General features: G+C 37.4%; 120 protein-coding genes, 1 other RNA gene and 1 pseudogene. 19 read left to right on the plus strand and 103 right to left on the minus strand.

What is annotated here, in order from left to right; all coding sequences use genetic code 11:
- The 4 genes from ACSU6B_RS13615 to ACSU6B_RS13630 all read right to left on the minus strand — a co-directional run.
- Positions 1–827, minus strand: an 827-nt coding sequence (locus ACSU6B_RS13615; RefSeq protein ID WP_410885946.1) for a DegV family protein, incomplete at its 3' end; no start/stop codon positions are given.
- 320 nt (positions 828–1147) lie between these two features.
- Complete coding sequence (locus ACSU6B_RS13620) at positions 1148–1399, minus strand: DUF2535 family protein (protein ID WP_215003185.1); 252 nt, start codon at positions 1397–1399, stop codon at positions 1148–1150.
- Between the two features lie 221 nt (positions 1400–1620).
- Positions 1621–2364, minus strand: a complete 744-nt coding sequence (gene tatC, locus ACSU6B_RS13625; RefSeq protein ID WP_168244829.1) for a twin-arginine translocase subunit TatC — start codon at positions 2362–2364, stop codon at positions 1621–1623.
- A 169-nt stretch (positions 2365–2533) separates the two neighbouring features.
- Positions 2534–2728 carry a twin-arginine translocase TatA/TatE family subunit gene (locus ACSU6B_RS13630; protein ID WP_098931751.1) on the minus strand — a complete coding sequence of 65 codons (195 nt, stop codon included), beginning with the start codon at positions 2726–2728 and terminating at the stop codon, positions 2534–2536.
- 323 nt (positions 2729–3051) lie between these two features.
- On the opposite strand from ACSU6B_RS13630, the gene ACSU6B_RS13635 reads away from it, so the two are divergent.
- Positions 3052–3291 carry a hypothetical protein gene (locus tag ACSU6B_RS13635; protein WP_088088697.1) on the plus strand — a complete coding sequence of 80 codons (240 nt, stop codon included), beginning with the start codon at positions 3052–3054 and terminating at the stop codon, positions 3289–3291.
- Between the two features lie 71 nt (positions 3292–3362).
- Here ACSU6B_RS13635 and ACSU6B_RS13640 read toward each other — a convergent pair whose 3' ends face one another.
- From ACSU6B_RS13640 to ACSU6B_RS13670, 7 genes are all read right to left on the minus strand, one after another.
- A complete protein-coding gene (locus tag ACSU6B_RS13640) occupies positions 3363–3851 on the minus strand; it encodes a dihydrofolate reductase (RefSeq protein ID WP_410885949.1) in 489 nt (162 codons plus the stop codon).
- A complete protein-coding gene (locus tag ACSU6B_RS13645) occupies positions 3848–4642 on the minus strand; it encodes a thymidylate synthase (RefSeq protein ID WP_410885951.1) in 795 nt (264 codons plus the stop codon). Before ACSU6B_RS13645 ends, ACSU6B_RS13640 begins: the two co-directional genes overlap by 4 nt.
- A gap of 54 nt (positions 4643–4696) precedes the next feature.
- Positions 4697–5404 carry an anthrax toxin lethal factor-related metalloendopeptidase gene (locus ACSU6B_RS13650; protein ID WP_410885953.1) on the minus strand — a complete coding sequence of 236 codons (708 nt, stop codon included), beginning with the start codon at positions 5402–5404 and terminating at the stop codon, positions 4697–4699.
- 138 nt (positions 5405–5542) lie between these two features.
- Positions 5543–6121 (minus strand): TerD family protein, encoded by a 579-nt coding sequence (locus tag ACSU6B_RS13655; RefSeq protein WP_410885955.1) that lies wholly within the window; start codon positions 6119–6121, stop codon positions 5543–5545.
- A 34-nt stretch (positions 6122–6155) separates the two neighbouring features.
- Positions 6156–6767 carry a TerD family protein gene (locus tag ACSU6B_RS13660; protein ID WP_410885957.1) on the minus strand — a complete coding sequence of 204 codons (612 nt, stop codon included), beginning with the start codon at positions 6765–6767 and terminating at the stop codon, positions 6156–6158.
- 48 nt (positions 6768–6815) lie between these two features.
- On the minus strand, positions 6816–7919 hold the full coding sequence (locus ACSU6B_RS13665; RefSeq protein WP_410885959.1) for a toxic anion resistance protein: 1104 nt from the start codon (positions 7917–7919) through the stop codon (positions 6816–6818).
- A gap of 3 nt (positions 7920–7922) precedes the next feature.
- The gene (locus ACSU6B_RS13670; protein WP_410885961.1) at positions 7923–9560 is read right to left on the minus strand and encodes a YceG family protein; all 1638 of its coding nucleotides are present in this window, start codon (positions 9558–9560) and stop codon (positions 7923–7925) included.
- A 215-nt stretch (positions 9561–9775) separates the two neighbouring features.
- Between ACSU6B_RS13670 and ACSU6B_RS13675 the strand changes: the two genes are divergently transcribed.
- Positions 9776–10015, plus strand: a complete 240-nt coding sequence (locus tag ACSU6B_RS13675; RefSeq protein ID WP_410885963.1) for a hypothetical protein — start codon at positions 9776–9778, stop codon at positions 10013–10015.
- 1 nt (position 10016) lies between these two features.
- Here ACSU6B_RS13675 and ACSU6B_RS13680 read toward each other — a convergent pair whose 3' ends face one another.
- The 14 genes from ACSU6B_RS13680 to ACSU6B_RS13745 form a co-directional block, all read right to left on the minus strand.
- Complete coding sequence (locus tag ACSU6B_RS13680) at positions 10017–10817, minus strand: hypothetical protein (RefSeq protein WP_410885965.1); 801 nt, start codon at positions 10815–10817, stop codon at positions 10017–10019.
- Positions 10814–11935 carry a cysteine protease StiP family protein gene (locus ACSU6B_RS13685; protein WP_410885967.1) on the minus strand — a complete coding sequence of 374 codons (1122 nt, stop codon included), beginning with the start codon at positions 11933–11935 and terminating at the stop codon, positions 10814–10816. Before ACSU6B_RS13685 ends, ACSU6B_RS13680 begins: the two co-directional genes overlap by 4 nt.
- Entirely contained in the window at positions 11916–13292 is a 1377-nt protein-coding gene (locus tag ACSU6B_RS13690) for a phosphoribosyltransferase family protein (protein ID WP_410885969.1), read from the minus strand. The genes ACSU6B_RS13685 and ACSU6B_RS13690 overlap by 20 nt, the downstream gene beginning before the upstream one ends.
- Positions 13243–14430 carry an HpcH/HpaI aldolase/citrate lyase family protein gene (locus ACSU6B_RS13695; protein ID WP_410885971.1) on the minus strand — a complete coding sequence of 396 codons (1188 nt, stop codon included), beginning with the start codon at positions 14428–14430 and terminating at the stop codon, positions 13243–13245. The genes ACSU6B_RS13690 and ACSU6B_RS13695 overlap by 50 nt, the downstream gene beginning before the upstream one ends.
- A gap of 76 nt (positions 14431–14506) precedes the next feature.
- On the minus strand, positions 14507–15286 hold the full coding sequence (locus tag ACSU6B_RS13700; protein WP_215003164.1) for a TerC family protein: 780 nt from the start codon (positions 15284–15286) through the stop codon (positions 14507–14509).
- Between the two features lie 200 nt (positions 15287–15486).
- Positions 15487–16068 (minus strand): TerD family protein, encoded by a 582-nt coding sequence (locus ACSU6B_RS13705; protein ID WP_088088708.1) that lies wholly within the window; start codon positions 16066–16068, stop codon positions 15487–15489.
- A 102-nt stretch (positions 16069–16170) separates the two neighbouring features.
- Positions 16171–16764: a YpjP family protein gene (locus ACSU6B_RS13710; protein WP_410885973.1), complete on the minus strand. Its 594-nt coding sequence runs from the start codon at positions 16762–16764 to the stop codon at positions 16171–16173.
- A gap of 160 nt (positions 16765–16924) precedes the next feature.
- Positions 16925–17359 (minus strand): BrxA/BrxB family bacilliredoxin, encoded by a 435-nt coding sequence (locus ACSU6B_RS13715; protein ID WP_410885975.1) that lies wholly within the window; start codon positions 17357–17359, stop codon positions 16925–16927.
- Between the two features lie 63 nt (positions 17360–17422).
- Positions 17423–18556 (minus strand): conserved virulence factor C family protein, encoded by a 1134-nt coding sequence (locus ACSU6B_RS13720; protein WP_410885977.1) that lies wholly within the window; start codon positions 18554–18556, stop codon positions 17423–17425.
- A 105-nt stretch (positions 18557–18661) separates the two neighbouring features.
- The gene (locus ACSU6B_RS13725; RefSeq protein ID WP_410885979.1) at positions 18662–20551 is read right to left on the minus strand and encodes an ABC-F family ATP-binding cassette domain-containing protein; all 1890 of its coding nucleotides are present in this window, start codon (positions 20549–20551) and stop codon (positions 18662–18664) included.
- The gene (locus ACSU6B_RS13730; RefSeq protein WP_410885981.1) at positions 20548–21195 is read right to left on the minus strand and encodes an HD domain-containing protein; all 648 of its coding nucleotides are present in this window, start codon (positions 21193–21195) and stop codon (positions 20548–20550) included. Before ACSU6B_RS13730 ends, ACSU6B_RS13725 begins: the two co-directional genes overlap by 4 nt.
- A 293-nt stretch (positions 21196–21488) precedes the next feature.
- Complete coding sequence (locus tag ACSU6B_RS13735; protein WP_410885983.1) at positions 21489–22337, minus strand: DegV family protein; 849 nt, start codon at positions 22335–22337, stop codon at positions 21489–21491.
- Between the two features lie 134 nt (positions 22338–22471).
- Positions 22472–22990, minus strand: a complete 519-nt coding sequence (locus ACSU6B_RS13740; protein ID WP_410885985.1) for a hypothetical protein — start codon at positions 22988–22990, stop codon at positions 22472–22474.
- Positions 22991–23091: 101 nt separating this feature from the next.
- The gene (locus tag ACSU6B_RS13745; protein ID WP_215003150.1) at positions 23092–24780 is read right to left on the minus strand and encodes a formate--tetrahydrofolate ligase; all 1689 of its coding nucleotides are present in this window, start codon (positions 24778–24780) and stop codon (positions 23092–23094) included.
- Between the two features lie 241 nt (positions 24781–25021).
- Between ACSU6B_RS13745 and metA the strand changes: the two genes are divergently transcribed.
- Together metA and ACSU6B_RS13755 are read left to right on the plus strand one after the other, a co-directional pair.
- Positions 25022–25930 (plus strand): homoserine O-acetyltransferase MetA, encoded by a 909-nt coding sequence (gene metA, locus ACSU6B_RS13750; RefSeq protein WP_410885987.1) that lies wholly within the window; start codon positions 25022–25024, stop codon positions 25928–25930.
- 126 nt (positions 25931–26056) lie between these two features.
- Positions 26057–26269 carry a DUF3892 domain-containing protein gene (locus ACSU6B_RS13755; RefSeq protein ID WP_410885989.1) on the plus strand — a complete coding sequence of 71 codons (213 nt, stop codon included), beginning with the start codon at positions 26057–26059 and terminating at the stop codon, positions 26267–26269.
- Between the two features lie 34 nt (positions 26270–26303).
- Here the strand turns inward: ACSU6B_RS13755 and mntR are convergent, their stop codons facing one another.
- The 3 genes from mntR to ACSU6B_RS13770 all read right to left on the minus strand — a co-directional run bounded on the left by mntR (position 26304) and on the right by ACSU6B_RS13770 (position 29633).
- Positions 26304–26726: a transcriptional regulator MntR gene (mntR, locus tag ACSU6B_RS13760; RefSeq protein WP_410885991.1), complete on the minus strand. Its 423-nt coding sequence runs from the start codon at positions 26724–26726 to the stop codon at positions 26304–26306.
- 93 nt (positions 26727–26819) lie between these two features.
- Positions 26820–28988, minus strand: a complete 2169-nt coding sequence (locus tag ACSU6B_RS13765; RefSeq protein WP_410885993.1) for a DNA topoisomerase III — start codon at positions 28986–28988, stop codon at positions 26820–26822.
- A gap of 360 nt (positions 28989–29348) precedes the next feature.
- Positions 29349–29633 carry a hypothetical protein gene (locus ACSU6B_RS13770; RefSeq protein ID WP_214997629.1) on the minus strand — a complete coding sequence of 95 codons (285 nt, stop codon included), beginning with the start codon at positions 29631–29633 and terminating at the stop codon, positions 29349–29351.
- A gap of 274 nt (positions 29634–29907) precedes the next feature.
- On the opposite strand from ACSU6B_RS13770, the gene cspD reads away from it, so the two are divergent.
- Entirely contained in the window at positions 29908–30108 is a 201-nt protein-coding gene (gene cspD, locus ACSU6B_RS13775; RefSeq protein ID WP_026563856.1) for a cold-shock protein CspD, read from the plus strand.
- 74 nt (positions 30109–30182) lie between these two features.
- On the opposite strand, the gene ACSU6B_RS13780 is transcribed toward cspD, so the two are convergent.
- Complete coding sequence (locus tag ACSU6B_RS13780; RefSeq protein ID WP_168244852.1) at positions 30183–30368, minus strand: zinc-finger domain-containing protein; 186 nt, start codon at positions 30366–30368, stop codon at positions 30183–30185.
- A 20-nt stretch (positions 30369–30388) separates the two neighbouring features.
- Positions 30389–31045: a reverse transcriptase-like protein gene (locus tag ACSU6B_RS13785; protein ID WP_410885996.1), complete on the minus strand. Its 657-nt coding sequence runs from the start codon at positions 31043–31045 to the stop codon at positions 30389–30391.
- A 201-nt stretch (positions 31046–31246) separates the two neighbouring features.
- Here ACSU6B_RS13785 and ACSU6B_RS13790 point away from each other — a divergent pair, with 201 nt between their 5' ends.
- On the plus strand, positions 31247–31654 hold the full coding sequence (locus tag ACSU6B_RS13790; RefSeq protein ID WP_410885998.1) for a reverse transcriptase-like protein: 408 nt from the start codon (positions 31247–31249) through the stop codon (positions 31652–31654).
- Between the two features lie 6 nt (positions 31655–31660).
- Positions 31661–32590, plus strand: coding sequence for a DMT family transporter (locus tag ACSU6B_RS13795; protein WP_410886000.1), 930 nt, complete (start codon positions 31661–31663; stop codon positions 32588–32590).
- Between the two features lie 35 nt (positions 32591–32625).
- Here ACSU6B_RS13795 and ACSU6B_RS13800 read toward each other — a convergent pair whose 3' ends face one another.
- The gene (locus ACSU6B_RS13800; RefSeq protein ID WP_214997624.1) at positions 32626–32907 is read right to left on the minus strand and encodes a DUF6123 family protein; all 282 of its coding nucleotides are present in this window, start codon (positions 32905–32907) and stop codon (positions 32626–32628) included.
- Positions 32908–32935: 28 nt separating this feature from the next.
- Positions 32936–33427 carry a divergent PAP2 family protein gene (locus ACSU6B_RS13805; RefSeq protein WP_410886165.1) on the minus strand — a complete coding sequence of 164 codons (492 nt, stop codon included), beginning with the start codon at positions 33425–33427 and terminating at the stop codon, positions 32936–32938.
- Positions 33428–33511: 84 nt separating this feature from the next.
- On the opposite strand from ACSU6B_RS13805, the gene sspL reads away from it, so the two are divergent.
- The gene (gene sspL / locus ACSU6B_RS13810; RefSeq protein WP_088088727.1) at positions 33512–33649 is read left to right on the plus strand and encodes a small, acid-soluble spore protein L; all 138 of its coding nucleotides are present in this window, start codon (positions 33512–33514) and stop codon (positions 33647–33649) included.
- 49 nt (positions 33650–33698) lie between these two features.
- Here sspL and ACSU6B_RS13815 read toward each other — a convergent pair whose 3' ends face one another.
- The 3 genes from ACSU6B_RS13815 to ACSU6B_RS13825 are packed head-to-tail and all read right to left on the minus strand — an operon-like array spanning position 33699 to position 37068.
- Positions 33699–34721 carry a YheC/YheD family endospore coat-associated protein gene (locus ACSU6B_RS13815; protein WP_410886002.1) on the minus strand — a complete coding sequence of 341 codons (1023 nt, stop codon included), beginning with the start codon at positions 34719–34721 and terminating at the stop codon, positions 33699–33701.
- A gap of 13 nt (positions 34722–34734) precedes the next feature.
- Entirely contained in the window at positions 34735–35958 is a 1224-nt protein-coding gene (locus ACSU6B_RS13820; protein ID WP_410886004.1) for an ATP-grasp domain-containing protein, read from the minus strand.
- Between the two features lie 24 nt (positions 35959–35982).
- A complete protein-coding gene (locus ACSU6B_RS13825; RefSeq protein ID WP_410886006.1) occupies positions 35983–37068 on the minus strand; it encodes a YheC/YheD family protein in 1086 nt (361 codons plus the stop codon).
- Between the two features lie 176 nt (positions 37069–37244).
- Here ACSU6B_RS13825 and ACSU6B_RS13830 point away from each other — a divergent pair, with 176 nt between their 5' ends.
- Positions 37245–38411, plus strand: coding sequence for a glycosyltransferase family 4 protein (locus ACSU6B_RS13830; RefSeq protein WP_410886008.1), 1167 nt, complete (start codon positions 37245–37247; stop codon positions 38409–38411).
- 12 nt (positions 38412–38423) lie between these two features.
- Here the strand turns inward: ACSU6B_RS13830 and ACSU6B_RS13835 are convergent, their stop codons facing one another.
- The 8 genes from ACSU6B_RS13835 to ACSU6B_RS13870 form a co-directional block, all read right to left on the minus strand.
- Positions 38424–40781: a YheC/YheD family endospore coat-associated protein gene (locus ACSU6B_RS13835; protein WP_410886010.1), complete on the minus strand. Its 2358-nt coding sequence runs from the start codon at positions 40779–40781 to the stop codon at positions 38424–38426.
- A 94-nt stretch (positions 40782–40875) separates the two neighbouring features.
- On the minus strand, positions 40876–41460 hold the full coding sequence (locus tag ACSU6B_RS13840; protein WP_410886012.1) for a kinase: 585 nt from the start codon (positions 41458–41460) through the stop codon (positions 40876–40878).
- A gap of 73 nt (positions 41461–41533) precedes the next feature.
- Positions 41534–42355, minus strand: coding sequence for a serine/threonine-protein kinase (locus tag ACSU6B_RS13845; protein ID WP_410886014.1), 822 nt, complete (start codon positions 42353–42355; stop codon positions 41534–41536).
- Between the two features lie 38 nt (positions 42356–42393).
- On the minus strand, positions 42394–43287 hold the full coding sequence (locus ACSU6B_RS13850; RefSeq protein ID WP_410886016.1) for a 5'-3' exonuclease: 894 nt from the start codon (positions 43285–43287) through the stop codon (positions 42394–42396).
- Positions 43288–43357: 70 nt separating this feature from the next.
- Positions 43358–44185 (minus strand): sulfurtransferase, encoded by an 828-nt coding sequence (locus ACSU6B_RS13855; protein ID WP_410886018.1) that lies wholly within the window; start codon positions 44183–44185, stop codon positions 43358–43360.
- A 30-nt stretch (positions 44186–44215) separates the two neighbouring features.
- Positions 44216–47866: a dynamin family protein gene (locus tag ACSU6B_RS13860; RefSeq protein WP_410886020.1), complete on the minus strand. Its 3651-nt coding sequence runs from the start codon at positions 47864–47866 to the stop codon at positions 44216–44218.
- Positions 47867–48208: 342 nt separating this feature from the next.
- On the minus strand, positions 48209–48778 hold the full coding sequence (locus tag ACSU6B_RS13865) for an isoprenylcysteine carboxyl methyltransferase family protein (RefSeq protein ID WP_410886022.1): 570 nt from the start codon (positions 48776–48778) through the stop codon (positions 48209–48211).
- A gap of 1 nt (position 48779) precedes the next feature.
- Positions 48780–49868, minus strand: coding sequence for a type III polyketide synthase (locus tag ACSU6B_RS13870; protein WP_410886024.1), 1089 nt, complete (start codon positions 49866–49868; stop codon positions 48780–48782).
- A gap of 733 nt (positions 49869–50601) precedes the next feature.
- Here ACSU6B_RS13870 and ACSU6B_RS13875 point away from each other — a divergent pair.
- Genes ACSU6B_RS13875 through ACSU6B_RS13885 form a run of 3 tightly spaced genes read left to right on the plus strand, consistent with a single transcriptional unit; the run spans position 50602 to position 52913 of the window.
- A complete protein-coding gene (locus ACSU6B_RS13875; protein WP_410886026.1) occupies positions 50602–50751 on the plus strand; it encodes a cytochrome c oxidase subunit 2A in 150 nt (49 codons plus the stop codon).
- Between the two features lie 21 nt (positions 50752–50772).
- Positions 50773–51249: a cytochrome c oxidase subunit II gene (locus ACSU6B_RS13880; RefSeq protein WP_410886028.1), complete on the plus strand. Its 477-nt coding sequence runs from the start codon at positions 50773–50775 to the stop codon at positions 51247–51249.
- Positions 51249–52913, plus strand: a complete 1665-nt coding sequence (locus tag ACSU6B_RS13885; RefSeq protein WP_410886030.1) for a b(o/a)3-type cytochrome-c oxidase subunit 1 — start codon at positions 51249–51251, stop codon at positions 52911–52913. Before ACSU6B_RS13880 ends, ACSU6B_RS13885 begins: the two co-directional genes overlap by 1 nt.
- Before the next feature lie 76 nt (positions 52914–52989).
- Here ACSU6B_RS13885 and ACSU6B_RS13890 read toward each other — a convergent pair whose 3' ends face one another.
- Positions 52990–54513, minus strand: coding sequence for a carboxypeptidase M32 (locus tag ACSU6B_RS13890; RefSeq protein WP_410886167.1), 1524 nt, complete (start codon positions 54511–54513; stop codon positions 52990–52992).
- 144 nt (positions 54514–54657) lie between these two features.
- Here ACSU6B_RS13890 and ACSU6B_RS13895 point away from each other — a divergent pair, with 144 nt between their 5' ends.
- A complete protein-coding gene (locus ACSU6B_RS13895; RefSeq protein WP_168244870.1) occupies positions 54658–54810 on the plus strand; it encodes a hypothetical protein in 153 nt (50 codons plus the stop codon).
- An 18-nt stretch (positions 54811–54828) separates the two neighbouring features.
- On the opposite strand, the pseudogene ACSU6B_RS13900 reads toward ACSU6B_RS13895, so the two are convergent.
- The 9 genes and pseudogenes from ACSU6B_RS13900 to ACSU6B_RS13940 all read right to left on the minus strand — a co-directional run.
- Positions 54829–55037: pseudogene (locus tag ACSU6B_RS13900) on the minus strand (hypothetical protein); the annotation flags it as partial.
- Between the two features lie 185 nt (positions 55038–55222).
- Positions 55223–57145, minus strand: coding sequence for an ATP-dependent DNA helicase (locus tag ACSU6B_RS13905; protein WP_410886032.1), 1923 nt, complete (start codon positions 57143–57145; stop codon positions 55223–55225).
- Positions 57146–57205: 60 nt separating this feature from the next.
- Complete coding sequence (locus tag ACSU6B_RS13910) at positions 57206–58360, minus strand: THUMP domain-containing class I SAM-dependent RNA methyltransferase (protein ID WP_410886034.1); 1155 nt, start codon at positions 58358–58360, stop codon at positions 57206–57208.
- Between the two features lie 172 nt (positions 58361–58532).
- An RNA gene (gene rnpB, locus ACSU6B_RS13915) (RNase P RNA component class B) lies at positions 58533–58938 on the minus strand.
- Positions 58939–59017: 79 nt separating this feature from the next.
- On the minus strand, positions 59018–59320 hold the full coding sequence (gene gpsB / locus ACSU6B_RS13920) for a cell division regulator GpsB (RefSeq protein WP_066257064.1): 303 nt from the start codon (positions 59318–59320) through the stop codon (positions 59018–59020).
- A 146-nt stretch (positions 59321–59466) separates the two neighbouring features.
- Positions 59467–60024: a DUF1273 domain-containing protein gene (locus ACSU6B_RS13925; RefSeq protein ID WP_214712116.1), complete on the minus strand. Its 558-nt coding sequence runs from the start codon at positions 60022–60024 to the stop codon at positions 59467–59469.
- A 130-nt stretch (positions 60025–60154) separates the two neighbouring features.
- Complete coding sequence (locus tag ACSU6B_RS13930; protein ID WP_410886036.1) at positions 60155–60607, minus strand: CotD family spore coat protein; 453 nt, start codon at positions 60605–60607, stop codon at positions 60155–60157.
- Positions 60608–61053: 446 nt separating this feature from the next.
- Complete coding sequence (locus ACSU6B_RS13935; RefSeq protein WP_410886038.1) at positions 61054–62310, minus strand: ribonuclease H-like domain-containing protein; 1257 nt, start codon at positions 62308–62310, stop codon at positions 61054–61056.
- 17 nt (positions 62311–62327) lie between these two features.
- A complete protein-coding gene (locus ACSU6B_RS13940; protein WP_410886040.1) occupies positions 62328–64604 on the minus strand; it encodes a DEAD/DEAH box helicase in 2277 nt (758 codons plus the stop codon).
- A 212-nt stretch (positions 64605–64816) separates the two neighbouring features.
- Between ACSU6B_RS13940 and ACSU6B_RS13945 the strand changes: the two genes are divergently transcribed.
- Positions 64817–65515: a Crp/Fnr family transcriptional regulator gene (locus ACSU6B_RS13945; RefSeq protein WP_410886042.1), complete on the plus strand. Its 699-nt coding sequence runs from the start codon at positions 64817–64819 to the stop codon at positions 65513–65515.
- 44 nt (positions 65516–65559) lie between these two features.
- On the opposite strand, the gene hcp is transcribed toward ACSU6B_RS13945, so the two are convergent.
- Positions 65560–66858, minus strand: a complete 1299-nt coding sequence (hcp, locus tag ACSU6B_RS13950; protein WP_410886044.1) for a hydroxylamine reductase — start codon at positions 66856–66858, stop codon at positions 65560–65562.
- A 191-nt stretch (positions 66859–67049) separates the two neighbouring features.
- Between hcp and ACSU6B_RS13955 the strand changes: the two genes are divergently transcribed.
- Positions 67050–67532: an Hsp20/alpha crystallin family protein gene (locus ACSU6B_RS13955; RefSeq protein WP_410886046.1), complete on the plus strand. Its 483-nt coding sequence runs from the start codon at positions 67050–67052 to the stop codon at positions 67530–67532.
- A 209-nt stretch (positions 67533–67741) separates the two neighbouring features.
- On the opposite strand, the gene ACSU6B_RS13960 is transcribed toward ACSU6B_RS13955, so the two are convergent.
- Positions 67742–68305, minus strand: a complete 564-nt coding sequence (locus ACSU6B_RS13960) for a YppG family protein (RefSeq protein ID WP_410886048.1) — start codon at positions 68303–68305, stop codon at positions 67742–67744.
- 191 nt (positions 68306–68496) lie between these two features.
- Between ACSU6B_RS13960 and yppF the strand changes: the two genes are divergently transcribed.
- Positions 68497–68706 carry a YppF family protein gene (gene yppF / locus ACSU6B_RS13965; RefSeq protein ID WP_098931669.1) on the plus strand — a complete coding sequence of 70 codons (210 nt, stop codon included), beginning with the start codon at positions 68497–68499 and terminating at the stop codon, positions 68704–68706.
- Positions 68707–68739: 33 nt separating this feature from the next.
- On the opposite strand, the gene ACSU6B_RS13970 is transcribed toward yppF, so the two are convergent.
- From ACSU6B_RS13970 to ACSU6B_RS13980, 3 genes are all read right to left on the minus strand, one after another.
- Positions 68740–69096 carry a DUF1798 family protein gene (locus tag ACSU6B_RS13970; protein ID WP_168244887.1) on the minus strand — a complete coding sequence of 119 codons (357 nt, stop codon included), beginning with the start codon at positions 69094–69096 and terminating at the stop codon, positions 68740–68742.
- Positions 69097–69279: 183 nt separating this feature from the next.
- A complete protein-coding gene (locus tag ACSU6B_RS13975; RefSeq protein ID WP_410886051.1) occupies positions 69280–69555 on the minus strand; it encodes a hypothetical protein in 276 nt (91 codons plus the stop codon).
- A gap of 351 nt (positions 69556–69906) precedes the next feature.
- Entirely contained in the window at positions 69907–70884 is a 978-nt protein-coding gene (locus ACSU6B_RS13980) for a DUF2515 domain-containing protein (protein ID WP_214997597.1), read from the minus strand.
- Between the two features lie 196 nt (positions 70885–71080).
- Between ACSU6B_RS13980 and recU the strand changes: the two genes are divergently transcribed.
- Positions 71081–71692: a Holliday junction resolvase RecU gene (gene recU, locus ACSU6B_RS13985; protein WP_410886053.1), complete on the plus strand. Its 612-nt coding sequence runs from the start codon at positions 71081–71083 to the stop codon at positions 71690–71692.
- Positions 71693–71721: 29 nt separating this feature from the next.
- Positions 71722–74400 carry a transglycosylase domain-containing protein gene (locus ACSU6B_RS13990; protein WP_410886055.1) on the plus strand — a complete coding sequence of 893 codons (2679 nt, stop codon included), beginning with the start codon at positions 71722–71724 and terminating at the stop codon, positions 74398–74400.
- Between the two features lie 24 nt (positions 74401–74424).
- On the opposite strand, the gene ACSU6B_RS13995 is transcribed toward ACSU6B_RS13990, so the two are convergent.
- The 18 genes from ACSU6B_RS13995 to ACSU6B_RS14080 all read right to left on the minus strand — a co-directional run bounded on the left by ACSU6B_RS13995 (position 74425) and on the right by ACSU6B_RS14080 (position 90152).
- Positions 74425–74787 (minus strand): YpoC family protein, encoded by a 363-nt coding sequence (locus ACSU6B_RS13995; RefSeq protein ID WP_410886057.1) that lies wholly within the window; start codon positions 74785–74787, stop codon positions 74425–74427.
- Positions 74780–75442 carry an endonuclease III gene (nth, locus tag ACSU6B_RS14000; RefSeq protein WP_410886059.1) on the minus strand — a complete coding sequence of 221 codons (663 nt, stop codon included), beginning with the start codon at positions 75440–75442 and terminating at the stop codon, positions 74780–74782. Before nth ends, ACSU6B_RS13995 begins: the two co-directional genes overlap by 8 nt.
- A 61-nt stretch (positions 75443–75503) precedes the next feature.
- A complete protein-coding gene (locus ACSU6B_RS14005; RefSeq protein WP_410886061.1) occupies positions 75504–76205 on the minus strand; it encodes a DnaD domain-containing protein in 702 nt (233 codons plus the stop codon).
- Positions 76206–76321: 116 nt separating this feature from the next.
- Positions 76322–77518: a pyridoxal phosphate-dependent aminotransferase gene (locus ACSU6B_RS14010; protein ID WP_214997632.1), complete on the minus strand. Its 1197-nt coding sequence runs from the start codon at positions 77516–77518 to the stop codon at positions 76322–76324.
- A gap of 33 nt (positions 77519–77551) precedes the next feature.
- Complete coding sequence (locus tag ACSU6B_RS14015; RefSeq protein WP_410886063.1) at positions 77552–78025, minus strand: cell wall elongation regulator TseB-like domain-containing protein; 474 nt, start codon at positions 78023–78025, stop codon at positions 77552–77554.
- A gap of 14 nt (positions 78026–78039) precedes the next feature.
- A complete protein-coding gene (locus tag ACSU6B_RS14020) occupies positions 78040–78210 on the minus strand; it encodes a YpmA family protein (protein ID WP_410886065.1) in 171 nt (56 codons plus the stop codon).
- A gap of 117 nt (positions 78211–78327) precedes the next feature.
- The gene (locus ACSU6B_RS14025) at positions 78328–79182 is read right to left on the minus strand and encodes an ATP-dependent DNA helicase (RefSeq protein WP_410886067.1); all 855 of its coding nucleotides are present in this window, start codon (positions 79180–79182) and stop codon (positions 78328–78330) included.
- A gap of 78 nt (positions 79183–79260) precedes the next feature.
- Complete coding sequence (dinG, locus tag ACSU6B_RS14030) at positions 79261–82062, minus strand: ATP-dependent DNA helicase DinG (protein ID WP_410886069.1); 2802 nt, start codon at positions 82060–82062, stop codon at positions 79261–79263.
- Between the two features lie 167 nt (positions 82063–82229).
- Positions 82230–82613: an aspartate 1-decarboxylase gene (gene panD, locus ACSU6B_RS14035; protein WP_168244898.1), complete on the minus strand. Its 384-nt coding sequence runs from the start codon at positions 82611–82613 to the stop codon at positions 82230–82232.
- 29 nt (positions 82614–82642) lie between these two features.
- Positions 82643–83491 (minus strand): pantoate--beta-alanine ligase, encoded by an 849-nt coding sequence (panC, locus tag ACSU6B_RS14040; RefSeq protein WP_410886071.1) that lies wholly within the window; start codon positions 83489–83491, stop codon positions 82643–82645.
- Entirely contained in the window at positions 83488–84324 is an 837-nt protein-coding gene (gene panB / locus ACSU6B_RS14045) for a 3-methyl-2-oxobutanoate hydroxymethyltransferase (RefSeq protein WP_214997585.1), read from the minus strand. Before panB ends, panC begins: the two co-directional genes overlap by 4 nt.
- 241 nt (positions 84325–84565) lie before the next feature.
- Positions 84566–85543: a biotin--[acetyl-CoA-carboxylase] ligase gene (locus tag ACSU6B_RS14050; protein WP_410886073.1), complete on the minus strand. Its 978-nt coding sequence runs from the start codon at positions 85541–85543 to the stop codon at positions 84566–84568.
- Positions 85528–86727 carry a CCA tRNA nucleotidyltransferase gene (locus ACSU6B_RS14055; RefSeq protein WP_410886075.1) on the minus strand — a complete coding sequence of 400 codons (1200 nt, stop codon included), beginning with the start codon at positions 86725–86727 and terminating at the stop codon, positions 85528–85530. Before ACSU6B_RS14055 ends, ACSU6B_RS14050 begins: the two co-directional genes overlap by 16 nt.
- A 10-nt stretch (positions 86728–86737) precedes the next feature.
- Positions 86738–87865: an N-acetyl-alpha-D-glucosaminyl L-malate synthase BshA gene (gene bshA, locus ACSU6B_RS14060; protein ID WP_410886077.1), complete on the minus strand. Its 1128-nt coding sequence runs from the start codon at positions 87863–87865 to the stop codon at positions 86738–86740.
- Between the two features lie 2 nt (positions 87866–87867).
- Positions 87868–88578, minus strand: coding sequence for a bacillithiol biosynthesis deacetylase BshB1 (gene bshB1, locus ACSU6B_RS14065; RefSeq protein WP_410886079.1), 711 nt, complete (start codon positions 88576–88578; stop codon positions 87868–87870).
- Positions 88571–88987 carry a methylglyoxal synthase gene (gene mgsA, locus ACSU6B_RS14070; RefSeq protein WP_168244905.1) on the minus strand — a complete coding sequence of 139 codons (417 nt, stop codon included), beginning with the start codon at positions 88985–88987 and terminating at the stop codon, positions 88571–88573. Before mgsA ends, bshB1 begins: the two co-directional genes overlap by 8 nt.
- Before the next feature lie 11 nt (positions 88988–88998).
- On the minus strand, positions 88999–89802 hold the full coding sequence (gene dapB, locus ACSU6B_RS14075) for a 4-hydroxy-tetrahydrodipicolinate reductase (RefSeq protein ID WP_214997580.1): 804 nt from the start codon (positions 89800–89802) through the stop codon (positions 88999–89001).
- Between the two features lie 5 nt (positions 89803–89807).
- Positions 89808–90152, minus strand: a complete 345-nt coding sequence (locus ACSU6B_RS14080; protein ID WP_410886082.1) for a nucleotide pyrophosphohydrolase — start codon at positions 90150–90152, stop codon at positions 89808–89810.
- Between the two features lie 196 nt (positions 90153–90348).
- On the opposite strand from ACSU6B_RS14080, the gene ACSU6B_RS14085 reads away from it, so the two are divergent.
- Positions 90349–91221, plus strand: a complete 873-nt coding sequence (locus ACSU6B_RS14085; RefSeq protein WP_214997578.1) for a YitT family protein — start codon at positions 90349–90351, stop codon at positions 91219–91221.
- Positions 91222–91267: 46 nt separating this feature from the next.
- Here ACSU6B_RS14085 and ypjB read toward each other — a convergent pair whose 3' ends face one another.
- From ypjB to der, 27 genes are all read right to left on the minus strand, one after another.
- Positions 91268–92062, minus strand: coding sequence for a sporulation protein YpjB (gene ypjB, locus ACSU6B_RS14090; protein ID WP_251032678.1), 795 nt, complete (start codon positions 92060–92062; stop codon positions 91268–91270).
- A gap of 66 nt (positions 92063–92128) precedes the next feature.
- The gene (locus ACSU6B_RS14095; RefSeq protein ID WP_214997577.1) at positions 92129–92722 is read right to left on the minus strand and encodes a DUF1405 domain-containing protein; all 594 of its coding nucleotides are present in this window, start codon (positions 92720–92722) and stop codon (positions 92129–92131) included.
- 81 nt (positions 92723–92803) lie between these two features.
- On the minus strand, positions 92804–93577 hold the full coding sequence (locus ACSU6B_RS14100; RefSeq protein ID WP_214997576.1) for a menaquinol-cytochrome c reductase cytochrome b/c subunit: 774 nt from the start codon (positions 93575–93577) through the stop codon (positions 92804–92806).
- A 63-nt stretch (positions 93578–93640) separates the two neighbouring features.
- Complete coding sequence (qcrB, locus tag ACSU6B_RS14105) at positions 93641–94315, minus strand: menaquinol-cytochrome c reductase cytochrome b subunit (protein WP_214997575.1); 675 nt, start codon at positions 94313–94315, stop codon at positions 93641–93643.
- 2 nt (positions 94316–94317) lie between these two features.
- Positions 94318–94824: a ubiquinol-cytochrome c reductase iron-sulfur subunit gene (locus ACSU6B_RS14110; RefSeq protein ID WP_251027032.1), complete on the minus strand. Its 507-nt coding sequence runs from the start codon at positions 94822–94824 to the stop codon at positions 94318–94320.
- Between the two features lie 143 nt (positions 94825–94967).
- Positions 94968–95432 (minus strand): YpiF family protein, encoded by a 465-nt coding sequence (locus ACSU6B_RS14115; protein ID WP_214997574.1) that lies wholly within the window; start codon positions 95430–95432, stop codon positions 94968–94970.
- A gap of 124 nt (positions 95433–95556) precedes the next feature.
- A complete protein-coding gene (locus ACSU6B_RS14120; protein WP_214997573.1) occupies positions 95557–96123 on the minus strand; it encodes a ReoY family proteolytic degradation factor in 567 nt (188 codons plus the stop codon).
- Between the two features lie 32 nt (positions 96124–96155).
- Entirely contained in the window at positions 96156–97421 is a 1266-nt protein-coding gene (locus ACSU6B_RS14125) for a tetratricopeptide repeat protein (RefSeq protein WP_410886086.1), read from the minus strand.
- A 21-nt stretch (positions 97422–97442) separates the two neighbouring features.
- Positions 97443–98345 (minus strand): hypothetical protein, encoded by a 903-nt coding sequence (locus ACSU6B_RS14130; protein ID WP_410886088.1) that lies wholly within the window; start codon positions 98343–98345, stop codon positions 97443–97445.
- A 224-nt stretch (positions 98346–98569) separates the two neighbouring features.
- Positions 98570–99859: a 3-phosphoshikimate 1-carboxyvinyltransferase gene (aroA, locus tag ACSU6B_RS14135; RefSeq protein WP_410886090.1), complete on the minus strand. Its 1290-nt coding sequence runs from the start codon at positions 99857–99859 to the stop codon at positions 98570–98572.
- 27 nt (positions 99860–99886) lie between these two features.
- Positions 99887–100993 carry a prephenate dehydrogenase gene (locus tag ACSU6B_RS14140; protein ID WP_410886092.1) on the minus strand — a complete coding sequence of 369 codons (1107 nt, stop codon included), beginning with the start codon at positions 100991–100993 and terminating at the stop codon, positions 99887–99889.
- 27 nt (positions 100994–101020) lie between these two features.
- Positions 101021–102118, minus strand: coding sequence for a histidinol-phosphate transaminase (gene hisC / locus ACSU6B_RS14145; RefSeq protein ID WP_410886094.1), 1098 nt, complete (start codon positions 102116–102118; stop codon positions 101021–101023).
- A 53-nt stretch (positions 102119–102171) separates the two neighbouring features.
- Positions 102172–102543, minus strand: coding sequence for a chorismate mutase (aroH, locus tag ACSU6B_RS14150; RefSeq protein WP_214997567.1), 372 nt, complete (start codon positions 102541–102543; stop codon positions 102172–102174).
- A 14-nt stretch (positions 102544–102557) separates the two neighbouring features.
- Complete coding sequence (gene aroB / locus ACSU6B_RS14155) at positions 102558–103628, minus strand: 3-dehydroquinate synthase (protein ID WP_410886097.1); 1071 nt, start codon at positions 103626–103628, stop codon at positions 102558–102560.
- Positions 103628–104800: a chorismate synthase gene (gene aroC / locus ACSU6B_RS14160; protein ID WP_410886170.1), complete on the minus strand. Its 1173-nt coding sequence runs from the start codon at positions 104798–104800 to the stop codon at positions 103628–103630. Before aroC ends, aroB begins: the two co-directional genes overlap by 1 nt.
- A 165-nt stretch (positions 104801–104965) precedes the next feature.
- Entirely contained in the window at positions 104966–105412 is a 447-nt protein-coding gene (gene ndk / locus ACSU6B_RS14165) for a nucleoside-diphosphate kinase (protein WP_214997565.1), read from the minus strand.
- Positions 105413–105511: 99 nt separating this feature from the next.
- Complete coding sequence (gene hepT, locus ACSU6B_RS14170; protein WP_410886099.1) at positions 105512–106474, minus strand: heptaprenyl diphosphate synthase component II; 963 nt, start codon at positions 106472–106474, stop codon at positions 105512–105514.
- Between the two features lie 42 nt (positions 106475–106516).
- Entirely contained in the window at positions 106517–107221 is a 705-nt protein-coding gene (locus ACSU6B_RS14175; RefSeq protein WP_168244923.1) for a demethylmenaquinone methyltransferase, read from the minus strand.
- Positions 107222–107228: 7 nt separating this feature from the next.
- On the minus strand, positions 107229–108050 hold the full coding sequence (locus ACSU6B_RS14180) for a heptaprenyl diphosphate synthase component 1 (RefSeq protein ID WP_410886101.1): 822 nt from the start codon (positions 108048–108050) through the stop codon (positions 107229–107231).
- 213 nt (positions 108051–108263) lie between these two features.
- A complete protein-coding gene (gene mtrB / locus ACSU6B_RS14185; protein WP_168244924.1) occupies positions 108264–108500 on the minus strand; it encodes a trp RNA-binding attenuation protein MtrB in 237 nt (78 codons plus the stop codon).
- Positions 108501–108532: 32 nt separating this feature from the next.
- The gene (folE, locus tag ACSU6B_RS14190) at positions 108533–109099 is read right to left on the minus strand and encodes a GTP cyclohydrolase I FolE (RefSeq protein ID WP_168244925.1); all 567 of its coding nucleotides are present in this window, start codon (positions 109097–109099) and stop codon (positions 108533–108535) included.
- A 152-nt stretch (positions 109100–109251) separates the two neighbouring features.
- Positions 109252–109524, minus strand: a complete 273-nt coding sequence (gene hbs / locus ACSU6B_RS14195) for a non-specific DNA-binding protein Hbs (RefSeq protein ID WP_024030636.1) — start codon at positions 109522–109524, stop codon at positions 109252–109254.
- 394 nt (positions 109525–109918) lie between these two features.
- The gene (spoIVA, locus tag ACSU6B_RS14200; RefSeq protein WP_098931601.1) at positions 109919–111397 is read right to left on the minus strand and encodes a stage IV sporulation protein A; all 1479 of its coding nucleotides are present in this window, start codon (positions 111395–111397) and stop codon (positions 109919–109921) included.
- 286 nt (positions 111398–111683) lie between these two features.
- A complete protein-coding gene (locus ACSU6B_RS14205; protein ID WP_410886104.1) occupies positions 111684–112394 on the minus strand; it encodes a hypothetical protein in 711 nt (236 codons plus the stop codon).
- Positions 112395–112428: 34 nt separating this feature from the next.
- Positions 112429–112614 (minus strand): DUF2768 domain-containing protein, encoded by a 186-nt coding sequence (locus ACSU6B_RS14210; RefSeq protein ID WP_088088805.1) that lies wholly within the window; start codon positions 112612–112614, stop codon positions 112429–112431.
- A 316-nt stretch (positions 112615–112930) separates the two neighbouring features.
- Entirely contained in the window at positions 112931–113986 is a 1056-nt protein-coding gene (locus ACSU6B_RS14215) for an NAD(P)H-dependent glycerol-3-phosphate dehydrogenase (RefSeq protein WP_410886106.1), read from the minus strand.
- 24 nt (positions 113987–114010) lie between these two features.
- Complete coding sequence (gene der, locus ACSU6B_RS14220; RefSeq protein WP_410886108.1) at positions 114011–115321, minus strand: ribosome biogenesis GTPase Der; 1311 nt, start codon at positions 115319–115321, stop codon at positions 114011–114013.
- Positions 115322–115343 lie beyond the last annotated feature (22 nt).

Consider the following 115343-nt stretch of genomic DNA (forward strand, 5'->3'; position numbering starts at 1 on the left):
ATGAGGGCAATTGTCCCCGGTCCAGTGTGAGTGCTTATCGTAGGACCCGTGTAATCAATCGAAATATCTTTATACCCGGTTAATTCAGTAATTGCCTTTTTCAGTTTAGAGGATAATTCGTATGCTTCCGCATGAACAATGCCAGCACCATATATCGTTTTTCCTTGGACATCCTCCGCAAATTGCTTGGCCATATATTTAACCACCTGTGTATGGCTGCGAACCTTGGCGACGGGATTGTATTCCGCGCCTTCAAGCGAGGCAATCGGCTTGATATTTAATAATGAACCTATAAAGGCTTTTCCCTTACCAATCCGTCCACCCTTCACCATATTCTCAAGGGTATCTATCATAATATACAATTTTGTATGTTCGCGCACCCTATCAAGCCGGTTAAGGATTTCGTCCATTCTCTTACCCTGCAAGGCCATTTCCGCTGCTTCCTTTACCTGGAACTGGAGGGCTATCGAGATAAACAGCGAGTCAATGACTGTAACTTTCGTTTTCGTCATTTGGGCTGCACTCTCAGCGGATCGAACTGTCCCGCTCATTTTGCCTGTCATATGGATTGATAATACCTCATAGCCTTCTTCTCCAAGCCGATCGTAAACTTCAAGAAAAGTACCCGCAGAAGGTTGGGAACTTTTCGGTAATTCCTCAGATTTTTTCATTACTGTTATGTATTCAGCTGCATCAATTTCTACTCTGTCTAAGTAAGATTCACCATTTATTGTTACGGACAAGGGCACAACCACAATACCCAGTTTTTCGGCGATTTCTAGCGGCATGTCCATTGTTGAATCTGTTACAATTTTAATTTTGCTCATAACTATCACTTCCCTAACAGTACTGCTATGTATTATACAGTTAACTACTATTGAAAGGAATAACATCCATCACTTTTCATGTTTTAAAAAAAAGGTCTGTTAAACTTGGCTGTTGATTTCTGCTCCAGGTGCGTGCGGTTCGCGGGTACTAACCCGCCTCCTCGGCGCTTGCGCCTGCGGGGTCTCCCCTGCCCCGTCCTCCCGCAGAAGTCATCGCGCCTTACGCGCCAATCAACATAGTGCCAAAATCAACAATGACATAGCCAAAATAGAAGAGCACCGCTAGGGGATACCCTGCGGTGCTCGAATGGCATTATGCATTAAGCGTTATTCTTTAATTCTCCAACTTTAAACAATTGTTCATAATCTGGCCACTTCATGACCTTTTTCAAATAATCTTTAAAGGAGTAGCATTTTTTTAAGTTTATTTCGTCGTAAAGCGACGTAACAAACTTCTGTAAACGGACTTGGATCATAAATTTATAAGTGCTATCTTCCTCCAATACAGGAATGTCCATGACTTTAACCTTCTGTCCAACAACATTTTTGAACTCTAGGCTTTTGAATAACAAAATATCAATCCTCTTTTTCACCCGTTTGAGTATATTATACACTCTTTGGACGACGAATTGTGTCTAATTATGAATAGATTAAAAAATATTTATGAATTAATAATATGTCGGTACTTAAAAAACATAAAAAACAGAATCTTTCAGCTAGAAGTTAAAAATAATCGTATTTCAACAAAAAAGACCCTAAGGGAGTTTTATCTCTTAAGGTCTTTTGTATTCATTTATGCTTCGACTACCTCATCTTCTTTGTCTTCTTCCTGCAGCTTTTTCAAGCGTTTGCGGTAGACAAACTTCGATAAATTAATACTGATTTCATAAAGGAGCAAGAGTGGCAAGGTTACCACAAAATCAGACATAAAGTCTGGTGGTGTAATAACGATTGCAATAATAATCAAAACGAAATACGCATATTTACGAATTTTTGCTAAAACAAACGGATTAATGATGCCAAGTGAAGTCAAAAACATAACTACGACTGGAAGCTCAAACAGTACCCCGAATGGCAAGGTCATATTCATGATAAAGCTAAAATATCTTTCGGCAGTGAAGTTTGTGACAAACATATCTTTTCCCATATTCACCAAAAAGTCTAGAACCATCGGAAAGATAATAAAATAACCGAAGGCAAGACCAATGATAAACAAGAAAAATAAAGCCGGAACATAGGAAATCGTTATTCTTCTTTCTATCGGTCTTAGTGCTGGTCTAACAAATAGCCAAATTTGCAAAGCGAGAACTGGAATAGTACCCGCCACAGCTACAACAGTTGCCAGCATGAAATAAATCCACATTATATCACTTGGTCCGAGAACCATCAGTTTTGTATTTCCAACAAACCATTTATAGATATCGTCTACATAAATAAAACCGGCGATAAAAAAGACTACAAATGCAAGTGCAGATACAATAATTCTTTTGCGTAGTTCTTCTAAATGATCAACTAAATTTAATTCTTTATCATCCATGTACTTCCCCTGCCAATTTCAAAAGGTTAAAGATGTGCACGTATATATCGCTCATAGAGTTGACTCTAAACGAAATAGTGCCATTGTTTTAATAAGATGAACAATTTTCATGCATTTTTATAGGTTAAACCTAGAGAAGAAAAAAGTGTAAGACTTAAAATCTCACACCCTATTTAATCAAATTTTTCTTTTCTTCATCAATATCTTTCATAACATCGTCTGTTAGTTCACGGGTTGACTTTTTAAATTCTTTTAATGTTTGTCCGAAGGCGCGGCCAATTTCCGGAAGTTTCTTAGGTCCAAAAATAATCAATGCAAGTGTTAAAATCAAAATCAATCCTGGTATACCGATATTAGAAAACATGGATTTTCATCCCCTTTAATTGTTGTATTATATCTACTATGATTATAGTATCGAAAATTCGTTTTGAGTTAGTTATATGCAATAATTCATAGTAAATTCACAATATCTAGAAAAAGTAAAACAATAGTGATTTATAGCATTTTCGTATCATATTATTAATTACTAATGACAATTTAACAATTACAACTAACGAAGTCAATGATTAAATGCGTTTAAGGAATTATTAAAATATTTTGATAACTTTCTTTTATTTGAATATAATTGGATCATTAGGAACATATATTTTTCAAAATGACAAATAATAAGGATAGGATGTGATGAGGATGGAATTTTCACTTTGCAGTTATGATGGGGCTCTTCCTGTGGAGGTAACACTTGATGATGATAATGGAAGATACACCATTCGTAAAAGCGATCGTAGTGGGGAATATTTTAATAGCCCACTGGAACTAATAAGCTGGGTTAAAACACATTTCAACGAAAGAGAATTTTGCCATCCACATGAATTTAGGGGTATGCTTGCTAAATTAGCAGATTACGAATTAAATGGATCCTATTTCTAATATCATACAAAAGAAAGCACCAGCGATGCGCTGATGCTTATTTTTATGAGTCCAAACCTGATCAATCCGCGCTACGATTTTTTTTCATATATTTTGAATTCATAATCGTACGGATTCTTCTCATCCATTAAGCCCTTTTCACTAGACACTAGTTCCCATTTGCTACGATCAAATTCAGGAAAAAACGTATCCCCCGCAAATTCTTCATGAATAAGCGTGATGTATAGACGATCCGCAAACTCAAATGTCTCGTTAAATATTTCAGCTCCACCAATTACGAAAATTTCTTCGCTTTGCTTTTTGCTGTTCTTTACAAAATCCTCAATGGAATAAAAAACCGTACAATCTTCACTCTGATAATTAAGCTGGCGGGTGATCACAATATTTTCTCTGCCAGGAAGGACACGACCAATGGATTCATGCGTTTTTCTTCCCATCGCAATTGGGTGGCCCATCGTCACCCTCTTAAAGAATTTTAAATCCTCCGGCAAATGCCATGGCAGTTGATTATCTTTCCCTATTACTCGATTTTCGTCCATCGCGACAATAAAAGAAATCATACACTCACTACTCCTTTAATGTGAGGGTGTGGATCATATCCCTCTAGTGTAAAGTCTTCATACTCAAAAGAGTAGATATCCTTGACTTGTGGATTAATTTTAAGAGTCGGCAATGCTCTCAGCTCTCTCGCCATTTGCAACTTTACTTGTTCGAGATGGTTTTGATAGATATGAACATCACCAAAGGTATGGACAAATTCACCTGGCTCCAAACCGCACACTTGGGCAATCATCATTGTTAGCAGTGCATAGGATGCGATATTAAATGGGACGCCAAGAAATACATCGGCTGAGCGTTGGTAAAGCTGGCAGGACAGCTTCCCATCTGCCACATAAAATTGGAACATACAGTGGCACGGCGGTAACGCCATATTATCTACTTCTGCAACATTCCAGGCATTGACAAGTAGTCTTCTTGAGTTGGGATTCGTTTTAATCTGGTTGATAAGCTCTGTAATTTGGTCAACGGTTTTTCCATCTGCACCTGTCCAAGAACGCCATTGGTGACCATAGACAGGACCTAATTCCCCATTTTCGTCTGCCCATTCATTCCAAATGCGGACCCCGTTTTCCTGTAGATACCGAACATTCGTATCCCCATTTAAAAACCAAAGCAGTTCATAGATAATCGATTTTAAATGTAATTTTTTAGTCGTCACGAGTGGAAATCCTTCTGCCAAATCAAATCTCATTTGATAACCGAAGGTGCTAATTGTACCCGTACCAGTTCGGTCGCCCTTTATGTTTCCATTTTCAAGTACATGCTTACATAATTCTAAATATTGCTTCACCGTGGACACTCCCTTATCTGCACATATTTATCTATTTTAACAATCAAGGGTAAATTAGTGAAGCGATAGCTGTTTCAAAAATTCAAATGTTTTTGGTGCTTTCTTCCGTAATAGTTCTTTTGTATCATCATTTAAATAGTACATTGCGAAGGTCTCTGCAAAATATTCTTCCGGATATAAAAAATAGCTGTTTCCCGGAAATAATTGTTCATGTTCCTTTTCCCATATGCTCATAAAGTCCTTGGAACCACTAATCTCCCCATACACATAGCGATCGATCGAATGGGCCAACTCATGTAATTCTAGATTTACAGAACTATGACCCTTTCCTGATTCACTGGAACCAATCTTAACAAGGACCACCTTCGATCCTCCAATCCCTGGGACATCATCCCAGGTTACGTTAGATGTATAACCCCGCGGAACCTGCCCAGCTAATTGCCTTGCAGTGGGATTATCCGTCAGCTTTCCATTAAAAAGTTTCAGGTTAATTCCCTGATTGTTTATTTTTTTCAAAAGGGAGAAAGGTAAAGAATTGATTCTGGAAATCATAGCAGCCGCTTCTTGTTGATCAAAGTGCTCCTTTGGTAATACAATTATTTGATCTAAAAGTGCTACTGACCGATCATCTTTAAGAGATTGGTAGATTAGCGAATTTCTAGGATAATCTCCAAGCAAAATACCATCATAAGAAGCTTGTGATGTAGTTATGGATGATAGAAACAAACCAGCGATTAGTAGAGTAATTACCGATTTACGCAAATTATCATCCCCTAATAATTCAATATATTAAATGAATTATAACATAGGACTTAGTTAGTTAATTTGAATTTACAAGCCAAAAGTGGGGAATAAAGGAAAAAAGCTGCCGAATACGGCAGCTTCACAATTTTAATAAATTTAAACTTCTAATCCATAATTTCGGCAAAGGGAAGCTAATCCACCTGCAAAACCACTGCCAATCGCGTTAAATTTCCAATCACCGTTATGGCGGTAAAGTTCACAAATAACAACCGCTGTTTCGACCGAAAAATCCTCGCCAAGGTCAAATCTTAAGACCTCATTATTAGTATCATCGTCAACCAACCGAACAAAGGCATTAGAAACTTGGCCGAAATTCTGGAATCTTGCGTCCGCATCATGAATAGTCACAGTAATCGCAATTCGATGCACATGCGTGGGAACTTTACTAAAGTCAATCTTGATTTGCTCGTCGTCGCCGTCGCCTTCTCCGGTTCGATTATCACCCGTATGTTCAACAGAGCCTGAAGAGTGAATCAAATTATTGTAAAAAATAAAGTCGGAATCTTGGATAACTCTGCCATTCGCATCTGTTAAAAATGCGGATGCATCCAAGTCAAAGTCATTTCCACCATGATAACGATTCGTATCCCAGCCGAGTCCAACAATTACCTTGGTTAGCCCAGGGTTCGTTTTTGTTAAATCAATTCTTTGTCCCTTTGCTAAGTTTATCCCCAAACGTATCACCTCTATTTGAACTTTATTTAATTACCTAACTAAAGGAACGAACAACATCACTAAGGCTGGCAGCATTTGTACCACTGCCGATTGCCGCAAACTTCCAGTCATTGCCGTGACGATAAATTTCTCCTGTCACAAGGCATGTTAGCCCGCTATAATTATCTGATAAATTATAATGAATCAATTCCTGATTGTTTCCAGGATTCACGACTCGGATAAAAGCATTTTTCATCATCCCAAAGTGCTGCTTTCTCTTCACACAGTCATAGATATTAACAACGAAAACAAGTTTCTGAATATTGGACGGTACTCTGCTTAAATCAATCATTACCTGCTCGTCATCACCGTCTCCGTCGCCTGTTAAATTATCGCCTGAGTGTTGTACACTGCCGTCATTGCTCTTTAAGTTTCCAAAGTAAACAACGTCCTTATTGTTTTGCAGCTTGTCGTTTGCACCAAGCATAATAACAGAAGCATCACAGTCTATATTAGCTGCACCACCGCCGCTGAATAAACCGCCGAATAAGCCGCCGCCACCGCTGCCTTGTACTGGATCCCAGCCCAAACCTACCATGATTTTAGATAATCCTGGATTACTCTTCGTTAAATCAACACGTTGCCCTTTTTGTAAATTAATAGCCAATTCAATCACCCCAATAAGAAATTTAGTAAATCAAAAACTATTTATTAACTAAGATTGTTTCAACTGTTTAAAGTTATTTTGCAGTTGTTCTAAACGTTTCGTGCCTTCAATCCGCATCCGTTTATTTTCATCTTCGATAGCCCTTGTTTCCTGCATGCCTTTGATGATAATATTCCAAGATTCTTCAATCGTCTCGATTTTTATACTTGGACCTCCGGCAAGCCTAGCAATATCCGTGCTTTGCTGGGAAATGTTTTGCGCATTTTTCAGAAGCATTTCATTTGTCCTGCGGTCAAGTTCACTCATTGAATCAGCAACCAGCTTTTGTCTTTTCGCCGCCATCGCTTGAATCAGACCATTTTTAAAAATCGGGATGGTCGTCACAAATGCCGAATTGATTTTTCCAATCAGTTTCGTATTTCCTCTTTGCAAAAGACGAATCTGCGGAGCAGTCTGCAGTGAGACCATTTTGGCCATTTCTAGATCATAGATGCGTTGTTCTAATAACTCAATGACATTTTTAAGCGAGTCCAATTGCATGGAGGCAAGTTGATCACCTGCTCCGGCTCGGGATTCAAGCTGGGGAAGTTGATTATTTTTTAGTTCCTCAACTTTTATCTCACCCGCAACAATATACTTTTCAAGCGTTAAATAGTATTGATAGTTTTGCTCATACATTTGCTCGAGCATATTTGTTGCATCAACCATTTCATGCTGATATTTCGATATTTCTATGTATACCTTGTCAATCTCGGAGCCCATGGTTTGGTATTTGCCGAATAGCTTTTCGACCACTTTTTCACCCTTTTTAAAAAGCTTACCAAAAAATCCACCTGAAGTTTTTTGAAAGTCCTTAGCATCAAACTTATCCATAATCCGGCCCAGTTGTTTAAGCAGTTCACCAGAATCCTCCACTTTTGAAGTCTTCATATTGTTTAATATCTGATCCGAAAAACGGGAAATTTGGACGGCTGGTTCCTTCCCAAACTCTAAAACTTGGATTTGGTCACGCTCATCAATCGTGCGGGCTAAATTTTGAATTTCTGGTTCTTTCCGAAGTGCAAGTTTAATGTCAGAGACTTTTGTTTCTGTTAGGATGTCATCCGTACCTGCTGGCTTTAAACCGCTTGATGGATTCGGCGTAAGAGTCACTTATTAATCTCCCCTTAAATTTTTTAAGATTCCTTGAAAAAGCCCTTTTTTAAAAATAGACGGTTCTTTAAATTCTAAATCAAAAACAACGTCTTCAAGCCAATGCTTATCAAATAAACGTTCGTCCAAGAAATTTTCAATATCATTATGACCAGGAGGATTATACAGGATGATATCAATACCAAATTGATTTAATAGCAAGATAAGTGCTGCATCTGACCTTGAGAGTATACCTGCTAATTCATTATTGTAGATGATTAATTTAGGTATATGTTGCGAGTAGTCAAATCTTTCGATTAACTGAATGATGGGTTTTGGCATAAACAAGGCCTGCGTAAATAAATACATTTTTACGTCTTCTATACTTTCCTTTGGGAAGGGCTTTAAACCTGGTTTTTCACAGATTCTCCTAACGGCATTAGCGATTCCTTTTTGTAATCCTGAAGATAAAAAGGAATATGGCCAGTAATGTGCTTGCATCATAGTAGCCGGATTAATTAAGCCATCCTTATCAAGGGCATTTCGATAATGAAAGCGAAAATCACTTGTGCTTGTCATCGTGATTGGCAAACGGCGAATCAGTAAACTATGGTCTAATTCATTGAGTGATTGCAGACGGTCCCAGTACTCTTTGCGATTTTTACTAACACCCTGTACTTTAGCAAAGATAGAAGGTATTTTGACTTGTCCGTTCCCCACCTCAAAATCTGGTCTGACCATCGCCATTTCTTTCCCAAGAATAAATAGTTCATCATAGGTCGTTTTTAATGTAATCGAGGACGGAGTATAATCTCTTAATTGCCATGGTTTATAAAGACCTGAACCCTCTTGGTTTAAAATCGTTTCAATTTCTTTTGAGGCTCTATATGCAACCGTTGCCTTACGACTGCGCTTTTCCTTCGGGAACGGTTCCGCAGGCAGCTTATTTTGAAATTGATGCGAGAAGATTGGGTCCTCCATCATACCTTCTAAAATATCCTTACCTTCTGGATGGAAAATAACAATATCACAGGCAAGCCTGCTTAAATAATATAAAAAATATTGGTGGCTTTTCTTAAAGTCGCCGTACCACAAAAATCTAGGCATTTCGATTTGTGGATCAGCCATCTCCAAAACGGGCTGTAAATGATTGATGGACCATTTAACAATGTCAACAAGCACCCGCCTAAGCTCGTGGTTCTTTAGCCCGTCCCCTTCAAGTTTTGCGTACAACTCCAGTGTTGCGATCATCGCTTCTCTTATCTTCCTATGGATTACCGGTACCTTTGATTTCAACAATAACTGTTCCCCATCTAGAAAAGCCGTAAATCGGTTGATGGACAGCTTTTGTTCACGATTAATATTTATGACTTTTTGAATGGATTGAAAGTGAGTGTTGTTAATTGTTTTATCTAGTGATTCCTCACTTAGCAAATGAAGTCTCCATTCCTCATTATTAACATAATCAAAAAGCTGGTTATAATAGGTATCCGTATCGATTGGTATCCCAAGGAACTTTCCAAGTACTTGCCCAATGTGAATTTTTCCATTTTCTAATGAATAATTTGGCCGTTCAGGTAGCGGTTTTTTCAGCAAGGCGTGCCAATTTTCATTTGAAAGGGATACTGGATGGGCGATTAGCTGATTTAATGATGGATGCATTCATAATCCCTTCCTCAAAAAAGAAAGCTATTTTTCTAGCGCTAGAAAATTATGTAAGGTTTCCATAACATCATATCATAGTTATTTAATTGGTTCATTTGTTTATACGAATGTCATAAAAAAATGTTTCGTCTTTTTCACCATTTCCTCATTTTTCACCTTTTTCCTTGTCCTTACATACTATTTGAGTACTGACGTTAAAGTAGGTGACTCGAATGAGATTTTTATATAAGCGGCCTAGGATAGAACACATTCAGGAAGAATTAAATACCGTGATGGAAGTGATGGTTTCCGATGTTTTTATTTACCTAGATTTATTTGTGTTTAGCTTAATCTTTACGATGCTGCTTTCTTCAACATTGCATTCACTAGCCATGTCGATTCTATTCTTTATTGGATGCTATAGTTTATTTTCTTGCGTATACTTACTTGTTTTTAACCGAAAAGTGAAATAAATTAAACTATAAGTTGTTGCAGCTGTAAAAATTGTTGGGTAATCTCCTCCCCTGCACTAACACCATAATTTTTTGTAAGTGTAAAATTACTAGTGCCTGACACCCTAGCAAGCTCACCATGGGCTGGGACAAATCGATATTGGCAGTTTTCCAGAAAGTCCCAATCTAGTACGGAGTCCCCCGCACCCGCAATGACTTCCATACCTTCTCGCTTAGAGATAAATTCAAGTGCATCCCCTTTGCTGATCGCAAGAGGGATAAAGTAGAGCTTTCTCCCCTGTATGGAGATCCTCCAACCATATGATACAGCCAAATCATTAATCGCTTTTCGATCTGAAGCAGGTGGAAGACTGTTTAAGATGAAATAGAAAAATAAATTCTCCGCCTGCTTTATTTGTCCATCAAAATGAAAGCCTTCTCTTTTTAAAATCGCAAGCAACTCATTTTGGGGAACCGATTCCGCGTTCATACGCTGAAAAATATAGGTCGACCAATCTTTCATTATTTCACCTTTATTAAGAATATTGGCCCCATTTGAAGTAATTGCATATTTTAGCTGTATCTCCTCCTTAAAAATGTAGAAACGGTTAAATTGCTCTGTTGTCCTCGTTGTAACCGGAACAAAAAGACTAGTTAGTGAGAGCTCTTTTAAAGCAAAAAAGGATCGTTCTGTCATATAGGCAACCCAATTATTATCTTTTTTTTCAACGGGTTTTAAGACTGTTTTATCTAGTTCTCCTAGTTCTTCAATAGCCCGTTTCGAATAAACCAATGTACGATCAAGGTCAGATGCAAAGATCATTTTTTAATCCCCTTAACCGACTTAATTAAGCCGCAGCATAAATACTTTAAATTTGGATATGGTACCACCTCTACACCCTTTTCTTCGGCAAGCATGAGAATATGTTTGACAAATGGACTTGACGGATCGCGCATTAGTATCTTCCATGGAACCCTGCGAAGCAGAACTCTTGTTGTTTCTCCGACTCCTGGTTTGATATAATGGGTACTTTCAATTTCAAACTCAGATTGAATTCGCTTGACGTCCTCCATCCCCAAGAATCCAGTTTCTATTTTCTTATTTTCCTTATGTGTAGCCATCTCCGCCGCTTTGCTTGTAATGTTTACAAATTCATTGCTAATCAAATCAATATATTCATTGGAAACATCAACAGGAATCAATTCCTCGTAATACTTAGCTCCATGGAATTCATCCTTCCCGATATATTGATCATTTAAAACCGTCCTGCTCACCAACCCAGATACAGTTGAGTTTAGACATGCACTAGGAATTAAAAAATCCTCACGGGTTCCGAACAAAGTGGTACAATAACCTGGATCTGCGATGACTGCTAATGTGTCGTCAAGGTTTATCCCATATTTTTGTTGATAATCATGACAGGCTTTAGTCAATTCAAGCGAAATTGCCCCTTTACCTGTCCACCCATCAACAAATTGAATATCAGCCTCTGGATGTTGGCTAAGTATATATTGAAGTGCATTTTCGTCAATCCCTCTGTCGCGGATAATTGAAACACTGTAATGCGGCAATAATACATGGTAATGCATATGGATATACCTTTTTATTAATATCCCCACAGGCGTTCCTGCACGAGCCAGAGAAACAAGTACGGCCCTATCACCCTTAGATTGATAGATTTGTTCAGCCACAACACCAATACATAGGGCAACTTTTTGTTTGTATTCCTGTAAGGTTTCCCAAAATAAATCCACATACGCCTTTGGCGGCTGGTACTCAATTGGCAGTGATTCGCTGTAGTGAACACCTGATTGAACCATCAATTCCCGATTTTCAGTCGAATCCTCTAGCTTTATATCACTTAAATCCTTTAATAGAAATTGAACATCCTCCGCATTATAGCTTCCGATCTTTGCCGGTTTATTGATTGTGGTTTTCAACTTGTTCACCTCGATATTCAGAAAAAAAGACAAGTCTTATCATCTTTATTTGTAATTTATTTAGTTCTTTCAGTAATGGTTGAAGATTCTCTAACTTTACTGTTCTTTCAAAAAAGATAAATATTTCATCGTAGAATCCTGGTGGAATATTGTAAAAAAAGTGAGTAATATCTTGGTCTTCAGGATTAGGAAAAGACGCACCATACCTCGCTCCGTATCCTACTTTGTCTTCGATAAAAATCGGGCTTCGAGTTGTTGATTGATAATAAACACCTTTACCCATTTCGGCAGCTAGTTTCATCGGAAGATACATAAACTCTCCAGTGCCTAGGCAAAGCGTCCTTTTTCCAATCCTTTTTTTGTTTAAAACGGCCGCAGCTGCAGAGGTTTTCTGTTGAAGACTCCTATTTTCCGTACTGCTTAGGCCGAATCGACCTGTCTCTTTAATAAATGCTGCCTTATTCATCGGGTTATTGGCTGAATAGAGGGTCATGGTAAAAAAAGGTGATAGGTCTATTTGTTCGACAGAGGACTCCACGCGCTTGTTCGATTCCTCTTTTATTGACCAATTATTCATTTCATTATGCTGTTTAACCTGTACTGTACCAGCCAAAAGGCTTACCACATTGATTTTTATCCCCAGGTCCTGTTCAAGACGGATAAAACCATTTCGATTTTCTTCTGAACGCCAATCCAAAATGGAAACAACGGTATAAACATGTCTTGGGAATTTAGCATGGATCGATTGGATAATATTTAAAGCGGTTTTACCCGTTGTTAGTTCATCATCAACGAGGATGATCTCTCGTTCATTTTGTATCATTTCTAACGGAATAAAACAACGATGTGATGTCGCATGGGAATGCTCTTCTTCAAAGGTAATTTTTGGTTTCACCTGTTCGAGTTCTTCTCGAGTGGTATGAAAGTATTCAGCCGAGTTAAAGCAATCAAAAAAAGCATGCCCAAGTGATGTGGCGGTTTCAGCAAATCCTATCACTACAGGACGAATATTGTCAGGGATAAAGGCCTTACTCTGATATAATTCTCCATTTTTAAAGGAGGTTAATAGACTCTCAGTTTCTAAACATTTTATCTCCTTTACCGTTTCAAGGAATCTCGCACCAAGAAGTGCTCCAGTTTGGAGTCCTTTATTGGGATCAATTGGTAAGTGTTTACCAAGCACTTTACTTACAAACAAAAACGACCGTTTCTTATTTATTCTAGCTGCCATTGTAAATAATTCTTCTAGTGTTAAATCATACGGATTTTCAGAAACTTCTATCTCTGTTTCAATGGAGTCTAGGATATTATACATATACTTCTTTTTTGATAAGGTCAATGGTTGTGAATTCTTCATGTAACACCCCGTACAGCTGTGATTTTAAGATGGTTTTCTTTGCCCAATAATAATGAGGTTTTATTTCATTCATTTTATTAGCAAAATTACTTTTCAAAACGCCAATATCCCCATTTGCCGCATTTATGATATTGCTAGCATCAATGAATTCCTCGTAGGAAACAACATTTAGGGCTTGCACTACTTTGATATGTGAAGGATGAATAATCGTTTTTCCTGTTATTCCGTTTGCAATATCCATTAAGATTTCCTGGATTAAACCATCCATATGTTCATTGATTAATTTTGCTCTCCATTTCAACCCTTCATCCCCGTACCGTTCTCGGAACGGTGTTTGCCTAAGCTGTGGCTTTAACATTCTCTTTTTCTCAGAAAAATACTCCCAAACTGGACCCGATACAACGTAGGAACTATCAAAGCGTTGAAAGACATTGATAATATCTGAAATGCAATCTCTTAAGACAGCGATATCATAAACGGTAGTATCCGCACTGCGGCGAATTCCATATAATCCACAAAAATCAGTAGCCCCAATCCGAACATTAAGAATAATGTCCTTGTAGCGATCAAGAAGATTCTTTATACTCATTAATTCTTCCATTCTCGTTTCTTTTTGAATGACCTTTGCTGTCTCCAAGATCGGCATAGCATAAAATGGGTGCTCCTTTGTATGTAATCGGTTTACTTCCATTAATAATTCTTCTCCAATTTCAGCACTGAATTTTGGAAGCACGACCCCAGTAAGCAGACTTATTGCATCCCCTAATTGTTCGGTAACCCGATTTAACTGCTCTAGGTTTCGGATTCGGATAAACATAAGCGGTAGATCTGTATAGCTCAAAAAGCCTTTATTTAATTCAAAAAATAACTTTAATAATTCACTGATAAGCATTGCTTCAGCATCAGTTACCTCGTTATCACCAACAGCATCTTCTAAGTCGATGACAAGGGAGGTTAAACCTTCATGCTTCTTAGAGAGGATTTCTTGATGAATATTAGGGCGTGTGGCAGGCATATAAAGCGTGGCGCCTAAACCATAGGACAGTATTTCACGGTGAGAATATTTTGTAAAAGCCTGCGGTTTTTGGAAGAAGAATCCTTTAATTTCATTTTCGTAAAAGTATGTAAAAAATTCCATAACCACTTTCTCCTCTTTAAAGGTAAAAAATAGAGGAGACGGACTCTCGTCAGCTCCCCTTTTTAGTCAACAATTTTTAGTTTTCTTTGCTAGTTTCCTTTTTCTTATTCATGAAGTGAACAATAAAGGTAGCTCCAAATGTTACGGCTAGAATAATAAAGAAATGTAATGATTCAATATGGATGTTGAATAACGGTAAGGTTAGTGCCATCTTAATAGAAATGATTAGGATTAAGATATAAGCGGTGGTTTCAAGTTCAGGAATCCTGTCGATTAGTGTAAGAAAAACTCCGGCAACGCCACGCATCATTAACACACCAAGGATCCCACCTACAAATAAAATCCATACCTGATTGCTGACCCCAAATGCCGCAAGAACGCTGTCTACTGAGAATGCAATATCCATTAATTCAACGGCAGCTACCGTTCCCCAAAAGGTGCCAAATAAGCGTATTAGCAAGCCGCCTTGGTTAATCCCTGCAGCTTCCTCATCATCGTGACCAGTATCACCTTTACGCTTATCGATGAAATACTTAATCGCTAACCAAGCAAGATACGCGGCACCAAGGGCTTTAATGACCCAAAACTTGATTAAGTATACTCCGATTCCAATCGCAATAAATCGGAATATATATGCTCCTAATAAACCATAGAACAAGGCTCTCTTACGCTTTTTAGGTTCCAAATGTTTAACCATAACGGCTAAAACAAGCGCATTATCAGCAGAAAGTAATCCTTCTAAAATAATAAGTGTCCCAATAAGTCCCCAGCTGACTGGATCGGCTAATATTTTACCCCACATATTCAAATCAAAAAATTGCGCATAGGTGTCCAAGATATGATTCAAAACTGACATTAAAGTAATTCCTCCTAGAATAGACAAGCGGAAGCGCCTTGTTCAGGGCAAGCATAAGACTCCGTCATGAAGGTTGTACTTTACCTTCATGACGGATTGGCTGTAGACCATAGAGCCCCTAGGCGCAGCAGCTAGACATATTGTTAACAAAGCTTTTGTAAAAAGACCCATTATTGATTGGGTCTCTTCATTTTGAAATATTAACCTATCGATAGTCCAAAGTCAGTTGCAAGTGCAGCTAATCCGCCTTGATACCCACTGCCGATGGCACTAAATTTCCATTCACCATTGTGGCGATACAATTCACCAACAACAATTGCTGTTTCAATCGAGAAGTCCTCACCTAAATCATAGCGGATCAATTCTTCACCGTTTGCCTCATTGTAAATGCGGGCATAGGCATTTGAAACCTGTCCAAAGTTTTGATTTCTGCTTTCTGCATCATGAATTGTAATGGTAAACGCAATCCGCTGAATATTGGCTGGAATAGTTGTAAGGCTTACTTTAATGCCTTCATCATCACCATCACCAGCACCTGTGCGATTATCTCCAGTATGTACCACAGCTCCATTTGCTCCTTGTGGATTATTATAGAAAATAAAGTCACTTTCATTCGTAACTTTTCCATTTTCCCCCAATAGGAAAACTGATGAATCTAAATCAAAGTCATTTCCACCATCATATTTGTTTGTGTCCCATCCTAATCCAACCACAACATTTGTTAAACCAGGATTGGTTTTTGTTAAATCAACTTTTTGACCTTTTGATAAACTTACTGCCATTTTTCATTCCTCCAATTTAGGTAATAGTCTATTTACGAGTTTGTCATAAAAAGGTTTCATTTATTATAATAAAATTTTTTCCTGCCAATAAGCAAATTCACATTAACTCATCCATTTAGGTGGTGTATTTTTAGCCCAAAAAATAGACCCTAACTCATGATGGCTCTGGAAATTATCATGGTAGGTGTGGTAATGAAAATTAAACCAGTAACCTGCTTGCGGTGGATTATCTCGTCTTACATGAAAACGAAGTATATCTTTACCGATAGCGCGATTGTTAATATTAAAGATTTTTTCAGAAAGGCCGGCACCAGGATGTTCGGTTATGGTGAGATTTTTCAAATCTTCTTCAGGAAATTGGACAGCAATTTCTTCAAGTGCAGTTTCGATATTTGGTAAAATAATTTCCCGAAATTCATTTTCGATGACTGGTTTAATCCTTGGACCAAATTTTTGATATGACTGGAATTCTGCTTGTTTTATTAATTCTTCAATAAACTTTTCTTTGTCAAAATCTGATTCTTCAATAAACGTGTTTGTTTGTCCAAAGTGACTTTCGGTCGATGGCGCTTCAAAGGCATCACGATCGGCAAGATTCTCTCCATTTACCGTATTGATTAATTGTGTGGGGGTAACAAGTCCAAAAGTTAAAACAGATACTAATACAAATAACGTTTTACGAAGCCAATTGTTCATTTTTCATTTCACCTTATTCTTAGCAAGATTATGTATAATCTATTTTTTCTAAAATTAGTTATTATACAAAATATTATACTTCTTTTTTCTTATAAATGGAAAAAAACAGTTTAAAAATCACAATTTAATCATAGAAAAAGGATGTCGGTTGACATCCTAATTAGCAGTGGGCTTCAAATGCCCCAAGTAAATTATGCATAACTGTTTCCATCGGCATTCCTTCAATATCATGTCTAGGAATGAAATGAACGACTTTTTTATCTTTTAATAATGCCATAGATGGTGATGAGGGTTCAATACCTTCGAAATACTCACGCATTTTCGCTGTGGCTTCTTTATCCTGTCCAGCAAAAACTGTTACTAGGTGGTTTGGCTTTTTTTCGCTATTTAGCACCGCTTGCGTTGCAGCAGGACGAGCCAATCCAGCAGCACATCCGCACACAGAATTTACGACAACCAGCGTTGTTCCGTTGACATTTTCCAAAAATTGTTCTACATCTTGTGCAGTAGGTAGCTCTTCGAAGCCAGCTCTTGTTAATTCTTCGCGCATCGGTAAAACCATTTGTTTCATATATTCATCATAAGCATTTGACATTTTAAATCACTCCGTTTCGGTTCATCCACTTTAGAATACCTAATCTATTAGCTATTTGCAATTTTATTCGGTCGCTTTCCTTGATTCAGTCATTTGCTTCCAAACAGAACCTTTAGCTTCTTTACCGCCTTCAATTCTTTCAATCGCCATTTTTATTTGCAAACTGACTTCAAATTCCGAATCATTTTCGGCAGCTTTTAACGCTGGAAGGGCCTTTTCATCGCCTGCTTCATATAAAAACATAGCTGCCCGCCAGCGAACTAACTTGCTCTTATCCTGCAATGCTTCCATCATCTCGTCGGCCGCTTCTGGAAACCCTAAATCTGATAGACAATCTCCCGCGGTTCTTCGAACGGTCACAGTTTTATCTTTCAATGCCTGATATAAAAGCGGAAGTACCTCTTTCTCTTTGATCATGCCTAGGTACACTGTTGCAAGCCTTCGAATCGAAGCCTTTTCATCAGATAATGCTTTTTCAAGTACGGGTAAATCCTCTAGTTCCGGATCATCCATTTGCTCGAGGAGTTGATAGCGAATCTGCCAATCGGGATTCTGCAAATCCTCCAATGTTACCTTTTTGCGAGAAAGATTAATTTTTGGTTCTGAAGTAGATTCTGCTGATTGAGCATTTGTAACTAATTCTTCTAATCGTTCCAGTGGATACGCGGCAATGAGCTCATCGACTACCTCCTTGCCAATTTGGTCAAAATCTCCATAGCGAACGCCCTGATTTTGCCACTTTCGCAATAAGATATAGTTATCTTCAGGAAGCTGTGCCCTTTCTCTTGCCTTTAAAAAGTGTTCCGCCAATCCAAACCGTCTTTCAGTAGCGCCATCGGTAAGCTTTACTTGGAGTGGAATATCCTTAAACATTTGGATTTCAACCTTAATTTCACCAAAATGTTCATCTATTTTTGCTGTGTTTGCAGTTTCATTCGCTTTTTCTCCAAATGCCTGGCGAACTTGAGGTAATAATTCCTTCCAATCATATCTTGCATTCCGCTCGACAGCAAGAAAGTCTGCGACATGGTACACGCCTTTGATGCCTTCGATTTGAAGGATGGATTGGATAACGGCTGGCGCATCTGTTGCTGTTTCTTTTTTATAATTATGGCTTTTCCCCATAGGAAGTTCTTCATCTAAATTAATTTTCATTGTATTCGGACTTGGCGTTGGTTCAATCGCCTTAATTTTCAAAAAGATCACCTAATTCTTATGATTTCTTTATCCAGTTTATCATATTGGATAAGTTTCAATCACCGGATATGCTTGAAGAAAAAGAGTACGCTCCTGGACGCACTCTTATTCCTTTTCAGCCAGCTCTGCCAGATATGACCAGCGTTCGATTAAGTACTCAAGCTTTTCGTTTAATTCGTTTTCCTGCTTCATCAAATCCTGTGCTTTCGTAAAATCACTGCCTGTTTTTGCCATTTCAACACCTATTTCTTCAATGCGGGTCTCTGTTTTCGCAATATCCTCGTCAATTGATTCCCATTCTTTTTTCTCTAGATAAGTCATTTTTTTCTTTTTTTCTTTCTCAACCGGTTTAGTTGGCTTGGCCGAAACTGCGACTGTTTTTTGTGCTTCAAGCGCTGATTCCTTCTCAAGATACTCTGTATAATTCCCAAAGAATGAATCTATTGTACCTTCCCCTTGTAGGACGAGAAGCTGTTCAGCCACCTTATCTAAGAAATAGCGGTCATGAGAAACAGTGATTACCACTCCCGGGAAATCTTCCAAATAATCTTCAAGTACCGTCAGTGTCTGGGTATCGAGATCATTGGTTGGTTCGTCCAACAATAACACATTTGGTGCAGTCATCAATATTTTTAACAAATATAAACGTCGTTTTTCTCCGCCCGATAGCTTTCGAATTGGGGTACCGTGCGAAAATGGAGGAAATAGAAAGCGTTCAAGCATTTGAGCAGCAGAGATCGTTTTCCCATCCGATGTTTCGACAATCTCGGCCGTCTCTTTAATGTATTCAATCATCCGCTTATTTTCATCCATATCTTCACTTTCCTGTGTATAATAGGCGATTTTTACCGTTTGCCCCATGATAAACTCACCCTCATCAAGGGGGATATGTTTTGCGAGGATATTTAATAAGGTTGATTTCCCGGTTCCGTTTTTCCCGATAATGCCAATCCGATCCCCCGGCTTCACAAGTAAATCAAAATGATTTAAAATCGTTTTTGCTCCGTATCGCTTGGAAGCATCCTTCAGTTCAAATACCTGCTTGCCAAGCCGACTGCCATTTAACGAGATATCCATCTTTTCAGAAGATGACTTCCCACTTGAAACCTTTTCATCGAGCTCATCAAAACGTTGAATCCTCGCCTTTTGTTTTGTAGACCTGGCTTTTGCACCACGCCTAATCCATTCGAGCTCCCTGCGGAACAGATTCTTACTTTTTTCAAAGGTAGCTGCCTCATTTTCTTCACGAATCGCTTTTGCTTCTAAAAAGGCGGCATAGTTCCCTTTATAACTGTATAATTGACCACTATCGAGCTCAAACATCCGATTCGCAACCCGATCTAAAAAGTAGCGATCATGTGTGACAAGCAAGATCGAGCCATTGTATCTACTTAAATAATCCTCTAACCATTTTACCGAATCAAAATCAAGATGGTTCGTAGGTTCGTCTAAAATAAGTAAATCCGGCTCGGCGATTAATACTTGAGCCAATGCGACGCGCTTTTTCTGTCCGCCCGAAAGTTCACTGATTCTTTTTGTAAATTCCTCAATCCCTAATTTCATTAAAATCGACTTTGCATTGGTACTAGCATCCCAAGCATTTAAAGCATCCATTTGCTTTTGTAATTCAAAAAGGTCTTCTTGGACTTTCGTGTCATTTGGAGAAAGATTCAGTTCTAATAAAGTTTTTTCATAAGCACGCATTAGTTTTAGGATGGGAGCATCGCCATGGAAGACTTGTTCAAGGACCGTTTTGTCACCGTCTAACTCCGGCTGTTGGTCTAAAAATGTAATGGAATAGTCTTTACTTGTGATGATTTTTCCTTCGTCAGGAGTATCTAGTCCTGCAATAATTTTTAATAATGATGATTTACCGGTCCCGTTGATCCCGATTAATCCCACACGCTCTTTTTCTTTAATCGTGAACGAGATATTGTTAAAGAGCTGTTTTTCCCCATACGTTTTCGAAACATTTTCTCCTGTGAGCATTTTCATTCTTGTCCATCCCATTCTTGGTAAAATTGTTCTAAAAAGGTTTCCATCATTTGTTGACGGCTTTCTGCCATTTCTCGGGCAGACTCTGTATTTAGTAAATCTTTTAATTTAAGCAACTTTTCATAAAAGTGGTGAATACTTGTTGATTTACCTTTTCGATACTCTTCTAAGCTCATTTCGTTTCGAACCTTAATGCCGGGGTTATAAATTGGTTGTCCTTTTTTACCGCCATAGGCAAACGCCCTCGCAATCCCGATGGCTCCAATCGCATCTAATCGGTCTGCATCCTGGACGATTTTGGCTTCAATCGTTGAGAGCTCACTGTTTATGCCGCCTTTATAGGAAATCGTTGCGATAATTTGTTTTATATGTTTTTTTTCATTATCTGTTAGCGGAATTGTTTGCAAAAAAGTTTCCAGTTTTTCTTCACCTTTTTCGATACTTTCATTCAACTTTTCATCAGGGATGTCATGGAGTAATGCAGCCATTTCAATAATGAACGCCTCTCCTGTCTTTTCTTCCCAGCAAATATGTAACGCATTCCGTCGAACGCGGTCGACATGGAACCAATCATGGCCTGTCGCATCTTCAGCTAATTCATTACGGACAAATTCTTCTGTTAGCACAATTATCGGATTCTTCATTGCTTGAAAGCACCTACCTTTATCCTTGCTATTTTAACATGAAAAACAAACAAAAAATAACCCCGAATGTTCGGGATTATTTTTTGTTAGCTTGGCGTCCGCTTTTTTTCTGACTTTGCGACTTGCTATTACCAATTTGAAACTCGCTTCCAAGTTCAATATCATTTCGTTTGTCTTGCTTTTCAATTTGTTCTCTTGTTTGGTTCGGATTTTGTCTCCCTTGCTTACTAATGACGCATCTCCCTCTCATCTAAGATTTAATGCAATTTTAGTATGCTCAGTTTGGGAGTAAGTTATTTCAACTCATTATGCCAGCTGATGCCAAGGGTATTTTCACCTGCATGCACGCCGATTACCGCGCCTAATGGACAACAGTTGATTTCTAGTTGAGGAAATTCCTTTCTTAATTCATCCTTCCAATTAGCTGCGTGACCCTCGTGCAATCCATATAAAATATATACCTCTTTAAAATGATGCTGCTCGTAGGATGACCTTAAGTAATCCAATATTTTTTCCTTTGCCTTTTTCTCACTTCTTGCTTTTTCTTTCACACTCAGCGCACCATCTTCGATCGAAATAATTGGTTTAACGTTAAGCATACTGCCGAGAAAGAATTTCAAGCCTGACATTCTGCCGCTTCGGTGGAGCTGTTCTAAACTGCCAACAAGAACATAGGTCTCGTTGGTTTTCTTAATTCTTTCGAGTTGACTGATTACTGATTCAAGACTAGCACCTGCTTCAAGCAGCCTTATTCCTTCTTTAAGTAAAGCCGTCATTGGATAGGTTAGGATATTGGAATCAAAGGTGGTTACCGGAATCTCAACAAGCATTGCAGCTTGCTCACTCGAGGATACCGTGCCACTTAATTTTCCTGATAAAAGAACGGCGACAACTTGGTCGTAATCCTTAGTCAGTTGTTCGTATAATGTTTGAAAGGCTCCAATGGAAGGCTGTGATGTTTTAGGTGGATTTTTAAGTTGCTTTAATCTCTCGAATAATTGAGCAGGGGTTAAGTCAATCCCATCAGAAAATTCCTCACCATCAAGTAAAATCGTTAGTGGAATGGTATATAAATCTGGATGATTTTTTAATTCTTCGTCTAAATAGGCTGTACTATCTGTGACCCAAGCCGTTTTGACCAACGTCATCTCCCCTTTTTTATAAAAAAATGAACAGATATGTAAATTAATCGTACATAAAAATTTGAATATTGTAAATATTTTAAAGACCTAATTAAAACCAGCTTTGGATGAAAAGCTGGTTTCGCTTCATATTACTAAAATTCCCTGTTCAGTTGCTTAAGAGTTGTCATGATAAACTCAGTCATTTCAACCAAATCATCCACTTGGTCTTCCCGAATCAATCGATCAAAATCAACATTAATCACATGAGTCTGCTTTCGTACAATTTCAAGTGGTCGATACTGAACAATTTGAGTTAACTTTCTCGTGGACCCCCATACGTTTAGTAGGATGTTTTCAACCGCATGAAAGTCTATTTCCATGTCTTTATGTTCAATTAAAAATTGAAGCCTTAAATGACACCCTGCCTTCTGTTCTGATTGTATGGCCGGTAAAAGCTCTGCTGCTAGATTAACCAGGTTTGATGTCATTTCAATATTCGCTATTATACTGCTTTTAGGTAAACGGAAAGATACATCAAATTTCCGAGACATCTTAGCCATGTTGATTAGATCGTTTCGGTCCGTAATAACAATCTCACCGATAATATCTAAATCATAAAGTGCACCTTCAATCACCACTTTCATGTTATCAAAGGCTGTCGGATCAAACATATCCCATCTACTCTCCTCTTAAGAAAAGCGCAAGCGCCCCCGCTCGGCCGCTTGCGCTAGACAGTTATCTAGGTTCAAATTTTGCTACTTTCTTTTTTGATTTAGAAAAGCCCAACTGCATTCCCGTTTTCATCCACATCCATATTTAAGGCAGCAGGTTTTTTCGGCAGCCCTGGCATGGTCATAACATCTCCAGTTAACGCAACGATAAATCCAGCCCCAATCGAAGGTTTAAACTCCCTGACCGTCACGCTGAAATCCGTTGGTCTACCTAACTTTACAGGATCATCAGACAAGGAATATTGAGATTTCGCCATACAAACAGCTAAATTAGACCAGCCGAATTTTTCAAAATCAATCAATTGTTTTTTAGCCTTTGAAGAAAATTCTACATCTTTTCCACCGTAAACCTTTTGGACAATTGTTCTAACTTTCTGTTCAATCGGATCAGATAGGTCGTATAAAGGCTTAAAATTGGTTTCATTCTTGTCAATGACAGCCAAAAGTGTTTCAGCTAGTTCGATGCCTCCTGCTCCGCCTTTTTCCCACACTTCGGTTAAGGCAACAGGAACATTCTCTCTTTCACACCATTCAAGTAATGTTTTTACTTCAAGTTCTGTATCAGTGATGAATTTGTTAACAGCAACAACTACTGGTAATCCAAAGCTATTGATTGTCTCAATGTGTTTTTTTAGATTTGCAAAACCAAGTGTTAGTGATGGAATATTCTCTTTAGCTAACTCACTTTTTGCTACTCCCCCATGCATTTTTAAGGCACGAATAGTCGCAACAATAACAACTGCTTCTGGTTGAATCCTTGCACTTCTTGATTTAATATGTAAAAACTTTTCTGCACCTAAATCTGCTCCAAAGCCAGCTTCAGTGATAACATAATCCGCTAACTGAGCCGCAGCTTTAGTTGCTATGACGCTATTACACCCATGGGCAATATTTGCAAACGGACCGCCGTGAATAAGAGCAGGCGTATGTTCAATTGTCTGAACAAGATTTGGTTTGACCGCATCTTTTAACAATAAAGTTAATGCGCCTTCCACACCTAAGTCACCGACCGTTACCGGCTCCTTATGATAATTATAGGCAACAACCATCCTTGATAATCGTAGTTTTAAATCCTTTAGATCTGTTGCTAAACATAAAACCGCCATAATTTCCGATGCGACCGTAATGTCAAAGCCATCTTCCCTTGGAACACCTTGAAGGGGTCCACCAAGACCGATAATAACTTTTCTTAGTGCACGGTCATTTAAATCCAGGGACCGTTTCCAGACTATTCTCCGTTGATCTATGTTAAGTTCATTTCCTTGTTGAAGATGATTATCGATTAATGCGGCGAGGGCATTATTTGCAGTCGTAATCGCATGTAAATCTCCAGTAAAATGTAAGTTGATGTCTTCCATTGGCAGGACTTGCGAGTATCCACCGCCAGTCGCCCCACCCTTAATACCCATAGTTGGGCCTAGTGAAGGCTCTCTAATTGCGATCATTGTCTTTTTACCTATCCGATTAAAAGCATCTGCCAGTCCAACTGTCACAGTCGATTTACCTTCGCCTGCTGGTGTTGGATTAATGGAAGTGACAAGAATAATTTTTCCGCTATTCTTCGTTTTGAGTTTAGCAAGAGCTTCATTTGAGATTTTAGCTTTGAATTTACCAAAAAGTTCTAGATCATCCTCTTCCAAACCAATTTTTTCGGCGATTTCAACAATTGGCTTCATCTTTGATTCTTGTGCAATATCAATGTCTGATTTCACTTCTGTCTTTAATACCACCTTTATCCCTCGCATTCAGCATTTAGAATTGGACTTACGGTTTCATTGTATCAAATTAGCGCTTTCAATCCGATTATTAATTATGACAAATTAATTAATACTTTTCTGAATTTACAATAATGTTTATAATATAAATATCAAATATTTCAAATATTCATTGACTCCTTATCGTAGGTAGTTATATAAATGGATGTAGTATTTAGAAATACGCCTAATTAACCTGAAGAAAGGGGCTGATCACTTGCCAATTAACATTCCAAAACTCCTTCCAGCGAGGGAAATTCTCGAACACGAAAATATTTTCATTATGGATAATGAACGTGCTATTGCTCAGGACATCAGACCATTAAATATCCTCATTCTGAATTTAATGCCTGAAAAAGAAAAAGCAGAAACACAGCTTTTAAGACTATTAGGAAACTCGCCTTTACAAGTAAATGTCAATTTTCTAAAAACCAACTCTTATGAATCCACCCATACGAGTAAACAGCATCTCGAACAGTTTTACACCACCTTTTCCCAAGTGAAAAACCTAAAATTTGATGGGATGATTATTACTGGGGCCCCTGTAGAGCTATTAGAATTTGATCAAGTTAAATATTGGTCGGAATTAACTGAGATTATGGACTGGGCCAATCAAAATGTCACTTCGACGTTACATATTTGCTGGGGTGCGCAGGCTGCTCTTAACTATCATTATCGGATTGGTAAATTTGAGTTACAGCGAAAATGCTCAGGTATTTATCCTCACCGGATTTTCGAACCAAATGACACTTTGCTGCGTGGGTTTGACGACCAGTTTTATGCTCCCCATTCTCGCTATACTGATGTATCGATTGAAGCAATTAAAAAGAATCCAGAATTAAAATTATTAGCCGCCTCTGAAGATGCAGGTGCCTTATTAATTGCCTCTCGGGATAGAAAGCATGTCATGATTACCGGACATTTGGAATATGAATCAGATTCACTGGCCCAAGAGTATGAAAGAGACTTGAACAAAGGCCTTGAAATCCATATACCGGAGAACTATTTTCCAAATAATGATCCAACCCAGCCGCCAATTAATCGCTGGCGTTCTCATGGTCATTTATTCTTTTCAAACTGGCTTAATTATTATGTATACCAGGAAACCCCTTTTTTTTGGGGTTAACACAAAGTATCGGGTAAATTCCGATGCTTTTTTTATATGATTGTTTGTTTATTATTTAAAAAAATAGAAAGAATATAGAAAAAAGCAAGGTATTGCTTTTAATAATAATTTTAGAGGAGACTTTTCATGGAATCAATTGTGGCACTTCACCGTAATTACTTTGGGGAAATTATCAATTTTGTCACTTCCGAGGGACGAATCATTTCTTACCGAAAGGCAATATTAGAGGCAGAAAATGGCCTAATTCAAGGGGTTCAGGCTATTGAGGAAGAGCATGGCAGAATGTCTTTAATCCCAGAGAGCGACCAATCTTTTGATCAATTCCCAGATTTGTATTAAAAGCACCTAGCAATTACTGCTAGGTGCTTCTTTATTAATCACTTTCATTCTGTTTTTGTATTTCATTTAATGCCTTTATACGCTTTTGGTCTTCTTCAAAAAACTGAACCAGGTCACCAATTCGATCAATTGAATCCCAGCTTAAATGGTGTTCAATCCCTTCGACATCGTTATATATATTTTCATTTTTTACACCGATGATTTTGAGGAATTGTTCAAGTAAATCATGTCTGAAGACCAGGCGCTTGCCAATCTTTTTCCCCTTGGCTGTTAACACAAGTCCTCTATATTTTTCGTAGACTAAATATTCATCTTTATCAAGTTTTTGCACCATTTTCGTTACTGAGGAGGGATGTACTGACAGCGCTTCGGCAATATCTGAGACTCGAGCGTATCCTTTTTCTTCAATCAATATATATATTTGTTCAATATAATCTTCCATACTTGGTGTTGGCATCCCATACCCTCCAAAAAATTACTCAACTAAAAGTTTACTATAGAAAAAAAATAGTGACAAGGCACTTTATCACTTATATAAAATAACAATTCTTTATTTTGCTGTCGTTTCTTCGAATAAAAATTTTACCCTTTTTTCAGTTTGGTCTATAACAAGCCGGGCATTAAAGTTTTTTTCTTTATTGGTAAAACCTTCAATCAGCTCGGTTTTTCCTTCTGATAATAACAGTTTAATGTTCTTCTGGGTAATATTTTTACCTAATATCTTCTTTGAAATGGTGAAATCACAATGATTTTTTTGGTAATTTGAACAACCGTAAAAGCTGCCCTTATCGACGACTGAACCATCACATTTGTTACAAGGACCCAGCTTGGTAAAAGCCTGCTTCCTCCCTTTTTGCTTCCCAGGTGCAAAATTTTCGCGAATCTCCTCTGAGAACGACCAGTTAGTAGCTTGACCAATACTTGACGAAATTAAGTGAATGACCATCTTTTTTGTTTGCTCCATAAATTGCTTTGGTGCAGCAGACCCCTCAGATATTTCCTTTAGTTTCTGCTCCCACTTTGCGGTCATTTCAGGTGAAGCTAAAATTTCTTTCCCAATGGCCTCAATTAGGATTTTGGCTTTAGCTGTAGCATAAACTAAATTCTTAGTAACCTCAATATATAGACGGTCCTTTAGCATTGTAATGATGCCTGCTCTGGTTGCTTCTGTTCCAAGGCCCTCGGTCTTTGTCAGAATTTTTTCGAGTTCTTTATCATCTATATGCTTACCGGCCGTTTTCATTAACGTAATCAATTGACCTTCAGTATAGCGTTTTGGCGGCTGAGTTTTGCTTTCTTTGACTTCCACTTTATCCGTCCGCCCCTGCTCACCTTCTGCTAACTTTGGTAGTGCTGGTTCATCATCGGTATCTTTTGGATTCAGGACTTTACGCCAGCCTTCTTCAATTTGAACCTTTCCTTTCGAGATAAACGCTGCCCTTCCATCCACCAATGTTGTCACAGTAGTATATTCAGCAATAGCCTTATTGTAGTGTGCGGCGATCAAACTTGTAACAACTAAATCGTAGATTTTTTTCTCATCTGGAGTGAGCCGCTCAACATTAGGGATTTGTTCCGTCGGAATAATCGCATAGTGGTCTGTGACCTTCTTTTCATTCACATAGCGTTTGTTTTCTGAAATCGAAGCAAATGGTAACGGGAAGAAGCTTTCGTAATCTTTAATATGACTTAATTTGTTTAAGACTTCCGGGAAAGTATTCGCTTCTTCTTTTGTAACGTACCGTGAATCTGAACGAGGGTATGAGACATTTCCCTTTTGATAGAGCTTTTGCATAACATCGAGAGTTTTCTTCGGTGAGAATTTAAAGCGTTTATTTGCCTCGGCTTGGAGGGCGGAAAGATTATACAAGAGTGGAGGAAAGAACTCTTTCCTTTCTGAAAGAACCTCGCTGACTTCGGCAGGTTTATCCCTGCAAAAAGCCGCAACTTTTTCGGCTAGCTCTTTTGTATTCACTCGGGTTTCTCCATCGTTCTGCCATTTTCCAGTATATTTTTTTCCATTCATTAAAAAATGTGCGAGAACTTCCCAAAAGGGTTCAGACTTAAAGTTCTCTATTTCTATTTCTCTTTTAACAATAAGTGCTAAGGTTGGTGTTTGTACTCTACCAACTGAAAAGACATCGGAAAATCCTTGTTTTTGTAAAAGTAAGCTATACAAACGTGAAGCATTCATACCAACCACCCAGTCAGCACAAGCCCTTGTGTAGGCTTCAAAAAATAAGCTCCGTGTTTCTTGCTCGTCCAACAGCTTTTTAAAACCCTCTCTAATGCTATTAGCTGTTAACGACGAGATCCACAGCCTTTTCATGGGTTTGTGACATTTTGTTAACCTGAGGATATTGCGGATAATTAGTTCACCTTCGCGCCCCGCGTCACCCGCATGAATAATTTCAGTTACATTAGAATCAGACACTAACTTTTTTATGACTGCAAATTGTTTTGCCTTATCTTTCGTTACTTCGTATTCAAACTGTTCAGGGATAATTGGTAAATTATCTAACGACCATTTTTTCCAGCCTTGCTGATATTTTTCGGGAGAGACTAATTGGCATACATGACCAATTGCCCAAGTCACATAGGCTCCCTTAGGAAAAATATCATTTGGATAAATTTCGATAAAACCATTTTGTTTTTTATGTTTAAAGATTGATGCTAAGGTTGACCCTTGATCCGGCTTTTCGGCAATAATTAATTTCATTATGATTGCTCCCTTTTTACAAAGCATCCCGAAATCCATTTTACCCATTAAATCCATTGTTCGTAAAGATTAAATAATCACCACATCAACTAATTTCCTTTCCAATTTTATGATAGAGGATGATCGAGAATATATAATCGACTGTATCATTCTTCACTTTTCAGTAATTGTAGATTCATTCAATTTCTAAGTACAGTGGTAATAATGATAATAATTAGTTTTAGAATTCCTCTCAAAGTTCTTACTATTAAAATAGCAGACTGCGTCACGAAATCTCCTTAGTATTTTGTCTGTTATTTGACAAATAGACTAAATAATAAAAAAGAGTGATCAAATGATCACCCTTAATGCTTGCTATTGTTAACTCAACGGCTTTATTGAAGGAAGATCCTGACTAAACCAATTATCCTCGGGGATAATATTCGAAACTGTTAAAATTAAGGATGGAATTCTCTCCACATTGAACACAATTGCACCAATTTTCTTTGTAAATATGATAAAGGCATTTCCATGTGAATAATTATCTAGATCTAATCCCATATGGAGTAGTGCAAATAAAATGGTCTGCTTTTCATCAGAATCAATATAAACTTGGGGTGAAAATCTTAATATCCATTCATCGCCTTCAATGGAAAATCGGTACATCCTATCCCCGCCTCTGTAAATAAATTGATTAATTTAAGATATGATGCAGAGGTATTTTTCATGATAGGGATACGGACAAAATTAGACACTTAAATATTTTCATAGAAACTACCATAATTTCAATAAAAGAGACAAGTCATTCCTTGACTGTAAATTTTCATTATTGTATATTTAAAGCATCATGTAACTATATATGCATAGCAAGTGGCTGCGTGATAATATTTATCTTTGGCACCAATAAGGGTGGCTTGAAAGGCTTAGGAGGAAGAAGTAAATGCAAAACGGTAAAGTAAAATGGTTCAACAATGAAAAAGGTTTTGGTTTTATTGAAGTAGAAGGCGGCGACGATGTATTCGTACACTTCAGCGCTATCACTGGCGAAGGCTTCAAATCTTTAGAAGAAGGCCAAGAAGTTTCTTTTGAAATCGTTGAAGGAAACCGTGGACCACAAGCAGCTAACGTTGTAAAACTATAATCTAAAATAATCAATCAAGGGCTGACGTTTTCGTCAGCCTTTTTTATATGCGCTAACAGGACATAGGTGAATTTTCAACTCAGTTTCTTCCCATACTCCTGAAGTTGTTCTCCCACTGTACACTTTGAAATGCAAAACCGGTGTGCTGCTCTCCGCCCACCTTCTTTTTTCAAATGCTGGTGTAAAAAGCAGCCTTCACAGTATTGAACCATTAAGGATTCTACATGAACTAATAATTGCCTTTTGTTTAAGTCCTTCACAAGAGTTTCACACCCATTTCCTAAAGAATCAATGTTTTTGCAAAAATTTCTTTTCCTTCTAATGCTTGGGTCGCCAATTTATCAGCTTCTTTGTTATCTTTTCTAGCAATGGACGTATATTTAGGGACTAAACCAAGCGTTCTAATTTTTTCCTCTATTCTGTCAAGCCAGCTATTAAGCGTATCTTCATAACAAGGCCAATCCCCTTCCAGCTGTTTTAAAACCACTTGGGAGTCACCTTTAAATTCACAAGATAAATGATGAACTCCTAAATCCTCTAAAATATTTAGTGCATAATAAAAAGCAGCATACTCTGCTTCATTATTTGTTTCCAATTCATCAATCCGTTCATTGGCTCGGATACGGTATTTCTTCTTCCCCTGCTTAAAAAAGATTACAGCCCCAAGACCTGCTTGATTTGTTTCCTTTTGAAACCCTCCATCAAAGTAAACAGTTATTTCATGAGGATCATCTTCAATTTCGGTCATCAACTTTTTCATTTCCTTTAAGATCCATGATGTTCCCTTTTCATCATAAAAAAACAAATCAGATACCTTTCCAGTCATTTCAAGCTCTTCACCAATTTGTATAGCCGTTTCACCTGATACCATTTCAGAGGAAAACTGTACCTTTTCATTACTTTTAATTTTATACATCCACTCTAACCTATAGTTCAATGTCCTCAACCTTTCTAAAAAGAATTCAAGGGCTTTTTAAATAACATATTCCATGACACTATATCGACTACATCATTCTAACCTATTCTGATATATATTCTTATCATACCCACTTCTTCATAGTAGTTATAAGAATAAATATTTTCTGACTTAAAAGAAATATGTTAAACTTTCAATATTACGTTTATGGAGGAAACAGAATTGATTGAGGTTTATATTGACGGGGCTAGTGCCGGAAATCCTGGACCAAGTGGGGCCGGGATATTTATTAAAGGAAACGGTATTACAGAAAAATATTCGATTCCATTAGGAAAAATGACGAATCATGAAGCAGAATATCATGCATTTATTAAGGCATTGGAAATATGTTTAGAAAAGGGATTTGAAAATTCAGTCGTGTCATTTCGGACCGACTCTCAATTAGTTAACAATGCGATAGAAAAAGAATTTGTAAAAAACAAACTATACTTACCATTATTTGAACAGGCATTACACTTATCAAAGAAGTTTCAATTATTTTTTATGAAATGGATCCCAAGTTCTGAAAATAAAGCGGCGGATGAACTAGCAAGGCAGGCAATAAGAAAAAATATTCCCGAGGAGCAATGATACATCATGAAAAAACCTATATTTGCAGATTTAAGTTTGCTCCTTGTAACGATCATCTGGGGCAGCACTTTTGTGTTAGTCCAAAATGCGATTGATTTTCTTGAACCATTTTCCTTTAATAGCATTCGCTTTCTTGCGGCAGCGATTATATTGATTTTCTGCCTTGTAATATTTGAAAAAAAACAGTTAAAACAATTGAATTTAAAGCTGCTTTTATCAGGTGTATTTATCGGATTTTGGCTTTTCCTTGGTTATGCTACCCAAACAATCGGCCTTTTATATACAACTTCTTCCAAAGCTGGCTTTATTACCGGGTTAAATGTTGTCCTTGTTCCAATATTTTCAATGATGTTATTAAAGCAGTTTCCGAACAGGAATGCTGTCTTGGGCGTGTTAATTGCGACCATTGGCTTATTCCTACTGACGATGACGGATGTTACTTCATTAAATAGAGGTGATGGTTTCGTTTTCATTTGCGCCATCAGTTTCGCACTACAGATCATCTATACAGGTAAGTTTAGTAATAAATATCCAACCTTGCTGTTAACAGTCATTCAAATTTCAACAGTTGCTCTTTTATCGATTTTATCCTCTTTCTTTTTTGAAGATTGGAAAAAGTCATTTAATCTACATATATTACTCAAGCAAGATGTTCTAGTTGCCCTTGTAATCACAAGCATATTTGCAACAGCACTGGCATTTTTGATTCAAACAAATTTTCAAAAATACACTTCTGCAACACGAGTTGCGTTAATTTTTGCAATGGAGCCGGTATTTGCCGCGATTACAGGTTTTTATTGGGCAAATGAACGACTTTCCTATAGTGCCTTAGTTGGATGCTGCCTCATTTTTGCAGGAATGATTTTTGCTGAGATGCCAACAAACAAAATCCCTTTACTTAGAAAAAACAAGCCCTTTGAGGATAGGGTCTCATAAAAAACTCCCTTTCAGAGAAGGGAGTTTTTTCCTAATTATATCGCTAACAGTTCCTTTTCTTTAACGAACCTAATGGCATCTTTCCTTGAGTTGATCCTGTTCGAAATTAATGTTTCCAGTAACGATACATAAAAACTGCCATCAAAACTTTTTTGCGCTTTTAATGTCAGTTCAATGGCTGTAATACTCATCTCATCAGAAGCATTTGTGTAGTGTTTCCCAAAAAATATAAAGCCAATTGCATCCTCTTGGAATTGAAATCCTTTTCCTTCCAAGTGGTGCAAATAATCTTCGACTGTTCCCAATAACTTTGCCATCCCTCTCCCAACAAACTGTGAACATCCCTTAGAATCTTAACTTAAATTTTGATAATTTTCTATTCTTTTTTGTACATAAGTGACCTATGACTCCCACCAAAACACCTAGAACTGCCCCTCCAACAACTTCTTCGGGCTCATGGCCTAACATTTCTTTTAGCTTTTTTGGAGAGTCCTGTTTAAATTCAACACTTTCCTCTTTATGAATTTTTTCAATTAATTCATTCATTGAATTCACCTTTAATGTTAGCTCCCCTGTTTGCCTTCTTACCCCTTGCGCATCATACATGACAATTAAGCCGTAGATGAGGGAAAGGGCAAAATCAAAGGTTGGCAGTCCACGCTGCATTGCAATGTATGTTGTTAATGTAGAAACCCCAGCTGAATGTGAGCTAGGCATCCCACCGGTACCAAAAAACAACTCTGGACGCCATTCTTTCTTATTATAATAATGTATAGGAATTTTCATCCCTTGTGCTAGTCCCATGCTGAAAAGTGCTAAATAAACACCCTTGTTCATCATATCACCCCTGCTAATATTGTTCGAAAGCCCGTGTTTTATTATTCCACATGGAAATACTAAAAAAGTGGGAGGTGAACGTAGATGGGTAAAAATGGTCAAACTAATCGAGGTGTCAAAGCTCCAGGGGTTAATCCTCAAGGATATGGTCAAGATGCGGAGTTCGCTGAAGAACCAAAAAGTAAACTAGAAAATGCAGCAAAGAAAAAAAACACTAAATAGACGCAAACATAAAAACTGGCTGTCCCTTGTCGAGACAGCTAGTTTCTATTTAAAGCTTTTGCCTATTCGCAAGATAGATGCAATAAGGAATAAGCCGCCTGGCCACTTCAAATTCCCTATGCTTACAACCTGGCCTCCAATTGACTTCAAATAACCATAGCCTTTGGAGTTGATCCATTCCAACATCAATACCCAGTTCATCAAAGGAATGTGCGTATAATGTGTCGAAATGAGCAGAAAATGTTAATGCAAATTGCTCTAGAACTGTTTTTATTCGATCTGACTCTTCCCCAAATTCATCTAAAAGAAAAGTTTCTAAGTCACCGCGGTACCCTCCGCTGCTAATATTGCTAATCAATTGGGCGTTACCGCTGATCCGTGGATAAATTAAGGTAATTTCCCAAAAACCACATCCATTTTTTTGAACATGCAAGCGAAAATCATAGGTTAATCCGGCTTTTGTTTTACATTCAATAAAAGGCTGAAGCAAATATTTTTGCTCAAGGACCAGCCCTTCAATTAGAACCTCCATTTCTTTTTGGTTAAGTACGCTAACTTTCTGACCCTCGGTTAATTTGAACAGTTGCTTTTCATTAAGTTTTTCGATAAATAATATTTTTTTACCTTGATTACCGGTTACTGGTTTAATTACAACTCGAGAATGAGCCTGGAAAAAAGAGATAAATTTTTGTGAATGATTTAATTTTGTGGAAGGAATCAAATAACTGGAGAATTCTTTCGCATTAAAGATTTTTTTGTACACTTTGAACTTATTTCCAACAGGATAACTTGTAAAAATAGCATATTGCTTTAATTTTTTCAAAATGGCAGATTGTCTTTTCGTTTTAGGGTTGCAGCTGTTAATGATGACTGTTGGAAAGTCGATAACTTTTTGTGTCCATTCACCATGTTGATACACCCAGCCATTAATTTTCAAATGATTAAAATCAACATTGTTGTAAGAAAAATAAAAAAAGGGGATTCCCTCCATTTTTGCGACAGCAGCAAAGGGATAAGCTTTTTTAACTTCTAGCGGATTTTTTCGATAGTGAAGCATCCCAATCGACTTCAAAATCATCACATCCTTAAAATGGCTCTAAGTAAAACTTGATTTCTTTCGAAGCTATTAATGCAATCTCCTTGGCCTGTTCAGGTGTATCAGCGCTGGCAATCACATAGGCATAGCGATCACCGAGTGAATACGGCTTTGTTAAGATCGCCCCTTTTCTTGGTTTCACATAAACTTCCTTTACACCATCATAATTTAAGGCTTTAGTTTTTCCTGTTACTTTTATGAGTCGGCCCCTTGAATTAACAGTAAGAAATTTTGCATAAACATGCGACTTTTTCGTTGCTTTTAAGACGGGATCTAGCCCTAAGAAGAGTTTAAGTGTTTCTTTAATTAAATTGATTCCAGTACCCTCTTCAATAATTTTATTCATTGCTCCGCCCGACATTCTTGGATTTATTTCTATTAACTTCCACTTCCCTTCAATAAGCCTCATTTCTAAATGACAAGTTCCATTTTCTAATTCAAGTGCTTGAATAATACTTGCAACTGCAACTTCTAATTCCTCTAAAGTCTCATTTTCTAGTACGGCCGGATAACAATACCCGGTAATAATAAAGCGATCACCATTTAAGACCTCTTGTTCAATTACTGCCACCATAGCAATCAGCCCATCCTTAACGATGACTTCGATTAGATATTGCGTTCCAATCAAATATTCTTCAATTAGTACCGGAATAGAAGGGAATTTTTTATTTAAGTACTCCAAACCTTCTTTTAACTCTGAGCAGGTTTCAACCAATAATACATCCTTTGACCCATTTGATACAGGAGACTTTAATATTAGTGGTAAATGACATTGATTTTCCGCAACAAATTTTTGAATAGACTGTTCTCTTTGAAAAATTGTAAACTTTGGTGTAACAGGCAGTGTTTTAAGGTGTTCACGAAAACGAGTTTTCTCCTCCATGATTGCCAAAGCATCCGCGGACATTTGAAAAAGTCCTAATTTTTTCGAGATTCGCGCCGCAAAAGAGACAAATGGATCAATGAAACTAATAACAGCACAGATTTGTTTTCTATCTTCTTCAAAGTTATTAATTATTGAAAAAATCATCTCCTTATCCATTAAATTTTCGACATATACCATTTGATGAACTTCAGGGAATTCTTTCTCTTGCTTTATAAATTCTCTTCTGTTCGTTAACAAAACAGTATAATAACCCATAGTTGTTGAAATACTCAGAGCTTCTCGGCTCGTTCCTGATTTGTTACTTCCAATAAAGACAATTGTTTGCATACCAACCTACTTCCTCTTTGTTTTTTATTGGCTATTTCTTTTAGTCAACAAATATTTCCCATAGCATATTGGGGTAATGTAGGTTTCTCGCCATGTTTCGAACATTAAAGCATGACGAAATGCTAACCTTAGATCTCGCGCATTACATTCAATAAACATTGGAAAACCATCTGCTGTAATCCCGACATCAAGCCCAAGATCTGCTAGGTTATCAATTTGATTGCCCATCTGTTTGGCAACCATTAGTGATACCTGTTCCACGTCAGCTACGACCTGTTTTTCATCAAGGTATGGAAGGTTTCTAAGGATATCTTCAAGAGAAATGCAGATACCACCTCTAGCAACATTTGTAACAAAGCTGCCTGTTTTTGCTACTTTCCCCACCATCCCTGTCACTTGCCATTCTCCATCCTCATTTCGTTGGACGGTTACCCGAAGGTCAAATGGATTATTATTATATTCTGCAAGTTGAATTCTCTCTTGAATTATATACAGCCCGCTTGTGAGCAAAGATCCTATCTTCAAAGGTAATTGGTCCGAAGAATACATTTCTTCCAGCCACATGTCTTGTTGGGGATAGGATAACAACCACTCTGTATCGTTAAGGCGTGTTGCTCTCATGTTACGTTTTCCAAATGTTCCACTGTTTGGTTTTATGATTAACTCCCTATGTTTCCCCATCATTTTGACCATATTACCAAGATTGAATCGAACCGTTTCTGGGAGGTGTGGTCTAATCTCTTCACTTTCCATTAATAACTTATGAGCTTTGTGTTTCCCATATTGATTCCATTCATTAAAAATGATTAAGCCTTCAGCTAGTAGCATTTTTATCTGTTTCTTGGCATCCTTCGTCCAATGATACCCTCTGTTATGAATCACAAATGGTTTAGGTATAGTGTACTTCTGATACTCACCGTTGATATTCATCACAAAACCCGTTGTCTCTGGTTCACCAGGCTGTAAATCCTCCAAACGAAGATAAACAGGAATCAGATTATTTATTTTGCCCCCTTCCTCATAGAAAGCCAAGACTTTTGGTTGATTACCGCGGTCAAGTTCTCTATATAATTGCGAGCTGATTATAATTCCAATAAATTGCTGTTCCAAGCTATTTTCCCCGCCTTATTAATAGGGTTTACTTTCAGGTTAAATAAATAAACTTCTTTCGTACTATTAAATGCAAAAGTTGTATATTTGGAGAGATAAAAACCCGAATTATTTTGAAACATTCATTAAAAACGTGAATACACTAACTTACATTAATCTAAGAGGTGTTTTGCTTTATGAGAACTAAACCAAAGGTAGCCATTATTACCCCTGGTTCCTTCCCTATTCCATCCTCTCGTGCAAGTTCAGTTGAAACAGTGGTAGAAATGCAAACAAACATTCTTCAAAACGATGTTGATTTCACGATATTTGGGAAAAAGGCTAAAGGAATGGCTACTACTGAAAACCAAGGAAATATTTCTTTTATCCGGTTTCCTTATCAAAATTGGACAAGGTACCTCACAAAGGTCATTCCTAAGTTATCAAGAATCAATCCTGATATCATCCAAATTGAAAATCGCCCTAAATATATTCCCATCATTCGGAACAAGTTTCAAAAAGCTCAAATATGGTTGTCACTGCACTCGACCATGTTTATTTCAAGTCCACATATTGAAAAGGAAGAGTTAATTAGTTGTCTTCATCAAGCTGATAAGGTCATTGTTAACAGCCATTTTCTTAAAAACTATTTAATTGTTCTAACTGGTTGTGAGGAAAATAAAGTCATTGTTAATTATTTAGGTGTGGATATAACACAATTTCATTCGAAATGGTCCATCGATCAAAAAAGTAAAATAGAGAATTTTATTAAACAATTAAACCTAGAAGGAAGGAAAATCATCCTATTTGTCGGACGTTTAAGAAAAATAAAGGGCATTCATAAAATACTTCAAGCGATGCCTTCCATTATTCAAGCGGTGCCTGACACCATATTAATTATTGCTGGAAGCGCCTTTTATGGTTCAGAAAGAAGAACAAGCTATGTTGATAAATTGCATGCGTTAGCAAAGGATTTCCCAGAGCATGTCAAGTTTGTGTCGTTTATTCCACATGCGGAAATCCACATTTGGTTTGAGGCGGCAGAGATTGTATTAGTACCCTCAATTGGACATGAAGCATTTGGATTAGTGAATGTGGAGGCAATGGCATGTGGTGTCCCCGTGATCGCAACGAATATTGGGGGAATGCCAGAGGTTATTGAACATGGGAGGACGGGGTATTTGATCAATACTCAAAACATTGAAGTGGAACTATCCAATTGTGTTATTCAGCTCTTAAATAATCCCAAAAGAATTAAAAGGTTAGGTCTTAACAGTATAGATCGAGTGAAGGAAAGTTTCACATGGGAAAAAAGTGCTAACCGTATCCTCCAATTATATAACCAAAATGTATCTGAAAAATAAAAGAACGTCCCTTTATGAAAAGGGACGTGAATGACTATAAAAAATATACTCTTTTTGGAAGTGAAAAGTATTTTTAAATGCATCTTCATCTAGAATTTGAAACCCTTGAATTTGAACTGCATAAAACATTGGTTGATTACGAATTTTTAAATACGTATCATAATCCAATTTCTTAAAGCCTTTGAAGCTAGGATATATATTTGCTTCAAGAATCCACGGGAAGCCCACTTCATCTAAAGCAATATCTATACCAAATTCAGCGAAATGATCATTTCTTTGATCCATGATGCGGCAAAACCTTTGACAAAGGTTTAATATATTCCGATAAACAAGTGAATAGCTGAGGTCTTGAGAAGACTTCTTTATAACTGTTTCTAATGTCATCGCCTCTCCACCCCGAGCAATATTAGTTAGATCCTCATCTTCTCGAGCAACCCTGCATTCAATTCCAGTGCATTGCCACTTCCCTTTGTTATATTTCTGCATCACAACCCTGACATCAAGGGCTCGATTATTTACCTTTAAAAGCGGAATGTAGGTTTGATATAAATACTCCTGTTTAAAAATTCCAAACTCCTTTAATAATACTTGTAAACCTTCTTTATCCTTCAATCTGTGTTGTACCTTTGTCATACTCCGATAATCGTATAAACTAAAACCTTCTGTTTCGTCATTGAATTCTAGTATGAAAATTCCGCGTCCTCTTGATAAGCTAACAGGCTTTAAAATAATCTTCTTATTTTCTATTAAAAAGTCAGTTAATTCTTCCATGTTATTTAAAAGGAAAGTTGCAGGTAAGTGTTGTTTAATTTCTGGGGTATTTTTTAATAAATAAAGATCTGATTTTTTAAAGTGGTAGGAGTTAAATAAATTATTATTGGTTATTTCCACTAGTTGTCTAATATTATCTTTCTTTTGATGGAAATTTCTACGGTATATAGTAGAGGGAATCGGAGTAGAACCATAGCGCCAATGTTTTTTTACTGGGTCATAGATCATCCCATATGCAATTCTCTTTTCCCAGTCGACTGACCTTGCTGAAAAGGCGATCGTTACTCCGCCATAGCGATGGTATTCACCAAAACGGTCATTGAATTTCTCCATATAATCCAAATTATAAACGTGATTTTTTTCACCTAATAGTAAGCCAATTGTTGGACCGATAATTGCCTTTCCCTCTGAAAATTGGATTTGATAAACTAGGTCAACAGGAAGATGCAGATATTCTACTAGAGTGTCGGAAACAAATAGCTCTATGGGATTTTGATAGGAATTATGTCTTAGCGGAATTGCTTCTTCGTAATTTACAAAGTGACATGGCAGCTCATTTACCCCAAATTTTACAATTTCAGGTTGTTCCCCCCAGCTTTCTGTAATTCGGTTAGGTAATTTCATTATCATTTCATGGTCTTGAAAAACTTTAAATTTCACCCAAACATTCTCAAAAGGCTGACTTGATTTCCTGGTAAATGGCGTAATATTATCGTCGTGTAATTCTCCACTGCTTACCTGAACGGTTGCCTCAGTTTCTCCACTACACGTATCCATTGTCTTTTCATCGTTTTTCAATTCCTTGATTTCTTTTGCTAGATCAATCGGCCACTTAAGAATCATACCCGCTACTTTTTTGTTGCTATAACTTAAGTCTTTCACAATGGTAAAGATAGGACAAGTGGAATGAATTCGAATTTCACCAGTTTCCATCCCGACAAATTGAAGACCGATTTCATAAATTCTTGGATAATAATAGTGAAGAATTTCTAAAATACGGTGGCTTACTTCATAAAGGTACTCTTGTGTCTCTTCTTGCATTTGGTGATCACCGGTAAGTAGCAGATAGGCTTCCTTAAAGGTTAACACTTGGTCATTATTCTTGGCATAAATAATCGGAGTCGTCCATTGATGATGGCAATCTTTTTGTCCTAAAACGTAAAAACTAAATGAAGTCGGAATTTGATTTTCCGCTATTAAATTAAAATCCTTTAGTGCAGTGTGTGTTGCTATCAATTCTAGGAAATGCTTATTCTTAATATTATTCTTTTCATTTATTAGAGTTACACCTGTTTGCTGTGCGAGTTCAAAGATTGTCCGATTGTTTTTCTTACGATGGTAATTTGTGGGATTATAGATAATTGACGGAATATCAACGAAACCTAGTAAAACGATCTCCTCATCCTTTATCATAATTGCATTTCCCTTACGCTCTTTTACCAGCAATCCTTCAATATTAATAAATAGTACGTCAAAATTTAACTCTTCGCCCGCTTTTGCATATTGTAAAACATAGGAATCATCATCGTTTAATTCCTCTTGGGCCAGCCTATTCCATTGCCGTTTTGATAAAATAATGCCAATAGACTTTTCATCCATTACTCATTCACCTTCAATCATTTCAGGTCATTTAAAATATTTCTATTCATGATTCTATGAAACTGTATAGGCATATGGGAGTAACCCGCTGATATTAGTCTTTTATTTTCAACGATTTCTTCCATTGTTTATAGAGGTCAGGCTCTTGATTATTTACATGCCCTAAAAACGTTGCCAATAAACCCAATTGTTCTAAGTCTTTGAAAAGTCGTTTTGGAAACGACCTTTGAATTTTAAAAGAATTAACATGATCTATGATTTTCAACTTTCCATTCTTATCATAGATGGTGTGTCGTAAGGAGAAATCAATTCTCATAAACTGTAAACTTCTAAGTTCTTTTATTAAATTGATAATTTCAATTGTTAAATCCACGGAAATTGTCTTGGATTTTTCAAGATATTCTTGTAAGGAAGGTCCAGCAAGGTATTCCATTATAATAAAATTTTCTCCCGATTCATAAACCTCTGGTAAAATGGCAGTTTTTTCACCGATTTGTTGCAGTACCTTCTTTTCTCGAAGGCAATATATTTGTTTTGAATAAATTTTCACACATCGGTCTTCGGATAGTTTAAACACTGCACCTTGTAATCCTTTTCCAATGAGTGGATAGTCGGTTGGATTGGTTTGAACCTGAACTGGTTTTCCCGGCGTAACAACAATTTGGGTAAAATCATTCAACTTGCATTATCTCCTTTAATGGAAATTATTATTGTTTTGTGCTTCCTGCTAAAACATATCCAGAGACTACTTTTTATGAAAATGGTAGAAGTGCATCAATAAATTCTTGTGCCGATTGATACCGTTTGAGTTTATGCTTTCTTGTTGATTTCCTCAGAACCTTTTGTAATTTCTGATTGGGAATCTGTTTGCACGCCTGTTTTTTTCGATACGGTGCAAAACCAGTTAACAGGTACAAACATACACATGCAGCACTATATAAATCTGAGCAGTAGTTTAAATTAGCAGTAAAGATATGATTTTGTTTCTTAAGCTCTGGTGGTCGATACCATCTCGTTGCCCCTCGATGATTTCCAATATATTCACCAGAGTCATTTGTGCGGACAGCAGAGCCGAAATCGATGATTTTTACTGTTTGGGGGTCATCATTACAAATTAAAATGTTATGTGGAGTAATATCGCAATGGAGAATGCCATGTTGGTGGATCTCCTTTAACCCTTTAAGGATGTTAATTGTTATTTGAACGGCTAATTTTTGATCATGGATAATCCCTTTTTTAAAATGCCCCAGCCTTCCCCCTTCGTGATATTCTAAAACAATATACCCTTTATGTTCATCCACAAAAAAATCTAGCCAGGTGATGATATGTTTATGGACCGGTAAGCTTTTTAGTATATCGCACTCTTGTTCTGCTTCTCTTCTGCTATCAACCTTTTTTATTACTACCCTCTCATTTCGTTGATTCAGACCAAAAAAGACAAGGCTTGTCGCACCCTTACCTAAAGTTTGATGATCCAGTGTGTACTTTTCGAATGTAGCTCCCCCCCCCCTTTGTGACTCCTGTTTTTTATATCTTATTATTAGTAAGACAAGAATTCCTGTATGTTTATCCATAAAAAATAAGGTTGTCTCTAGTGGACAACCTTATTTTTTCAGGAAACATACGCTTCGTCTATTGGCAAGAGCCGTTGCAATCCACGAAGTTCTAATTCCATTAACTTATTCAATGCTTTTTCTTTTTCAATACGAAGTCCTGCATCATCCAATGAACAGCTCACTGGAACATCGCATTTTATTTCAGCAAGCAGTCTCGACAAATGGAGCATGTCTAAATCCTGCTCAATTTTAGTCTTATTTGACTTTGATAATCGATCTAAATTAGAGATAATGCCCTCAATATGTTCAAACTCCTGTAAGAGCTTAAGGGCTGTCTTCTCTCCTATCCCTTTTACGCCAGGATAATTATCGCTAGGGTCCCCCATGAGGGCTTTTAAATCAATCATCTGCCGAGGAGTAATTCCTTTTTCTTCAAAGAAGGAATCTGGTGTATGAACCAGGTAATTTCCATATCCTTTTTTCAACAAAATAACAGAAATACTATCATCAAGCAGTTGCAGCATATCCTGGTCACCGGTTAGGATGGACACATCGGCAAAGTCCTTTGATTGCTTAGCGATTGTTCCAATGCAGTCATCTGCTTCATAGCCTGCTAATCCAATATTGGGGATATCAAAGGAAGCAACCACTTCTTTTACTAAATCAAATTGTGGGATAAGCTCTATCGGAGCATCACCGCGATTACCTTTATAATCTGAGAATAATTCAGTACGAAAGGTCTTACTGCCCATATCCCAACAAACTGCGAGATGGGAAGGTTTAAATGATGAAACTGCCGTGAATAAATGCTTAACAAAGCCATGAATTCCATTGGTCGGTGTTCCATTTGAATTTATCATAAATTGTCCTGTAACTGCCGTAGCGTAAAAAGCTCGGAATAGCAACGCCATTCCATCAACAAGCATAAGTGAAGGCTTTTGATTAGTCATATTGGACCTCCTTATTGGTGTCGTTTAAAAACAACACGCTTTCCATTATAACATAAATTGGACTGAAAGATTATTCTATTTTATGATCCGCATAAGAAATCCAATCACTAAAGCTTCCGACATAAAGCTTTACTTTATTAAATCCAGCCTCCTTTAATGCCAAGTAATTAGGTGTGGCCGTGACCCCAGATCCACAGTAAACAATAATATCCATATTAGGTTTGATATCTGAAAACCTTTGTATCTGTTCCTCAGCTTGTTTATATCGCCCGTCACGAATCCCCTCCATCCACGGCTTATTTATGGCACCAGGAATGTGACCGGCTTTTTTATCAATCGGTTCTTCTAGCCCTAGATACCTTTTTGATTCCCTTGAATCGATTAATATCTTGTTTTCCAGCTGTTTTTCGACTACTTCTTTTACTTCTTCTGTAGTTGCTAGTAATTCCGGCTTTAAGTTGCAATGGAATTTTACCTTTTCAAATGAAGGAATATCTTTTGTTACTGGATAATTTGCTGCTGTCCATCCATTAAATCCCTCATCAAGTACATAAACATTTTCATGACCAAGGTATTGAAGCAGCCACCAAAAGCGGGCTGCATACGCCCCTTCACCAGTATCATAGGCTACAACGACTGTGTTTTCATTAATTCCGTCTTTCTCAAGTTTCATGATAAATTCCTCAAGTCTAGGCAAAGGATGCCGTCCGCCATGGACTTGAACTGGACTTGATAAATCTTTTTCTAAATCAAAGAAAACTGCGCTAGGTAAATGACCTTTTAAATATTCCTGTCTCCCTTTTTCTGGTTCAGCTAATGAAAACCGGCAATCGACAACCCTGACATTGCTCTCGGTTAAGCTTTTCAATAACCATTCTTTGTCTTTAACAAATTTCACGCAGCTTCCTCCTCGTCATTGATTAATACTTTATAAGTTTTTTTGTATTTCCCTTAAATATTCAATAGAAATTCCGCCATCTAAGGCTGAAAGATAACTCAAATAAAAATCATTTACTTGTTCGTTCATTTGTTCTATTAGACGATTGAATTCCTTTGTTATGTCATCTGAATAATGTGTTTTTAAACGGTGAGCTCCATTCGATAGATATTCATCCGCAGGCAAATTCAGCACTTGATACAGTTCATCACTCATGAATTTTTTTTCATTTTTTTCAAAAAATGATTTTGGATTTTTAAAGTACGACAAGGCTTTAGCAAATAATTGTTTATTCATATCTTTAAAAGCGATAGGAAATTCGATTGCTTGTTGATGCTTCACTTCAAATGCTGAAAAGGAAAGGTCTTGATTGATTTCTTGTAAATTTCGGATGAGACCTGATTGGTAATCAGCCAATTGCTTTTCGGCAAATCTTTCCAGGCGAACTGTCGTTGCCCGCAATTCCTGAGCAAAATCAAAGCCTAAACTTTCGAGAAATTCATCCAGTGCAGCTAGTAATACTTTTTTCAAATGACGACCATCGTCCTTTAGTATGGCGGGATTAAATGACTCCCTAAAGAAATCCCCAAAGCGGAGGAAGACTCTTTGTTTAATGTAATAAACTAACTCCTCTGCTTCCTGGTACAAACGATTTTGCAAGATTTCAATCGTTTGGTTTTTCAATGACACTAAGATATCTGCTTTTTGTTTTTCAATAGTCCCGCGTTTTCTCTCTTTTACAGTTTGGTCTTCCTGTGAACTTTTGATAAGTTTATCAATTAAATCATGAACCCGGGTTATTTCTTTTTCTGCAGAGGAAATAGCCATTTCCGTTAGTTCATTAGTAATAAAATGATAAAAGGCCTGCTCAAAGTTAGCCATTCCAGATTCCGAAATAGGATTTGGTGTCTCCTTTTCTTTTAACGCCAGCAAGCTTGAAACAGGATAGAGATGAGGATTTCTTATTCCATATTTGCTAAGCTGCTCCTCGACATATTCAATAACGGTTTCCTTTTCTTCTTCATTCTCAGCAAGGTCAATGGCATTAATAATAAAGAACATTTTATCCATTTGAAAGGATTCCTTTACACGTCCAAGCTGGATTAAAAATTCACGATCTGCTTTCGAAAATGCATGATTGTAATAGGTAACAAAAAAACATGCATCCGAATTTTTAATGTAGTCAAAAGCGACACCTGTATGGCGGGCATTGATAGAATCCGCTCCTGGTGTATCAACCAGAGTAATTCCTTTATTAGTTAACTCGCATTCGTAGTAGAGCTCAATCCATTCTACGAAGCAGGATTTTTCTTCATTAGCAACGAAATCGGTAAATTCACTTAAGTCTGTTTCAAGAACGATTCCCAAAGAATTACCAAATGATTGATAACCTCTAGTAAATGCCTGTAAGAAAGCAATATGTGTCTTCTCCAAGACACCGCCTTCTTGCTGTTTTTGAATCATAACCTGGTCAATTTTTTTGACCGCACCATCAAAATCATCTGCTTGGAGTTCAAAAACCCTTAATGAGCGATTTACATCTTCAAGCATGGCTGACGCTTCCTTAAACTTAACAAGCACGGTGCCATGCGGATGTCTTTCCGTAACAGGTTTAATTTTGTTAATGGCTGCAGTCGTTGGATTGGGTGAAACAGGCAGGATCTTAGCACCCATAAGTGCATTGGCAAAAGAAGATTTACCTGCACTGAATGCTCCAAATAATGCTACCGTAAAACCCTTGTTTTCAAGTCTTTCCGCTTTTTCGGATAATTCTTTAGAAAGCTTATAAAAACCAGGGAGGTCTCTAATTAAGGATGAAGTCTTTACTAGACGTTTGACGGTTCTCTCTAAATGATTGCCTGATGGAAGTACCTTTGGATCATTTTTCGCGCTCTCAATCACTTTGCCTTTCAAATCGTTTTTCATGTTGCTACTTCCGTTTTCAGACTTTAGCTGTGTTTTGACCACTTCATATTCTTCTTCGTCCTGACTAAAAAGATGATAAATATCTTCTTGTAAAATATCATCTTGTGTTAATAACTCTTCGATCTTTGTTTCCTTCAACTTAGCATTCTGCTTAACCTTTTCTAGTTCTGACAAGGCATTTAGGTATCGATCGTTTTTGCTCAGTTCCTGTTCATACTGTCCAATTAATTTAGCTGTTTGTTGCTTTAATGCTTTTAGGAACTCTTCCTTAAAAATAGCCAGTTTTTGTCGTGCGATTTTTTTAATTTCATTAGCCACGTCTTCTGTGTAATGTAAGACATATTCACCTGATACTCGTGCACCAGTTTTAACAGTATCGGATAAGAGGTTTGCCTGCACGTCGATTGAATAAGACTGCGCCAAGCCCTGTAAATCTCCCCCGTCAAGACCCGTTTCCTTTAAGGTGCGCAGTAAATATTCGCGTACGTGCCACTCGAGCTGAGATTTTGTTTTATCATGAATATCATGATGAAAGCGTTCAAGCCTCACATTCTTCTCATCCAACGTCTTTTGCTTGGAAAATATGAATCCAACTTTGAATTCCGGTTGACATGATTCCAAATAACTCTCCGCTAACTCTCTGGTTTGAAATGGCATGAGGTATGCGTTTTTAAGTATTTGGGCAATTTGATGATCAAATTCCTTCTCTGTTCCGATTACCCCCTCTTTTAAAGTCTGGAGGTTTTCTTCCATTTCTCGAGAACTATTGGATAATTCACTTTTTTCTTCCTCAGTTAATTCATTCAATACCTCAACGATAGGTCTTAGCTCACGCTCATCTAATTTACTTAATTGAGCAATATGATCTTGGGTAATTTTTTTTAAGGAATGAAAAACCGATGGTATTAATAATTGGTCTTTTGAGGCCAATTTGTCTGTAATAAATTCCTGAAGATCATTGAATTCATTGAAGGCATGGTTTTTATTTTTCAAAGAAGTATAAAAAATTCTTGCTGGTTTCACTCCCCAAGATGCAAACGAATCAACCACACTGTTTTGAAACTCATCGAAGCTCAGTTCTTCATCATTGTGTTTATCAATTTGGTTAATTACTAAATAAACCTCTTTTCCAGCCAGGGTTAATTCCTTTGTAAATAAAAAATTCAACTCTGCTTGGACGTGGTTAAAATCCATGACATATAGAACGATATCGGCAAGATGAATTGCTGATTCGGTTGCAATCCGGTGGGCATCATCAGCAGAATCAATTCCAGGTGTATCCATGATTACCGTATGATCGGGTAACCCTGTTTCACTGTGACTAATTTCAATTTCTTCAATTTGATCGCCGTCTTTGCAATAATTTTTGACTAATTCATAATCATACGGAGCTAAATAGATGCGAGGCTTTTCATTTTTGAAAAAGACCTTTGCATATTCTTCTCCAGCTTTTACTTTCACTAAGTTTGCACTTGTCGGAATTGGACTAGATGGAAGTAAATTCTCTCCAACGAGTTGATTGATCATTGTCGATTTCCCTGCAGAGAAATGGCCACAAAATGCAATCATAAACTCTTTGTTCTTCAGCTTCTTTGCTAGTTGTTTTATTTTTTCCGCATTTTCATAATCTTCTTGTTCGTTTATATATTCAAATACTGAAACGATTTTAGTTTCTAGTGTTTGGATGGTTTCTTCTTGATTGGCTATTTTCACCATTTACTTAATCCCCTTAGCAACTTTGTAATATTTTTTATTTTATACGATAATTCAAATTTTTCCTATCTTGACACTTCTTTTACTTAAAACAAATTTCTTCCAAAAATGATAAAAAGCCAAGGTGCAAGACCCTGGCTCTCAAAATACATATTAATTTAATGTGTAACGTTTTTTAAGACGTGCTTCATGACAAATGCATAAATAATAACCGTTCCACCAACTAAAGCAAAAGTCAATTGTAACACCTTCCTTATCAGACTTCATTGAGAATGATTTTCATCGATAACCAAAGTTTAACATAGGTGATAATCATTTTCAATAGCCCATTTCTAACTGTCACAATTATTTAACAACTTTAGGTAGAAAACGATTACAATCCTGAAATGTCCCTTCATATTCCGTCAGCTCCCTAAGCGCCTGTTCCTCCTCAGGTATACGAATCCTAAGCACGATGATATTTAATATCGTAAATAAACTAGCTGTAAAATAAGCGTTGAACAACAATGGAACAACAGCCAGTTCAACCGCAACAACAAAATAATTGGGATGTCTGATAAAACGGTATGGTCCCTTTCTAATCACATTTGCATTTCTTAAGACAATAATTTTTGTATTCCAAAACCTTCCTAGTGATGCAATCGCCCATATTCTTAATAGCTGGGCTATAAGAAAAACAATTATTAGGATGCCCCTTAAAGGAGATAGACCCAAATTCATGAAAATTTTTTCACAACTTAAGAAAATAAAAAACAGCGAATGCATCGTTACCATATATCGATAATGTTTTTCGCCAAATTCAATGGCCCCACGTTTCTTCATCCACTTTTCATTGCTGTTTGCTATTCTTAGCTCAACAATCCGCTGAAGGCCGATGAATCCAACTAATATCAGAAATGAGATAATGTCTTTCATTTTACTCCCACCTAAATAAAAGCAGTTCGGAACTGAAACCAGGTCCAAGCGCGGTACCAAGTCCTAAAGCATCCTGAGGAATATCCATCTCCATGTAACGTTTCAGCACATAAAATATCGTTGTTGAAGACATATTCCCAAATTGTTTTAACACTTCAAGTGAAACGTCAGTCATGGATGGAGGTAACTCTAATGATTTTACATAGGCATCTATCACTTTTTTCCCACCCGGATGAGCAATAAAATAGTCAATTTGTTCAAGATTGATTTGATGTTCACCTAAAAATCCACTTACATTCGGCTTTAACCAATCCTCTATGATCTGGGGGATATCTCGAGAAAATACAACAAACAGCCCCGTGCTCCTAATAGCCCAGCCCATCACATCTAAAGAGTTCGGCATAAGAGTGGACTGTGTAGCAATGATGGAGGGGGAAGTCGGCTTCTTCCTGAAATCTGAAGAGTATGAATCATCACCACAAACCAAGGCACAGGCTACACCATCGGCAAACAAAGAAGTTCCGATTAAATTACTTTTCGAAAGATCGTTGCGCTGAAACGTTAGGCTGCAAAGCTCAACTGAGAGTACTAAGGCCTTTGCTTTTGGAAAGGCAAGACAATATTCATAGGCTCTCGATAGACCAGCAGCACCGCCTGCACAGCCAAGTCCCCAAATAGGTACCCTCTTAGTATGTGAATTAAACGGGAGGAGATTCATGATTCTAGCTTCGATACTAGGTGTGGCCATCCCCGTGGTTGAAATAAAAAAAATGATGTCAATTTCTTGATAATTAATATTTCGCTTTAAGTAATCCTTATTATTTAAACACTTCTCGATTGCTTCTTTTCCAAGTGTCACAGCAGATTCAATATATGCAGAATTTTTTTCTTCAAAAGTATGGTCTTCTTTAAACCAATCGAGATTTTTAACAAAATGTCTTTTTTCAATTTGTCCATTTTGAAAAGCTCGTAAAAGTCTTTCAATATCCTTAAAGGAATCTGAGAAAAGCTCTCGTGCAAATTCCAAAGCTTGATTTTGGTTAACTTCAAAAGGGGGAATAACCTCTGAAACTGAAATAATTGTAGGCATGTTTTTGCTCCTTCAATCTATGTAAGGGTATTTTTTCCAGTTTAAAGGTTTTTATTCAAGAGTTTCAGAAAGCAAAAAAAAGCTTCCCTATATGAAGAGGAAACCAAAAGTTTCCACTCTGGGAAGCAAACGTTTTGAAGGTTGTTGCTGTGCTCTTAAATTATATAATGGATACTGATTTCATTCATTAACTAATGATTTCCAGTTCAGAAGTTCTTAATAAACAGCAAGAAAAATGCTTATAAATGTTTTTTCAACTTATTTTTTATCGGGTTGTTTTTGAACTTCAATTTTAATTTTATTTTTTACTAATGTTCCGCAGATTTTACAGATTTCTACCTGGTCATACAAAAGGCGGCAATTATCACAATAATATTTTTCCACAAAAACACACTCTTTTCTGAAGGAAAATATGAATTTCTTAATATCATATTTATAGGATTCCAAAGTGTGACATTCATTTCAAAAAGGGTGGTTAATTTCGTGTGTGAATGATTATTCAATTACTTTAATCACAGGTAAAGTGTGATAGTTCACATTTTAGTCACAAATACCCCCTGGCAATTGTGATATAAATCACTGTTACATCAATTTTATAATATTAACATAGTAGATATCTTAGGAATGAACATTTTGTGAACCGCTAATTTTGTTATTTTTTCTTCACATTTGTTTTGTATTATGAAAGAGGACTAATCATTTATTTTAACTACTCTGAAGGGAGTGCAGGTTGATGACGAAGGCGGAACTTAAAACAAACCAAAAAACAGAAATCGAAGACAGCTCTTCTCTTAAAGGGACATTAGCGTCCGTTTTCTTTTTGGGAGCTTTTATTGTTGTCACTTGGGTAAGTGTCTATTACCTATTTGTTGAACGCTTTTAATAATTGAAGGGGGAAAGAATTATGCATATGCATAAGTTCGAGAAGATTTGGCTAACTTTCGGAATTAGTGCACTTGTTGTATTTTTGACAGTTGTGGGTGTAAGCGCATTCTATCTTGGTAACAAGCCGCCAAGTTGTTTAACTACAATTAATGTGGATAAGGTCGATCAAACAAAACCATTTGATAAACCAGGATTACATAAGGTTGAAGGTAAAAATTGGGACTATGAATTAGTATATGCAGCTGCAGCGTTCTCCTATAATCCAGTGAAAGTGGAAGTACCAGTTGGGGCAAAGATAAAAGTTATTGCTACAACCAAAGATGTTGTCCACGGGTTTGAAGTAGCTGGAACAAATATTAACATGATGCTTGAACCTGGTTATGTCAGCGAATATACAACCACGTTTGATAAAGCTGGTGAATATTTAATTGTTTGTAATGAATATTGTGGTGCTGGGCACCATTTAATGAGTTCGATGATTGAGGTGGTAAAATAATGGCTAACTCGACAGCAGCAAAAGTAAAAGTTGATCCTCGTGATGCAAAGCTTTCAATGGCCCACTTTTTTGTTGCCTTCTCCGCACTTGCACTTGGTGGTTTAATGGGGCTATTACAAACCCTTGTCCGTTCTGGTAAATGGGAACTTCCATGGGGAATTGATTACTACCAAATCTTAACCGTCCATGGTGTTTTAATGGGATTGGTTTTAACGACATTTTTTATTATGGGATTTCAGTATGCTGCTGTAAGCAGAACCACTGGCGGGCATTCAAATGCTGCTCGCCGCACTGGCTGGATCGGTTTTTGGATCATGTTAGTCGGTACCTTAATGGCGGCTACCATGGTTTTACTTAAGGAAGCATCCGTACTTTACACTTTTTATGCACCACTTAAAGCCCATTGGATATTTTACTTAGGCTTAACCTTCGTCATTATAGGAAGCTGGATTGATGGTGCCTCACAAATCATGACCTATGCAAAATGGAGGAAGAATAATCCTGGACAGCCAAGTCCGTTATTAAGCTTTATGGCTATTATAAATACAGTCATGTGGATTATCGCTACTCTTGGAGTTGCAGCAACCGTATTATTCCAATTACTTCCTTGGTCGCTTGGATTAGTTGATACTGTTGATGTGTTAGTAAGTCGGACTTTATTCTGGTATTTTGGGCATCCACTTGTTTATTTCTGGTTATTGCCTGCATATATGTGTTGGTATGCAATTATCCCGAAAATTATTGGTGGGAAAATTTTCTCTGATTCATTAGCACGTTTGTCATTTATTTTGTTCCTGCTATTCTCGATTCCGGTTGGTTTTCACCATCAATTAACAGAGCCAGGTATTGACCCTGCCTGGAAGTTCTTACAGGTTATCTTAACATTCATGGTTATTATTCCATCGTTAATGACTGCCTTCTCTCTTTTCGCAACCTTCGAGAGATATGGTCGCTCAAAAGGAGCAAAAGGACTGTTTGGCTGGTTTAAGGTTCTGCCATGGGGAGATGCTCGTTTCACAGTTCCATTTATTGGTATGGCATCATTTATTCCTGCTGGAGCTGGCGGTATTATCAATGCATCCAACCAAATGGACCAGGTAGTTCATAATACTATTTGGGTGACAGGTCACTTCCATTTAACTGCTGCAACATCGGTTGTATTAACGTTCTTTGGAATCTCCTATTGGTTGGTACCACATTTAACTGGACGTAAATTGACAAAGGCAATGAATAAATTAGGAATAATCCAAGCATGGGTTTGGTTTATTGGAATGGCATTCATGTCAGGTGCAATGCACTTCCAAGGTCTTCTTGGCGGCCCAAGACGTTCCGCTTTCTCTACATACGGCGGGGCAAAGCAAGCAGCAGAATGGATTCCTTATCAAATCGCTCAAGCAGTCGGCGGGACTATTTTATTCCTAGGAATTATTCTGGTTATTATCATATTTATCAATCTTGCCTTCTTTGCTCCAAAAGGGGAAGAAGAATTCCCTGTTGCTGTTGCAGAAAATCTTGAAGAAAAAGCACCAATGGTATTTGAAAACTGGAAATTGTGGCTTGGAATTGCAGCAGCCCTTATTCTTTTTGCTTACACGATTCCGTTTATCGATATTATTCAAAATGCCCCTCCAGGTTCAAAAGGATTTCAGACTTGGAGTAAATAGCAATTAATAGATCCGCAGAAAAGGCTTCAATCTCATCGATTGAAGCCTTTTTTGTTTCATTGTTACATTGCTTTAATCACAATAAGCCTTTTTCATTTAACAAATAAATCTTTCTATATTTCTCATAAAGATAATCAATTAAATATTTAGGATTTAGGCCCTCTCCTGTAACATCCTGTAAGATTTCAAGCGGTTTTTTCATTTTTCCATATTGGTGAATATTTTCGGTCAGCCATTCTTTTATCGGCAGAATGGTACCGTCTTCGACTAATTGATCAAAATTTGGAAGATTATCCATCATTTTATGCTTAAATTGTGCTGCATACATGTAGCCTAAGGCATAAGATGGAAAATAACCAAAGCTGCCTCCTGCCCAATGGACATCTTGAAGAACTCCCTGTGCATCATTTTCAGGACGAATTCCTAAGTATTCTTCGTACTTGTCATTCCAAATAGTCGGTAAATCCTTCACATCGATCTCATCATTGAATAAGCCTTTTTCAATTTCATAGCGGATAATAACATGGAGCGGGTATGTTAATTCATCTGCTTCAATTCTAATAAATGAGGGTTTAGATTCGTTTATAGCGCGGTAGAAATCTTCAATTTCCACTTGGTCAAATTGACCATTTGCATACTCTTTTAAAAGATCGTAGTTATTTTTCCAAAATGGTAAACTTCGTCCAAGGATGTTCTCATAAAAAAGAGACTGAGATTCGTGAATTCCAGTTGATGTTCCTGAACAAAGAGGAGTCCCAATCAAGTCTTTTGAAACATTCTGTTCATATAAAGCATGACCGCCTTCATGAATCGTACCAAAAACTGCTGTCCGAAAGTCGTTTTCGTCATATTTGGTGGTTACGCGGACATCGCCAGGATTTAACCCAATTGCAAAAGGATGAACGGTTTCATCCAGTCTTCCTGCTTGAAAGTTATAACCTATTTTGTCAAGGATCTTCAAACTAAATTCACGTTGTTTTTCCTTTGGAAATTTTTCAAATAGAAAATCCGTTTTTGGTTTATGTAGAGATTTTGAAATTTGTTTAACCAAAGGAACTATTTTATCTCTTAATTCACCAAATACTTGATCTAAAACTTTCATTGTGATGCCAGGTTCGTACATATCTAATAACACATCATATTTATTATCTTCATGACCCCAATAAGTGATAAACCTTTTTGTCATCGCGACAAGCTTCTCTAAGTAAGGACTAAATGAGGCAAAATCCGAATTTCCCTTCGCTTCCTCCCACACACTCTCTGCCTTTGACTGGAGAATCACAAATTCCTTGTATTCTTCAGCTGGGATTTTTTTATTTCTTTCATATTCTTTTTTACATTCTTCGAGGATTTTGCGTGTCTTTTCTGCAAGTGATTGTTTTGATAAATTAGCTATGTATGCTGCCATCTCTTCAGAAGTAGACATTTTAAATACTTCGGACGATAACATCCCAATTACCTCGGACCGCTGTTCCACCCCTTGCTTCGGGGCCCCAGTTCTTAGATCCCAATAAACTAATCCAAGTGCTTCGTTGTAGGCAGACATCTTTTTCACATAATCTAGAAATTCTTTTTCTAATAGTTCATATTTCAAAGCAATCCCCCCTTTTAATTCCCATTAAATTTTAACACATTATTCTGAAAAGTATGCAAAATATTGAACACAAGTGAATAAAAAGAACAACAGAAAGAGTTTCTGTTGTAAAATAAATTTGATGATTTTGTTAATACAGGGGGTATGACTATGAAGGAACTAATTGGAAAGTGTAAGTCCTGCAGTAAAGAAATTTATTGCTTAGATGGCTTCTTTAACGGTATCCATACCGAGGAGAAAGAGATTTATTGTTTTGAATGCCACGAAATATTGATTTTGAACAAAGAAAATCCGCAAAGCTGACCTTTGCGGATTTTTCTATTAATCTTCGTCAATTGAAAGATCTTTAACAGGAAGTTTTCCTCCTTCTTTGTGGGTTGGCTTCCGTAAATTAAAGATTGCTTTAGTACAGAATAACAATAATACTACACTTCGATTAAGAAAATGGTGTCAGGCACCGCACGCCATGTTAATAATGTTTCAACAATATCCTTTTGTAGGAATGATGCTGAACGAGAAGCAGCATAACCAGCGGGGTACGTTATTGTGTGGAAGGAATGGAAGAAACTAAAAAAGTTGAAGTAAATCTTGTCTGGGAGCCGGCCTGGTCACCAGAAAAAATGACACCTGAAGGCCTACGATTATTAGGTAGATAAAATACAAAGCGGAAGAACCCTCAATAGGTCCTTCCGCTTTTGTTTATTCTTCATGATTATCAATCTTTAGCCTCTGTTGGCAATACTTCTTTAATTTTCTGTAAGACAATTGTGTCGATATCTTCATCAATTAAAATATGAACAGTTCCTTGATCCTTTTCACTCCTGATCAAGCGGCCAACGCCTTGACGTAAGCGGAGAAGCATATACGGCAAGTCAACTTCCGTAAATGGGTTATCTACACCGGCCTTTTTTGCGGTAAAGACAGGATCATTAGGTGGAAAAGGAAGTGAAAATATCAAGACATTTTCAAGTGATCTTCCCGGAATATCAAGACCTTCCCATAGATGAAGTGAACAAAGTATCGCATGTTCTTCATTCTGAAATTTAGAAACAAGTGTGCTTATTTCTTCATCGCCTTCAAAATAAACTGGATACGGGACTGCTCCTGATAGCTTTTTCTTTAGTTGTGCCAATTCCTCTTTATTATTTAATAGAACTAATGCGCGTCCCTCTGATTTGCGAATTTCCTCTAAAATATATTCTAATTTCCCTTCAAAATCAGCATCTTTAAATTTTGGAAGGTAAAGCTCCATCCTATCATCATAATCAAAAGGAGATGTCACTGAAAAAGATAAGTAGTCATCAACGCCAATACTAGAAGCAATATAGTCGAACGACTTTTGATTTGCTAGCGTCGCAGATGAGAAAATAAACGGCTTTTTCTGAGTGAAAACTTCTTCCCTCATTACTTCCTCGACCATTTTAGGCATAATAACCAGTGTGCGTTCTCCCCCTTTTTCCTCGAACCAAGTGATTCCGTTTAATTCCTGAAGAAAAAGTGATAACGAATAGGTGATTTGCTCTAAATATTCCTCGACAATTTTCAGATCGTACTCATTAATGACATATAACTCACTTTCAAACACTAATTCCTCCTCTAATCCTTGAAGGGTTGAAAGTAACTTTCTGCATGTTTTTAATACTAATGGATGCTTCGTAATCATTTGTTTTTCAGAACCTTGTGAAAGAGAGGAGAATTGTGAAATCGCATCAAAAAATGCCTCGTTATCTAATAAAGCCTCATCAATCGTATACAAGGTCTTCTCACGTACTTCATTTTCCATTAACCTCGTAAGCAGGGTTTCTAAAGTATAATCAGTAAACCGGTAGCTCAATGCTTTTTGCGCTGCATATTCAAGCAGGTGTCCTTCATCAAAAACAACGGAAGAATGCTCAGGTAAAAGCGGAAGCTGCCCTTCTCGCTTTCTTGATTCCTTTGTCCAGATATGCTCCATATAAAAATCATGGGAACAGATAATTAAATCCTCTGAATGTCGATAATAATCACGGTGCAATGTCAGCCCACACCGATGACGCTTTTCACAAGAAAAACAATCTTGGACAGCATCCCAATTAAGTTCACTCCATTTTTCATCTGATAAAGCTGGATAATCTCTTCTGTCACCATATCTTTCAAATGTTTGCATGGAGCCAACAGAATGAACAAAATCAGGCAGTTTTTCATAAATATCTGAAATTTCATCTGAAAAATCAGTATTCCTGGTCAGATCTAGCTTTTTTAAACACAGGTATTGATCTCGCGATTTTGCCAAGCGGACATCGATATCTAGTCCAAGAATTTTCTCCAGCTTTGCGATATCTCCCTCTTTTTTAACCAACTGCTCAATTAAAGTCTCATCCGCACAAGCAATAACAGCCGGACGATTGGTATAACGTGCATACATAATCGCATAAAGCAAATATACAATGGTTTTCCCTGTTCCAACCCCTGCTTCTGCAAACATTACTTTTTTATCCTTGTAGGCATTTTCAAGTTGAAAAGCCATAAATATCTGTTCATCTCTCAGTTCGAATCCAGCTTCAGGCAAAATATCATAAAATAAGTCACCAATCCATTCACCTAATTTATCATAAAAGGATTCAGTTTTTGCAATCTCAAATGGCATGCGTTTTTGCATAGTACCCTCCCCAAAAAACTTTCATGTGTTACCACAAACATAAGTATATTAATCGATTGATTATTCTAGATTCAGATCATTTTGACGAGGAGGTTTCTTTCCCCAATATTGATAAAGGTCAGTACGAATAAAGCCATTAAATAGCTTTCTCTTCCTAGTCGCTGGCTTTCCATAAAATTGTTCGAACTGTTCATTAGAAGTCAGGATATAAATTGACCATGTATCAAGCGCATTGAATGCTTCACCCATTTCTTTATACATGTGTTCGACCGCTTTTTTATCCCCTAGTCTTTCACCATAAGGTGGATTTCCGACTATGACACCGTACTGTTTATTGGTAGAAATATCTTTAACCTGCATTTGCTTGAAATGAATTAAGTCAGCGAATCCAGCTTCAAAGGCGTTTTCTTGGGCAATCTTCACCATTCTATGGTCGATATCAGTGCCTAATATGTCTAATGGTTGATCATAATTTGCAAGGTCCTCTGCTTCATTTCTTGCTTCCTCCCAAACCTTTGCAGAAAACCAATTCCAACGCTCAGAAACAAATTCTCTGTTAAAACCTGGAGCGATATTTTGCCCTATCATTGCCGCTTCAATGGGAATAGTCCCCGAGCCGCAGAAAGGATCCATAAAAGGACGGTCTGCCTTCCAATTGGTGAGTAAGACAAGTGCAGCAGCAAGTGTTTCCTTTAGGGGTGCCTCCCCCTGATCGAGACGATAGCCGCGTTTATGAAGCCCTTGTCCACTAGTGTCAATGGTGATCGTAGCAACATCTTTTAATAGTGCGACTTCGATGCGAAAATAAGCACCGGTTTCCTCAAACCAGGTACTTCGTTTATAATGTTGTTTCATTCGTTCTACCACTGCTTTTTTAACAATTGCCTGGCAATCAGAAACACTAAAGAGCTTTGACTTTACAGATTTACCAACCACAGGAAATTCCGCGTCTTCAGGTAAGAATTTTTCCCACGGAAGTGCCTTGGTTTTCTCGAATAATTCATCAAAGGTATATGCCTTAAATTCTCCGACCTTGATCTTAATTCTGTCCGCTGTTCGGAGCCATAAATTACTGCGGGCTATCGCATATTCATCACCAGTGTAGGTGACTTTGCCATTTTCAACTTCACAGTCATATCCTAATGATCGTACTTCTTTGGCAACTAAAGCTTCAAGTCCCATTGCCGCCGTAGCTATTAATTGATAATTTCCCATTTTTTCACCCTTAATTCATTTGTATGTATGTTTATGTTTAATAAAAATAATCTTAATTCGCTTTCATTATTGACAAAAAGTCGACAACGAATGCAATATGTCCCGTAATAATAAAAAGCTCTCCTTATCAGGAGAGCGATTTAATATCCAGCATACTTTCCCATTAATAACGTTCTGTAAGCCATGTTCTGTACCAGTGTACTACAAACGACACGGTTGTGTCTCGTACTTAGGTGGTAATCATCTATCTACAGGCTCAGATTTGAACCTGTCCTTCTCCTTGTTCAATTCCTCAGAGAAAGTGCCCCTACCATTATTTGGGTTTCTCGCTCGTGGGGTTTACCCGTTCCACCCTTTCCATTTCTGGAAAGGCTACGTCACTGTGGCACTTTTATAGGTATTCATACCATATCCCCAAAAGGACTTAGGTATTTTCCCGGCCGTCAACTGGATGCTAGCCCCAGCTGCCCTAGCTTATGAATTCGCTAGGCACGAACACTACGAGCATCTCAGCTCGTGCGAGCATGGACTTTCCTCTGCAAGAATGCAAATGCTTCTTACAGCGATTACCCGAACGTTATTAATGAATACAATTTATTATATGTATTTCACGCTGGTAATTCAATGGTTATTATTAGGAAATTTTAATACATCCTGTTAATCGTAGAGCTTGTTACCAAAAACATGTTTTTCAAGATTGGATAATCGTTTCAAGATATCAAAATTTGTGGTACCCGCAGGTTGTGCTGCCGGCTGCCTTTTTGAAGTTTCTTCAAGCTGTTTCCGAAGCCGAAGATTTTCCTGTTGTAGATCTTCAACCTCCTGATGAAATGTTCCATAATCTTTAATGATTAAATCCAAAAACTTATCAACATCTTCTTGTTTATAGCCGCGTACACCAGTCTTAAACTCTTTTTCTAAAATATCCTTAGCTGTTAATTTCACTTTATCTGACAGCATTCTATTCACCTCAGTATTCGCCAATCACTACCTATTATTTTTTCAAAAATATGTAGTTTTGTCAATTTTCATTTGTTTTGCTAAATTTTTGATTTGATAAATCATTTCAATATATGAATTTGTACTTAAAAAAATGACTAATAAGGTTAAAAGTCAGCGAGTTTCATTTGTTCTTCCTCGACAATCATCTGCAAATCATAAAATGTAATTAGCTCAATCGGATATAGATGTTTTTTTTGGTACTCAAGAGCCATTTCATATAGATATTTTGGGCTCCCATCCCTTTCCTGATCGTAAAGTAGGAGGAGTCCCTCACTTTTTTCTACAAAAAATTGATTTTTCAGCCTAAATTGCCATGGCTTTTCATATCCTTTTTTTGTAACAGAATCAATGAAATCAGCTTGTGCAAGGACTGACTCATACCATTCCTGATTATTTTCCTTCCAAGACGCTTGCTGATCTAAAAATGGCGTTATTACTGCTAATTTTAGATCTGGAAATTCCAATTGTAGTTCAAATACTACCTCAGCAGCCCACAGTTCCACACCTAATTGTCCACTAATCAGCACCCACTCTAATCCTTCGTCTATCATTGGAATAAGTGATTTTTTAATAGCAGCCTTGAGAAATAATACCGATGGATGGTCATTTTTAAAAATTCCTAATTCATAGGGTTTATAACCTGAAATGGCCAGAACTTTCATAAAGAATGTTCTCCTCACCAAGAAATTTTTTTAAAATGGACAAACATTTGAATGAAACAAGCATATCATATTAGTAAATAAAAATTAAAAAACAAGGGCTAAAAAGCCCCTGCAAAAGACATTACTTCAATTAACGTCTAGGACCCATGAATGGTCCTGGTGCAAAGCCTGGGCCTCCTGGTCCAAAACCTGGGCCCCCTGGTCCAAAACCTGGGCCTCCTGGTCCAAAGCCTGGGCCTCCTGGTCCAAAACCTGGGCCTCCTGGTCCAAAACCTGGGCCTCCTGGTCCAAAGCCTGGACCACCCATTCCTGGCATAGCATTTGGTAAAGCATTAGCTGCTGGCAATGGTACTGGCACTGCGCTTGGTGCACACGGGTTACAGCAGTTAATTTGTTGATTGCATACCTCTTCAGCGCAAGAAGCAGTTTGCGGACAGTAATGTTTATGTTGATACAGATGGTGATTCACCGTGGTTGTGTGGACAGGGTGAATATGGGGAACCACTGTCGTTGAAAACGTATGGTTCACAATTTGTTGAGTCGGATGAATGACTGGCGGCATAAAATTAGTTCCAAGATACATATAAAAGTCTCCCTTCAATTATTTGTTTACATTACAGCCTATGTTGAAGGGATTACTCTTGTACTAATGAAAATACCTATTTTTTAGGTTTAATACGTTCATTGCTATGTTTTCAATATTTATATATGTTCAGATATGCCTAGTTTTGCTCAAAAAAGGGCTGCCACCCTAGACATATGTTTCATCTATAAAAAAGAATAAAAGCTATCTTTTAAACTCGTAAAAATAACTGCAGTCAAACAAACGACAATAAAAAATAAGAATAAAATCGCTTTATACATGTTACCAGCTCCAAATGTTTTGTTAGTCGTTTTTTTCTCAATCCAATTTCAAATTTTACCTCTTTCAACTATGATAAACAATATGGAAATGCTGGTTTTTTAAATTAATTTTCACTGATTTTGTGGCAATTAGATGAACTTTACAAAAAACAATAGTCAGACAGGTTATTTTGCATTTTTTCGCTCTAACCGGCTAAGACGGAATTTGAGTTGTTCTAAGCTATTTTGATTTGTAATTTTAGGTAGTTTTTCAAATTGGGATACGATCATAATCGCTTTTTGACAGTAATCCAACGCAAGTTGAAAATCTTTTAGCCTATGTTCATGGATCTTGGTTAGCTCCAGGCATGCATCTAACATCATTGGTTTATCACCCGAATCAACAACATCCGAAAACAATTTCCGTGCTCTTTCCCAGTCGCGTTCTTTTTTGTGTTGTATAGCTAAAGCATGCTTTGCTTGATAGGAAGTAAAATCACTTCCATTTGCAAGCTTGGTCAAAACTTTTTCTGCTTCATTTTGTTCTCCTAATGAAGCAAACCAGCGCCCTACCTCAAAGGACTCGGGTCTGGTTTGAGAAGTATCTGTTCCACATAGTTGAAAGGTTATATGTGTATACAAGGTAACCAGCGATAAAATATCAATTTCATTATGTTTTAGAATACCAAGCATTCCATCAGGCTGTTTACTATCAATAAACTCAAAGTAAATCATCGGGGCCAAAAAGCCAGGAATATCATCTACCCTTTCTACCCCAAGAACCTCTTTCTCCACAACAGCTAACTTTAAACGGTCTAATTTATGCTTCCATAGCCTTCTAGCCGCATGAAATAAATCGAAATGCCCAAACTGCGGCAGCTTTGGCACATGTTCTCTTACGAGCGTATGCCTTGTTTTTACCTGCGGCCAATCAAATGACTTCCCATTATAGGTAACTAGCGTTTTATAATTCACTTTTTCTAGAAAGCTTTGATATAAAGGGACCTCTGCCCCCGGATTCGGTAAAATATGTTGTCTTAAGATAAGGGAATCACCAGAAATGCTGGCATAGCCGAGTAAAAAAATCGTGTTTCCGACCCCACCGCCAAGTCCAGTCGTTTCAGTATCAAAAAAGAATAATTCTTCCGCTTGATGCCCTTCTGCTGATAAAGGATGATTTACGGGCTGTTTGTTCCATATTTCTACCGCGGTTAGAAAATCACGAAAACAGTAATGACCATGCTGATATGAGAGCGGATATTTCACTTCTCTGATTAAACAGTAATTTTGATCCATAAAATACGGATAAACGTTTTCTTGCTCCCATTGTTCCTTGAAAGGAACCTCAATGTTAACAGCTAAAGGAGGAGTACTAATTTTTTTAGATTGATCGCCAACAGAAAGATGTGGTTTTAAACGATTTAATTTATTTTTTAACGACATCGCTAATCTTCCTTCTCCTATATTAAGGGTTTTAAAAAGGCTTCAATAATTTTTAAGGTATCATTTTTTGCTGTATCACTAACGGTGTCTGTACCAATACATGACGGGCAGCCGGATCCGCATTGACAGCGAGTAATCATTTTCTTTGTTTCCTCAAATACTTCCGACATACCTGTGTGTATTTTCTCGCTTAATCCTATCCCGCCTGGGTAGCGATCATAAAAGAAAATGGTTGGCTTTTCGTTATGGTCTGCCTTTACTTGCGGAATGACATGAATATCCTGAGGGTCGGCCATTACGAATAAGGGAGCTATATGGTTTAGTGCATGCGCAGTCCCGACAAGTCCCTGTTCGAGTCGCTCATGGCCCATTTCTGATATCGGATGGTTTAAGGAAATCCAGGCCGCATTTGTATGAAGCTCCTCTTCCGGTAAATGGATCGGTCCAGACCCTATATTTTCATGGGTTTCGAATTTAATTTTCTTAAAAATTGTGGCCATCGCCCTTACACTAACATCCCCATAACCGAATTCAGCATCATCTTTTGATTCAAGTTTGTCTACTTCCAGTACTTTTAATTGAACCGCTAAATTGGCATCAGTAAAATAGTCTACATCGACTTCCCTAACGAACGCCTTTTTCTCTTCCCAATCAAGCTTTTCTACCTGGAATTGAGTCCCTTGATGTAAATAAATTGCTTCATCATGGAGAAGAGTCATCGCTGAAAAACGATCCATTTCTCCAATTACTTTTACATTCGCAACATCTGACTGATCAACGATAATCACGTTCTCTTGTGATGCAGACCTTAAACTAATGTTATGTGCTGGAAAAGAATCATTCATCCAATACCATTTCCCGCCATTATGATAAAGGACACGTTCTTCTGTTAAATATTCTAGTAGTTCCTCTGTTTCTACACTTCCAAAATGCTCACCCGCTTTAAAAGGGAGTTCATAGGCAGCACATTTCATATGATCGATTAAAATAATTAAATTATCAGGATTAATCCTTGCTGTTTCAGGGCTTTTGTTAAAAAAGTAATCCGGATTCTGGATGATGTATTGATCTAGGGGACTGGAGCTTGCAACCATAATAACTAGGGCTTCTCCATGCCTTCTTCCCGCTCTTCCAGCCTGCTGCCATGCGCTGGATATCGTACCAGGGTAGCCTGTCATGATACACACTTGCAACTGCCCAATATCCACTCCTAGTTCAAGTGCATTCGTACTGACCACACCGTATATATCACCTGAACGAAGCCCTTTTTCAATCTTCCTTCGTTCGGTGGGTAGATACCCGCCCCGATAGCCCATTATGGATTTTGCTCCCAACTGATTCTTTACTAATTCCTGCAAATAGGTCAAAATGATTTCGACTCTAACTCTGCTTCTCGCAAAAACGATGGTTTGAATTTTATTTTTTAAAAGTTCACCCGCAATTTTCCGAACCTCAAGTGTGGCACTTCTTCTAATGTTTAATGGTTTGTTTACAATAGGTGGATTATAGAATAGAAAATGCTTTGTACCACTAGGGGCCCCATTATTATCAATCAGGTTCATCTTTTCTTCTGTTAGGGTTTCTGCGAGTTCAAGTGGATTAGCAATGGTTGCTGACGTACAAATAAATACAGGGTTACTCCCATAATACTTACAAATACGCTTCAACCTTCTGATCACATTGGCCACATGACTGCCAAAAACACCTCGATAGGTATGAAGTTCATCGATGACAACAAATTTAAGGTTCTCAAACAAAGAAACCCATTTTGTATGATGTGGCAGTATGGCTGAGTGGAGCATATCTGGGTTAGTAATAACCACATGCCCTGCCTGTCTTACTCGTTGACGAATATTAGCTGGTGTATCCCCGTCGTACGTATAGCTGTTAATCTCTACGCCAGCCGCTTGAATAATTTCATTGATTTCACTCTTTTGATCCTGAGCAAGTGCTTTTGTAGGAAACATATAAAGAGCTCGTGTACTTGGATTTGCTAGAATCGATTGTAAAACTGGAAGGTTATAGCAAAGGGTTTTTCCTGAAGCTGTAGGGGTAACAGCAACGATACTTTTCCCCTTAATAATTTTTTCATAGGCTGATTTTTGATGTGTATAAAGTTGTTCAATCCCCTTGCTCTTAAGAGCAGACTTTAAAACCGGATGAAGGTCTCTTGGCATCTGGACTGTTTGGGCCGGCTTTTCCTCGATGGTGTGCCATGTAACGATATTTTCCTTAAATTGATCATTTATTTTTAAGTCTGACAAAATTTCTTGCAGGCTTTTTCTTAACTTCATGCTTCCTCACCTCATTACTTCTATTTTAACGAATGAACGTTCGCAACAAAAGAAAAAACGACTTTTTTATTTCTTATATGCCTAGTACTTTTTTCCAAGCGTAAGAATATACTTTAAATTCTACTTAACCAATAAATATCAATAACCTTAAACTATTGCTAGAATTTTTGTTACAATAGATAGTAACGGAATCTATATTTGAAGGTGATTGGATGAAAATTGAAGAAATTAAAAGGGTGCTCGCTGATTTTACCCTTTTTCGTGAAATGAATGATTTTGAAATAGCAAAAATCTCTGACATCGCAATTGCTAGGGAATGGAAAAAACATAGTCATGTGTTTCTCCAAGGTGACCCGCTTGAAAATGTCTATTTTATTTATGAAGGAAAAATTAAAATTTATAAAAGTGACATTAATGGCAAAGAACAAATCGTCGCCATTGCTAAAAAAGGTGAGATGTTTCCCCATGTAGGTTTTTTCAGAAAAGGCGAATACCCAGCCTATGCAGAAGTACTTGAATCCTCCACTCTTATTGCTGTTCCAATTTCAAAATTTGAAACTGTACTGATTGAAAACCCTGAACTATGTATTAAAGTTTTTAAAGTATTAGGAGAAAAAATCGTTGATTTGCAAAATCGTTTAGAAGAACAGATTCTCAATAACACATACGAACAAATTATTAAACTACTGATTCGGCTCGCCCAGAAGCATGGTAAAGAACAAGAAGATGGTACGATCCTTTTAAAGTCAGAATTCACGAATAAGGATCTTGCCAATATGATCGGCACGACAAGAGAAACCATAAGCAGAACGCTAACAAAAATGAAAAAAGATGAATTAATAGAAGTAGATGAAGAAGGCAACATGATCGTAGATGTTGAAATTCTAATGGAAGAAATTAATCTAATCTAATACATTAAAAACCGCAGCAAATCTATGCTGCGGTTTTATTTTATTTATTTAATTGAGAGCTGTAACATGTCTTCCATGTCTTCTTTAGCTGTTCCAATCAATTTTAGATTAAAGGTGTCCTGAAGGACCTGTAATACCCCTTCAGAGATAAATTCAGGCGGCTTCGGGCCAATGCGGATATCCTGGATCCCTAAGCTAAATAAACCAAGCAAAATAGCAACTGCTTTTTGTTCAAACCAAGATAACACGATGCTGACCGGCAGTTCATTCACTTCACATCCAAATGCATCTGCAAGTGCTAAAGCAATCTTAACAGTTGATCCAGAGTTATTGCATTGACCTAAATCTATATACCGTGGAATATTGGTTCCCGGCACCACACCATAATCCACGTCATTAAAGCGGAATTTTCCACAAGAGGTTGTTAATATAACAGTCTCTGGCGGTAGTGAAGTGGCAAGTTCACGATAATAATTTCCGCCAGGTCCCGGTGCATCACAGCCTGCGATAACAAAGAATCGCTTGATTTTACCAGCTTTGACTGCATCAATTACTTCAGGTGCTAAGCCTAGAACCGTTTCATGATGGAACCCTGTTAACAATGTTTCTTCGGAATCAATTGCTGCTTCAGGAAGCTCTAAAGCTCGGTTAATTAATGGTGTAAAATCATCATTAATAATTTTCTCTACATTTTCAAGACCTGCTACTTCATATGTAAACATCCTGTCTGCATATGACCCTTTAATTGGCATTACACAGTTGGTCGTTGCTAGAATCGCTCCAGGGAAATTTTCAAAAAGTCGTCGCTGGTCGTACCAAGCTTTTCCGATATTCCCTTTTAGATGAGTATATTTCTTCAATGCTGGGTAGCCGTGCGCAGGTAGCATTTCAGAGTGCGTATAGATATTGATACCCTTTCCCTCTGTTTGCTTTAATAGTTCCTCTAAAGCAAATAAGTTGTGACCTGTAACAATAATACATTTTCCTTCAATTTTGTTTTGGCTGACCCGGATTGGCTCAGGGATGCCTAAACGCTTTGTATGAGCTTCATCTAGCATTTCCATTACGTGGACTGCTGATTGGCCAACTTTCATCGCCATGTCGATATGTTCTTGAACATTAAAATTTGAATTCGTTAAAGTCAAATAAAGGGCTTCATGGGTGGTGGCATCGACAAAAGGATCTGTATATCCTAATTGATTAGCATGGGTTCGATAGGCCGCAATTCCTTTTAATGCAAAAATAATCGTGTCTTGTAAGCTAGCAATGGTTTCATCTTTACCACACACACCGATGACATTACAGCCGCCAGATGGAGTTTGTGCACATTGATAACAGAACATTTTAGTTCCTCACTTTCGATTTTATTTCTGCTTTACTATACTAATCGACCAAAATATTTAATGTGATTTACATCACATTTAAAGCAACTGTAATAAATCGTTCATAAAATTATTGCCATTTGATGACGGCACCTACCCAGTTAACCCAGCATATAATAGTGAGTGAAATATTGGAAAGCGAGGGGAACTTAATGTCATCTAAGGTACCGAGTGATAAGAATGACCCTAAAAAGCCGAAAACAGAAGCTTTTGGTGAGTTAATTAAATCGATGAACGACTTTTTCAATGAAAAACCAATCAAAGGCTTCCTACAATCAATCGATGATTTTTTTAAAAATCCATTTCCATCTGGATCGATCTTTCATGTTGACACGATTGAAACAGGTGGGGAATACATCATCTCTGCAGAACTGCCAGGGATAAAAAGAGAGCAAATTCATTTAAACATTTCTGGAAATTATTTAACTATTTCTGTGGAAAATAACGAACTTGAAACCGAGGAAGACGAAATCAATCATTTATATCGACGTAAATACTTACGCCAAAAATCATCAAGAACGGTTTCACTGCCGCATACGATTAATGAAGAGAAAGTGAAAGCATCCTATCGTGATGGTTTATTAAAAATCCGCATTCCACAGGAAAAAGGGAAAATTATTGATATCGAAGACTAAATTCCATTTCCTTTCCATATGAAAAGACGGCTAGTAAAAAAGCCGTCTTTTTGCTGTTAAAACTTAGCTGTTGATTTCCACTCCAGGCGCGTGCGGATCGCGGGCGGTCCGGGGAGCCTCCTTTGGCGCTAAGCGCCTGGGGGGTCTCCCCTGCCCTGTCCTCCCGCAGGAGTCTTCGCGCCTTCCGCTCCAATCAACTGAGCTTTTTATTAAGCCTTAAATATTCCACCAAATCCCTTTACAAGTGATGATACTTGGTTAACAGCATTCATCATTTGACCTGCTGTATTCACCATTTTATTTATATCCACTGATCCATCTTGGGACTTGAAGGAATTCATAAACGATTGGACCCCTCCTTGCTGTTTTGGGGTTGCACTTTGCTTAGGATAAGGGTTCATCACTGGATAACCATTCATGGGCATATACTGTGGTTTTTGCACTATTTCTTCCTGTGGCTGTAAAGGGTTCTGGAATAGGAATTGCGAATCTTTTTGCGAAAATGGCTGGCTATTGTATGGCGTATTTTGAGAAACGTAGCCAGGTTGATAGTTTTGACCATATTGCTGGTACACTGGCGGGTAATAAGGAATTTGTTGATTGGGTTGTTGATAAGCGGTCCAATCATAGTTTTGGGGCTGAGCTTGGTAATGGAAGGGTTGATTACTATTAAAAAGCTGCTGATTCCTGATCTGACCAACTGGACCTTGCTGCATCATTTGCCCCGAATATTCATAATTGAGGTAATTAGCTGGCCTTTTTTTGCCAAACATGGGCAAACATCTCCTCCGCTTTTTTATCTACTACACATTATGAAGGAGAGAGAGGAAAGGTGATTCTTTTGAAAAACAATAATTATGTCAAAATGACGAGAATTTTGTCTGAAGTTTAAATATTTTAAAAACTAGGAATCCTTTATTTTCGTGATACGATAGAAAAAAGGATGAAGGAGGAGCTAATAGATATGGACATTCGCGAATTAAAAAGCAAATTTATTCAAAGTCGGGATTATACACCAGATGATGTTAATACATTAATGGATTTTGCTAAGAAAGCGTATATTCAAAACGATATTAACATTAAAGAATATCGTCTTCTTGTCCGTGAACTTGAAAAACAAGGCGCGGTAATACCTGAAACGGATAATGAAAACTCCCTCATCGAACATTCTTAATAATAATTAAAGAGATGCAGCTGCATCTCTTTTCTATTTTTTAACCTCTTTTAATATTTCCAAGAGGAAAAATTCAACCGTACGATTTGCATTTAAAAATCTCGTTTTGCTAGTTTCCGGGAAAAAGGATTGAATTGACAACTGGTCAATATGTTCAGATGTCGTGTCGATTTGCTTTAAATGAAGATGTTTATGGTCCGTTTCAGACAGCCATTTCTTCATGGCATGTTTCCATTGGTCATTTATTTCCTTAACTTCATTTGCAAATGGCTTAATCACTTCATGAAAATCATGCTTGAGCCCTGACTCCCTTCCCTCTAGATAGTACTTCATGAATAAACTATTATAAGCTAAAAGTTTTTCCGTTAATTGGATAATTTCTTCAGACATCTTTTTAATAAACCCTTTCTTTAAAAAATGGCTCTGTTATACTTGGCTGTTGATTTCCGCTCCAGGCGCTTCGCTCCAATCAACTTGTGCCAAAATCAACAATAAGCTTTAACATAGCCTAAAAAATAAAAAGTAGCAAAGATCTTTATGCTACTTTAATCGTTACTATTATTTTATAGGCAATTAATAGCCCAATTCAAGTTGTAGGGCTCTAGACACATGATTTGGATTGGCACAAGCAATCTCTAAATTAGATATGGAGTTAACTTTATCAATACTCTGTTCAAGTCCCATTAGTTTTTGTTTTGATACGATTAACTTAGCCTGCTCTTTCTTGTCTAAACTTTTGCGCAGGTCTGAGAAGGATGCTTCAAGCACCACTTCCAATTCTTCTAATTGATCGTATATTTCTGACAACATTGAAATCAACTTTTCCTTATCGGACAATGGCTTATTCATCTATTAAACCCTCCCAGCAATTTCTATTAAGTATAATTATTCTCTTTCTTTTTTCGGCTTCCTTCTACCCTGACAAAACTAGAAGCTATTCGTCAAAGGTAGTGGTTAAATGGCATTTTACTCCATGTAATTCGACATCAATTAAATCCTGCATGAAAAAATAAAAAAGCGCACAAGCTATTGTTGGAGGTGTTTTTTAATGTCAAAAAATAATAAACAAAACAAAAAGCAGCAAACAGTTCAATCTGATGCAGCAACAAAAACAGGCTACGGTGATAAAAAGCTTGTGGGAGAAAACCGACCTGCCGAATAACAACCAACCAAAAAGCAAGGGACACTTCCCCTGCTTTTTTATTTCCATTTTTTTAGCTGCAAGGTCTTTTGGAGGGCCAACATTAATTGAAGTTGGTTTGATTTAGCAAAGTACCAATCAGTAAGGTGAATGGGGTGACGATGTCGTGCGGGAAGATACAACAAGAAGGGGGATACCCTGCGTTGCGTACTCCAATCCTCATATTTATGTTGATTATGCTTTATAACTGGGAAACTCACTCGCAAAATCGGGGTTTTCAGGCCAGTTTTTATTTTAAAATATTGTTCATAATCATTTCTTGAACCAGTATGCGGCGTTTTTTCAGCGAATTCATAAAAATAAGGAAATAGCCGTGGATGAAAAAGTATGCTGGCTAGTCTTTTACCCAGGTTGATTCTTTTTGAAAGTGATTTGAAACCATTTGCACTTGCCCCATATACTTCTCCCCCGCAGGTTGGAAATAGTACACAACTGAAATGAAACCAATCTTGAAAAGAAAAAAGCTTCGATTGGAAAACCTTTTTCTTATATAGAGGGTGATCAATAACCGGTGTTTGAATGACATTTTGTTCATTTATGATTAATGAAGTGGTCAGTCTGTTCTTATCATTTTCTTTCCAATATCGGAACCATTCTTTTTGGATAAACGTAGAAACATGAAAATAAGGGAGTAAATGAAACATTTTTCGATTTAATTTCGTCGAATATTGGTAGACCAATAACTGGGGATAGACATCATGGAAAATCAACCAATTTGCCCGCTCATAGGTAAGGAAAAGCTGCTTTCTCGTCATGTCCGTTAATAATTGAGGAAATATTGACCCTTGGAGGTCACACATATTCCACCCCCCATTCCTAGATACCATGCTTGCTAAGAAAGACCAAATGATATCTGGATGTTTCTTAAAAAAAGAAAAGTATGCTTCAGTCCTTGAGATATTATCGACATTTTTTTTATTGGTTTCCTCTTGAATTTGACGAATGATTGTTCGTTCCTGTATTGTAAGATGATTCATATTCATCTTCCCTTAAGTTTTTTTAATAGATTATTAGTACTATGATTGAGTTTAAATTCTTTTATGAGAAATGCATCATGTATAAATTTAGCAGTCACAGTACAATTGTTATTAGAGTGTGTACGCAAATGTATTTTATACACCCCATTCTCTTCAAGATTTGATATGATAAGGAAGAGTTTGAGAGGTGTAAAACGTGAACTTTAACTATCCAAATGGAAAAAGATACTTACCAAGAGAACAGAACACAGAAAATATCAATAATAAAAAAAAGAAAAATGGCTCTTATAGTAACAGAGGAATGACACTTGAGGAAGATTTAAATGAGACAAATGAATATTACCGTGCGGGAAAAGTAGCTGTTATTCATAAGAAACCAACGCCGGTTCAAATTGTCCAAGTTGATTATCCAAACCGCAGTGCTGCTGTAATTAAAGAGGCATATTTCAAACTTGCCTCCACCACGGATTATAATGGTGTTTATAAAGGAAAGTATATTGATTTCGAAGCTAAAGAAACACAGAACCCTACCTCTTTTCCATTAAAGAATTTCCATCAACACCAGATACAGCATATGGAAGAAGTCCTGGATCAAGGAGGTATTTGTTTTGTTATCCTTCGTTTTACAAGATATGAGCAGGTTTTTTTACTCGAAGCAAAACACTTGTTAACATTTTGGAAACGAATGAATAATGGCGGCAGAAAATCAATAACCAAAGAGGAAGTGGAACTACAAGGACATCAGATCCCACTTGGTTTTCAACCGCGAATTGACTATATTAAAATTATAGATAAGCTTCATAATTGAGAAAAGGCCTGAAAGGAAGGAATATTACCATGTCAGAACAGTACCAATCAAGAGAGGAGCGCCGAAAGAAACTCCAAACCACAGGTAAACCAAAAACCAAGAAAAAATCGGGTGGATTAATAAAGAAAATTTTTCTAACCTTAGTGGCCCTTGGTATTATTGGAATACTTTCGGGAGTGGGGACTTTCGCCTACTTAGTAAAGGATGCTCCCGTACTTGACCCAAAATTATTAAAAGATCCAATCCCTTCGAAGATTTTAGATAAAGATGACAAGTTGATTACTGAAGTAGGTGCAGTTAATCGGGAATATGTAAATTACAAAGACATACCACAAGTAGTTGAAAATGCCATTTTGGCAACCGAGGATTACCGTTTCTACAAACACCATGGTATTGACCCGATTAGATTAGGCGGTGCTGTGTTAGCTAATATCCAACATGGATTTGGATCTGAAGGTGCCAGCACAATCACACAACAAGTGGTTAAAAACTCATTTTTAACTCCCGAAAAAACCTTAAAGCGGAAAGTCGAAGAAGCCTGGCTCTCTTATCAGCTTGAACAGCAATATACTAAACACCAGATTTTCGAGATGTATGTAAATAAGGTTTATGTTTCTGAAAATAGCCACGGTATTGCAACTGCCGCAAAAATTTATTATGGAAAAGAATTAAAAGATTTAACATTATCAGAGGCTGCCCAAATTGCTGGGATGCCGCAAAGTCCTAATAATTATAACCCATTCGATCATCCTGATTTAGCTGAGAAGAGACGAAATATCGTCCTAACATTAATGCATCAGCATGGTTATATTTCAAAACAAGAAATGGAAGATGCGAAAAAGGTTTCTGTTAAATCAACTGTATTAAATGAAAAGCAGCGTCAAGTAAAAGAAAAACCATTTGATTCCTTTGTTGATGCTGTTATTGATGAAGTGAAAGAAACGTCTGATTTTGATATCTTTACAGATGGTTTAACAATCCATACGACTCTAGATCCAGATGCGCAATCATATGTTGAAGATATTCTTAATAAATCAGACATTATTGATTATCCTGATGATGAATTCCAAGCTGGGGTTGCTCTCCTTGATACAAAAACTGGAGAAATTCGGGCAATTGGAGGCGGAAGGAACCAGAAAGTAAAACGTGGGTTTAACTATGCCATCGATACACAACGTCAACCAGGTTCAACAATCAAGCCTGTGCTTGATTATGCTCCCGCGATTGAATATTTAAATTGGGGAACCTTTGAAATGATTGAGGATAAACCAATAACCTATTCATCTGGGAAAAAGTTTGGGAACTGGGACCAAAGCTATAAAGGACCGATGACGATTAGAACTGCACTGCAATTATCACGAAACTCACCAGCCGTTCAGACTCTACAGCAGGTTGGTCTTGAAAAAGCGAAAGACTTTGCAGTTGGTTTAGGTATTCCTTTAAAAGAAATTTTTGAATCCTACGCAATTGGCGGTTTTAAAACGGGGGTTTCCCCACTTGAAATGGCTGGTGCCTATAGCGCCTTTGGCAATAATGGCATTTATACAAAACCACATGCTATTAGAAAAATCAAGTTGCGTGATGGAACCTTTATTAGCACAGAACCTGAACCAAAAGTGGTAATGAAAGATTCGACCGCTTTTATGATTACCGATATGTTAAAAAGTGTCCTCGTATCTCCTGGAACAGGAACAAGGGCAAAAGTTCCCGGACTTCCAATCGCCGGTAAGACCGGTACAACGAATTATACAGATGAGGAAATACAAAAATGGGGTATTCCGAGCAGCAGGTCCGTTCCTGATGCCTGGTTTACTGGATATACAACTAATTACACTGCGTCTATTTGGACAGGATACAAAAACCGAAGTACACCTATCAACGCGGTCGGAAATAATCAACGTTTAGCCCAATTAATTTTTAAAAACTTAATGGAACATGTATCAAAGGATATCGATACACCTGACTTTACTATGCCAAACAGCGTTCAAAGAGTAAGTATTGAAAGAGGCTCTATGCCGCCGGTATTGGCAAGTAAATATACCCCTGGAAGTCAAGTTATTACTGAGTATGCTGTGAAAGGTCATGCACCTAAACGTGTCTCCCAAAGGTATGACAAACTGAATGCTCCGAAAAAACTAAATGCCAAATATGATGAAGTAAATAAAAATATTACCTTAACATGGGATTACAATAATTCAAAAGAGGCAAATGTTACTTTCTCTGTAACGGTAAATAGCGGGACTGGTCAAAAGCAATATAATCAAGCAGAAACATCTTTAAGCATCCCTGCCGTACCTGGTACTAAATATTCTTTCACGATTGTGGCAATCAGTGGTGATCGAACTAGTAATCCAGCAACTGCTGCAATTGATATACCACTACCTATTCAAGAAGAAAACCCAGGTAATACAAATCCTGGCAATGGTACAAATCCAGGAAATGGAAACGGGAACGGCAATGGCAACGGTACTGGTAATGGCAACGGTACTGGTAATGGCAACGGTACTGGTAATGGCGACGGTACTGGTACTGGGAATGGTACTGGTACTGGGAATGGTACTGGCAACGATACTGGTAATGGTGATGGTACTGGTAATGGCACAGGCACTGACAACCAAGATGACGGCGTTACTACTCCACCAGATACCCCGGTCGACAATGGGACAGTAAATGGAGCAAATTCAGGTACACCTACAACATTACCCTAACTAAAAAGAATAGTAAAAAAGCGTCTAACCTTTAGGTTTAGACGCTTTTTTTAGTATACTTCTTTTCGAATACAGCTTTTCTTGCTCAACCATTAACTCTGATAACTGCCGATATGAATGATATAGATTTGGTCTAGACATGATAAAACCTAACCGTTCTTCCACATTGACAGGTTTAAACTCAAATTTATTAGAGTTAAAAGGTTCATCCAGAGTTGCAGGCAATTCATTTGACCAAGACAAGAACTGAATAAACATTAAAATTCCCTTTTCCATCAACACTTTTGCGTTTTGATAATCTCGTTCACGAAATAATGCTTCGAGTTGGACCTTACTATTTTCCCATTCCTTCAATAGGCTGGAAATGTTCTTAACCTTTTTATCCATTGATAGATACCTGACCTTTCATCCGCTTTTTACCCTCCCTGCATAGCCCTACTAGTGGGCAGCTTGAACATTGTGGATTTTGGGCTTTACAATGATAGCGGCCAAAAAATATCAAGCGATGATGTGTAACTGACCATTCGTCTTTTGGGATCTTCCTCATTAATGTTTTTTCCACTTCGAGTACAGAATCCTTCCAACGGCAAATCCCTAAACGCTTACTCACTCTTTCAACGTGAGTATCTACTGCTATAGCAGGTACATTAAAAGCAACGGACACAACTACATTTGCTGTTTTCCTGCCCACACCAGGCAGCTTTGTTAACTCATCACGATCCATTGGGATTTCACCTTTATACTCTTCTAATACCATTCGGGAAAGGCTTTGAATGTTTTTAGCTTTATTTCGGTAAAGGCCAATCGAACGTATGTCGTTTTGTAATTCTTCTAGTGAAACCTCAAGATAATCCTCAGGTGTTTTGTATTTTTCAAATAACGATTTAGTCACTTTATTTACGAGCACATCGGTACATTGTGCCGATAAGGCCACAGCAATGACTAGTTCGAATGGATTTGAATGATTTAATTCACAGTGGGCCTCTGGAAACATCGCACCCATTTGATCAAGGCAATAACGGATTTGGGTATTATTCAACATATCTATCACCTACTATTATTAAAATGAATAAAACGAGAGATAACTCCCTCGTTAATCAAAATTATTGTTCTAACCAATTGTAAAAGGGCACAGTTGGTTGATGTGTTTCCCCCTTCACAGTTCCATTAGGTGTTTGCTTTTGACGAAATTTAAGTCCATGGGTTTTCGCTTGCTCTATCGTTTTTATCCCATTTTTCTTCCACTCAAAAAGAATTCTATCAATATACCGGAAGTTTAATTTTCCAGACATTACAGCTTCCCGTAAAGCTGCTTTGATAATAATTGGGTCGTGATGATCATCATCCATCCACATGGCTAGGGATTCACATTCAAATGGAGATAACGGTCGGCCAAATTCCTTCTCAAAGCAAGTATAAAGGTCGGTTTCGTCTGCTTTCTTATCTGTTTCCTTATTACTTTTATTATTTTTCAAGAAATGTTCAACAAGTCTTTCCCATAAAGGGATGACAGAATACTTTTCATATCGGATACCTTCATTTGTATATTCATCGGTAATTTCGATAAAACCTCTTTGAATCAACTTTCTAAGCATTTCATTACATTCCGAAATGGAAATCGTCATTCGTGCCGATAACTCATCTGGTGTAGGGAATTCATGCCCCTTTTCTAAAAAGGTTAGTATATTTAATAAAAGAACAAGTTCAAATTCATTTAAATTTAGATTACGGTATTCAGAAAATAATAATGTTGGAACGGTGATATTACCTTCTTGAATCCATGCTAAAAAGTTTGTTTTCATCATTAGGACACCTCCAGTTAAGTATACCACGAACAAATTATCCGAGTAAGAGTTTTAGGCATCCATCTTTGGTAACTAAAAGCAAAAAGCCTGCAGACCTTAGCAGACTTTTTACGTTTTTAATTATTGACAATGCTTGATTTGGATGTAACAAATTGGTGGATTCTCTCCACTGCTTTTTCCAATAATTCTAAAGAAGTTGCATAGGAGAGTCGAATATTGTCAGGAGTTCCAAAGCCTGAACCTGGGATAACAGCGACTTTGGCATCGACCAGCAAGGCTTCAACAAAAGCATCAACATTTTGATATCCTGTCAATTCAGCAGCTTTTCTTACATTTGGATAAAGGTAAAATGCTCCTTGCGGTTTCACACATGTTACACCGGGAATCGCTACTAGTTTATCAAAAATTATTGATAATCTTTTTTCAAATGCCTGGCGCATATCTTCTACTGGCTGCTGTGAGCCATTGTAAGCAGCGATTGCTGCATACTGGGCTGTTGTTGTCGGATTAGATGTACTATGACTTGCGAGGTTTGTCATCGCCTCAATAATTACTTTATTTCCAGCCGCGTACCCGATTCTCCAACCTGTCATCGAATGTGATTTAGAAACGCCATTAATTACAATGGTTTGGTTTTTAAATTCTGGAGAAAGTTGTGCGATCGAAACATGTTTATTTTCCCCATAAACTAGCTTTTCATAAATTTCATCTGAAACAATGAGAATATTTTCCTCAAGACAAACTTTGCCTAACTCATAAAGTTCTTCAGCTGTATACAACACACCCGTTGGATTGCTAGGTGAATTAATTATAACAGCTTTCGTATTTTTCGTAATGGCGCTCTTTAATTGCTCTGGGGTTACTTTAAATTGATTTTGCTCTAATCCTTCGATATACACAGGAACGCCGCCTGCTAATTTGACTTGCTCTGGATAGCTGACCCAATATGGTGTAGGGATTATTACCTCATCCCCATCATTTAATAGGACTTGAAATAATGTATAAAGAACGTGTTTAGCTCCATTTCCTACAATGATTTCATTCAGTTTATATGTTAACCCTTGGTCCGCTTCAAATTTCTTAATAATTGCTTTTTTTAATGCAGGTAAGCCTGCTGATGGGGTATACTTCGTATGCCCTTCTTTCATAGATTGGGACGCAGCATCTAATATATATTGTGGAGTATTAAAGTCAGGTTCACCTGCTCCCAAACCGATAACGTCTTCACCTTGTTCCTTTAATTCCTTTGCTTTTGCAGTAATTGCTAATGTTGTTGAAGGTGTAAGTGCCTTCACACGATTTGCTAATTCCACTACCATAAATATTTCCTCCATTCTCCATTACATCTATAGGTTTTCGATCTTCTTTAGCCATTCACCTGTTTCAAAGTGAACATAATAATAATTTATTAAATTATTATTAGAACGATAATATATTTCCCACAAGGGGATATTTTTTTCCATGCCAAGTCTCACTGAAATAACCTTTTTAGGACTTTTTTCTTGTAAAAGTTTCTGAATGGCTTCTTCTTTCGATAAACCATCCTTTGCTTTTTTCACGTAAACTTTTTTACTTTTTTCAGGAATCCAAACGATAATTTTTTCACCATTATTACTTTTTCCCTCAATGACATTAACAGTTTCTATGCCATTATATATATGAAAATCCTCAACTTCTTTTATAGATATTTCCTTGTTGGCTAGGGCAACCGCTTTTTTCTCTGCAGCTTTAACAGGATCCACAGATGTGAAATACACTTTTATTAATAAACCAAAAATCACTACTATAAATATTACTATAAATATAATCCACTTTTTCATAAGCACTCACTTCTTTATGTACGATAAATGGTAAAAATCGCTGTATTTTTATCTTCTTGATCAAGTGCCAATCCAAACATAAGATCTTTTTGCTTCAAGGTTCGATTAAGGGCATCAACAATTTTATACAAATCCGGACTGTGCTGGATTTTTAATGTTGATAACACTTCAATTTTACTTTCCATCCGTTTTCCTCCAATATTTGCCTATTTCTCTACAATAATTGATAAATCTCAACCATTATTATAACAGGTGGAAGCAAAAAGCGGGTCTGTGATTATATGAATTTTTCTAATTTTTTCTTAGTTACCCTCTTCTACAGGGATCGTTATTACTTCATAGTTAGAATCGGTGAATTTTATCGTGACGGTACCATGTTTTTTGGTAGTATAGATTTCTGACCAAGTTTCATGGAGATCGACAAGAATATCTGGGTCATGCTCCTCTTCTTCCGGTGCAAATAGAATCGAAATTTGCGGATTTAAATACTGGATTAATTTTTCAGATAAAGAGTCCTCCATTGCACAATTAGGAATCTTAAAAACATTAACATTTTCCAAATTTTTCTTCATCAAGGTTTCCTCCGCATGTGGTGTAAATGAAGTCATCAGGAAAATGCGGTGATTAAAAAAATCCAGTGTCAAATCCATGCCCTCATTGGGTTCATTTCCAACAAATTGGACCACTGCAGTCAACTCCGGAAGAATGGTTTTTTTTGTGCCCTCACCCCAGGTGACGACTGCAGGTTTATTTGGTAAGCCTAGTTTGTTTGTTATTTGGGCAGATAACTCCGGTGTTGTGATAATTTCTTTAATACTATACTTCGTTATTAGCTTATTGATTTGTTTTTCTGAAAGCTCGAGATTGTTCTTTGTAAGAATTAGCTTCGAAATTTTCTTCACATCATAAAGATAAAGCCATCCTTCCAATTCTGCATCCGTCTCTTTCCCGCCGGCATTTACCAAGATATTTTCACCATTTGAGCCTTGAATAAGGGTTGAATCACCTTCAGACAGGCCTAAAAAAGTAACAGCAACTTCATGATCCTTAATATTTAAGTCAATGTTTTCAATATTATTTACAGTAGTCGTCTTTGATGCCTCTACCATGAGTGTCGATTGAATGAATATGGACAGTAATAATAGTAAGGTTCTCATGATACACCTCCCATATTATAGGATGTGTTTTTTACCAAATATTATCCAGTATATTAAACAATTGGTCCGACTGATTTATTATAACCAAGAGTCAATAATTTCAGCTAAATCATCCATCTTACCCTTTTTTATGGGAACATTGGGAATTGATTTCAAAAAGGCCTTACCATACTTGGTCGTTACAATTCTTTTATCAAAAACCACAATAATTCCACGGTCATTTTCCGTACGAATTAACCGACCAAATCCTTGTTTAAATCTTAGGACCGCTTCTGGCAGTGAGTATTCAGAAAAAGCATTACCCCCGCGTTTTTCGATTAACTGACATTTTGCCTCTGTTAAAGGTTCATCAGGGGGACTAAATGGCAGCCTAACAATTACAAGGCACGATAGGTCCTCACCAGGTATATCTACCCCTTCCCAGAAACTGCTTGTCCCTAGCAATAATGCCTTATCATATCTCTGGAAATTTCTAGTTAGCCTAGTTCGGCTGCCACTGGTTATCCCTTGGGCAATCATTGCATAGTCATGCAAAAAACCACTTTCTTTAATTAATTCATAGGTTTTCTTTAGCATGTCATAGGCGGTAAATAGAATCAGCATTCTTCCTTTTGTTGCCTCTGCAATTGTGATGATATGCTCAGTAATTGAAATGACATAATCTTCTAACGATACCGTGTTTATTTCTGGTAAGTCTTCAGGTATTAGGAGTTGTACCTGTTGATTATATTCAAATGGCGACGGAATGTTCAACTGTATCGTTGAAACTGGATCAAGTCCAATTTCTTTCATGATATAGTCAAATGATTTATTCACAGTCAAAGTAGCAGAAGTGACCACTACCGCTTTTTTAAGTTGAAAAAATTGTGCCTTTAGTTGGTCGGCCACAGATGCTGGCTGAGCTATAAAGGTTGTAACATTTTGCGGTGAACGAATATCTATTTCAATCCATTTTACATCGTTCGTTTTTTTAATAAAGGAATGAATAACCGTGTCTCTTAATTCTGATAGATCATTTAGAAAGGTTTGGATTTCTTCCATTTTATTTTCTTGGGAACGTGTTAACGAATTACTTTCCCTTTTGATCCATTCGAGTCGTTCAATAATGACTGAATGAAAATCCTTAAGTAAAAAGGCAAACCTTTCTGCACTATGTACAAGTGCCTTTTTTTCTTTTACCTCGTCTTGAAGAGAAAAGCGCACCTTGGCACGGTTAATTCCTCTTTTAATTGTAAGCTTGGCTTTTGCAAAAATTGCAATCAATTGAAAAAATTCGTCTGTTTCAAAAGCAAGGTCAACATTTATTTGATTTAACTTAGTTGCAGGTGCCATCATCTCAGGTTTCTTTGGTACAGAAGCAATTAGCTTCTCTAATTCATAAAAGAGCTGTTTTTGTTCTAAAACACCAAATTGACCCAATAAGAGCCGAGTGGATAAGTAATCTAATGTATGACCAAAAAACTGACTTGCTACTTTTTCAAAATGATGTCCTTCATCAATGATAGCGAAAGAAAAATCGGGCAAAATTGTGCCTTCTCCTTTAATATCACTTAATAGCAAAGAGTGATTGGTAATAATAATATCGGCAGTTTGTGCATTTCTTTTGGCCTTCAAATAAAAATCTCTTTCTTGCCAAGCTTGGTTCTGCATAAACATAGCGGGTTCGTTCTTAATTTTATTCCAGAATATTTGCCCGCCGCTTGATAGGTTTAACTCATCCCGATCACCTGTTTCAGTTTCAATCAGCCAAACAAGAATTTGCATTTTGGTTAACCCTGTATCGTAATTATCACTATCATCTACAAGTGTCTGATTAAACTTTTCTAAACTAATATAATGATTCCTACCCTTTAGGAGAACAGAGTTAAGCTTAAAGGGCAAAATTTTATCTAAGATCGGGATTTCATTTTTTAGAATTTGTTCTTGTAACTGAATGGTATGCGTGCTTACAACTATAGGAAGCTCCTTTTGCCTTGAAAAGTAGGCAATCGGCAGCAGGTACCCAAGTGATTTTCCGACACCGGTTCCAGCTTCAATCAATGTATGGTTTTCATTTTGAAAGGATTGATACACAGTATCCATCATGGTAAATTGGCCTGTCCTCTTCTCAAAGGCTGCAAAGGCTTGTTTTACTAGCTCGGTTTTTTCATCCTCACTTGCAGGATATTGATATTCTTTACCTTCATCCTTCGTTCCTGACTGCTCAGAAAGCCTTTTTAAGGCTATCCCCTTAAAAATCTCGAACGACTCCGAAAATTGTTCAATCGAGTCATCTTTGTTTACGAGTATTTCATCAAGAAACTGCTGTAGATCACTTTTGAGACCGCCAGAAAGATGTGCAAGCTGTTTTAGCGTTACTCTAGGTAAGGATGTCAAACGTTCTAAAAGAATTAAGAAAAGCTCAGCAGTTACCTGTGCATCACTATCAGCTTGGTGGGGGCGATCATGATTAAGATTTTCTTTCTCTGCTAAATCCGATAACTTATAACCATCAGCTGTCGGATAAAGTATTCTTGCCATTTCCACCGTATCAAGAACAGGGCCAAAGAACCCTTCCTGACCCGATTGGATTAATTCTTCCTGAAGAAAAGACAAGTCAAATAACACATTATGTGCAACAAAATAAGCCCCATCCAGTAAAGCCGTGACCTTTTCTGCTATTTCCGAAAATAGGGGAGCATCCTTCACCATGTCATCATTTAAGCCGGTCAATTCTTCAATAAATATTGGAATGGATTTTTTCGGATTTATTAATGACGAAAATTTTTCTGTGATTTTTCCATTTTCAATGACCACAGCAGCAAATTGGATAATTTTGTCACCCTTTTTTGGAATGTTTCCCGTTGTTTCCAAATCAATTACGACGAATTTATTTATCATTTCATTAACACCCCAAACCTTCGTTCATTAGAACGGTATCACATTATCTTCAAAAGAAAAAGTAAACAATACTAGGATGCTTCCCATTCTACCATTATCTTTACGATCTTTTTTATATTTATTATATAAAACAGTCGTAAAAAAAGAAAAATCCCCGAAATTGGGGATTACATGATGGTTAGAGCTGGTTCTGCATTGATTAGTTCTTTAATCCGATTGTCTTCATCCATGATCGCTACTTTAGGTTTATGTGCTGCTACCTTTTCTTCAGCAATAAGGGCGTAGGAAATGATAATAACGATATCACCTTTTTGAACCAAGCGGGCAGCTGCACCATTTAAACAAATGACACCACTACCTCTCTCGCCAGGAATAATATAGGTCTCTAGACGCGCACCATTGTTATTGTTAACAATTTGCACCTTTTCATTTGCAATCATTCCAACTGCATCTAATAAGTCCTCATCAATCGTGATACTGCCTACATAATTTAGATTAGCCTCTGTAACAGTTGCTCGATGGATTTTTCCGTTCATCATGTTGCGAAACATTATATTCCTCCCCCGTTCTCTTTTTTCTATCAATCTAAATTCGCAATGTAATTGTCTATTAATCGTACCTTCGTAAATTTTACAGCCAGTGCAATAATAATTGTACCCTCTAATATTTCCAGTTGCTTTAATTGTGGATAGGAGTAGATTTGGACATAATCAATTGTACCCGTTGATTCATTGGTAATCATTTCACTAATCATACTAATTAATTTCGCTGGATTTCGCTCACCTTCATTAATTGCTGCCACTGCAGCTTGAAGGCTGTGATACAGTACAGGAGCTTCTTGTCTTTCCTTGGGCAGAAGATTAACATTCCGTGAACTCTTAGCAAGTCCATCATTTTCACGAACGATATCGACTGCAATAAGTTCCACAGGAATATTAAAATCAGAAACTAACCCTTCAAGAACTGCCACCTGCTGGGCATCTTTTTTTCCAAAATAAGCTCTTGTTGGCATGATAATGTTAAAGAGTTTTGTTATTACTGTAGCGACGCCATCAAAATGGCCTGGGCGTGATTTCCCACATAAAACATCCGTGCGATCACGGACGTTAACTTTAACTGAAGGCTCGTTTGGATACATTTCCTCAACGGATGGATGGAAAAGAAAATCGACCATTTCACTTTCAGCCAAGGCGCAATCACGATCAAGATCACGCGGGTATTCAGCATAATCCTCTTTTGGTCCAAATTGTAATGGGTTAACAAAAATGCTTAGAACAACGATATCATTATCTTGTCTTGCTTTATTTAAAAGTGTTAAATGACCCTCATGCAAAAATCCCATTGTTGGTACAAAGCCAATCGATTTTTCTTGGAGCTTATGTTTATTTATTATTGCCTGCATTTCCATAATGGTTGAGATAACCTTCATTTCGTACCTCCATAAAGCCCTTTCAGTTCCTGTTCCTTCATTGTGAAAGAATGTTTTTCTTCAGGAAACCGTTCATTTTTAACGTCAGCTGCATAGGCTTGAATTGATTCAATCATAAATGGATTGACAGCATGATATTGTTTGACGAACTTCGGTACGCGATTAACGCCATAGCCCAGAATATCATGATAAACGAGAACTTGACCATCGACCGCAACTCCGGCCCCAATACCAATAACTGGAATAGAAATCATTTGTGCAACTTCCTCGGCCAGTTGTTTTGGTACACATTCAAGAACGATAGCAAAGGCACCGGCTTCTTCACATTTCTTTGCATCTTGGAGTAATTTCCTTGCTGCTTGGGCATCTTTCCCTTGTACTCTATATCCACCTAATACACCTACAGATTGAGGGGTTAACCCTAAATGGGCACAGACAGGAATACCGGCTCTAGTTAAAGCAGTAATTTTTTCAATAACATCATCTGCACCTTCTAGTTTTACCGCATGTGCACCCGTTTCTTGTATTAGTCTGGCAGCATTTAATAATGTATCTCGAACAGATAAATGATAAGTTAGAAACGGCATATCAGCGAGAATAAAGGTATCTTTTGCTCCACGTTTTACAGCTTTTGTATGATGGATCATGTCGTCAAGCGTTACTGGTATGGTTGAGTCATAACCAAGGACTACCATCCCAAGAGAGTCTCCCACCAATATAACGTCAACTCCGCCCTCTTCAGCCTGCTTAGCCGAAGGGTAATCATACGCGGTTAACATAACGATTTTTTCATTATTTTCCTTCATTTTCAAGAAATCTGTTGTTTGCTTCATCAATTTTCCCTCCTTTTATATGGGAGAGGGGATAAAAAGATTTTAAAAGAGCAAATAAAAAGATCCTTCTGAAGGCAGAGGATCCCAGTTACACTTTTAACATGCTTCATCCCTCTGTCCCGGTCCGCTATACGGATCTAGGCAGAAACCTTATTAATTGTTAGTTTCGTAAAGGTGCAGTTCTCATTGGATACTGCCCATTGGATAGAATTATAACAAATTCTACGAAAAGTTCAAGCTTTTAAAACTCAATATCCGCAGAATAGATATGATGAATCGTACCGGTCAAATCCTCTAACTGCAGCACTCCATCATTGGTTATTCCTAGTGCTTTTCCTTCAATGGTATTCGTAAGGGTTCTAGCTTTTATGTATTTTCCGATACTGCCGGCATAACCCTCCCATAAAAGCTTTATTGGAAGAAATCCTTGTTCTAGATAAAGCGTATATAATTTTTCAAAGTGTTTGAAAATAGATCTAATTAACTCTGCTCTCGAAACAGTTTCTCCATCCTCGATAAATAGGGAAGTAGCTATTTCTTGAAGTTCTAACGGGAAATCTTCTTTCTTTTGATTCACATTTATACCAATTCCTATGATAATTGAATGAATAAGGTCGGCCTCCGCTTGTAATTCCGTCAATATTCCCGTTACTTTCTTTCCGTTAATAAGAATATCATTCGGCCATTTTATTTCCGGAATAAGGTCTGTCATTTCTTCAATGGCTTGAACAATCGCAACTGCTGCGAGCAATGTCAATTGTGGCGCATTGCTTAGGGGTATATTTGGACGTATAATCATACTCATCCATATACCTGTATATTTTGGCGAATGCCATTTTCGGGCCATTCTACCCCTGCCTGACAACTGCTCTTCTGCGATGATGACCGTGCCTTCCGGGGCATCTTCTGAAGCAAAGTGATGGGCAAGCTTTTGGGTAGACTCCACACTTTCTACATAATGGATATTTCTCCCTATAAAGTTTGTGGTTAAGCCAAGCCTTACCTCATCTGCAGTCACTTTTTCAGGAGTTTTTAGAATCCGGTAACCTTTGTTTCTAACGGCTTCTAATTCAAATCCTTCCTTCCTTAATTCCTCAATATGCTTCCATACTGCCGTCCTTGAGCAGCCAATGAGTTCTGCTAGATGCTGCCCTGATAAAAAGGTTTCACCTGCAGTTGTAAAGGCATCAATTAATTCTTTTCTTATTTCTGATTGCACTTCATTAGCCACTCCTTGATCTTTTCTTTGTCGTTATCTAGATTTCCGGCTAGAATATTTTCTTCGATGGTTAAAAGCGTCTCCTTAAGCCATGGTCCACCTCTTTTATTGAACCAATCCATTACGTCATTTCCAGTCACATTCATTTCTGAACGGTCTTTTATCGGCAGGGTTTCATACAGCTTAATCAAATGTTCAATCGATTGAACTTCGTTGGTCCCATTAATAACATGGTAGAGCTTTTCCGTTGATAGGATATGTTCACGACCAGCAGAATATAGGTGAAATATGGTCCAATCTTGTTCAAGTCTTTTTGTAAGGAAATGAACAACTTGTTGAATCTCTCTTATTTCCTTAAGTGCAAGCCGCCACTCTTTTAAAAATAACTCTATCTCTTTTTCTTTTAAATTTATACAGAAAATTAAGAGTGACCACATTTCATTTTTATTAAGATTCCCACTTTTAAAACTACGGAACTCCTCTAATTGCTGCCTCTTTCCCTTCAAACCTGGCAAATAAGAATAAATATTTGCTTCAAGGAGAATATTCAACGCTTTAGTCTTATTTTTACCAATTAAGAGTTTCTCAAACTCCGCCCTTTTTCTCTCTACAGCAATGTTATCAAGCAAGTGAACAAGCTTTGCTAATGCTTGAACCGTACCGCTTTCGATCTGAAAAGAGAGTTGGCTTACAAACCTAACTGCTCTCATCATTCTTAAGGCGTCTTCTTGGAAGCGGTCATTCGGACTTCCAACTGTTTGAATTATTCTTTCTTTAATGGCTATAAATCCATTAAATGGGTCAATTAATTTTCTATTTCTGTCCATTGCAATAGCATTCATTGTAAAATCTCTGCGCTGTAAATCCTCTTTTAAGTTGCGGATAAAGGTAACCTCTTTGGGTCTTCGATAATCTTGATAGTCTGATTCGGTCCTAAAGGTGGTAATTTCATATCCTCCATTATTTACAAGAACGAGAACTGTTCCATGTTCGATACCAATATCCACTGTTTTTGGAAAAATCCTTTTCACTTCATCGGGGGTTGCGCTTGTTGCAATATCAACGTCATTAATCTCTCGTTTTAACAGAAAATCTCTAACGGAGCCACCAACAAAATAGGCTTCAAAGCCAGCATCCTCCAGCTTTTTTAATACAGGACTTGCTGCTAAAAATGGGTCAATCATTTACTTCACCTTAATTCAGTAAATTAAAATATATTTGTTCATATTGTTCAACAATTTGGTCAGCCTTAAATTTAGTTTTTGCTGTCTCCACAGATTGTTTGGAAAATTGCTGATGAAGGTCCTGATCAACTAAAATGGCTAATGACTTATTAGAGATATCGTCGATGTCGCCTACTTCACAAATAAATCCATTCATTCCATGATTAATAACTTCTGGTACACCACCAACATTCGTACCGACACAAGGAACTCCACATGCCATCGCCTCTAATGCAACAAGTCCAAAGCTTTCCTTTTCCGATAATAACAGCATTAAATCACTGATGGAGTACAATTCCTCTAGGCTCTCTTGTTTACCTAAGAAAATGACTTGATCTTCTAGTCCAAACTCTCTGACAAGTTTACAGATGATGGTCATTTCAGGGCCATCACCGACCAATAGTAGCTTGGCTGGCATTACAGCTGCAATCTTTGCAAAGGACTTTACTACATCTTGTACCCGTTTCACTGGACGGAAATTGGAAACGTGAATAATTACCTTTTCATCTTCTTTTATCCCAAATTCTGACTTTAAAGCACGTGCATCACTTTTTTTATAAATGCGGTCATCAATAAAGTTATACACTGTTTCAATTTGTTTATCTGGATTGATCAACTCATAGGTCTGGTCCACTAAAGCCTTGGACACTGCTGTTACCACATCCGATTTTTCAATTCCAAATTTAATCGCATCTGTCAAAGAAGGATCATACCCCAAAACCGTTATATCGGTACCATGTAATGTCGTGACAATTTTAATATCTCGATGGCTCATTTGCTTTGCTAGTATTGCACATACAGCGTGAGGAATAGCATAGTGGACGTGTAGCAGATCTAATTTTTCCCGATTAGCCACTTCCGCCATTTTACTTGCTAAGGCAATATCGTAAGGTGGGTACTGAAACACGGAATATTGATTCACTTCAACCTGATGATAATAGATATTATGGTACATTTTATTTAATCTAAATGGGATACTTGATGAGATGAAATGAATTTCATGTCCCTTTTCAGCGAGCATTTTCCCTAATTCCGTCGCTACTACACCTGAACCACCTACTGTCGGATAGCAAGTAATACCAATTTTAAGTTTCCTCATGTTTATTCTCCTATCAAATCACGATTCAAAAGGATTGGAACTTTCGTTTTGAACCCTTCAGCAAATGTAACACCAACCAACTTACCAAACATTCTTTCCCTTGACTCAACAGTTTCAATATACCCATTTACAAGCGGAGTACTATAGCTTTCTTCCGTTAGCTCGAATTGGCTTTTGTACTCCCTCAATGCTTGGAGTTTTTTATCCATATATTGAGTAATATCAATGGTGAAATCTGGTTTATGAAAACCATTAATCATATAAAAATAAACTCTTTCCACCCGATGTGCAGGTTCATTACCTTCTGTTACATATTTTCTTATGGCAGATGAAAAAACAGCTTCCTCCACTAAACTAGCACAATGACCATGGTCAGGATGGCGGTCTTCAAAATAAGGTGCAAACACACTCTGAGGCTTGTATGTTCTAATAATCCTTGCAATCTCTCTTATGTATTCGTCTTTAAGAAATAATCCTCTATCTGGAAAACCCAGTGATGTACGCATAGAGACGTTTAGTATCCCTGCAGCCTTTGCCGCCTCCTCTTTTCTTAGGGGTACATTCCCATTTGAAGAAAGGTCGGCATCTGTTAAGTCACAGATACCAACTTGTTTCCCTTGGGAGGTCAATTTAGCAATCGTTCCAGCCATGCCAATCTCGACATCGTCCGCATGTGCACCAAATGCAAGGACATGAAGGTGCTGATTAATCATTGATTGCACCATTCTCTTTATTTAGATTTCTCCACTCAATAAGCCCCAGTTCTAGGCCTCTTATTAATAATTCTGCAGTTCCCATATTAGTAGCAAGTGGAATCGAGTATACATCACATAGTCTAACCAATGCTGTTACATCTGGTTCATGAGGCTGTGATGTTAATGGGTCACGGAAGAAGAAAACAGCATCCATTTTATTTTGGGCAATCATTGCTCCGATTTGCTGGTCACCGCCAAGGGGTCCAGATTGAAAACGAGTTATACTTAGACCCGTTGCCTCACTAATTCGCTGTCCAGTTGTCCCAGTCGCAAATAATGTATGCTTCGAAAATATATTTTGATAAGCAGTCGCGAACTGAACCAAATCATTTTTCTTTTTATCATGAGCTATTAAGGCGATATTCATATATTTACTCCCTATTCTAAAATATTTTCTAGTCCATAAACAAAAGTATTATGTGTCATTACAGATTCTACTGCCACTTTTACACCCGACATAAAAGAGCCGCGATGGTATGAATCATGCCTTATTGTTAGAGTCTGACCATCAGATCCAAATAAAACCTGTTGGTGGGCAACAAGTCCAGGCAAGCGTACCGAGTGAATATGCATTCCATCGAACGTTGCACCCCGCGCACCTTGGATCGTTTCTTTCTCATTTGGGTGCCCCTGATTTTTTTCCTCACGAACTGCAGAAATCATTTCTGCTGTTTTTACAGCTGTTCCTGAAGGAGCATCCAGTTTTTGATCGTGATGCAATTCAATAATTTCTATATCGTTAAAATATTTCGCAGCCATTTGTGAGAATTTCATCATTAACACAGCACCAATGGCAAAATTCGGAGCAATAATACATCCCAGTTTTTTCTCATGACAAATATGTTCTAATTCCTCTAAATCTCTTGCAGTAAAACCTGTTGTTCCAACCACCGGTCGAACATTGTTTGTAAGTGCAGTTTTTGCGTGATGCATGCCCACCTCAGGTGTGGTTAGATCAATCAAGACATCCGCATGGACATTTTGAAGGCATGTTTCGATATTTTTATAAACGGGTACGTTATGTATTGAATGAAAGCCTTCCAAGTCGCTAAGCATCATTCCATCATATTTATGATCCACAACAGCTAATAGTTCAAAATGATCAATATTCGTTACTAACTTCACTGCTTCACTGCCCATTCGGCCACGGGGACCAGCGATGATAATTTTAATTTGTTCCATAAAGTTCACTCCATTTTTTCATCATTAATTCTTGTCCACCGATTTTTGTCTCTTGTCTTAAATTTTTCCATTACATAATTATGTGCATCTTCTAAGCTGATATTTAAAGAGTTAGCAAAACAAATTAATACAAATAAAAGATCACCAAGTTCTTCTTCGATGGCCTTTTCAGTTTCACTTGTTTTTTTGGGTTTCTCACCATAATAATGGTTAACTTCTCTAGCAAATTCCCCTAGTTCTTCTGTAAGTCTTGCTAGCATCGCAAGCGGACTGAAATACCCCTCTTTAAATTGACTAATGTACAAATCTACTTCTTGCTGAAGGTCTTTCATCGTCTTTTCTTTGGCCATGTATTTCACCTCATCAATAAGACTGATAATTATGTCCATATCCTTATTCTATTGTTTATGTTAGCTAAATTAACGCCGATTTACAAATGTTTTCATTTATATTACCCTCTTTTACTGTACTCATTGCCCTAACATTTTTTATTCGATATAATAAAAACCGCCATATAAGAGAATTTATGGTAGAGGGGGGTTATTAATGTTACATGGTCTTAAAGTAAAAAACATATTATTTATCCTATTGGGAGCAGCGATAATGTCGTTTGGCCTTGTCAATTTTAATATGCAAAACAAACTGGCAGAAGGCGGCTTCACAGGCATCGCACTTCTATTTTATTTCTTGTTTAAATGGGATCCATCCTATTCAAATCTATTCTTAAATATACCACTTTTTTTTATTGGGTGGAAATTGTTAGGACGTAATACATTTTTATATACGATATTAGGGACAGTCGGGGTTTCCATTTTTTTATGGATATTTCAACGCTATTCCATTGATATGCCACTTCAAAGTGATTTAACATTAGCTGCATTATTTGCAGGGGTCTTTACAGGCATTGGTTTAGGCGTGATCTTCCGTTATGGAGGAACTACAGGAGGAGTAGATATTATTGCTAGGCTTGTCCAAAAATATGCAGGCTGGAATATGGGAAAAACAATGTTCTTGTTTGATGCATGTGTTATCGCTTTATCTTTGGTAACATACTTGAATTATAAACAAGCAATGTACACACTCGTAGCTGTGTTTATCGGCGCTAGAGTAATTGATTTCATGTTAGAAGGTGCTTATTCAGCGCGAGGAGCTATGATTATTTCGGAAAAGAACGAGCAAATTGCCTCTAAGATTATGGAAGAAATGGACCGAGGAGTAACAGTCCTAAAGGGATACGGCTCTTACACTAAAAGTGAGCGTGAAGTCTTATATTGTGTTGTCGCAAAAAATGAAATAGTCAGTTTAAAAAATGTAATAACTTCCGTTGATCCCCATGCATTTGTCTCCATCACAATTGTTCATGATGTCCATGGAGAAGGTTTCACACTCGATGAAAATAAAATGCCATTAGTAGACTAAAAAAGCAATGTCCGCGTTTGGACATTGCTTTTTCTTAACTTTTAAATCAATCCTTTAAATCTCTCGAACGGTCTTTTTTCATATTCTTGTCACCTTGATACTTTCTCCAGCCAACATAGGATAATGTCATGATAATAATGCTTCCTGTCGAAATAATAACCCACCAAATGTTTGGATCTGCCTCATCCTCTTCCATGTTAGAAAAGAGATTAACTAAGTCCGTATCAAGTTTTTCCAACTCCTGTTGGCTTTTAGAATCATTTACAACTTGGGAACGGTATTCATTAATAAAATCTATCCGTGCGTCTAGTCTTTGAACATTTTCTACAGACACATCAATTTTCATACTCGGATAGATCACGTTATACAAGGATAAAAAGGAGTTAAAGTTTGAATGAAAGTGCCCTGAATCACCCTTAATTGCCGCATCTTTTGCTTGATGAAAAGCTGTCATTATTTGATCTTCCATTTCAATCCATAATGGTTGGTGACTTGTTGCAATGGCATCAATGACAAGACGGAATTTGACTAATTTATTTATTCGTTCCTCATATTTCATGTTGGAACTAACTGCTGCTTCCACTGCTTCATCATGGGAGGTATTAATTATTCTTACTTCATCCATTGTTAGCGACGGTTCATTACCAGTAATGCTTGTGAATTGATCCGAAAAATAATCAAGCAGTCTTTTAGCATCTTCATATCTATGAAACTTCACCATTTGGAGAGCTTCATCTGATATATCATCAAGCTTCTCCATAGGAGATTGTTGTTCTGCATTTACAGTTATGGGAGTAAGCATCATGATAATTGCAAAGAAAAAAAACCATTTGTTTCTCAATCCTTGTCCCCCCTTTCATTACTAATAAAATGTATGTAGGGGTGGACAAGGTTAGACCATCTGGGATTATTTTATTTCAAGTTTGTAACTTTTGGGACGAATTGAAAAATAATAGGCAAGTCCAATTGAAAGAATCGAAAGCCAGAAAGTAAAATAGCCAATTTGTGGTGTATAGCGATCAAGCATATGATAGCTTGGCAACATGAAAAAAACATAATCAATAACATCATTATGTAGTGTCCAAATAGCTGTTAGAATTAAATGCCGCCACTTAAATCTGTAAAATGGAGCATATAAAATACCTTGAACAGCCATTGCGAAATGGGACAAGATTAACATATAGCCAACCGCATCTAGTTCTCCTTGAACAAAATAGACAAGGATATTCATGACTACTGCCCAGATTCCATATTTAAAGAGAGTGACAATTGCTAGCGCCTCTATTAAGGGCCAGTTTCTCCGTAATAGAAAGGCAACTAGAACAAAAACAAAAAATAAACTAGCCGTCGGGCTGTCAGGAACAAACAACAGAAAAATAGCAGGTGTCTCCTTTAGTTGCCACCCATACCAGTAGTACCCATAAATTGTTCCGGCAATATTAACAATCAATAACAGCTTCATTATCGATCGATTTGCCAAGAGAGGATAAATCCAACGCACAAAAACTCTCCTTTTATGTTTGTTTTTTTATCATGAAGAAAAAAGCTGACGATCTTTCGTCAGCTTTTTATCATTAGATTATTACTTACCAAGGTTTGCTATGAATTCGGAAAGTGTTTTGAGTTCCTCATCTGTACCTTTAAAGATACCAGGTGGCATTTTACCGCCTTTACCTTCTTTGGCAATCTTTGCAATATCTTCTGGTTTTAAGCCTGTACCGACTAGTGCGGGTGCACCAGCACCGCCTGAAAGGTTTTCACCATGACAAGTAATACATGTATTGGCACTAGCTATTTTATAGCCGGCACTTGATTTATCAATATCTACTTTTGCAACAATTTTACCTTGGCGTTCAGCAGCTGCCCAATCATGTGTCGCAACAGATTGCCAAGTTAAATATACGGTGGCAGCTAGTGCCAATAGCATAGCTGCAGTTGCAATCGGACGCTTCATTGGACGTCGTTCCGGACCAGAATCGAGGAACGGAGCTAATAATAACCCTCCAAAAGCAAGTCCTGGTATAATCATTGCTCCGATTACAGTGTATGGACCAGATGCAAATGTATATTTCAATAATTGATACAAGAACAAGAAATACCAGTCAGGTAATGGAATGTACCCAGTATCAGTTGGGTCCGCTATCCTTTCAAGCGGAGCCGGATGGGCTACTGTTAAACATAAAAAGCCGATAAGAAATACTGCTCCTACCATCCATTCTTTCAAAAGGAAGTTAGGCCAAAACGCCTCTGTTTTACCAGGGTATTCAGAGTAATCTTTCGGAATCATCTTTTTTCGTTCAGATGGTGCTAAAACACGTGAATCACCAACGAACTTTAAACCTTTACCGCGATGCATCGAGCAATCCCCCTCCTTTTTCCGTAGTTAATAGAAATAAACTGCGATTAGAATAAAACCGTTTTATAGTGGTCCGGAAATACCTTGTTTACGAATCATTAAGAAGTGAGCTCCCATTAGTCCAAGCAATACACCAGGCAGGAAGAATACATGAATTGCAAAGAAGCGGGTTAATGTTTGAGCACCAACAATGTGTTCATGACCAGCAAGTAAAACCTTAACTTGAGTACCGATGAATGGTGTCGCTTCGGCAATCTGCAGACCTACTTTAGTAGCGAATAACGCTTTCATATCCCAAGGTAATAGGTACCCTGTAAAACCTAAGCCAAGCATGACAAAGAAAATAAGTACCCCGACAACCCAGTTCAATTCACGAGGTTTTTTATAGGCGCCTTGGAAAAAGACGCGTAGAGTATGTAAAAACATCATTACAAGTACTAAACTTGCACCCCAGTGATGCATTCCACGTACAATTTGTCCAAAAGCAACTTCATTTTGAAGATAATAAACAGATTCCCATGCGTTTTTAATATCTGGTACATAGTACATGGTTAGAAACATACCAGAAAGAATTTGAATTACGGTTACGAAGAAAGTAAGACCTCCAAAGCAATATACAAACGCTGAAAAGTGGTGCGCTGGGTTAACATGCTCAGGTACTTCATGGTCTGCGATATCGCGCCACAAAGGCGTAATATCTAAACGTTCATCTACCCAGTCGTAAATTTTGTTTAACATAGTTACGCCTCCTTCCGTGGTTGAGCTTTACCGAGATAAAGATAACCATCTTTTTCCTTGAATGGATATACATCAAGTGGTGCTAATGGTGGTGTTCCTGGAATGTTTTTACCGTTTTTCTCGTAGCGGCCATAATGGCACGGACAGAAGAATTGACCTGGATGTTCCTTGTCAGTATTCCAGTTAACAGTACAACCCAAATGTTTACAAGTAGGCGAAAGGGCTACAATTTTCCCCGCATCATCCTTATAAACCCAGGCGATATTCGTTACTTCTGACTCATACCAGGCATCCTTTTGTTTAAAGGTAAAGTCAACTTTAACTGGATCTTTTGTTAAATCAGATACCTTTTGCTTTGTAGCAACAAAATCGCCGCCTTCTTCAGCCTTTAAAACAGGATCAACTGCAAATCTTACCATTGGCATTAGCATACCAGCCGCCATGAAGCCGCCTACCCCTGTTAGGGTGTAACTTAAAAATTGACGTCTTGAAACGCGTTGCTTACTCATGCTTATATCCCCCCCTCTATTCACGAAGTTAAGTCCATCGGACAATAATTTAACACATATAAAACTAGGACATAACAATGATATATCAATCTTCATGTTAGGTCAATATCATACTATTTTAAAAACATATATTATCGTTGGTTTTACTGATTTTCATGCCATTTTTGAGTAAAGAGAACTAAGAGCTGCTTAACTTGACTATCAATAACTCCTATTTTTTGCGAATCATCCAAATGCTCAAGCGGGATTGAAGGAAGCCAAATTACCGTGCCATGTAGTTCTTTTTCCCGTGCTCTCCACTCTATTTCTGATGTTATGTAAAAAATATGTTTAAACTCCCCCTTTGCTAGGCTAGCCTCCCAATCCTTCAAATCACTTAAGGTACTTTCACCATTTTTGGAATTTAGATATGTAAATGGCGGGATTAATATTAATCTTCCCGTAAATTGCCTTTCTAAATACCCTGTTAATAAAGTGATAAACTCTGCTGCTGCCGCTGACTGCTTTATCTCCCCCCCTATGGAAACTGAAATTAACGGAACAACAGCTGTGTCCACATACTCTTTGGCATTCAAATACGTCTCAATATCTTGAGGTATCCACTTCATATCTTTGCACCAACCTTTAATTTCACTATTAATATAATATCATTTTCCACATTAACAATAAAAGATAAAGAGGAATATTTAGTAAAATTCTTATGTTAGAAAAAAACAAATAAAAGGAAGCTGCTCATCGCAAACTTCCTTTTTGTTCAGTCATTGTCAAATTATTTAATTTTTGTGTTAAGCTTTGGAATGCTTTGCGATCGTGTTTATCTAGTGCCTCGTCAATCAATTGAAGAATTTTCTCACGTTGAAAGTGTTCGATGCTGTGCTGCAATAATTGTTCTGCAACGATTCCATCCTTTTCATTTACTTGCAAATGTTTAGGAACGTATAAATTTTCTTCTAGAACAGCAGCATACTGGTGTGCCTGATTGGCAGCATGAAAGTTTAATTGAATAAAAATATCCTCGTCTCGATTTAAACGAATATCGTGAAAGGATTTTTCTGCGTCCGTCGTCATCACATTTTCTTTATAGAATCGAAACGGAACTTTATCCACACAATGTGTAGACATAATCAAACCTCTCGGACAATACTGTGCTTGCTCAACGAAATGAACCTTTTCCATCAGTTGATCGTGGCTCATAAGATAGTTGAGGATCCATACACATTCTCTTCTTTTTAATTGATAATGATTTAGAAACCAACGAATAAAGTCCTTCTTCTCGTTGACAGAAACAGGGGTTGCCATGATAGTTTCCCTCCTCTGCAGAATCAGCTATTTTAATCTTTCAACCCTGTAAGACGTTCAAGTAAATCCAAATACTCGACGTTTGTTGGATCTTCATTAAGCAGTTGTTTAAAAATTTCGGCAGCGCGGTCGGTTTTTCCTTCTTCAATTAAAAAATAACCGTAATCATGTAAAAATGTTTCATTTCTCTTAAAAAAAGTATATGCACTTTCATATTTGTCTAATGCGTAAGAAAATTTTTCTAACTTATGAAAACTAAGTGCAGAATCCCATAAAAGCTGGGGTTCTTCATCTTCCTTAATGTCAAGTTGAGCAATTAACTCAATGACATCCTCATATCTTTCTTGGAGGAAAAAGAGCTTATTTAATGTTAGTGCAGCTTCTGTAAATCCTGGATCAAGGGCAAGTGCCTCACGAAAATATTTTTCTCCTTCCTCCACTTTTCCTAACTTGATGGCAATTTTCCCACCAAAGAAAAATAACTCTTTATTAAATTCATCTTGTTTTATGCCTTCTTGAATCGTGAGTAAACTATTCTCAAGCTCTTCCTCCCGTTCATAAGCTAAAGCAAGATGTAAATAAAGTGAATGATATTCAGAATCTAGCGCTTTTAATTCAATGAATTTTTCTATAGCAGTTCGATTATATCCAGCCTGAAGAGCTGTAAAAGCGTATCCGAATAACGTGTTAATCTCTAATTTTTCATTAATTGCCTTTTCGTAATAAACCAAGGATTCCTCAAACATTCCAGATGCACTTAAAAGATCTGCAATCCGTTGGTCAATATTCACTCCAGCTATTTCATTTACCTCTTTTAAAACCTTTTCATACGCATCCATTGCCTTTGATATTTCACCTTGTTCACTGTAAAGTTCACCTAATGCAAAATCTATGATTACTTCATCAGGCAATATCGCCTTTGCCTTAAGAAGCTTTCGTTCACAAACTTCATATAAACCCTGAACTTGATAAAGATCGGCTAACAAGAGTAATGATTGTCCAAAATTTCCATCATGTTCTGATATCTTTTCAAGGACAAGTATCGCTTCTTCATCTTCCCCAGCCTCGACTAATATTTCACCTAGCAGAACAAGGAGCTCACCTTCCTCGGGGAATATCTCTAACAAATTTTCAACTAATGCCTTTGCCTCATCAAGGAAACCATATTGATACATTTCTTCTCCTAGAAGAAATTTCTCATCTGGCATTCCACTTTTTAATACAACATTATATTCATTTAAAGCATCATTATGTTGGCCGTTTTCTAACATGTTAATAATTTTATTTACTCTTTCCATTGACACTTACCTCTCGTTCTCCTAGATTGACAGAGAAAAATAAGATGGGGTTTGCACCCTAACATGTTCTCCATTACCAGGTTTAAATATCACGTTATCACCTGCACGTTGAACCGTTCCCTTGTGAACGGTCACTACAAGTCTATCACCATGATAATGAAATAAATTCACTTCATCAATATTCTTGATCTCATTTATTTTTGTGTATAGATTATAACTTACCTCAGTACCACTCATTAAACTAGCTTTTTGAGGGTATAAACCGATTTTATTTAATACAGTAATCGTCAATGGGTAATTTTCTTCTATTTCTTCGTATAGTGCAGGGATATTTTCTCTTTTCATGATACCTTTCCATTTCGACAAAACTGTCTTAACTTCCTTCTTCTGGACGGAAGAAATTATTGGAATTAAAGGACTGTTGAACGGAAACATGGCTTCTTTAATCCAGCCCCAAGGTATTTTTTCTAATTCATCAAAGTTTTGCAGGTCAACAAAAATAGCTGGTATTTTTTCCTTCTTACATTTCCTAATAAACGATTGTGTTAACAATCGAATCGGTACTCTTACCCCTATTAAATAGTCAATAGGACTACTTAATAGAGCCGTTTTTAGTTCGGTAATTTTAGTGGTTAATTCATATTCATAGGAAACATTTACATAGGTAAATAAGGTGGTGCATCCTTTCAACATAAATTCCTTAATCAGACACCTTTTTAATTCTTGAAAGGATTTAATTTGTGGGATACTTGAATTAAAAAGAACATATGACGGGGTCATGATAAATGGACCAGCATTCATTTTTATCAGTCTATAATGACTAAAATGCGAATCAATTTTAGCTATGCGATTTTTACTAATTAATAGCGAACATGTTTTCAACTGCTTGTCTTTAAGGAGATTGGCATTTTCAATGATATACATCGTCCACCACCCTATTCATTTCTTTGCTACTTTTTACTTTATTTCCTTATGACAAGCTATGCGCAAAATCAATAAACTATGACATACTAACAAAATCAAATTCATTTAAAAATAATGTTGGTTAAAGGTTACTGTTGATTTTATAGCCAAGTTGATTGGAGTGGAAATCAACAGCCAAGTTTAACAGAACCAAAAATAAAAAAAAACTGCATTAAAATGCAGCTTTACTTAATGAGACTGTTTAAATGAGCAAAGAAGTTAGGATAAGAAACTGAAATTGCTTCGGGATTCACTAGTTCTGCTTCATTTTCACATAGGAGTGCAGCTATTGCCAGCATCATCCCGATCCGATGATCGCCATGACTTGAAACCGTTCCACCGCTTAATACGGATTTCCCGTATATAATCATTCCATCTTCAGTCGCTTCGATTTTAGCACCTAATTTTTTCAACTCGTTAACCACTGTATCTATTCGATTTGTTTCCTTAACTTTTAATTCCTCAGCATCTTTAATAATGGTCGTCCCTTCAGCTTGTGTTGCTAAAAGGGCAATAATTGGTATTTCATCAATTAATTTTGGAATTAAATCACCTTCAATGACTGTACCTTTGAGACTGGATGTCTTTATAATGAGGTCACCAAATGGTTCAAAAGAGGTTTCCTCATTTTGAACAATCTCTAAGTCTGCGCCCATCTTTTTCATAACCTCGATAATGCCCGTTCTGGTAGGGTTTAGGCCAACATTTTTCAGAACAATTTCACTGTCAGGAATAACAGCACCAGCGACAAGAAAGAACGCTGCAGACGATATATCCCCAGGTACATGAATCGACGTTGCTGTCAGCTTTTGACCACCCTTAACCATAATATTTTGGTTATCCTTATGGATTTCTCCACCAAATTTTTTGATCATTCTTTCAGTATGGTCGCGAGTTTCCTCTGGCTCAATAATAATACTTTGTCCTTCTGCTTGCAGTCCCGCAAGGATAAGAGCAGATTTCACCTGTGCACTAGCAACTGGAAGCTGGTAGTTTATAGGTTTTAGCCCACCACCACGAATGGAAATCGGAGTGAAGGAACCATCTTTTCGCCCATCTATTCTTGCACCTATTTCTGATAATGGGTTCGTAACCCTGGTCATTGGCCTTTTTCCAATCGACTCATCGCCCACAAGAGATGAGAAAAATGGTCTTCCTGCCAAAATACCCATTAATAAACGGATCGTTGTTCCTGAATTACCAACATCCAGTACTTCAGTCGGTTCAGTTAATCCCTCAAAACCTTTTCCAATAATGCGAAGTTGATTATCAGATTCCTCAATAATAACTCCGAGTTTTCGAAAGCATGAAATTGTACTTAAGCAATCTTCTCCAGGCAAGAAATTAGTTACCTTGGTTTCACCATATGCGATCGAACCAAACATAACAGATCTATGCGAAATCGATTTATCCCCTGGAATTGTTATCTTACCATTTAAACCATTTATGTTAGTTTTAAGTTTTAATGACGTCATGAAAAATCACCTTTTATTCATATCATTTTAGGAACCAATAGATGTTGCATAGTTGGAATAACTGCCAATACAGCGTTCAGCATTTTGCCGATCCTCTTCGGTTTGAAAACTAATCACTAAGACTCCATTAATATCTTCTCGTGTTTCTAGAATCCGAATATTTGTAATGCTAATTTCTTCCTTTGCTAAATAGCCAGTAATTTCCGAAATCACACCCGGGTAATCTGGAATATCGACAAATAAATCATAAAATGCCGGAATCGCACCTTTTTCTTTCAGTGGCAAGCCATCACGAAATTGCTTTGCTTGCTGAAAATAGTCGTAAATTTCAGAACTATTTTCATTTTCAAGTAATGCTTTAACCCCATTCATTTCTTCTTGCCATTGATCGAGTAATTCAATTAAGATTTCACGGTTGTGCAGGAGAATATCCTTCCACATCTTTGGGCTGCTCGAAGCAATCCTAGTTATATCCCTAAATCCGCCAGCTGCTAGTCGTGGAATAAGACTTTCTGCTTCTGCTAGTTTTTCAGTTTGGCGAACAATAGAGGCAGCGATGATATGAGGGAAATGACTGACAATTCCAGTGAGATAATCATGGTTTTCTGGTGTAATAGTTAAAAACTTAGCATTGGTGCCATATAACCATGCTTTTAATAATTCTACCTTTTTATTTTCTACATGTTCTTGCGGTGTTAAAAGGTAAAAGGCATTTTCAAATAATATTTCTTTGGCAGCAGATACACCACTTTTATGGGAACCCGCCATTGGATGCCCTCCAATAAAGGTGATTCCACGGTCCTTCAGGCTTTTGGCACTTCCGACAATCTTACTTTTTGTACTTCCTGTATCTGTCACGATTACCTCTCGATGGAGAGGGAGGCCCGCAAGGAACTGAATAATTTCCTCTGTTTCATTTACAGGTGCAGAAATAATAATTAAATTAGCGTTAATTGCACCACTGTAGATATCTTCAGCTATTTCATCAATGACTCCAAGCATTTTTGCAAGCCTTGCTTGTTCACTATTAATATCAAATCCTACAATAGTTACATCCTTATGCTCCTTTTTTATACAAAGGGCTAGAGAACCGCCAATTAATCCTAAGCCAATTACAAATACACGGCCTTTCAATGATAACTCCCCCTAAACAACAAAGCACTACTCTGTTTTACTAATAGCTAAGGATTCTCCAAGTGCTTTTAGGACACCGACATTTTGTTCATAGGAGCCTACTGTAATTCTAACACCGGTTGGAAAACCAAGAGCTTTTCCGGAACGGACGATATATCCTCTCTCCAATAAATGTTGGAAAACCTGATCCCCATCCATTTTACAATCAATTAAAATAAAGTTAGTTTGTGATGGATAAAAATCAAGTTCATTCTCACCACAGAATTGATAAAACTGTTCAAGCCCCTGCCTATTTTTTTCTTTACAGACTTTTATAAATTCCTGGTCCTTGATTGCTGCAGATGCTGCTAATTGACCTAAAGAATTAACATTAAACGGCTCCCTTGCAGGTTCAAGCGCTTTTATAATCGAGCGATTGGCAACCCCATATCCAATTCTCAAGGCAGCAAGTCCATATATTTTAGAAAAAGTTCTTAGGACAATTAAATTTTCATACTTACGAGCTAGGTTAACGGAATCATAGTAATCATCAGCAACAACATATTCAAAATAGGCTTCATCCAATACAACCAGAATATCTGATGGAACTTTTTCTAGAAAAGCGATTAATTTATTTACTGGTATATATGTACCGGTAGGGTTATTAGGGCTGCATAGCCAAATAACATTGGTCTGTTCATCAATAGCTGCAAGCATTGCCTCTAAATCATGTTCTCCGTTTAGCAGCGGTACTTCCTTACTAACTGCCCCTTCAATAACAGCATTATGCTTATATTGTGAAAAGGTAGGTGTCGCCATAATTGAATTGGCGTTCGGATGTAAAAGTGCCCTTGAAATTATTTGGATAAGATTATCTGAACCATTACCAAATATTAATTCATCTTCGTCAACCTGTAAAAATGAAGCAAGTGTCTCTCTTAAATTTGTAGCGTACCCATCAGGGTAAATCGCTAAACTTGTTTGATTCGATTGAAGAGCGGTCAACACCTGTTCTGAACATCCAAAAGGATTTTCATTTGATGCTAGCTTAACAATTTGGTCGAGTTTATATTGCTTTTTTACTGCCTCTATTGATTTACCTGGTTGATAGGGAGTCAGTGTTAATAACTGCTCTTTCCATCTCATATTTATCACTCCATTCTTGTAGACGTATTCTATCTTTCAAAAAGATCCTCCCATTACGCTAAACTATTGCTTAGGTCGGGTCTAAGGACTTTAGCCCCTTTTAAGTATACATGGTTAATTTCTTCTTGAGATTGTGTTGTATTTACATGCATCATGATTCTAACACACATTTTCAAGGAATTTGGAACAGGCATTTCCTGCATGCACATGACAGGAACGTAAGTCCACCCCTCAAATTTACGCAATGCCTTTGCCGGGAATACCGCATTAATATCCTCTGTTGTTGAAATGAAAACAGATGCAACTAATTCAGGTTGGATATGGTTTTCCTCAATTATCTTCTCCAGCAGTTCTTCTGTGGCAGTAATAATTGCTTCCTCTGTGTTCTGATTAACTGTGATTGCTCCCCTCATCCCTCTTATCAAGACAAGACCCCCCTTTAAGAACTTTTTAACTCTTCAAATAAAACTGTTTCTGATATTTCCTTTAGGACTGGCTGACCCAATTGTTCGAGTAATACAAAACGAATCGAATGCAAAACAGATTTTTTATCCTGCTTCATTTTATTAATTAAATTTTCATGAGATAGATTTTCAGGTATTTTCGATGCATACCCAAGTCTTTCAATCCAGTTGGTGAATTCTTCTAAATCGAATGAAAGCCCTAGTAATTTTTTACTTACCTTTAATGCAAAAATCATCCCTACCATTACTGCTTCCCCATGAGTAAAATTCCCATAACCCATTTCTGATTCAATAGCATGACCTAACGTATGACCTAAATTCAAGTAAGCCCGAATTCCAGTTTCTTTTTCATCCTGACTAACGATTTTACCTTTTACCTTTATCCCTTTTATGAGGGATTCCGATAACAACTCCATAGGTAAGGTTTGAAGGTCTTCCACATTTTCTTTCAGCCAATCAAAAAAATCGGAATCATCAATAAGTGCATGTTTAATAACCTCTGCAAATCCCGAACGAATTTCATGAGCAGGAAGTGTTTTTAAAAATTCTAAATCATAAAAGACGGCTTCTGGCTGATGAAAGGCTCCTATCATATTTTTCCCGAGTGGATGATTGATCGCTACCTTTCCGCCAACAGCACTATCGTGAGCTAATATGGTTGTTGGGACTTGAATAAAAGGTATACCTCTCATAAAAGAGGCGGCAACAAATCCTGACAAATCTCCTACTGCACCACCGCCAAATGAAAGTATAACAGATTTGCGGTCAAGTCGGTTTTCAAGAGCGGTTGAAAGCGCAGAATAATAAACTTCAAAGGTTTTTGCCTTTTCGCCACTAGGGGCAGTAAAAATTACAGGATCAAACGATTTAAGCTCAAACAATAATTTTTCTAGGTGCATCTTAGCAACTGTTTCATCTGTAATAATTAATATTCTGGTTAGATCCTCAAAATGATTCTCTAAAAAAGGGCCAAGCTCCTTACTTACACCTTCCCCCACAAAGACATTATAGTTTTTTGACGCTGTTTGGATTTGAATGGTTTCCATTAAAACTCCCTCGCATATTCTCTCTGCCTTTTTATTTCAGTAGCAAAAGCATCAAAGCGGTCGCTGTAAAATTGTTCAATCAGGGCGTTTGCAAGTTCCCATGCAACAACATTCTCTGCAACCACTGCAGCAGCAGGTACAGCACAACTGTCTGAACGTTCTACGCTCGCAGCAAATGGCTCCTTAGTATCAATATCTACGCTCATCAGTGGTTTATATAATGTGGGGATTGGTTTCATCACTCCTCTGACAACAATTGGCATGCCAGTCGTCATTCCACCTTCAAAGCCACCCAGTCTGTTGGTCTTGCGGTAATAACCTTTTTCTTGATCCCAAGCTATCTCATCATGGACTTCGCTTCCTGGTTTGCTAGCGGCCTCAAAACCAATGCCAATTTCTACACCCTTAAACGCATTTATACTCATAATGGCAGCGGCTAATTTCCCATCCAATTTACGATCATAGTGAACGTAGCTCCCAACTCCAGCTGGCATACCCTTAGCAATCACTTCCACGACTCCGCCGATTGAATCACCATTTTTCTTCGCATCATCAATAGCAGCCATCATATCCTTTTCCACATTAGAGTCAGCACATCGAACAGGAGAATTTTCTGTCTTGTCCTTTAATGCCTCAAAAGAAAGAGAATTATCAGCATTAGCTTTTATTCCACCTATTTCAACGACATGTGAAACTAGTTCAACTCCTACCAATGATAAAAGTTTCTTGGCAACAGCACCTGCAGCGACTCTAACAGTTGTCTCACGGGCAGAAGAGCGTTCAAGGACATTTCTCATATCCCTATGTCCATATTTAATCGCACCATTTAAATCCGCATGACCAGGACGGGCACGAGTTACTTTACGTTTAACTTCATCCTCCTGGCCTTCGTCTAGGGGCTCCGCCCCCATAATCTTCGTCCAATGCTTCCAGTCATTGTTTTGAACTACTAATGCTATTGGAGAGCCAAGAGTGTAGCCGTGACGGACTCCCGAAACGATTTGGGCTGTATCCTTTTCAATTTGCATTCTTCTTCCACGGCCATATCCTTTTTGGCGCCTGGATAATTCCTCATTTATATCTTCTAATAATAATGGCATTCCAGCAGGGAGGCCTTCTAATATTGTTGTTAATTGCGGCCCATGGGATTCTCCTGCTGTTAAGTATCTCATTCCCATACTCTTTCCCCCTTCAACTCATTAAAGAATTTTTTTATCAATATACCATATAGCGCCCAATAAACATAGTATAACAATTCAGAAAATAAGGATTAAATTAATATAGAGAAATAAAAAGACACTTGTATAATAGCTATACAAGTGCCTCAATTTATTTAATTAGTATATCCATTCGTTAACTAGTTTATTGTATTCTACAACACCAGAATCTTTAAAAAACAAGCCAATTTCACGCTCTGCACTCACAGGTGAATCTGAGCCATGAATAACATTTTTACCAACAGTTAAACCAAAATCACCGCGAATAGTACCTGGTGCAGCATCTTTAGGATTGGTAGCACCCATCATTTGGCGGGCAGTAGCGATGACATTTTCACCTTGCCAGACCATTGCAAAAACAGGACCAGAAGTAATGAAATCTACTAATTCACCGAAGAAAGGACGCTCCTTGTGCTCACCATAATGTTCTTCAGCTAGTTCATTGGGAATGCTCATTAACTTTGCTCCAACCAATTGAAAGCCCTTTCTTTCAAAACGTGCGACGATTTCTCCAATTAAGTTACGCTGTACACCATCGGGCTTTACCATTAAAAATGTTTTTTCCATGAATTCCACTCCTAAAAATTAATTATTATGTATATTGATTGTATTTAAGAAACAATCCATGAAAAATATTATCATTTTTTCGAAAATTTAACAAGTTATTTAGAATTTTCGTTTCCCGATAACCTTTGCAATATCGTTTAGGGTTTTTTTTGCTTTATTCGCAGGTATCCCCTCTAATTCTGCTAAAGCTTTTTGTAAGTAAAGATCGCTTAGTGCGAATGATTTTTCGATTGCTCCTGATTGCTTAATTAACGAAATAATCTTTGTTATTCCATGAGCATCCATTTCCTCATTGACCTTTTCTATTTCATTACGGATTTCGTTATTTTCCATTGCGTAAAGAGCTGGGGCAGTAACATTCCCCTGCACTAGGTCTCCTCCAGCAGGCTTCCCAAGTTCCTTCTCAGTTGAGGTAAAGTCTAAAATATCATCAATTATTTGATAAGACATTCCGACGTAATACCCGAACCGATAAAGTTTTTTATGGATGGTTTCTTCCACCTCTGCAGCTATAGCTCCTAATTGGCAGCTAACTGCAATTAACAGGGCAGTTTTCCTCTTAATTCTGCGGAGATAATCTCGCAGATTTTGATTAAAGCGATATTTATCTTTAATTTGTTGAATTTCACCTAATGACACTTCAACAATCGTATTGGCTAAAATTTTATGGGCTTCGGGATTTTCGATATTAGTCATCAATTCAATCGCAAGAGCAAAAACAAAGTCACCGGTATACATAGCAATTTTGTTATCCCATTTGGATTTCACCGTAGGCTGGCCACGGCGAAGATCAGCATCGTCTATCACATCATCATGGACAAGTGATGCCATATGAATTAATTCAAGCGCAACAGCAACATCCTTCATCACATGGATATCATATTTACCAAATTTTCCTGCAAGCAAAACAAAAACAGGACGAATTCTTTTCCCGCCGGCTTGTAATGTATGCATAGAAGCCTGTCTAAGCAGAAGGGAATCTGCCTTTATAGTCTCTTCTAACTTTTTTTCAATCAAGTTAATATCCGAATTCAAAAATGAATACATCATTTTTAATTTCATTTGAATTCACCAGCTTTTCATCCTGTCTTCGAGTTCAATAAATTAATTTTTTTTACCAATATGTACAGCTGCAGCACCGCCGCTATATGGTTTGTATTTCACTTCTTTGAAGCCAGCTTGCTCAAACATTTTAGCTAGCTCCCTCATCCCTGGAAAATTACGTGCTGACTCATGAAGCCAAGCATATTCTCGATAGCTTTTTGCAAGCAATTTACCAAACATCGGCATAATAAAGCGAAAATAAAAATAATAGAGCTGTTTATAGCCAATTAGTGTAGGTTGTGATGTTTCTAGACAGACAGCTATTCCACCTGGCTTTACTACACGGTGCATTTCTTTTAAAACTTGCAGGTAATCAGGGACATTCCTTAAACCAAAGCCAATCGTTACATAATCAAAACTATTATCAGGAAAAGGGAGTTCCATTGCGTTTCCATGTACTAACTCAACCTGTTTTAACCCAAGCTCTTTAACCTTTTCAATACCCACATTAAGCATATTTTGGCTAAAATCCAAGCCTGTAACTCCACCTGTTGGACCAACCGCTTCTGCTAAGGCTATTGTCCAATCAGCAGTACCACAGCAAACATCGAGAGCTTTTGAACCAGGCTGGACATTCATTTTTTTCATCGTGTCTTTCCGCCACTTGATGTGCTGTTGAAAACTGATAACAGAATTCATTTTATCGTAGTTATCAGATATCTTTTCAAACACATTGTGAACTCGCTGTTCTTTCGATTCCTGCATGATTTTATTACCCTTCTTCCACAAAAGTTTTTGCATTTGGCTGGTATTGGCTTAAGATTGATACAACCCTTTTCTCAAGTAATTCATTTAAGTATGGCAACTGTTCTAATCCCTTTTCAATAACTTCTTTTGACCTTGCAAGATGATGGTCGCAACACAGAAATAAGTGATTTTGCTGTTCCCTAGACAACTCTTTCGCCTTATTATTATTGATTGGGAAAACAATTGATTTTAAGGCTTCGAACAATACCGAACTTCCTGTTTGTAAAAATTGACGTTTTTCATGAAGTAAACGTTTAAATAAAAGCAGGTTTTTTAGAAAATCATTCCATAAATCCACTTTAAAATACTCGGAAAGATGGGCAAGTAAGGAACTTTCAATCAGCCCAATACTTGTCATTAGCTCTTCTATGTCTAAAATTTCAATTTGATATACAGAAATTTTATTTTCATTGACTTCTTTAATCCCTCTAGAAAGTGCCTTGATCATCATTATATCTTCCGAATCTGCTAGAAGCTTATAATATAAACCACTAAAATAATCGCCTGCTAGAACGGTTAACTGACGATTTTTTTCTTCTACAGATGCATCTGTAATATGTTCATGGGTATCAAGGGCAATTTGAATTAACATTGTTGACAAGGCGTAGTTCTGCATATCACTGTATGACAATTCGAGGCGATCCATTATTGAGATTAGAAGAAGCAGTTTATCTTCGTCAATAATCGGAATTTCAATATAATTAAGCAAGTATGTGTCACAAACTCTTTTTTCGACCTGCTCTCTAATATTTGTGAATTTTTGTCGAATGTCCAGCAATTTAATCACCCTTGCTTCCCCGAAGTAATGTCTTTATGTATTCATATTTCCTATTTGCATAGTAAAATTCATGCCGTTTAATAAAGAAAAGCCTAACCATTCTCTAAAAACAAGGCAGACACCATTATATCATAAAAGGTTTTCTTTAGGCAGAAATTCACAAAATAATCATTTACGCTCATATGAAACAAGATGAAAACAATGTGATTCGAACTGATTATCTTATTTTTTCAATTCACTTTCTACTTCACCCAGGTGAGTAAGAATTTTCGCATTTCCCCTGATTTTTATAGCAGAAGTATGCTCAGTAAATTGAGCTATAAGCACTTCTCCTTTATCCAGCTTCTCAGAATGATGAAATTTTGTATCTGTGCCCCTTGTTAAGCCGATAACACTGACACCATCATCAATCGCTTTAATAACTACATACTCACCATTTTGTGGATAGCGTTTCTCCATTTGGTCACCTCAAATACTTTAGGTAAATTAGACTAATATTTTATTAAAGATAGCACTTCAGCCCGAGCAATAGCATCGTCAGCAAGAACACCGCGGACTGCAGTGGTTACTGTTTTAGACCCTGGCTTTTTTACACCGCGCATGGTCATACACATATGTTCCGCTTCGACAACCACCATCACTCCGTGCGGTTCTAATTTTTCCATCATGCTATCAGCAATCGTGGAAGTAATCCGTTCTTGGAGTTGAGGTCTTTTTGCTACAGCTTCTACAGCTCTTGCCAATTTACTCAATCCAGTTACACGACCATTTTTCGGGATGTAGGCTACATGTGCTTTACCAAAGAAAGGAACGAGATGGTGTTCACACATAGAATAAAAAGGGATATCTTTAACCAATACCAATTCTTCGTGATCTTCACTAAAGATGGTTTCAAAATGCTTCTTTGGATCCTCATTTAATCCACTAAAAACTTCTTCATACATTTTTGCTACACGTTTAGGTGTATCAAGCAGTCCTTCGCGGTTTGGGTCTTCACCGATTGCTTCTAATATTAAACGTACCGCTTCTTCAATTTGGGCACGATTCACTTGTGACATATTAAAATTCCCCCTATTGTTCAGTCAAGTATATATGACAAATACATATTAGCACAATCTTTTTAGTTCAAGCAAAAAAGTAGAAAAAAGGCCATGGACTTTACCATGACCTTTTTACTTAAGCATTCGCCTCTTGCAATAAATTTATGTAATTATTTTACTGCGTCTTTAAGCGCTTTACCTGGTTTAAAAGCTGGAACTTTGCTAGCAGCGATTTCGATTTCCTCACCTGTTTGAGGGTTACGACCTTTACGAGCTGCACGCTCACGTACTTCAAAGTTTCCAAAACCGATTAATTGTACTTTATCACCATTTTTTAAAGCATCTAAAATCGCATCAAAAACAGCATCAACTGCTTTAGTAGCGTCCTTTTTTGAAAGCTCGCTTGCTTCAGCAACTGCATTAATAAGTTCTGTCTTGTTCATGCCATTCACCTCCTCCCAAAGAAATTATCAAGATTCGTAAATAAGATTACTTATCTACATTTCTAAACAATTTTTCTGATTTCTATACGTCATAGCTCGGTTTTATTACCAAAGTAACCTTAAATAACTAAATTGGTAACTCAAATCTATTTTTTCAAGGAAAACCCTTATGAAATAAGGGTTCAAACACTATAACGTAATTCAGTTTAAAGATTATCATAATCAATTCAGCATATCAAGAAGATTTCATTAAATAATGGTAATCTTTTCTTTTGTTCAACAAAATTCTACTTATTTTGCCCATTTTGGTAGATTTTTCCCACTAATGTCCGTGAAAACAAAAATACGACGCCCTCATTTCCACAAAAAAAAGACCCCGATTAGGAGTCAGAGCCTATAGAATAATGGCAATTAAGCCGCCTGAGCCTTCGTTGATAATTCTCTCTAACGTTTCTTTAAGTTTATATCTTGCATTTTCTGGCATTAAGCTCAGCTTTGCTTGGATACCCTCACGAACAATGGAGCTTAAGCTGCGGCCAAAGATGTCTGAATTCCAAATGGATAACGGGTCATCTTCGAAATCCTGCATTAAGTATCTTACAAGCTCCTCACTTTGTTTTTCCGTACCAATAATTGGGGCGAATTCAGATTCCACATCCACTTTGATCATATGAATCGATGGTGCTACAGCACGAAGCCTTACGCCAAACCGGGCACCTTGACGAATAATTTCCGGCTCTTCAAGACTCATATCAGAAAGTGTTGGTGAGGCAATTCCGTAACCCGTTTGTTTCACCATTTTTAAGGCATCAGCAATGTGATCATACTCTGCTTTAGCATGGGCAAAATCCTGCATTAATTCGAGCAGATGATCTTTCCCGCGGATTTCTACCCCAACGATTTCTTTTAATATATCATCATACAATTCATCTGGGGCAATTAAATCAATTTCAGCAACCCCTGAGCCCATTTCAATTCCTGCTAATCCAGCTCTTTCAATAAATTCAAACTCACTAAAATGTTGGACAACTCGATCAACATCTCTTAATCTCTTGATATCTTTTACAGTTTCCTTTACTGCATCTTGATAGCTTTCACGAAGCCAATGGTTTTCTCTTAGAACCATAACCCAGCTTGGCAAATTCACATTGACTTCAAGGACAGGGAACTCGTAAAGTGCTTCACGGAGGACATTCAGAACATCACTGTCGCGCATACTTTCGACACTCATGGCAATTACCGGGATATCATATTTTTCTGCTAAACTCGATCTTAGCGTTTCAGTGCTTGGATGGTAGGGCTGAGCACTGTTAACAACCATGATGAACGGTTTGCCAACTTCCTTCAGTTCGTTAATAACTCTTTCTTCTGCCTCAATATAGTTACTTCTTGGAATCTCACCTATTGTCCCATCCGTTGTAACAACCACACCAATAGTGGAATGCTCCTGAATGACTTTCCTAGTGCCAATTTCAGCAGCTTCATGGAAAGGAATTGGTTCCTCATACCATGGGGTAGTAATCATTCTTGGTCCATTTTCATCCTCATAGCCTTTAGCACCTGGCACTGTATAACCAACACAATCAACTAGCCTAATATTGACATTTAATCCATCATCAACATGAACAGTTGCTGCTTGATTAGGCACGAATTTCGGTTCAGTTGTCATAATTGTTTTTCCTGCAGCGCTTTGAGGCAGTTCATCCAGTGCCCGTGACCTCTCAGCTTCACTGTTTATATTCGGTAACACGACCAGCTCCATAAATTTTTTAATAAATGTAGATTTTCCAGTCCGTACGGCTCCTACTACCCCTAAATAAATATCACCGCCTGTTCTTTCGGCAATATCTTTAAAAATATCAACCTTTTCCAAGTGATCCCCTCCCGATCATAGAGTAAAGTGGGATTAAACATCCATTTTAGGTATTTTTGGACAGTATATGTTTATGACGTTGTCCTATAATGTTATGACACTTTTCGAAAACTTTTTTACCCCCTTATTAAAAATTCACTAAGTTCTCTTGTATCTGTAGTGTCTGAACATTTGATTTAATGGAGGGTTTCAATATATTTATTTCTTTGGCATTAGCAAAAAAAACCCTTCTCCTACAATATATTTCATAGGAAAAGGGTTATGACTAAATATAAGAATAAGCACATTATTCTTCTAAAAATACTGGTTCTTTCGTCTTAGAATCCCATGTATATGGCAAGGAATAGGCAGGCACAAACATTGAATCATTCACTAAAATTGAGCGAATATCCTCCCCTGATTTTACCTTCTCGTCCGTTTTTTTCATTGCTTGGTATAAATCCGGGCGATAATCTACATATACTTCTGCACTACCAGTTATGACAAATGTTAAATTTTGATTAGTAAACGGACTGACAATGAAAGGATCTTTTTTATATCCTAGCTGTTTAAAATCAAGGGAAAAAACATTTTTAGCAATTTGCTTTTTATATGGTGGATACCCTTTTGTTTTAATTCGTAATTTAATATCTCGTATCACATCTGTTATTCTTAAATCAAATAATTTTACAGTCGGCTTGGTCTCCACATCTACGAGTACATATTGGAAGACCCCCCCATTTTCATAAGCATTTCCTGGCGGCTCCGCGATATATTTTGGAGTGATTTTTTTAAATTCAATTGGATACTTCTGATAAATCGGCGTTTCTGCTTCTTTTGTTTTTATTGGAAGGATTCCGCTATTTTCCTCTCTAAAGGCATCCACAGCGGTTTGAACAGCTTGAATTTGATCTCGATAAGGGATTTGATTCTTCGCTAATTCCTCTTGAGGATACATGCATCCTGCCAGTAAAAAAGCGGTTAAAGCTAGAAAACAACCGAGCACATTCCATTTCATTTGATCACCACTTTATTTATGTATTTAACCCTGATTATGTTAAGAAAACTATAAGAAGCGTTAGGCCAGAAACAATCATTAATAAGTAAGCGATAATTGCAGTAATAATTCGAAATACTCCTTTTAACTTATATCTGCTGAAATAAATTGTCATAATCGCAAGGAACATAAACCCCATTCCAGCAATTGACACCCACATTTTAAACATTGCTGGTGACACACTAAACTCCCCCTTTTTCGAAAATTAATTATATCACAAGCGATAACTTTTCTAGAAAAATTTTAAACTAAAAACTTTCATGTTCTTTTCATGTTCTCTTCCTCACCAAAAAAAAACCGAAGTAAAGAGGGGCGAATTCTTTACTTCAGCTTTAAAGACTAAATAACCCATACTCCAGCGTCAAACTACCAGGTTGCTTCGTTGCATTGTATGCAATCTAGACACAAAGCGCCTCTTTAGAACGCCTATTTATTAATAAAAATATTCATGAGCAGTAACACTGCCCGCCCCCACTTAATGACATTTGGGTCATTTTTTAGTCTTCAATATTCCTTTCATCTAAAACATTAACCAAATCTTCCATTTCGTGGGTCTTTCCACGTGCCATTAATACATCTACAGCGTCTATTGCGTTCTTCCCGTTAAATAAGACATCATATAGCACAAAGGTTATTGGCATATTTACATCATACTTTTTCGCTAACTGATAAGCCGCTTTGGTGGTTCTCACACCCTCTACAACCATCCCCATGTTATCCAAAACCTCATTAAGGGTTTTCCCTTTACCTAATAGGTTTCCCGCTCTCCAGTTCCTTGAATGGACGCTTGTACATGTAACAATTAAATCACCTATTCCTGCTAGGCCTGAAAAAGTTAATGGATTGGCTCCCATTTTGGTACCTAGACGAGCAATTTCAGCTAATCCTCGTGTCATTAAGGCTGCTTTTGCATTATCACCATAACCAAGCCCATCTGTAATACCCGCTCCAAGTGCAATAATATTTTTTAATGCACCACCTATTTCAACACCGATGATATCTGAATTCGTGTACACTCGAAAATTGTTGTTGATGAATAAATCCTGTACTTTTTCTGCGGCAGCCATATTTTCTGAAGTAACGGTTACCGTTGTTGGGTGACGAAGGCTTACTTCTTCAGCATGACTAGGACCAGACAGAACAACGACACCTTTTAGCAATTCTTTGGGCATTTCTTCTCTTATTATTTCTGATATACGCATTAATGAATCAGGTTCGATTCCTTTACTTACGTGTGCGATCAAAATCGGACCAGCTTGCACGGTACGGATTTTTCCAATTACCTCACGTATTGCTTTCGTGGGAACAGCTAATATAATTGTATCCACTCCCGCTAATGTATCACTTAATGAAGCATACCCCACAATTAATTCTGAAAGAACGATCTCAGGCAAATATTTCTTATTTGTGTGCTCTTCATTAATTTCTTTCACCTGAACCTCGTTATGGCTCCAAAGACGGACTTCATGTCCATTGTCTGCAAGGACCATTGCCAATGCGGTTCCCCAGCTTCCTGCTCCGATAACAGCTATTGCAGTTTTAGTAGCATTCAATTTAAATCACACCCACCTTATCTTTTATTTTCTTTCTCTTGCAAAAATTTTGATAGGAGTTCCTTCAAATCCAAAAGCATCTCTAATTCTGTTCTCTAGGAAGCGTTCATAGGAAAAGTGCAATAATTCAGGTTCGTTTACAAACACAACAAAGGTCGGCGGTTTAACAGCCACTTGGGTTGTATAATATAATTTTAAGCGTCTGCCATTGTCTGTTGGGGTCGGATTCATTGCTACTGCGTCCATGATGACATCATTAAGGACACTTGTTTCAACCCTCATCGAGTGGTTTTCACTAGCAGTGTTGATCATTGGCAGAAGTGTATGGATTCGTTTTTTTGTTTTTGCGGATAAAAACACAATTGGAGCATAACTAAGAAATAAGAAATGTTCCCTGATCTTGTGTTCAAGTTCCTTCATGGTCTTCTCATCTTTTTCAATAGCGTCCCACTTATTTACAACAATAACGATAGCCCTGCCGGCTTCATGTGCATACCCAGCTATCTTTTTGTCCTGTTCAATGATTCCTTCTTCGGCGTTAATGACAACAAGAACAACGTCAGAACGTTCAATTGCCCTTAGTGCACGGAGGACACTATATTTTTCCGTACTCTCATATACCTTACCTTTTTTCCTAATTCCCGCTGTATCAATTATGACATATTTTCCCCCATTAAATGTATATGGAGAATCGACTGCATCACGAGTTGTACCGGCAATATCACTTACGATTACACGTTCTTCGCCTAATATAGCATTTACCAATGAGGATTTCCCTACATTCGGCCGCCCAATTAAGGAAAATTTGACTACATCTTCACCATATTCAATAGGTTTGTTTTTTGGAAAATGTCTTGCTGCTTCATCCAATAAGTCACCTAACCCTAGTCCATGTGCCCCTGAAATTGGAATAGGCTCACCAAACCCTAATGAATAAAAATCATAGATATCTTCACGCATTTCAGGATTATCTATTTTATTTACAGCTAATACAATCGGTTTTTTAGACTTATATAATATTTTTGCCACTTCTTCATCGGCTGCTGTTACCCCTTCTCGTCCATTTGTTAAGAAGATAATAACATCAGCCTCATCAATCGCAACTTCCGCTTGTTGGCGGATTTGCTCTAAAAAAGGTTCGTCACCAATATCTATACCACCAGTATCAATCACGTTAAAGTCATGTGTTAACCACTCACCTGAACTATAAATACGATCTCTTGTAACTCCTGGAATGTCCTCAACAATGGAAATACGTTCACCGACAATTCGATTAAAAATAGTTGATTTTCCTACGTTGGGCCGTCCTACAATGGCAATAACAGGTTTAACCAATTACAATCGCCATCCTTTCTTT

It is taken from the genome of Neobacillus sp. C211 (assembly GCF_051842875.1).
Lineage (GTDB): Bacteria > Bacillota > Bacilli > Bacillales > Cytobacillaceae > Neobacillus.

What these genes read in the sequence shown, in the direction of transcription:
- tatC (WP_168244829.1), bottom strand. Translation starts at nt 2,364, where the DNA reads ATGGATGATAAAGAATTAAATTTAGTTGATCATTTAGAAGAACTACGC.
- ACSU6B_RS13630 (WP_098931751.1), bottom strand. Translation starts at nt 2,728, where the DNA reads ATGTTTTCTAATATCGGTATACCAGGATTGATTTTGATTTTAACACTT.
- ACSU6B_RS13635 (WP_088088697.1), top strand. Translation starts at nt 3,052, where the DNA reads ATGGAATTTTCACTTTGCAGTTATGATGGGGCTCTTCCTGTGGAGGTA.
- ACSU6B_RS13640 (WP_410885949.1), bottom strand. Translation starts at nt 3,851, where the DNA reads ATGATTTCTTTTATTGTCGCGATGGACGAAAATCGAGTAATAGGGAAA.
- ACSU6B_RS13670 (WP_410885961.1), bottom strand. Translation starts at nt 9,560, where the DNA reads ATGCATCCATCATTAAATCAGCTAATCGCCCATCCAGTATCCCTTTCA.
- ACSU6B_RS13675 (WP_410885963.1), top strand. Translation starts at nt 9,776, where the DNA reads ATGAGATTTTTATATAAGCGGCCTAGGATAGAACACATTCAGGAAGAA.
- ACSU6B_RS13680 (WP_410885965.1), bottom strand. Translation starts at nt 10,817, where the DNA reads ATGATCTTTGCATCTGACCTTGATCGTACATTGGTTTATTCGAAACGG.
- ACSU6B_RS13690 (WP_410885969.1), bottom strand. Translation starts at nt 13,292, where the DNA reads ATGAAGAATTCACAACCATTGACCTTATCAAAAAAGAAGTATATGTAT.
- ACSU6B_RS13695 (WP_410885971.1), bottom strand. Translation starts at nt 14,430, where the DNA reads ATGGAATTTTTTACATACTTTTACGAAAATGAAATTAAAGGATTCTTC.
- ACSU6B_RS13700 (WP_215003164.1), bottom strand. Translation starts at nt 15,286, where the DNA reads ATGTCAGTTTTGAATCATATCTTGGACACCTATGCGCAATTTTTTGAT.
- ACSU6B_RS13705 (WP_088088708.1), bottom strand. Translation starts at nt 16,068, where the DNA reads ATGGCAGTAAGTTTATCAAAAGGTCAAAAAGTTGATTTAACAAAAACC.
- ACSU6B_RS13710 (WP_410885973.1), bottom strand. Translation starts at nt 16,764, where the DNA reads ATGAACAATTGGCTTCGTAAAACGTTATTTGTATTAGTATCTGTTTTA.
- ACSU6B_RS13715 (WP_410885975.1), bottom strand. Translation starts at nt 17,359, where the DNA reads ATGTCAAATGCTTATGATGAATATATGAAACAAATGGTTTTACCGATG.
- ACSU6B_RS13725 (WP_410885979.1), bottom strand. Translation starts at nt 20,551, where the DNA reads ATGAAAATGCTCACAGGAGAAAATGTTTCGAAAACGTATGGGGAAAAA.
- ACSU6B_RS13730 (WP_410885981.1), bottom strand. Translation starts at nt 21,195, where the DNA reads ATGAAGAATCCGATAATTGTGCTAACAGAAGAATTTGTCCGTAATGAA.
- ACSU6B_RS13740 (WP_410885985.1), bottom strand. Translation starts at nt 22,990, where the DNA reads ATGTTTGATCCGACAGCCTTTGATAACATGAAAGTGGTGATTGAAGGT.
- ACSU6B_RS13755 (WP_410885989.1), top strand. Translation starts at nt 26,057, where the DNA reads ATGGAATCAATTGTGGCACTTCACCGTAATTACTTTGGGGAAATTATC.
- mntR (WP_410885991.1), bottom strand. Translation starts at nt 26,726, where the DNA reads ATGCCAACACCAAGTATGGAAGATTATATTGAACAAATATATATATTG.
- ACSU6B_RS13765 (WP_410885993.1), bottom strand. Translation starts at nt 28,988, where the DNA reads ATGAAATTAATTATTGCCGAAAAGCCGGATCAAGGGTCAACCTTAGCA.
- ACSU6B_RS13770 (WP_214997629.1), bottom strand. Translation starts at nt 29,633, where the DNA reads ATGTACCGATTTTCCATTGAAGGCGATGAATGGATATTAAGATTTTCA.
- cspD (WP_026563856.1), top strand. Translation starts at nt 29,908, where the DNA reads ATGCAAAACGGTAAAGTAAAATGGTTCAACAATGAAAAAGGTTTTGGT.
- ACSU6B_RS13795 (WP_410886000.1), top strand. Translation starts at nt 31,661, where the DNA reads ATGAAAAAACCTATATTTGCAGATTTAAGTTTGCTCCTTGTAACGATC.
- ACSU6B_RS13800 (WP_214997624.1), bottom strand. Translation starts at nt 32,907, where the DNA reads ATGGCAAAGTTATTGGGAACAGTCGAAGATTATTTGCACCACTTGGAA.
- ACSU6B_RS13805 (WP_410886165.1), bottom strand. Translation starts at nt 33,427, where the DNA reads ATGAACAAGGGTGTTTATTTAGCACTTTTCAGCATGGGACTAGCACAA.
- sspL (WP_088088727.1), top strand. Translation starts at nt 33,512, where the DNA reads ATGGGTAAAAATGGTCAAACTAATCGAGGTGTCAAAGCTCCAGGGGTT.
- ACSU6B_RS13820 (WP_410886004.1), bottom strand. Translation starts at nt 35,958, where the DNA reads ATGCAAACAATTGTCTTTATTGGAAGTAACAAATCAGGAACGAGCCGA.
- ACSU6B_RS13830 (WP_410886008.1), top strand. Translation starts at nt 37,245, where the DNA reads ATGAGAACTAAACCAAAGGTAGCCATTATTACCCCTGGTTCCTTCCCT.
- ACSU6B_RS13835 (WP_410886010.1), bottom strand. Translation starts at nt 40,781, where the DNA reads ATGGATGAAAAGTCTATTGGCATTATTTTATCAAAACGGCAATGGAAT.
- ACSU6B_RS13845 (WP_410886014.1), bottom strand. Translation starts at nt 42,355, where the DNA reads ATGGATAAACATACAGGAATTCTTGTCTTACTAATAATAAGATATAAA.
- ACSU6B_RS13850 (WP_410886016.1), bottom strand. Translation starts at nt 43,287, where the DNA reads ATGACTAATCAAAAGCCTTCACTTATGCTTGTTGATGGAATGGCGTTG.
- ACSU6B_RS13860 (WP_410886020.1), bottom strand. Translation starts at nt 47,866, where the DNA reads ATGGTGAAAATAGCCAATCAAGAAGAAACCATCCAAACACTAGAAACT.
- ACSU6B_RS13865 (WP_410886022.1), bottom strand. Translation starts at nt 48,778, where the DNA reads ATGAAAGACATTATCTCATTTCTGATATTAGTTGGATTCATCGGCCTT.
- ACSU6B_RS13870 (WP_410886024.1), bottom strand. Translation starts at nt 49,868, where the DNA reads ATGCCTACAATTATTTCAGTTTCAGAGGTTATTCCCCCTTTTGAAGTT.
- ACSU6B_RS13875 (WP_410886026.1), top strand. Translation starts at nt 50,602, where the DNA reads ATGACGAAGGCGGAACTTAAAACAAACCAAAAAACAGAAATCGAAGAC.
- ACSU6B_RS13880 (WP_410886028.1), top strand. Translation starts at nt 50,773, where the DNA reads ATGCATATGCATAAGTTCGAGAAGATTTGGCTAACTTTCGGAATTAGT.
- ACSU6B_RS13885 (WP_410886030.1), top strand. Translation starts at nt 51,249, where the DNA reads ATGGCTAACTCGACAGCAGCAAAAGTAAAAGTTGATCCTCGTGATGCA.
- ACSU6B_RS13895 (WP_168244870.1), top strand. Translation starts at nt 54,658, where the DNA reads ATGAAGGAACTAATTGGAAAGTGTAAGTCCTGCAGTAAAGAAATTTAT.
- ACSU6B_RS13905 (WP_410886032.1), bottom strand. Translation starts at nt 57,145, where the DNA reads ATGCAAAAACGCATGCCATTTGAGATTGCAAAAACTGAATCCTTTTAT.
- ACSU6B_RS13910 (WP_410886034.1), bottom strand. Translation starts at nt 58,360, where the DNA reads ATGGGAAATTATCAATTAATAGCTACGGCGGCAATGGGACTTGAAGCT.
- gpsB (WP_066257064.1), bottom strand. Translation starts at nt 59,320, where the DNA reads ATGCTGTCAGATAAAGTGAAATTAACAGCTAAGGATATTTTAGAAAAA.
- ACSU6B_RS13925 (WP_214712116.1), bottom strand. Translation starts at nt 60,024, where the DNA reads ATGAAAGTTCTGGCCATTTCAGGTTATAAACCCTATGAATTAGGAATT.
- ACSU6B_RS13930 (WP_410886036.1), bottom strand. Translation starts at nt 60,607, where the DNA reads ATGTATCTTGGAACTAATTTTATGCCGCCAGTCATTCATCCGACTCAA.
- ACSU6B_RS13935 (WP_410886038.1), bottom strand. Translation starts at nt 62,310, where the DNA reads ATGTCGTTAAAAAATAAATTAAATCGTTTAAAACCACATCTTTCTGTT.
- ACSU6B_RS13940 (WP_410886040.1), bottom strand. Translation starts at nt 64,604, where the DNA reads ATGAAGTTAAGAAAAAGCCTGCAAGAAATTTTGTCAGACTTAAAAATA.
- ACSU6B_RS13945 (WP_410886042.1), top strand. Translation starts at nt 64,817, where the DNA reads ATGAAAATTGAAGAAATTAAAAGGGTGCTCGCTGATTTTACCCTTTTT.
- hcp (WP_410886044.1), bottom strand. Translation starts at nt 66,858, where the DNA reads ATGTTCTGTTATCAATGTGCACAAACTCCATCTGGCGGCTGTAATGTC.
- ACSU6B_RS13955 (WP_410886046.1), top strand. Translation starts at nt 67,050, where the DNA reads ATGTCATCTAAGGTACCGAGTGATAAGAATGACCCTAAAAAGCCGAAA.
- ACSU6B_RS13960 (WP_410886048.1), bottom strand. Translation starts at nt 68,305, where the DNA reads ATGTTTGGCAAAAAAAGGCCAGCTAATTACCTCAATTATGAATATTCG.
- yppF (WP_098931669.1), top strand. Translation starts at nt 68,497, where the DNA reads ATGGACATTCGCGAATTAAAAAGCAAATTTATTCAAAGTCGGGATTAT.
- ACSU6B_RS13970 (WP_168244887.1), bottom strand. Translation starts at nt 69,096, where the DNA reads ATGTCTGAAGAAATTATCCAATTAACGGAAAAACTTTTAGCTTATAAT.
- ACSU6B_RS13975 (WP_410886051.1), bottom strand. Translation starts at nt 69,555, where the DNA reads ATGAATAAGCCATTGTCCGATAAGGAAAAGTTGATTTCAATGTTGTCA.
- ACSU6B_RS13980 (WP_214997597.1), bottom strand. Translation starts at nt 70,884, where the DNA reads ATGAATCATCTTACAATACAGGAACGAACAATCATTCGTCAAATTCAA.
- ACSU6B_RS13990 (WP_410886055.1), top strand. Translation starts at nt 71,722, where the DNA reads ATGTCAGAACAGTACCAATCAAGAGAGGAGCGCCGAAAGAAACTCCAA.
- ACSU6B_RS13995 (WP_410886057.1), bottom strand. Translation starts at nt 74,787, where the DNA reads ATGGATAAAAAGGTTAAGAACATTTCCAGCCTATTGAAGGAATGGGAA.
- nth (WP_410886059.1), bottom strand. Translation starts at nt 75,442, where the DNA reads ATGTTGAATAATACCCAAATCCGTTATTGCCTTGATCAAATGGGTGCG.
- ACSU6B_RS14005 (WP_410886061.1), bottom strand. Translation starts at nt 76,205, where the DNA reads ATGATGAAAACAAACTTTTTAGCATGGATTCAAGAAGGTAATATCACC.
- ACSU6B_RS14015 (WP_410886063.1), bottom strand. Translation starts at nt 78,025, where the DNA reads ATGAAAAAGTGGATTATATTTATAGTAATATTTATAGTAGTGATTTTT.
- ACSU6B_RS14020 (WP_410886065.1), bottom strand. Translation starts at nt 78,210, where the DNA reads ATGGAAAGTAAAATTGAAGTGTTATCAACATTAAAAATCCAGCACAGT.
- ACSU6B_RS14025 (WP_410886067.1), bottom strand. Translation starts at nt 79,182, where the DNA reads ATGAGAACCTTACTATTATTACTGTCCATATTCATTCAATCGACACTC.
- dinG (WP_410886069.1), bottom strand. Translation starts at nt 82,062, where the DNA reads ATGATAAATAAATTCGTCGTAATTGATTTGGAAACAACGGGAAACATT.
- panD (WP_168244898.1), bottom strand. Translation starts at nt 82,613, where the DNA reads ATGTTTCGCAACATGATGAACGGAAAAATCCATCGAGCAACTGTTACA.
- panC (WP_410886071.1), bottom strand. Translation starts at nt 83,491, where the DNA reads ATGAAGGTTATCTCAACCATTATGGAAATGCAGGCAATAATAAATAAA.
- panB (WP_214997585.1), bottom strand. Translation starts at nt 84,324, where the DNA reads ATGAAGCAAACAACAGATTTCTTGAAAATGAAGGAAAATAATGAAAAA.
- ACSU6B_RS14055 (WP_410886075.1), bottom strand. Translation starts at nt 86,727, where the DNA reads ATGATTGACCCATTTTTAGCAGCAAGTCCTGTATTAAAAAAGCTGGAG.
- bshA (WP_410886077.1), bottom strand. Translation starts at nt 87,865, where the DNA reads ATGAGGAAACTTAAAATTGGTATTACTTGCTATCCGACAGTAGGTGGT.
- bshB1 (WP_410886079.1), bottom strand. Translation starts at nt 88,578, where the DNA reads ATGATTAATCAGCACCTTCATGTCCTTGCATTTGGTGCACATGCGGAC.
- mgsA (WP_168244905.1), bottom strand. Translation starts at nt 88,987, where the DNA reads ATGAATATCGCCTTAATAGCTCATGATAAAAAGAAAAATGATTTGGTT.
- dapB (WP_214997580.1), bottom strand. Translation starts at nt 89,802, where the DNA reads ATGGAACAAATTAAAATTATCATCGCTGGTCCCCGTGGCCGAATGGGC.
- ACSU6B_RS14080 (WP_410886082.1), bottom strand. Translation starts at nt 90,152, where the DNA reads ATGGCCAAAGAAAAGACGATGAAAGACCTTCAGCAAGAAGTAGATTTG.
- ACSU6B_RS14085 (WP_214997578.1), top strand. Translation starts at nt 90,349, where the DNA reads ATGTTACATGGTCTTAAAGTAAAAAACATATTATTTATCCTATTGGGA.
- ACSU6B_RS14100 (WP_214997576.1), bottom strand. Translation starts at nt 93,577, where the DNA reads ATGCATCGCGGTAAAGGTTTAAAGTTCGTTGGTGATTCACGTGTTTTA.
- qcrB (WP_214997575.1), bottom strand. Translation starts at nt 94,315, where the DNA reads ATGTTAAACAAAATTTACGACTGGGTAGATGAACGTTTAGATATTACG.
- ACSU6B_RS14110 (WP_251027032.1), bottom strand. Translation starts at nt 94,824, where the DNA reads ATGAGTAAGCAACGCGTTTCAAGACGTCAATTTTTAAGTTACACCCTA.
- ACSU6B_RS14115 (WP_214997574.1), bottom strand. Translation starts at nt 95,432, where the DNA reads ATGAAGTGGATACCTCAAGATATTGAGACGTATTTGAATGCCAAAGAG.
- ACSU6B_RS14120 (WP_214997573.1), bottom strand. Translation starts at nt 96,123, where the DNA reads ATGGCAACCCCTGTTTCTGTCAACGAGAAGAAGGACTTTATTCGTTGG.
- ACSU6B_RS14125 (WP_410886086.1), bottom strand. Translation starts at nt 97,421, where the DNA reads ATGGAAAGAGTAAATAAAATTATTAACATGTTAGAAAACGGCCAACAT.
- ACSU6B_RS14130 (WP_410886088.1), bottom strand. Translation starts at nt 98,345, where the DNA reads ATGTATATCATTGAAAATGCCAATCTCCTTAAAGACAAGCAGTTGAAA.
- aroA (WP_410886090.1), bottom strand. Translation starts at nt 99,859, where the DNA reads ATGACGTCATTAAAACTTAAAACTAACATAAATGGTTTAAATGGTAAG.
- hisC (WP_410886094.1), bottom strand. Translation starts at nt 102,118, where the DNA reads ATGAGATGGAAAGAGCAGTTATTAACACTGACTCCCTATCAACCAGGT.
- aroB (WP_410886097.1), bottom strand. Translation starts at nt 103,628, where the DNA reads ATGGAAACCATTCAAATCCAAACAGCGTCAAAAAACTATAATGTCTTT.
- aroC (WP_410886170.1), bottom strand. Translation starts at nt 104,800, where the DNA reads ATGAGATACTTAACAGCAGGAGAATCCCATGGGCCGCAATTAACAACA.
- ndk (WP_214997565.1), bottom strand. Translation starts at nt 105,412, where the DNA reads ATGGAAAAAACATTTTTAATGGTAAAGCCCGATGGTGTACAGCGTAAC.
- hepT (WP_410886099.1), bottom strand. Translation starts at nt 106,474, where the DNA reads ATGAAATTAAAAATGATGTATTCATTTTTGAATTCGGATATTAACTTG.
- ACSU6B_RS14175 (WP_168244923.1), bottom strand. Translation starts at nt 107,221, where the DNA reads ATGCAGGAATCGAAAGAACAGCGAGTTCACAATGTGTTTGAAAAGATA.
- mtrB (WP_168244924.1), bottom strand. Translation starts at nt 108,500, where the DNA reads ATGGAGAAACGCTATCCACAAAATGGTGAGTATGTAGTTATTAAAGCG.
- folE (WP_168244925.1), bottom strand. Translation starts at nt 109,099, where the DNA reads ATGTCACAAGTGAATCGTGCCCAAATTGAAGAAGCGGTACGTTTAATA.
- hbs (WP_024030636.1), bottom strand. Translation starts at nt 109,524, where the DNA reads ATGAACAAGACAGAACTTATTAATGCAGTTGCTGAAGCAAGCGAGCTT.
- ACSU6B_RS14205 (WP_410886104.1), bottom strand. Translation starts at nt 112,394, where the DNA reads ATGAAATGGAATGTGCTCGGTTGTTTTCTAGCTTTAACCGCTTTTTTA.